Annotated in this window: 99 protein-coding genes, 3 tRNA genes and 1 riboswitch (2 of these 103 cut by a window edge); of the genes, 53 read left to right on the forward strand and 49 right to left on the reverse strand. The window is 43.8% G+C overall.

What is annotated here, in order from left to right; genetic code table 11:
* The 3 genes from dnaX to recR form a co-directional block, all read left to right on the forward strand.
* Nucleotides 1–1,573 carry the 3' portion of a DNA polymerase III subunit gamma/tau gene (dnaX, locus tag L8S15_RS06340; protein ID WP_280572114.1) on the forward strand. It extends 686 nt beyond the left edge of the window, so 1,573 of the gene's 2,259 nt are visible here — the last part of the coding sequence; its start codon lies off the left edge, out of view; its stop codon occupies nt 1,571–1,573.
* A 151-nt stretch (nt 1,574–1,724) separates the two neighbouring features.
* A complete protein-coding gene (locus tag L8S15_RS06345; RefSeq protein ID WP_009848672.1) occupies nt 1,725–2,054 on the forward strand; it encodes a YbaB/EbfC family nucleoid-associated protein in 330 nt (109 codons plus the stop codon).
* Between the two features lie 78 nt (nt 2,055–2,132).
* On the forward strand, nt 2,133–2,732 hold the full coding sequence (gene recR / locus L8S15_RS06350) for a recombination mediator RecR (RefSeq protein WP_010436925.1): 600 nt from the start codon (nt 2,133–2,135) through the stop codon (nt 2,730–2,732).
* Nucleotides 2,733–2,827: 95 nt separating this feature from the next.
* Here the strand turns inward: recR and aqpZ are convergent, their stop codons facing one another.
* On the reverse strand, nt 2,828–3,517 hold the full coding sequence (aqpZ, locus tag L8S15_RS06355; protein WP_016767513.1) for an aquaporin Z: 690 nt from the start codon (nt 3,515–3,517) through the stop codon (nt 2,828–2,830).
* Nucleotides 3,518–3,617: 100 nt separating this feature from the next.
* Nucleotides 3,618–3,866, reverse strand: a complete 249-nt coding sequence (locus L8S15_RS06360; protein WP_010436940.1) for a YkgJ family cysteine cluster protein — start codon at nt 3,864–3,866, stop codon at nt 3,618–3,620.
* 159 nt (nt 3,867–4,025) lie between these two features.
* Between L8S15_RS06360 and L8S15_RS06365 the strand changes: the two genes are divergently transcribed.
* A complete protein-coding gene (locus L8S15_RS06365) occupies nt 4,026–4,463 on the forward strand; it encodes a YcgN family cysteine cluster protein (RefSeq protein WP_016767514.1) in 438 nt (145 codons plus the stop codon).
* Nucleotides 4,464–4,601: 138 nt separating this feature from the next.
* On the opposite strand, the gene L8S15_RS06370 is transcribed toward L8S15_RS06365, so the two are convergent.
* The 8 genes from L8S15_RS06370 to gap form a co-directional block, all read right to left on the reverse strand.
* Complete coding sequence (locus L8S15_RS06370) at nt 4,602–6,179, reverse strand: alkaline phosphatase (protein ID WP_010437048.1); 1,578 nt, start codon at nt 6,177–6,179, stop codon at nt 4,602–4,604.
* A gap of 193 nt (nt 6,180–6,372) precedes the next feature.
* On the reverse strand, nt 6,373–8,259 hold the full coding sequence (locus L8S15_RS06375) for a BCCT family transporter (RefSeq protein ID WP_010437049.1): 1,887 nt from the start codon (nt 8,257–8,259) through the stop codon (nt 6,373–6,375).
* 175 nt (nt 8,260–8,434) lie between these two features.
* The gene (locus tag L8S15_RS06380; protein ID WP_010437053.1) at nt 8,435–8,788 is read right to left on the reverse strand and encodes a hypothetical protein; all 354 of its coding nucleotides are present in this window, start codon (nt 8,786–8,788) and stop codon (nt 8,435–8,437) included.
* Between the two features lie 253 nt (nt 8,789–9,041).
* Nucleotides 9,042–10,001 (reverse strand): ChaN family lipoprotein, encoded by a 960-nt coding sequence (locus L8S15_RS06385; protein WP_016798151.1) that lies wholly within the window; start codon nt 9,999–10,001, stop codon nt 9,042–9,044.
* 75 nt (nt 10,002–10,076) lie between these two features.
* A complete protein-coding gene (gene rlmA, locus L8S15_RS06390; protein ID WP_010437055.1) occupies nt 10,077–10,892 on the reverse strand; it encodes a 23S rRNA (guanine(745)-N(1))-methyltransferase in 816 nt (271 codons plus the stop codon).
* Between the two features lie 210 nt (nt 10,893–11,102).
* Nucleotides 11,103–13,139 carry a methyl-accepting chemotaxis protein gene (locus L8S15_RS06395; protein ID WP_010437057.1) on the reverse strand — a complete coding sequence of 679 codons (2,037 nt, stop codon included), beginning with the start codon at nt 13,137–13,139 and terminating at the stop codon, nt 11,103–11,105.
* A 338-nt stretch (nt 13,140–13,477) separates the two neighbouring features.
* On the reverse strand, nt 13,478–14,362 hold the full coding sequence (locus L8S15_RS06400) for a D-hexose-6-phosphate mutarotase (RefSeq protein ID WP_016769082.1): 885 nt from the start codon (nt 14,360–14,362) through the stop codon (nt 13,478–13,480).
* 239 nt (nt 14,363–14,601) lie between these two features.
* Nucleotides 14,602–15,597: a type I glyceraldehyde-3-phosphate dehydrogenase gene (gene gap / locus L8S15_RS06405; RefSeq protein ID WP_009848658.1), complete on the reverse strand. Its 996-nt coding sequence runs from the start codon at nt 15,595–15,597 to the stop codon at nt 14,602–14,604.
* A 358-nt stretch (nt 15,598–15,955) separates the two neighbouring features.
* On the opposite strand from gap, the gene msrB reads away from it, so the two are divergent.
* Nucleotides 15,956–16,354, forward strand: coding sequence for a peptide-methionine (R)-S-oxide reductase MsrB (gene msrB, locus L8S15_RS06410; protein ID WP_010437061.1), 399 nt, complete (start codon nt 15,956–15,958; stop codon nt 16,352–16,354).
* A gap of 170 nt (nt 16,355–16,524) precedes the next feature.
* Here msrB and L8S15_RS06415 read toward each other — a convergent pair whose 3' ends face one another.
* The gene (locus L8S15_RS06415) at nt 16,525–17,331 is read right to left on the reverse strand and encodes a DUF2989 domain-containing protein (protein WP_016798147.1); all 807 of its coding nucleotides are present in this window, start codon (nt 17,329–17,331) and stop codon (nt 16,525–16,527) included.
* Between the two features lie 115 nt (nt 17,332–17,446).
* Here L8S15_RS06415 and L8S15_RS06420 point away from each other — a divergent pair, with 115 nt between their 5' ends.
* Nucleotides 17,447–17,728, forward strand: coding sequence for a DUF1315 family protein (locus L8S15_RS06420; RefSeq protein ID WP_016798144.1), 282 nt, complete (start codon nt 17,447–17,449; stop codon nt 17,726–17,728).
* Nucleotides 17,729–17,981: 253 nt separating this feature from the next.
* Here the strand turns inward: L8S15_RS06420 and ansA are convergent, their stop codons facing one another.
* Together ansA and sppA are read right to left on the reverse strand one after the other, a co-directional pair.
* The gene (gene ansA, locus L8S15_RS06425; protein ID WP_010437068.1) at nt 17,982–18,998 is read right to left on the reverse strand and encodes an asparaginase; all 1,017 of its coding nucleotides are present in this window, start codon (nt 18,996–18,998) and stop codon (nt 17,982–17,984) included.
* Between the two features lie 118 nt (nt 18,999–19,116).
* Nucleotides 19,117–20,967, reverse strand: a complete 1,851-nt coding sequence (gene sppA, locus L8S15_RS06430) for a signal peptide peptidase SppA (RefSeq protein ID WP_010437076.1) — start codon at nt 20,965–20,967, stop codon at nt 19,117–19,119.
* Nucleotides 20,968–21,245: 278 nt separating this feature from the next.
* Here sppA and L8S15_RS06435 point away from each other — a divergent pair, with 278 nt between their 5' ends.
* From L8S15_RS06435 to L8S15_RS06445, 3 genes are all read left to right on the forward strand, one after another.
* Entirely contained in the window at nt 21,246–23,255 is a 2,010-nt protein-coding gene (locus L8S15_RS06435; RefSeq protein ID WP_016769081.1) for an NADPH-dependent 2,4-dienoyl-CoA reductase, read from the forward strand.
* Between the two features lie 199 nt (nt 23,256–23,454).
* Nucleotides 23,455–24,003: an NAD(P)H nitroreductase gene (locus tag L8S15_RS06440; RefSeq protein ID WP_016796118.1), complete on the forward strand. Its 549-nt coding sequence runs from the start codon at nt 23,455–23,457 to the stop codon at nt 24,001–24,003.
* Nucleotides 24,004–24,118: 115 nt separating this feature from the next.
* A complete protein-coding gene (locus L8S15_RS06445) occupies nt 24,119–26,110 on the forward strand; it encodes a DNA topoisomerase III (protein WP_010437081.1) in 1,992 nt (663 codons plus the stop codon).
* Between the two features lie 18 nt (nt 26,111–26,128).
* Here the strand turns inward: L8S15_RS06445 and L8S15_RS06450 are convergent, their stop codons facing one another.
* Both L8S15_RS06450 and L8S15_RS06455 read right to left on the reverse strand, forming a co-directional pair.
* Complete coding sequence (locus tag L8S15_RS06450; RefSeq protein ID WP_010437083.1) at nt 26,129–27,160, reverse strand: DUF3080 domain-containing protein; 1,032 nt, start codon at nt 27,158–27,160, stop codon at nt 26,129–26,131.
* On the reverse strand, nt 27,138–27,824 hold the full coding sequence (locus L8S15_RS06455) for an SDR family oxidoreductase (RefSeq protein WP_280572130.1): 687 nt from the start codon (nt 27,822–27,824) through the stop codon (nt 27,138–27,140). Before L8S15_RS06455 ends, L8S15_RS06450 begins: the two co-directional genes overlap by 23 nt.
* 259 nt (nt 27,825–28,083) lie before the next feature.
* Between L8S15_RS06455 and L8S15_RS06460 the strand changes: the two genes are divergently transcribed.
* Together L8S15_RS06460 and L8S15_RS06465 are read left to right on the forward strand one after the other, a co-directional pair.
* Complete coding sequence (locus tag L8S15_RS06460; RefSeq protein WP_010437086.1) at nt 28,084–29,004, forward strand: histone deacetylase; 921 nt, start codon at nt 28,084–28,086, stop codon at nt 29,002–29,004.
* 207 nt (nt 29,005–29,211) lie between these two features.
* Entirely contained in the window at nt 29,212–31,335 is a 2,124-nt protein-coding gene (locus L8S15_RS06465; protein ID WP_010437088.1) for a methyl-accepting chemotaxis protein, read from the forward strand.
* Nucleotides 31,336–31,432: 97 nt separating this feature from the next.
* Here the strand turns inward: L8S15_RS06465 and L8S15_RS06470 are convergent.
* From L8S15_RS06470 to L8S15_RS06485, 4 genes are all read right to left on the reverse strand, one after another.
* A tRNA-Ser gene (locus tag L8S15_RS06470) sits at nt 31,433–31,523 on the reverse strand.
* A 370-nt stretch (nt 31,524–31,893) separates the two neighbouring features.
* Nucleotides 31,894–31,984, reverse strand: a tRNA-Ser gene (locus tag L8S15_RS06475).
* Nucleotides 31,985–32,122: 138 nt separating this feature from the next.
* Nucleotides 32,123–33,925 carry a DUF3413 domain-containing protein gene (locus L8S15_RS06480; protein WP_010437089.1) on the reverse strand — a complete coding sequence of 601 codons (1,803 nt, stop codon included), beginning with the start codon at nt 33,923–33,925 and terminating at the stop codon, nt 32,123–32,125.
* Between the two features lie 28 nt (nt 33,926–33,953).
* Nucleotides 33,954–34,181: a YejL family protein gene (locus tag L8S15_RS06485; RefSeq protein ID WP_010437090.1), complete on the reverse strand. Its 228-nt coding sequence runs from the start codon at nt 34,179–34,181 to the stop codon at nt 33,954–33,956.
* Nucleotides 34,182–34,265: 84 nt separating this feature from the next.
* Between L8S15_RS06485 and yejK the strand changes: the two genes are divergently transcribed.
* The 3 genes from yejK (at nt 34,266) to L8S15_RS06500 (ending at nt 38,116) form a co-directional block, all read left to right on the forward strand.
* A complete protein-coding gene (gene yejK, locus L8S15_RS06490) occupies nt 34,266–35,270 on the forward strand; it encodes a nucleoid-associated protein YejK (protein ID WP_016769066.1) in 1,005 nt (334 codons plus the stop codon).
* Between the two features lie 106 nt (nt 35,271–35,376).
* A complete protein-coding gene (locus tag L8S15_RS06495) occupies nt 35,377–36,861 on the forward strand; it encodes an Hpt domain-containing protein (RefSeq protein ID WP_280572139.1) in 1,485 nt (494 codons plus the stop codon).
* 76 nt (nt 36,862–36,937) lie between these two features.
* A complete protein-coding gene (locus L8S15_RS06500; protein WP_280572141.1) occupies nt 36,938–38,116 on the forward strand; it encodes a chemotaxis protein in 1,179 nt (392 codons plus the stop codon).
* 112 nt (nt 38,117–38,228) lie between these two features.
* On the opposite strand, the gene nhaC is transcribed toward L8S15_RS06500, so the two are convergent.
* Nucleotides 38,229–39,665: a Na+/H+ antiporter NhaC gene (nhaC, locus tag L8S15_RS06505; RefSeq protein WP_016769064.1), complete on the reverse strand. Its 1,437-nt coding sequence runs from the start codon at nt 39,663–39,665 to the stop codon at nt 38,229–38,231.
* A gap of 509 nt (nt 39,666–40,174) precedes the next feature.
* Between nhaC and asd the strand changes: the two genes are divergently transcribed.
* Nucleotides 40,175–41,293 carry an aspartate-semialdehyde dehydrogenase gene (asd, locus tag L8S15_RS06510; RefSeq protein WP_016792781.1) on the forward strand — a complete coding sequence of 373 codons (1,119 nt, stop codon included), beginning with the start codon at nt 40,175–40,177 and terminating at the stop codon, nt 41,291–41,293.
* A 64-nt stretch (nt 41,294–41,357) separates the two neighbouring features.
* On the opposite strand, the gene L8S15_RS06515 is transcribed toward asd, so the two are convergent.
* Entirely contained in the window at nt 41,358–42,203 is an 846-nt protein-coding gene (locus L8S15_RS06515) for an ion transporter (RefSeq protein ID WP_010437102.1), read from the reverse strand.
* A gap of 143 nt (nt 42,204–42,346) precedes the next feature.
* Nucleotides 42,347–42,985, reverse strand: a complete 639-nt coding sequence (locus tag L8S15_RS06520; protein WP_010437104.1) for a YchE family NAAT transporter — start codon at nt 42,983–42,985, stop codon at nt 42,347–42,349.
* 639 nt (nt 42,986–43,624) lie between these two features.
* Here L8S15_RS06520 and adhE point away from each other — a divergent pair.
* Nucleotides 43,625–46,330 (forward strand): bifunctional acetaldehyde-CoA/alcohol dehydrogenase, encoded by a 2,706-nt coding sequence (gene adhE, locus L8S15_RS06525; RefSeq protein ID WP_016769062.1) that lies wholly within the window; start codon nt 43,625–43,627, stop codon nt 46,328–46,330.
* 151 nt (nt 46,331–46,481) lie between these two features.
* Here the strand turns inward: adhE and L8S15_RS06530 are convergent, their stop codons facing one another.
* From L8S15_RS06530 to sodB, 3 genes are all read right to left on the reverse strand, one after another.
* Nucleotides 46,482–47,165: an SDR family oxidoreductase gene (locus tag L8S15_RS06530; RefSeq protein ID WP_016769061.1), complete on the reverse strand. Its 684-nt coding sequence runs from the start codon at nt 47,163–47,165 to the stop codon at nt 46,482–46,484.
* Nucleotides 47,166–47,431: 266 nt separating this feature from the next.
* Nucleotides 47,432–47,935 (reverse strand): VC2046/SO_2500 family protein, encoded by a 504-nt coding sequence (locus L8S15_RS06535; protein ID WP_261383653.1) that lies wholly within the window; start codon nt 47,933–47,935, stop codon nt 47,432–47,434.
* Between the two features lie 265 nt (nt 47,936–48,200).
* Entirely contained in the window at nt 48,201–48,785 is a 585-nt protein-coding gene (gene sodB / locus L8S15_RS06540; protein ID WP_010437112.1) for a superoxide dismutase [Fe], read from the reverse strand.
* Between the two features lie 269 nt (nt 48,786–49,054).
* Here sodB and L8S15_RS06545 point away from each other — a divergent pair, with 269 nt between their 5' ends.
* Nucleotides 49,055–49,393, forward strand: coding sequence for a Grx4 family monothiol glutaredoxin (locus tag L8S15_RS06545; protein ID WP_009848715.1), 339 nt, complete (start codon nt 49,055–49,057; stop codon nt 49,391–49,393).
* A gap of 99 nt (nt 49,394–49,492) precedes the next feature.
* Nucleotides 49,493–50,122 carry a DsbA family protein gene (locus L8S15_RS06550; protein WP_010437114.1) on the forward strand — a complete coding sequence of 210 codons (630 nt, stop codon included), beginning with the start codon at nt 49,493–49,495 and terminating at the stop codon, nt 50,120–50,122.
* Nucleotides 50,123–50,331: 209 nt separating this feature from the next.
* Here L8S15_RS06550 and L8S15_RS06555 read toward each other — a convergent pair whose 3' ends face one another.
* Both L8S15_RS06555 and rnt read right to left on the reverse strand, forming a co-directional pair.
* Entirely contained in the window at nt 50,332–51,657 is a 1,326-nt protein-coding gene (locus tag L8S15_RS06555; protein WP_010437117.1) for a Na+/H+ antiporter family protein, read from the reverse strand.
* 58 nt (nt 51,658–51,715) lie between these two features.
* Nucleotides 51,716–52,366, reverse strand: a complete 651-nt coding sequence (gene rnt / locus L8S15_RS06560) for a ribonuclease T (RefSeq protein ID WP_010437118.1) — start codon at nt 52,364–52,366, stop codon at nt 51,716–51,718.
* Nucleotides 52,367–52,554: 188 nt separating this feature from the next.
* On the opposite strand from rnt, the gene L8S15_RS06565 reads away from it, so the two are divergent.
* On the forward strand, nt 52,555–53,436 hold the full coding sequence (locus L8S15_RS06565; RefSeq protein ID WP_010437120.1) for an OmpA family protein: 882 nt from the start codon (nt 52,555–52,557) through the stop codon (nt 53,434–53,436).
* A 127-nt stretch (nt 53,437–53,563) separates the two neighbouring features.
* On the opposite strand, the gene L8S15_RS06570 is transcribed toward L8S15_RS06565, so the two are convergent.
* From L8S15_RS06570 to L8S15_RS06615, 10 genes are all read right to left on the reverse strand, one after another.
* Nucleotides 53,564–53,998 (reverse strand): DUF2753 domain-containing protein, encoded by a 435-nt coding sequence (locus L8S15_RS06570; protein ID WP_004734047.1) that lies wholly within the window; start codon nt 53,996–53,998, stop codon nt 53,564–53,566.
* Nucleotides 53,999–54,202: 204 nt separating this feature from the next.
* The gene (gene gloA, locus L8S15_RS06575; protein ID WP_004734046.1) at nt 54,203–54,619 is read right to left on the reverse strand and encodes a lactoylglutathione lyase; all 417 of its coding nucleotides are present in this window, start codon (nt 54,617–54,619) and stop codon (nt 54,203–54,205) included.
* Between the two features lie 126 nt (nt 54,620–54,745).
* The gene (gene nth / locus L8S15_RS06580; protein ID WP_010437137.1) at nt 54,746–55,381 is read right to left on the reverse strand and encodes an endonuclease III; all 636 of its coding nucleotides are present in this window, start codon (nt 55,379–55,381) and stop codon (nt 54,746–54,748) included.
* A gap of 183 nt (nt 55,382–55,564) precedes the next feature.
* A complete protein-coding gene (locus L8S15_RS06585; protein ID WP_010437140.1) occupies nt 55,565–56,257 on the reverse strand; it encodes an electron transport complex subunit E in 693 nt (230 codons plus the stop codon).
* Nucleotides 56,257–56,886 (reverse strand): electron transport complex subunit RsxG, encoded by a 630-nt coding sequence (gene rsxG, locus L8S15_RS06590; RefSeq protein WP_010437142.1) that lies wholly within the window; start codon nt 56,884–56,886, stop codon nt 56,257–56,259. Before rsxG ends, L8S15_RS06585 begins: the two co-directional genes overlap by 1 nt.
* Nucleotides 56,887–56,898: 12 nt before the next feature.
* Nucleotides 56,899–57,945 carry an electron transport complex subunit RsxD gene (rsxD, locus tag L8S15_RS06595; protein ID WP_016798132.1) on the reverse strand — a complete coding sequence of 349 codons (1,047 nt, stop codon included), beginning with the start codon at nt 57,943–57,945 and terminating at the stop codon, nt 56,899–56,901.
* The gene (gene rsxC, locus L8S15_RS06600; protein ID WP_280572160.1) at nt 57,945–60,530 is read right to left on the reverse strand and encodes an electron transport complex subunit RsxC; all 2,586 of its coding nucleotides are present in this window, start codon (nt 60,528–60,530) and stop codon (nt 57,945–57,947) included. Before rsxC ends, rsxD begins: the two co-directional genes overlap by 1 nt.
* 11 nt (nt 60,531–60,541) lie before the next feature.
* Nucleotides 60,542–61,135 carry an electron transport complex subunit RsxB gene (gene rsxB, locus L8S15_RS06605; protein WP_004734040.1) on the reverse strand — a complete coding sequence of 198 codons (594 nt, stop codon included), beginning with the start codon at nt 61,133–61,135 and terminating at the stop codon, nt 60,542–60,544.
* Between the two features lie 2 nt (nt 61,136–61,137).
* Nucleotides 61,138–61,716: an electron transport complex subunit RsxA gene (gene rsxA / locus L8S15_RS06610; RefSeq protein WP_004734039.1), complete on the reverse strand. Its 579-nt coding sequence runs from the start codon at nt 61,714–61,716 to the stop codon at nt 61,138–61,140.
* Between the two features lie 487 nt (nt 61,717–62,203).
* Nucleotides 62,204–62,279: transfer RNA gene (locus tag L8S15_RS06615), tRNA-Asn, on the reverse strand.
* A gap of 508 nt (nt 62,280–62,787) precedes the next feature.
* Between L8S15_RS06615 and uvrB the strand changes: the two genes are divergently transcribed.
* The 3 genes from uvrB to luxU all read left to right on the forward strand — a co-directional run bounded on the left by uvrB (nt 62,788) and on the right by luxU (nt 66,878).
* Complete coding sequence (gene uvrB / locus L8S15_RS06620) at nt 62,788–64,818, forward strand: excinuclease ABC subunit UvrB (RefSeq protein ID WP_016767675.1); 2,031 nt, start codon at nt 62,788–62,790, stop codon at nt 64,816–64,818.
* Nucleotides 64,819–65,120: 302 nt separating this feature from the next.
* Nucleotides 65,121–66,509 (forward strand): quorum-sensing sigma-54 dependent transcriptional regulator LuxO, encoded by a 1,389-nt coding sequence (gene luxO / locus L8S15_RS06625; protein ID WP_010437172.1) that lies wholly within the window; start codon nt 65,121–65,123, stop codon nt 66,507–66,509.
* Between the two features lie 24 nt (nt 66,510–66,533).
* Nucleotides 66,534–66,878, forward strand: coding sequence for a quorum-sensing phosphorelay protein LuxU (gene luxU, locus L8S15_RS06630; RefSeq protein ID WP_010437174.1), 345 nt, complete (start codon nt 66,534–66,536; stop codon nt 66,876–66,878).
* An 80-nt stretch (nt 66,879–66,958) separates the two neighbouring features.
* Here luxU and L8S15_RS06635 read toward each other — a convergent pair whose 3' ends face one another.
* Nucleotides 66,959–67,846, reverse strand: a complete 888-nt coding sequence (locus tag L8S15_RS06635) for a YvcK family protein (protein ID WP_010437175.1) — start codon at nt 67,844–67,846, stop codon at nt 66,959–66,961.
* Nucleotides 67,847–68,040: 194 nt separating this feature from the next.
* A riboswitch (molybdenum cofactor riboswitch) is annotated at nt 68,041–68,193 on the forward strand.
* Between L8S15_RS06635 and moaA the strand changes: the two genes are divergently transcribed.
* The 11 genes from moaA (at nt 68,182) to L8S15_RS06690 (ending at nt 78,527) form a co-directional block, all read left to right on the forward strand.
* The gene (moaA, locus tag L8S15_RS06640) at nt 68,182–69,171 is read left to right on the forward strand and encodes a GTP 3',8-cyclase MoaA (RefSeq protein WP_010437176.1); all 990 of its coding nucleotides are present in this window, start codon (nt 68,182–68,184) and stop codon (nt 69,169–69,171) included. (Overlaps the previous riboswitch by 12 nt.)
* An 89-nt stretch (nt 69,172–69,260) precedes the next feature.
* Complete coding sequence (gene moaB, locus L8S15_RS06645) at nt 69,261–69,773, forward strand: molybdenum cofactor biosynthesis protein B (protein WP_010437177.1); 513 nt, start codon at nt 69,261–69,263, stop codon at nt 69,771–69,773.
* Nucleotides 69,774–69,785: 12 nt separating this feature from the next.
* Nucleotides 69,786–70,265 (forward strand): cyclic pyranopterin monophosphate synthase MoaC, encoded by a 480-nt coding sequence (gene moaC / locus L8S15_RS06650; protein ID WP_004734026.1) that lies wholly within the window; start codon nt 69,786–69,788, stop codon nt 70,263–70,265.
* A complete protein-coding gene (moaD, locus tag L8S15_RS06655) occupies nt 70,262–70,507 on the forward strand; it encodes a molybdopterin synthase sulfur carrier subunit (RefSeq protein WP_016783808.1) in 246 nt (81 codons plus the stop codon). The genes moaC and moaD overlap by 4 nt, the downstream gene beginning before the upstream one ends.
* 2 nt (nt 70,508–70,509) lie before the next feature.
* Nucleotides 70,510–70,983: a molybdopterin synthase catalytic subunit MoaE gene (gene moaE, locus L8S15_RS06660; RefSeq protein ID WP_016799415.1), complete on the forward strand. Its 474-nt coding sequence runs from the start codon at nt 70,510–70,512 to the stop codon at nt 70,981–70,983.
* A 681-nt stretch (nt 70,984–71,664) separates the two neighbouring features.
* Nucleotides 71,665–73,296 carry an ABC transporter substrate-binding protein gene (locus L8S15_RS06665; protein WP_016767672.1) on the forward strand — a complete coding sequence of 544 codons (1,632 nt, stop codon included), beginning with the start codon at nt 71,665–71,667 and terminating at the stop codon, nt 73,294–73,296.
* A gap of 103 nt (nt 73,297–73,399) precedes the next feature.
* Nucleotides 73,400–74,320: an oligopeptide ABC transporter permease OppB gene (oppB, locus tag L8S15_RS06670; RefSeq protein WP_010437199.1), complete on the forward strand. Its 921-nt coding sequence runs from the start codon at nt 73,400–73,402 to the stop codon at nt 74,318–74,320.
* A 14-nt stretch (nt 74,321–74,334) separates the two neighbouring features.
* Nucleotides 74,335–75,237 carry an oligopeptide ABC transporter permease OppC gene (oppC, locus tag L8S15_RS06675; RefSeq protein ID WP_010437200.1) on the forward strand — a complete coding sequence of 301 codons (903 nt, stop codon included), beginning with the start codon at nt 74,335–74,337 and terminating at the stop codon, nt 75,235–75,237.
* A gap of 42 nt (nt 75,238–75,279) precedes the next feature.
* Nucleotides 75,280–76,251, forward strand: coding sequence for an ABC transporter ATP-binding protein (locus tag L8S15_RS06680; protein WP_010437202.1), 972 nt, complete (start codon nt 75,280–75,282; stop codon nt 76,249–76,251).
* A complete protein-coding gene (gene oppF / locus L8S15_RS06685) occupies nt 76,248–77,234 on the forward strand; it encodes a murein tripeptide/oligopeptide ABC transporter ATP binding protein OppF (RefSeq protein ID WP_010437204.1) in 987 nt (328 codons plus the stop codon). Before L8S15_RS06680 ends, oppF begins: the two co-directional genes overlap by 4 nt.
* A 354-nt stretch (nt 77,235–77,588) precedes the next feature.
* Nucleotides 77,589–78,527 carry a glutathione S-transferase family protein gene (locus tag L8S15_RS06690; RefSeq protein ID WP_010437206.1) on the forward strand — a complete coding sequence of 313 codons (939 nt, stop codon included), beginning with the start codon at nt 77,589–77,591 and terminating at the stop codon, nt 78,525–78,527.
* 67 nt (nt 78,528–78,594) lie between these two features.
* On the opposite strand, the gene pta is transcribed toward L8S15_RS06690, so the two are convergent.
* Together pta and L8S15_RS06700 are read right to left on the reverse strand one after the other, a co-directional pair.
* Nucleotides 78,595–80,760 (reverse strand): phosphate acetyltransferase, encoded by a 2,166-nt coding sequence (gene pta / locus L8S15_RS06695; protein WP_010437208.1) that lies wholly within the window; start codon nt 80,758–80,760, stop codon nt 78,595–78,597.
* A 147-nt stretch (nt 80,761–80,907) separates the two neighbouring features.
* Nucleotides 80,908–82,104 (reverse strand): acetate kinase, encoded by a 1,197-nt coding sequence (locus L8S15_RS06700; RefSeq protein ID WP_010437209.1) that lies wholly within the window; start codon nt 82,102–82,104, stop codon nt 80,908–80,910.
* Between the two features lie 342 nt (nt 82,105–82,446).
* Here L8S15_RS06700 and yfbV point away from each other — a divergent pair, with 342 nt between their 5' ends.
* The 3 genes from yfbV (at nt 82,447) to L8S15_RS06715 (ending at nt 85,871) form a co-directional block, all read left to right on the forward strand.
* Entirely contained in the window at nt 82,447–82,899 is a 453-nt protein-coding gene (yfbV, locus tag L8S15_RS06705) for a terminus macrodomain insulation protein YfbV (protein ID WP_010437216.1), read from the forward strand.
* Between the two features lie 288 nt (nt 82,900–83,187).
* Nucleotides 83,188–84,153: an ABC transporter substrate-binding protein gene (locus L8S15_RS06710; protein WP_010437219.1), complete on the forward strand. Its 966-nt coding sequence runs from the start codon at nt 83,188–83,190 to the stop codon at nt 84,151–84,153.
* Between the two features lie 251 nt (nt 84,154–84,404).
* Nucleotides 84,405–85,871, forward strand: a complete 1,467-nt coding sequence (locus L8S15_RS06715; RefSeq protein WP_280572176.1) for a diguanylate cyclase — start codon at nt 84,405–84,407, stop codon at nt 85,869–85,871.
* A gap of 74 nt (nt 85,872–85,945) precedes the next feature.
* Here L8S15_RS06715 and dusC read toward each other — a convergent pair whose 3' ends face one another.
* Entirely contained in the window at nt 85,946–86,902 is a 957-nt protein-coding gene (gene dusC, locus L8S15_RS06720; protein WP_080572729.1) for a tRNA dihydrouridine(16) synthase DusC, read from the reverse strand.
* A 176-nt stretch (nt 86,903–87,078) separates the two neighbouring features.
* On the opposite strand from dusC, the gene L8S15_RS06725 reads away from it, so the two are divergent.
* Nucleotides 87,079–87,699 carry a YecA family protein gene (locus L8S15_RS06725; RefSeq protein ID WP_010437227.1) on the forward strand — a complete coding sequence of 207 codons (621 nt, stop codon included), beginning with the start codon at nt 87,079–87,081 and terminating at the stop codon, nt 87,697–87,699.
* Between the two features lie 182 nt (nt 87,700–87,881).
* On the opposite strand, the gene dsbB is transcribed toward L8S15_RS06725, so the two are convergent.
* Nucleotides 87,882–88,391, reverse strand: coding sequence for a disulfide bond formation protein DsbB (gene dsbB, locus L8S15_RS06730; RefSeq protein ID WP_016767669.1), 510 nt, complete (start codon nt 88,389–88,391; stop codon nt 87,882–87,884).
* Between the two features lie 147 nt (nt 88,392–88,538).
* Nucleotides 88,539–90,131, reverse strand: coding sequence for a Na(+)/H(+) antiporter NhaB (gene nhaB / locus L8S15_RS06735; RefSeq protein WP_016767668.1), 1,593 nt, complete (start codon nt 90,129–90,131; stop codon nt 88,539–88,541).
* A 637-nt stretch (nt 90,132–90,768) separates the two neighbouring features.
* On the opposite strand from nhaB, the gene fadR reads away from it, so the two are divergent.
* The gene (gene fadR / locus L8S15_RS06740; RefSeq protein WP_010437230.1) at nt 90,769–91,608 is read left to right on the forward strand and encodes a fatty acid metabolism transcriptional regulator FadR; all 840 of its coding nucleotides are present in this window, start codon (nt 90,769–90,771) and stop codon (nt 91,606–91,608) included.
* Between the two features lie 132 nt (nt 91,609–91,740).
* Here the strand turns inward: fadR and L8S15_RS06745 are convergent, their stop codons facing one another.
* Together L8S15_RS06745 and metG are read right to left on the reverse strand one after the other, a co-directional pair.
* Nucleotides 91,741–92,220 carry a DUF1456 family protein gene (locus L8S15_RS06745; protein WP_016767667.1) on the reverse strand — a complete coding sequence of 160 codons (480 nt, stop codon included), beginning with the start codon at nt 92,218–92,220 and terminating at the stop codon, nt 91,741–91,743.
* A 209-nt stretch (nt 92,221–92,429) separates the two neighbouring features.
* Nucleotides 92,430–94,490 (reverse strand): methionine--tRNA ligase, encoded by a 2,061-nt coding sequence (gene metG / locus L8S15_RS06750; RefSeq protein ID WP_010437233.1) that lies wholly within the window; start codon nt 94,488–94,490, stop codon nt 92,430–92,432.
* A gap of 157 nt (nt 94,491–94,647) precedes the next feature.
* On the opposite strand from metG, the gene apbC reads away from it, so the two are divergent.
* From apbC to L8S15_RS06765, 3 genes are all read left to right on the forward strand, one after another.
* Nucleotides 94,648–95,724, forward strand: coding sequence for an iron-sulfur cluster carrier protein ApbC (gene apbC / locus L8S15_RS06755; protein ID WP_016787172.1), 1,077 nt, complete (start codon nt 94,648–94,650; stop codon nt 95,722–95,724).
* 257 nt (nt 95,725–95,981) lie between these two features.
* Nucleotides 95,982–96,623 (forward strand): uridine kinase, encoded by a 642-nt coding sequence (gene udk / locus L8S15_RS06760; RefSeq protein ID WP_004734002.1) that lies wholly within the window; start codon nt 95,982–95,984, stop codon nt 96,621–96,623.
* 106 nt (nt 96,624–96,729) lie between these two features.
* Complete coding sequence (locus L8S15_RS06765) at nt 96,730–98,856, forward strand: AsmA family protein (protein WP_010437240.1); 2,127 nt, start codon at nt 96,730–96,732, stop codon at nt 98,854–98,856.
* A gap of 227 nt (nt 98,857–99,083) precedes the next feature.
* Here L8S15_RS06765 and cobO read toward each other — a convergent pair whose 3' ends face one another.
* Complete coding sequence (cobO, locus tag L8S15_RS06770) at nt 99,084–99,689, reverse strand: cob(I)yrinic acid a,c-diamide adenosyltransferase (protein WP_010437241.1); 606 nt, start codon at nt 99,687–99,689, stop codon at nt 99,084–99,086.
* Nucleotides 99,690–99,773: 84 nt separating this feature from the next.
* Here cobO and L8S15_RS06775 point away from each other — a divergent pair, with 84 nt between their 5' ends.
* Nucleotides 99,774–100,223 carry a low molecular weight protein-tyrosine-phosphatase gene (locus L8S15_RS06775; protein WP_016797583.1) on the forward strand — a complete coding sequence of 150 codons (450 nt, stop codon included), beginning with the start codon at nt 99,774–99,776 and terminating at the stop codon, nt 100,221–100,223.
* Nucleotides 100,224–100,365: 142 nt separating this feature from the next.
* Here the strand turns inward: L8S15_RS06775 and L8S15_RS06780 are convergent, their stop codons facing one another.
* Nucleotides 100,366–101,913: a SulP family inorganic anion transporter gene (locus tag L8S15_RS06780; protein ID WP_010437243.1), complete on the reverse strand. Its 1,548-nt coding sequence runs from the start codon at nt 101,911–101,913 to the stop codon at nt 100,366–100,368.
* 259 nt (nt 101,914–102,172) lie between these two features.
* Complete coding sequence (gene rne, locus L8S15_RS06785; protein WP_280572186.1) at nt 102,173–105,346, reverse strand: ribonuclease E; 3,174 nt, start codon at nt 105,344–105,346, stop codon at nt 102,173–102,175.
* Nucleotides 105,347–105,964: 618 nt separating this feature from the next.
* Between rne and rluC the strand changes: the two genes are divergently transcribed.
* Nucleotides 105,965–106,909: a 23S rRNA pseudouridine(955/2504/2580) synthase RluC gene (rluC, locus tag L8S15_RS06790; protein ID WP_016783818.1), complete on the forward strand. Its 945-nt coding sequence runs from the start codon at nt 105,965–105,967 to the stop codon at nt 106,907–106,909.
* A gap of 247 nt (nt 106,910–107,156) precedes the next feature.
* Here the strand turns inward: rluC and L8S15_RS06795 are convergent, their stop codons facing one another.
* The gene (locus L8S15_RS06795; RefSeq protein ID WP_016797581.1) at nt 107,157–107,738 is read right to left on the reverse strand and encodes a nucleoside triphosphate pyrophosphatase; all 582 of its coding nucleotides are present in this window, start codon (nt 107,736–107,738) and stop codon (nt 107,157–107,159) included.
* Nucleotides 107,739–107,887: 149 nt separating this feature from the next.
* Between L8S15_RS06795 and yceD the strand changes: the two genes are divergently transcribed.
* The 10 genes from yceD to mltG form a co-directional block, all read left to right on the forward strand.
* Entirely contained in the window at nt 107,888–108,415 is a 528-nt protein-coding gene (gene yceD, locus L8S15_RS06800; RefSeq protein ID WP_010437250.1) for a 23S rRNA accumulation protein YceD, read from the forward strand.
* Nucleotides 108,416–108,463: 48 nt separating this feature from the next.
* Nucleotides 108,464–108,634 carry a 50S ribosomal protein L32 gene (rpmF, locus tag L8S15_RS06805; protein WP_004737376.1) on the forward strand — a complete coding sequence of 57 codons (171 nt, stop codon included), beginning with the start codon at nt 108,464–108,466 and terminating at the stop codon, nt 108,632–108,634.
* Nucleotides 108,635–108,643: 9 nt separating this feature from the next.
* Nucleotides 108,644–109,669, forward strand: coding sequence for a phosphate acyltransferase PlsX (gene plsX / locus L8S15_RS06810; RefSeq protein ID WP_010437265.1), 1,026 nt, complete (start codon nt 108,644–108,646; stop codon nt 109,667–109,669).
* 5 nt (nt 109,670–109,674) lie between these two features.
* Entirely contained in the window at nt 109,675–110,625 is a 951-nt protein-coding gene (locus tag L8S15_RS06815) for a beta-ketoacyl-ACP synthase III (protein WP_010437276.1), read from the forward strand.
* 79 nt (nt 110,626–110,704) lie between these two features.
* On the forward strand, nt 110,705–111,628 hold the full coding sequence (gene fabD, locus L8S15_RS06820; RefSeq protein ID WP_010437278.1) for an ACP S-malonyltransferase: 924 nt from the start codon (nt 110,705–110,707) through the stop codon (nt 111,626–111,628).
* A gap of 25 nt (nt 111,629–111,653) precedes the next feature.
* Nucleotides 111,654–112,388, forward strand: coding sequence for a 3-oxoacyl-ACP reductase FabG (gene fabG, locus L8S15_RS06825; RefSeq protein WP_170962450.1), 735 nt, complete (start codon nt 111,654–111,656; stop codon nt 112,386–112,388).
* A gap of 166 nt (nt 112,389–112,554) precedes the next feature.
* A complete protein-coding gene (acpP, locus tag L8S15_RS06830) occupies nt 112,555–112,788 on the forward strand; it encodes an acyl carrier protein (RefSeq protein ID WP_004737381.1) in 234 nt (77 codons plus the stop codon).
* Nucleotides 112,789–112,881: 93 nt separating this feature from the next.
* Nucleotides 112,882–114,126: a beta-ketoacyl-ACP synthase II gene (gene fabF / locus L8S15_RS06835; RefSeq protein ID WP_010437291.1), complete on the forward strand. Its 1,245-nt coding sequence runs from the start codon at nt 112,882–112,884 to the stop codon at nt 114,124–114,126.
* Between the two features lie 104 nt (nt 114,127–114,230).
* On the forward strand, nt 114,231–115,055 hold the full coding sequence (gene pabC, locus L8S15_RS06840; protein WP_010437294.1) for an aminodeoxychorismate lyase: 825 nt from the start codon (nt 114,231–114,233) through the stop codon (nt 115,053–115,055).
* Nucleotides 115,052–115,343: the 5' portion of an endolytic transglycosylase MltG gene (gene mltG, locus L8S15_RS06845; RefSeq protein ID WP_010437296.1), read on the forward strand. The gene runs 725 nt beyond the window's last position; 292 of the gene's 1,017 nt are visible here — the first part of the coding sequence; it begins with the start codon at nt 115,052–115,054; its stop codon lies beyond the right edge, outside the window. Before pabC ends, mltG begins: the two co-directional genes overlap by 4 nt.

The following is a 115,343-nucleotide window of genomic DNA, read 5'->3' on the forward strand; positions in this document are numbered from 1 at the left end:
TGGCAATGTAGTGACAGACACTGTTGCTCATATGCTCGGGACACTTGATACCGACCAAGCGATTCATCTTCTTGAAGCGATTAGCAGTAAACAGCCACAATTAGCGATGGCTTGCATTCAAGCTCTTGCTGAAAATGGCGTTGAGTGGGATGGATTGCTGAGTCAACTTGCGACTCAACTACACCGTTTGGCGATGTATCAAGCTCTGCCGTCTACTTTAGATAAGGCTCAGCCTGATGCCGAAAGGCTAGAACTGCTGAGCAAAGCGTTAAGCCCTCAAGACATCCAACTCTACTACCAGATAGTGCTGAAAGGTCGTGAAGACTTGTCATTATCGCCAACCGCTCGTGTTGGTATTGAGATGGTGGTTCTGCGTATGTTGGCGTTTAGACCGGTTGAACAAGCGGCTGCTACAGTTATCACGACTCAGTCGACAAGTCCTGTGCTAGCGCCTGCTACTCAAGCTCAAAGCGTTGCTCAACCTGTGAATCCATCTACACCAATGGCCGCTCCGAGACAGCCAGCTCAGGTTCAACAGCCCGTTCCGATGCAACAACATACGCCTCAGCAGAAAGCTATACCGCAACCGTCGATACAACAGCAACCGCAGCAGAATCAGGGGCAACATTCAGATTCGCAAGGTTACGCTGATCACGCAGGCTACCAAGGTTATCCAGAACAGGATTACCCGCATAGCCAAGATGATGCGCCACCGGCTTATGACGAACGTCCTAGCTACGGTACAGATCAGCCTCAGCAGCAACAAACGAATTATCAGAACCAGAGTCCGGTTCAACAGCCAAGCGCTGCACCTTCTGCTCCTTCTGTTTTGCAAGAGCAACCAGCGCGCGCAACCTCGCCAGTGAGTGGCTTACGCCATCAATTGCGTTCTCAACGTAGAGGCAGTGCTGCAACAGAAAACAAAGGGTCAGTGCCAAAAAAGGCTAAAGCGACACCAGCTAAAACTTCAGTTCTTGACCGAGTTGCTCAGCAACACGGTGGTTCTGAGCGGGTGTCGCCCGCTTCGTTATCCACTTCTTCTACAGAAAATGTTGCCAATGATAATGAACCTTATCGCTGGAAACCGTCTAAACCTGTAGTGAAAGAGGTGAGTAAAGAGCTTACACCCACTCAGATCAAGCGCGCGTTAGAGCACATTAAGACACCAGAAATGGTTGATAAATTGCTGCAAGAATCTATTGCTCAAGATGAATGGTCCGCCACGATTCAAAAGCTGGAAACAGCAAAGCTTGTTGAACAGTTAGCATTGAACTCAGTGTTTGCTAAAAATGGCACATCAATCACCTTAACGTTAAGATCGAGCCAAGCTCACCTGAATACGGATCGAGCACAGAGTGAGTTGTTACAGTCTCTCAATACCGTGCTCGGAGAAGAGTGTCATTTGAGTGTGGAAATCGGTGACGGTGGAGAAACACCTCTCGAATTAAGAGAAAGATTGTACCAAGGTAAGTTGAAAGACGCGTTTACCGCTTTGGAAAACGATGCCAATGTACAGTTTATTGAGAGGCGTTTTGCTGCTGAGCTCGACAGAGACAGTGTTCGCCCTATATAGAGCTTTTTCACGTTTAGTGACCTGCGTATCATCCTAGATAAGCAAATCTGAGAACTGAACCTCGAGGGGTTGAATCACTGTGGTTTAACCCCCATTTAAGCACCAAAGCTTAATAAATTTTAATAAACTAATTAGACCAGAGAGTATTAACATGTTTGGTAAAGGCGGTATGGGCAACATGATGAAGCAAGCCCAGCAAATGCAAGAGCGCATGCAAAAGCTTCAAGAAGAAATCGCGAATATGGAAGTTACAGGTGAGTCAGGTGCTGGCCTTGTAAAAGTAACCATCACTGGTAGCCACAGCGTTCGCCGTGTTGATATCGATGAAAGCCTAATGGAAGACGATAAAGAGATGCTTGAAGATCTTATCGCTGCTGCTTTCAACGACGCGGCTCGTCGTGTTGAAGAGACTCAAAAAGAGAAAATGGCTGGCGTAACTGGTGGGATGCAACTTCCACCAGGTATGAAGATGCCTTTCTAAGTAACTTATTCTTTAAAGTTAATTCAAGTGGTGGTTTGTGTTGAACAAGTCACCGTTTGAAAATCAGAACGGTTAACTATGCGTACCAGTCATATGCTGGAGCATTTGATGGAGGCCTTACGTTGTCTACCTGGGGTTGGTCCCAAGTCGGCGCAGCGTATGGCCTTTCATTTGTTACAGCGCGATAGAAAAGGCGGCCTACAGTTGGCTGATGCTCTTAGCCAGGCAATGACAGAAATTGGTCATTGTAATGAGTGCCGTACTTTTACTGAAGAAGATACCTGCCATATTTGTACCAACCCTAAACGTCAGGAAAATGGTCAAATCTGTGTAGTAGAGAGCCCTGCAGACATTGCAGCAATTGAAGCAACTGGCCAATATTCAGGCCGTTACTTTGTGTTGATGGGCCACCTTTCGCCACTTGATGGGATTGGTCCAAGTGATATTGGCCTCGATGTTTTGGATTACCGCTTACGTCGTGGTGATATCACAGAGGTTATTCTCGCGACCAACCCAACGGTTGAAGGCGAAGCAACGGCCCATTACATTGCTGAGCTATGCAATGCCCATGAAGTGAACGCAAGTCGAATCGCCCATGGTGTTCCCGTTGGTGGTGAGCTAGAGCTGGTGGATGGCACCACGCTTTCGCACTCCTTACTCGGTCGTCATAAGATATAAAAAAGCCGCTTGGTGAATAATCACTAAGCGGCTTTTTCTTCTTTTGTTATAAAGCTTTGTCCTTGAACGTGTCTATTCTAAAACCTTTCAAACGATTAATCAGAGCCGCGCACGGCTTTGTAAATCGCAGCGCCAATCACGGCACCAATAATCGGTGCAATCCAGAATAGCCATAATTGCGAAACAGCCCAGTCTCCAACAAATACGGCTACACCAGTACTTCGAGCAGGATTCACAGAGGTATTAGTGACGGGGATACTGATAAGGTGGATCAAGGTTAAACAAAGACCAATCGCGATAGGTGCAAATCCAGCCGGTGCTTTTGAATCGGTTGCCCCCATGATCACGAATAGGAACACCATGGTCATGACCACTTCACACACGAGTGCTGCGGTTAGCGAATAGTCACCCGGTGAGTGTTCACCGTAACCATTCGAAGCAAAGCCTGATGAGACAACGTCAAAACCTGCTTGGCCAGAAGCAATCACAAATAGCACGCCGCCCGCGATAATACCGCCAATCACTTGGGCAATAATATAAGGCGCAACATCTTTGCCATCAAAGCGACCACCACTCCATAGGCCGATGGTGACAGCAGGGTTGAGGTGGCAACCGGATATATGACCAATAGCGAAAGCCATAGTGAGTACGGTTAAACCAAAGGCAAGGGAAACTCCGAGTAGGCCAATTCCCACATCAGGGAAAGCCGCGGCTAAGACGGCACTACCACAACCGCCCAACACCAACCAAAACGTACCAAACATTTCTGCGATATACCTATTCATAACGATCCTTATTAATCTGTACCAGTATCAACAAGATAGTTTAGATTTCGTAACTTTGTGAAATCTTGAGCATATAGAAGGCAGAAAAGGGCAGATGCGCTTAGGTAATCGCTTCTAATTCGATCAGGTTATCAAGGGCTTCTTGGTCGGTCTTGCCACAAATGACAGGGCAGGCTTTGAATTGGTGGCACACCTTAGGGCGCGAAGATAGACCAAACAGCTTACAAAGATTTTGCTCATTTAATTGAATGCATCGCACGCCCGCAGGCTTGCCATTGGGCATTCCAGGAATAGCTGATGTAATACTTGGAGCGACACAACATGCTCCACAACCTAAACGACATTCCATCAAATTAAACTCACTAAATAGCAGGGGGCGCGATAGTAGCAAAAAATGATGAGAGTGACAGCTGTTGATTGAATCAAAGAATGAACAATGATTATCCTTGAACTTTTTATGGGCTAGCGGTATAACACGCACCCCAGTAAATGAGTAAGAAGTAATCCTATGACGAATCCATTTTGGCAAGAAAAAACACTAGAACAGATGACAGAGCAAGAGTGGGAATCACTGTGTGATGGTTGTGGTAAGTGTTGCCTGCATAAACTAATGGATGAAGATAGCGATGAAGTTTACTACACCAATGTGGCATGTAGCTGGTTAAACGACAAAACATGTTCGTGTAAAGACTACCCGAACCGTTTCACTTCTGGTGAAGAGTGCTTGAAGCTGACTCGTGACAAGATCGACGAGTTTCACTGGCTACCAGATACTTGTGCTTATCGCCTTTTATCAGAATCTAAGCCTATTCCTGAATGGCACCCATTGATCACCGGATCAAAAACAGAGATGCATGCAGCAGGCGAAAGTGTTCGTAATAAAGTGGTGTACGAAATTGATGTTGTCGATTGGGAAGACCACATTTTAAACCACCCGAACCGTTAGTTATTCTAAAAACAGCCGCTTTTGAGCGGCTGTTTTGCGTCGCCTAAATTTAAAACTTACTTAATTACTTAACTTAAAGGCTTAAAACAAAAAACGCCCCGGAGGGCGCTAAAGTTAAACGAGCAAAAAAGATTCAGGCTAGTTTACTTGTTGTTTAATGTACTCACCCAATTCTGAGTGGTGCATGATTTTCGAAACCGGCAGTATTTTCTCAGCTGGGCCCCAAGCAAACACGTTCACAGGTGTGTGAGTATGTGTACCTGTACCCCAAACAATGTTTTGACCCGTTGCTTGTTCACGAGCAAGCAGGTTGCCACGGTCGTTATATGGGAAGAATGCATCGAAATCGTTGATAGCAGGTACTTCTTCTGCTGACAAGTATTTGTGCTGAGCCAATCGGTATGGGTTCGGCTTACTGGCTAATACGTTTTTCGCTTGTTCCGCTGTAATAGGGAACTCACTGTTTTTGTTGACTATTTCGGCCAGTTTTTCAGGTGTTTGCTGTGCTTTATCTAGCTTTTGAAATTCGCTGATCATGCCGTAGTAGCTTTGCTTCTGATTGTATAGACCATCAAGAATATCGAATGCGCCAAAGTTAAAGTTGGGTGCATAGTCGCGATCAGCGAAGGCTTCGCCAGAACGTTTCTGTGGTTTTGGTAAGTCGTTAGAAGAGTAGCTGAAACCGAAAGATCCTGTTTCGTGGTCTGCGGTCACAATCACGATCGTGTCTTCACGATCTTTTGCCCATTCATACACAGTTTGGATCGCTTCATCAAACTTGAGCAGTTCATGCAGCATCGTGCCGGCATCGTTACTGTGACCCGCCCAATCGATTTGGCCACCTTCAACCATTAGGAAAAAGCCATCTTCATCTTTGGATAGGATGTTGAGCGCTTTTTTTGTCATCTCTTTCAGGCTTGGCTGAGTTCGTTCGCCACTCTTTTTCTTGTTGCTGTAAGCGATGCCATCATCCATGCCTGAGTAGGCGAATAGGCCAAGTAGTTTATCGCCCTTAGCGTCGTCTAGCATGTTGCGATTAAACACCAGTTGGTAGCCGTCTTTCTCTGCTTCAGTCAGCAGGTTACGGTCGTCTTTACGCTTCGATTTGAGATAAACATCACCTTGAGTCAGTTTCTCAAGTTGCTTATAGGTTTCACCTTTGTCGTTGGTCGATTTAGGAATCCAATGACGTAGCCCTCCAGAGAGCATCACATCAGCGCCCGTTGCTAACATATCAGATGCAATTTGATTCTCTAAAGAACGGTGAGGTTGGTGAGCGGCGAAAGAAGCCGGGGTCGCGTGAGTTAAGCGTGTGTCGGACACTAAGCCGGTCGCTTTGCCTGCTTTTTTCGCTTTCTCAAGTACGGTCTCAACATGGTTACCCTGTGAATCGATACCGATCACTTCTGAACCGCTGTAGATACCCGTTGCAAGCATGGTCGCAGAGCAAGCTGAATCCACTACGATTGCGTCTTCCGGATGCGTTAGGGATGAACCAATAACCCCTTCTTGAGCAAGTTGATAAATGGCCGTTTTGTTCCCTTTATAGATGGAATTTGGCGCTTGGTTTGCGTAGGTTTCCAATAAGCCAACTTGCTGAGGTCCCATGCCGTCGCCGATCATCAGAATGACATTTTTGATTTCTGCTGAAAGTACGTTGAATGAGAGTGTAGAGGTTACCACTGCGGTAACAATTGGTTTCATAAAGTGCTTCATTAGTTATCCCTTTTTATATAAGCGGGATGATTAGAACACCGATTTATGTCAAAGTCGTTTCATATTTGTTTCATCAACATGAAAGTGAGCAATAACTCAAGTTTTTAGAAAAACATAAAAAAAGGCTCACATTTCTGTGAGCCTTGGTCTTATTTAGGAGCGTCCAGATTAACGGACGATGTCATGGCTAATGTCAAGCAAGCGGCAGTTCTGCAACCACCTGGTTGAACGCGACTCGAGCTTTTTGAGCTTGCTCAGATAACTCTACTTTCTTCGCTTGAGCTGTACTTAAGTCGTTTTCAGCCTGCTCAAGAGCTTGTTGTAGATTTTCTGGAAGTTCATGTGTTTCCATTTGCGCACCTTGTTCAAGAACATAAGCACGAATTTCTTTCTTAACATCCGCTAGCGCTTTGTAAGCTTCACGTTCATGTTCAGCTGCCTCTTGTGCGGCATCTTTCTCTTTTTCAAACTGTGCTAATGCCATACCTTCTGCCGACCATGGATCCATGTCTGGTAGTTCTTCGATGTTAATCGTTGGTTCGATGTACGCGTCTTGATGACGTAGATCTAGGCTAGTGGCTCGAACGGCTGAAATCATCAACATCACAGAGATCGCTAGTAGTGGTAAACCACCTACGATTGCTGCGGTTTGTAGTGTACTTAACCCCCCCAAGAACATCAGGATTGTTGGTAAGAACGAAAGTGTAAATGCCCAGAACATACGGTTCCAACGCATCGGCTCTTCTGTCACGTTGTTCTGAACTACAGAAGCCAGAATATAAGAGATAGAATCAAAGGTTGTCGCAGTGAAAATGATACATAGCAGTGTGAATACTGCGATCACCAATGTGCTCATTGGCAGTTGTGCCAGCATCGAGAAGATCGCTTTAGTTGCGCCTTCTTCGTTCAAGATAGCAACGACATCGAGCTCACCAGACAACTGTAGAGATAAACCGTAGTTACCTAAGATCATGAAGAATAAGAAACAGCCTAATGAACCAAAGAAGATTGAGCCTGACACCATTTGTTTAATGGTTCTGCCACGAGAGATTCGTGCAACAAATAGGCCCATACTCGGTGCGAAAACTAGCCACCATGCCCAATAGAAAATGGTCCAATCTTGTGGGAAGTGCGTGTTTTCAAAGGTTCCGTAACCACCAAATGGTTCTGCCCATGTTGCCATCACGAAAAAGTTAGACAGTAGGCGACCAATTGAATCTAGGCCTGTTTCCAGCATGAAAATCGTAGGGCCAGCAATCAGAACGAAAGCCAATAGCCCCATCGCACCCCAGAAGTTGATGTTGCTGAGGATCTTGATGCCTTTTTCTAAACCCGCATAAGATGAGTACGCAAAAATAGCAGTACAAACCAGAAGTACCATCACTTGAGTTAGGTTGTTTTTAGGCAGACCGAATAGGTGGTTAAGGCCTTCAGTGATAAGAGGAGCTGCTAAACCTAAAGTTGTGGCTGCGCCGCCTAATAGACCGAAAATGAATAGGATATCGACGATCTTTCCCGGTACGCCCTTACTACGGTGTTCACCAAGAACGGGCATTAGAGCGCTAGAGATTTTTAGAACAGGTTGTTTACGAACATAGAAGAAGTAAGCAATAGGAATCGCAGGGATCAAGTAGATAGACCATGCGATTGGTCCCCAGTGGAACAGACCATAAGTCGCTGCCCAACGAACGGCTTCCTCACTGCCTGGCTCCAGTTGGAAAGGAGGTGATTGATAGTAATAAGCCCACTCAATACAGCCCCAGTACAAGATACTTGCACCGATACCACCACAGAACAGCATTGCTGCCCATGATGCTGTTTTAAATTCTGGCTCTTCGTCCGCTTCGCCAAGTTTGATTTGTCCCATATCACTGAAGACAACATAAACCATGAACGCACACGCTGCTAGGCCAAGCGCTAAATATAGAAAGCCGAGTTGATCGGTCATAAAAGTTTTAGCTACCGCAATCCAGTCTGCTCCTTGAGTAGGGAACATAATCAGCGGGAAGACGATCGTGAGTAGGAGTGCTATCGCACCAAAAAAGGTCGGCTTGTCAATAAGCTCAAAAGTGTTTTTCACGAGTATTATTCCATTAAAATGAGAGCGGAATTATGGAGTGAACTCGTTTTTTAGGACAAATCAGGTCTGTTGTCGTGACGACAAATCACTTTTTACAATAGAAAAGACTCTATGCAAAGGGGCAATGCAAGAGATGCAGCGTAAGGGATGGGATGCAGTGGAGAACGATAAAGTGTTAGACCAGAGCGAGAAGGATTCCACCAACGGTTGCCGCTGCGGACAAATATTGCCCAGCTGAATACGAACCGTCGTCTTCTTCTTCGATCTTGTCTGGGTGATCCATACCTAGAGCGCCATGAGCAAATGATTCAACCTTATCGGTAACGGTTTCATTCTCTGCTTCAATTTTTTTTGCTTCTTTATCGATTTCTTTCAGGGCTGATAAGAGCGCTTTGCCTTCATTAGAAAGCTTAACAGTGTTTTGTTCAACCTTAAGAGGCGCGGGCTTTTCAGCTTCACTGTTTTTACTCTGTGAGTTCATTTGCGAAGGTGAATATAGCTGGGTATTACTCGTTCCTACCGGCGTCATATAGCTCTCCTTACCTATCCTTAAATATAGTATCGGCAGAGGTGTGAAAAACTTGTGCATTTAATCACCATGGTGATGTTTTTTTATTCGCACATTACATTTTCATCTGCTTAATCAAAACTGCTTGGTAATTAAGCAATTCCTATGCCGATATCAATATTTATCTTAGGGCGCGATTGAACAAGCTTTTAGTTTGCCAGACTTGTAGCATGCCAGACCTAAACTTGGATAAGATTAAGTCTGGATAGCGAGTTTAGTCGCACTTGAGATCGGATCCGCGCTTAGATAGGTGCTTGTATGCCTTCATTCGGTTCTCTTTCTTAACAAAACGAGCCGGTGGAGAAAGCACTTTTAGTTGGTAGTCACTGCTATTCGATGAGATTTCTTCAACTGGACTGATGATGGCAATTTTCAAATCAGGGTTACGACGTAGAATCGACGCTGCAGTGCCTAAACCACCTTCGGTGTGGAATTTACCAGCCACATGGATCACCTGTTGTTCAGGGTTTGATGCTAGGTAATCCACAATCGATTCAGCCATAGTTTCGTCCCAGGTTACCTGAGCGGAAAATTGCTTTTCTGTTTGCTCTGGTGTGCCGTGATGCATTGAAGACATGAACTTTTCTTTGTAAGAGCTATCGCCAGTATCGACTTCTGAAGCAATCCATTGGCGTTGTTCCGTCGTTAGCTGATCTAGATAGGATAATCCTTTACGGCCGATACACTGTACAAAGGGTTTTGGTGCGTTTGCCGCAATGATATCGACATCGTTGGCTTTTGCGAATTCAACCAGCGCACGATAATCACTTTCGTAATTTGGCCAAGCAGCGGCTTGAGACATAAGAACTTGTTCGCCAATCTCACCGTTTAGATATTGGTTTAATGTGTCTTGATGCTCTCGAGTGAATTGTTCCATTGATAACGCAATGTTTGGCGTAGCGTTTCGACGCACTTTTAGGAAATCGGTTTGGAAGCGATGGATAGCAGAGTGAGTGTGCCATTCTCCAATAAGAACGACGTCAGCTTCTGTCAGTTGCTTGGGTAACGCATCGAGGGAAAGTGTTTTACCTTGTGGGGAAGCAAACTGGTAATCATAAAATGTGAAAACGGTTTTTGTTTGCGTGTTAGCCACTGTTTGAGAAGTGTTGTTTGAAGGTTGAGTAGCACAAGCTGTAAGCAGGGTAGCTAATCCGATAAGAATAATACGTTGCATGAAATGCCTCCTTGAAGAACACGCATACTAAAGGAGGCAAGATGAGATTTCAATGCAAACGATAATCAATATCAATTAAATTTGTTTGCGGTACACTCTCAACATAAAGTCAGCTTCACAGTTGAATTGCTCTGCATCGGTGAGTTGTCGTTTAAACTCTTCACTCGCTTTCCAAGCAAATGGCGTCATCTGTAGCAGGTCGAATGCATCTGACCCCGATAGTTCCATCATATAGTTTAGTTGTTCTTGGTGTTCAAGCGTAAAACCTTCGATCACTTCTGGATCTTCGTCATGTAAGCGAACGCCATCATAAATTGCATCACGCAGTTGATACAGGTGTCGGTTAGCGGGTGTCACGGTGATCACCACACCATTATCTTTGATGGTGCGTTGCAGCTCTTCAGCCTTGCAAGGCGCGTAAATGCGTAGAATGCCGTCTAAGCTGTTTTCAGCAAAGGGTAGGCGGTGGCTTGATGCAACCGAGAAGTCGACTGCAGGGTAGCGTTTAGCCGCGTATTTGATAGCGATCTTAGAAATGTCTAGGCCAAAAGTAGCACCATTCTTTTCTTTTAGGTTTACCGCAATTTCGTTGGTGTAATAACCTTCGCCACAACCAATATCCAATAGGGCAGGTGCCTCTGCTGGTAGATAATGAGAACACAATGTCACCACCGCTTGGCGCATTGGGTCATAGTGGTTGCCTTCAAGGAAGCGGCGACGAGCCTGCATCATCTCTTTGTTGTCACCTGGATCTTTTGAGCGTTTGTGGTGTGCTGGCATCAAATTGACATAGCCTTCTTTCGCTAGGTCGAACTGATGGTTCTTTTCACACTTAAACGTACGATCGTTTTGAGATAAAGGTTGGTGACACAAAGGGCATTGGTAAGTCATTGCGAACTCGAGGTAGATATCTTAAGGGCGAAATTTTAACAGGAAGCAAAGAGGGGCGCTAGCGTAAACGAGGTTGCCTTAAATAAGTAGAGCCAACGAGGTGTTGGCTCTATATGAAGTTATTGAGTTCACGCAGCGATATGTGAACTCAAGCTATTTACTAAAGTTATTAACCAAGGCTAATCACTAAGTCTTTAGTTAAATAAATGGTTAGCTAAAGAAGTTCACTTGATTTTTCAATGACTCAGCTTGCTTTTGAAGTTCATCAGCACTTTGAGATGTCTTAGCGCTGGTTTCTCGGCTTTGTTGGTTTAGGTCGCTGATTGCATGTGCGTTGGCGGCTATCTCTTGAGAAACTTGAGCTTGCTCTTCAGATGTTGCAGCAATAGTTTCAGCTTGAGAAGCAATAGACTCAACCTGAGAAGCAATGGATTCTAGTGCTGTACCGGCTTCTTGCGCTTTATCGAGTACTTGGTTGGCATTCGATTGGCTCTGCGTCATTAGATTTACGGCATTATTAGTGGAAGCTTTTAGTTTCTCAATAATGCTTACCACGTCTTGTACTGAGGTTTGAGTACGATGAGCCAGCGTTCTCACTTCGTCAGCAACAACGGCAAAGCCACGGCCTTGTTCTCCAGCACGTGCAGCTTCAATCGCAGCATTCAACGCAAGTAAGTTGGTTTGTTCTGCGATGTCATCAATCATTTTGGTAACAGTTTGGATGCTTTCGCTATCAGCGCTTACTTGCTCAATCGCTGATGCTGATTTATCTAGCTGATCGTTGAGCTGAGCAACATCAATACACACACCTTCAACAACCTCTAAGCCTTGCTGACTATCGTCATTTGCCAGACGGACGTTTTCAGCAATGCTGTTGACTTGTTGAGCTACGGATTCAGCCGACGTCGCCATCTCTTCTATTGCTGTTACTACTTGTTCTACTTGCGCCTGTTGACGGTCAGATTGCGTTAAGTTGTGGCTTGCATCTTGAGAAACACTGCTTGAGCTATTTTGAACTTGATCACTGGTCGCGCGAATTTCACCCACTAATGTATTCAACTGGGCAGCCATGGTTGCAACCCCTGTATTTAGGTTACTGATTTCATTCTTTGTTTGCTTACCTGAGTTTGGAATATGTAGGCTGACTTCGCCTTTCCCTAAACGCATCATGTATTCGTTTAAGGTTGTTAGCGGTGTTAGTGTATGGTTCAAAACGAAAGTTAACACTACGATTGTAGCGGCGGCAATCAAGGTCGCAATGATAGCGATAAGCTTCAGAAGCTCGTCACTGCCTTTGGTCACTTCCTTAATGAACGTGCCGCCAAGTAGCTTCCATCCCCAACCCGGAACGTCGGTGTATACCAGATATTTTTCACCTACTGTTCCTTGATACTCATATGGGTATAGGATCAGGCCTGATGATTGTTCGAAGAGTTGATAGAAAGGTTTGTTGCCATCGTAATCGGCGACATCAATAATCGATTTGCCACCGCCAGCAAGGGTAGGATGCAATAAGTACTGACCTTGATGTTCTTTTTCATTATCAACAATGATGGTGTATCCGGTGTCTCCCCATGATACCGAGCGCAAAGACTCAAATAAGCTCTGAGTTGCTTCTTCAACGGGTAAGCCAATGAAAGACACACCATTAACTTTACCTTGAGCATTGGTTAAGGGAGCGTAGTAGGTGATGTAACGCTGGCCGAATAGTTTTACTTGAGCGTAATAAGGCTGGCCACTTTTGAGTTTGTTATAGCCTGGGTGGTTTCGTCCTAGCGTAGTAGCAACTACTCGATCACCTGAAGGGTTTTTAAGAGATGTTGATACACGAATGAAGTCCTCACCGAATGGGGCAAACAATGTTGCTACTGCGCCTGTATCACGAGTAAAGCTATCAACGAGTTTGGTGTCGTTGATCAGGCTTTCACCATATTGCGTCATGTTAGGAATCGAATGGCCGTTGAACTCAACGTCATAACTTTCAACATAAACACCTGCTAGGTAACCGTTACGAAAAGTTGATTCTAAAACTTCGGCGGTATGCAGGTAGGCATCAAATTGACCAGATATTGTTTTGGCCATTGCTTCGACTTTTGACTGATGCTCTTTCAGTGTGTTGTCTAATAATACCTGTGAGGCATTTCGATACACGAGGGTCGCAATTGAACCAAAGGCGATCAGCAAGCAAAGTAAAATCACTAGCTTAAGTTGGAAACCAACACTTTGATTTTTGTATTTATCGAACATGAATTCACTATCCTGTCTTCATTTAGGTGTTGTTAGATTTGGTTTTACTATTGAGTTTTATATCATAAGAACTTATTTATCGGCATGGATTGATAATAATTAATGAATTAATGAATTAATGGTTATTTTTATAAATTAAACTGATAAATGGTGATCTGGTGTTGATTTGAACCAATACGAGGAAGGCTGTTGTGGCTATGCGCTATGACTTTTCAGGATATACGCTACTCCTTATTGGATACATGCCATTGCTCTGGGGAGTGGTGAGATTGTAGACAATAAAAAATGCAGCTTGTGAAGGCTGCATTTATTGTTTTTTCTTCGAATTAGCTAGACGCTTAATTCGAAGAGATAACCGTAATCAGTTGGTGGCTCTCGCCTGGCTGTAACGTTTTACCTGCTTCTAGGCTTGGTGCATGCAGCGTTGATTCTACACACATCATAGTGAGGTAACCGTCGTCTTGCATATCGCCCATACTCGCAGCGCCTTCAGCCCACGGGTTCCATAATACAGCAGAGTTATGACCGTGGTTCTCAACCGTTAAAGTGCGATCCAATTTTTTGTCAGCAACAAAAATTTGCGCTTCTGGTTGTGTGTAAACACGATCGATGGTGTCAGTCAGGACAAGCTCAGAACCACCTTGGCAGATCTTACCACCTTGTAGGCTATCAATGTATTCAGCGCCCATACCTGTCGTGGTTGTGTTGTGAATATTTCCAACGTTTAGGTAAGAGTGCAGCGCACCTGAGAAAGTCCATGGCTGAGAATCAGTGTTCTTCACATCCAAGGTCACTTTTAGTTGCTCGCCGATTTCAACATTCAAACGAGCATCGAATTGATGAGGCCAGACAGTTAACGTCTCTTCGTTTGGCTTTAGACCTAAGCTTACTATCACACCCGCTTCGCTTTCACGGTGCTCAACTAATTGCCATTCGCTTGAGCGTGCAAAACCATGAGCAGGTGCTGCAATGCGACCAAACCAAGGCCAACATACCGGAATACCGCCACGTAGAGCCGTTTTGCCATCAAACTTAGCTTGTTGACTCATCCAAATTAGGTCTTCTTGGCCTTGTGGTTGGAATGACACGACATGGCCGCCAAACAATGAAATGGCTGCGTTTGCTTTATCGTGGATAACGCGAACTAGTTTTACGCCTTCGTGTTCTACGATAGTCACGTTGTCAGAAAGTACAGTCAGTGTGGGTAGAGTAGATAAATCCATTACATGATCCTTCTAAGGAAATTGAATTCAAATGCTGACTAGAGTGATGCTTGTGATATGACGAGTAACAAGCTCAGACAGTATTAGAATTGAACTTCGTTGTTTTTTAATCAACTTCATTCAAAAGACGCTCAAAATATAGCAGGTATTAAAAAGGCGACACTAAGGTCGCCTTTTTCAAAGTCTTTCTCAATGAAAGTCTTCGCTAATGCTTGTCTAAAGCGATTTCTAAAAAGAAATTACTTAGAGATGTGAGCGATTAGGTCTAGAACTTTGTTTGAGTAACCGATTTCGTTGTCGTACCAAGATACAACTTTAACGAATTTGTCAGTTAGAGCAACACCAGCTTTAGCATCGAATACTGAAGTTTGAACTTCACCGATGAAATCTTGTGATACTACTTGGTCTTCAGTGTAACCAAGAACGCCAGCCATTTCGCCTTCAGAAGCTTCTTTCATTGCAGCACAAATTTCTTCGTAAGATGCAGCTTCTTTTAGGTTAACAGTTAGGTCAACTACAGATACGTTAGCAGTTGGTACACGGAAAGCCATACCAGTTAGAAGGCCGTTTAGTTCTGGAAGAACAACGCCTACAGCTTTAGCAGCACCAGTTGAAGATGGGATGATGTTTTGAGAAGCACCACGGCCACCGCGCCAGTCTTTAGCAGAAGGACCATCTACAGTTTTTTGAGTTGCTGTAGTAGCGTGAACTGTAGTCATAAGACCAGACTCAATGCCCCACTTATCGTTAAGTACTTTAGCGATAGGTGCAAGACAGTTAGTAGTACAAGAAGCGTTAGAAACGATGTCTTGACCAGCGTAAGATGCTTGGTTAACGCCCATTACGAACATTGGAGTTGCATCTTTAGAAGGACCAGTAAGAACTACTTTCTTAGCGCCAGCAGTGATGTGCTTACGTGCAGTCTCGTCAGTTAGGAAAAGACCAGTTGCTTCAGCAACTACGTCTACTTCGATAGCATCCCACTTAAGGTCTTCTGGGTTACGCTCAGCTGTAACACGTACAGTTTTACCGTTAACGATTAGGTTACCGCCTTCAACTTCAACAGTACCGTTGAAACGGCCGTGAGTTGAGTCGTACTTAAGCATGTATGCCATGTACTCTACGTCGATTAGATCGTTAATACCTACTACTTCGATGTCTGCACGCTCTTGAGCTGCGCGGAATACGAAACGGCCGATACGGCCAAAACCGTTAATACCTACTTTGATAGTCATTGTAGTTGCTCCACAACTTAATTTCTGATTAAAGATAACTGGTAGTAAAATTACAGAATCCAGTATACATCTGCAATAGATAATCCGACTTAACTTGTTTAATGTCAAAAAAAAGCGACGCTTTTCTTAACAATTGGGTGTAAGTGGTTGAAAATTGACCATTGCGAGTGGCTCTGTACCCTTCCAGTTGGGTAAAATACCCCTAAATGATGATTCACTTATGAGTGTATATGTACAATGTTTCCTGGTGAGAAAGTATGTGCTACAAAACGACTCATATGCAAGCCTTTATGGTAAAAAGTAAATATAATAAATGAGAATGTGGAGAGATATTAACGTGATTCAAAAGGAAGGAAATATGTTAAAGCCTGATGAATACTGGCGTGAACGCCTATCAGACGATGAATTTGAAGTGTGTCGTCTACGTGGAACTGAAGCCCCTTATAGCGGTAAGTTACTGCATAATCAGAAGACGGGTGTCTATAGCTGCACATGCTGTGAAAGCCCTTTGTTTCTGTCGGATAACAAATATGACTCTGGGTGTGGATGGCCTAGTTTTGACGCCCCAGTGAATGATGAAGCGGTACGCTATATAGAAGATCTAAGTCACGGAATGAAGCGTGTAGAGATCCGTTGTACTGCTTGTGATAGCCATTTAGGTCACGTTTTCCCTGATGGCCCACAGACAACTGGCGAGCGCTTCTGTGTTAATTCAGTGTCGTTAATTTTCAACAAAAATGACAAAATTACGAAATAACTTGTAACTATTGTTTAATCCTTACAGATTGCATTTGCCGATTTAGGAATACTGAACTGCCCAAGATTTCAGAATTAATTCTAGTACAAATAAAAACAGCTACCAGAAAGGTAGCTGTTTTTTTAGGCTGATGAATAGGAAGTCTAGGTTAGAAATCAATAAGTGTTCGATCAGTAATTAGGAACGACCGAAGGGCTGTAAACCCCATCTTCAATGGCTTCGACAATTTTGTCTGCGTCTTTATTTAACTGCTTGTATCTTGGGGCGTCGAAGTTATAGAGAACGGCCAACTCCGCTTCAGAAGCAATCGGCACATCAAACTCTTTGGCTACCATTGCCCATACGTACGCCTTTTCTCTATGACCTAAGCTGTGATTGATGCTAGCCATGGACTTAAATATCTCAGTATTAACAACCGAGTTATTCGACAAGGTTAGCGCATTATTGAGTAGCTTCAATGTCTTGGCATGATCTCTCGTGGTATAGAAAGTCGCTAGAGCATATTGCATCTCCGCCGTATTTAATGCTTCAGTTCCTTCTAACTGTAAGAAGCTGCGTCTTGCATTAGTATCACCATTTTGTGACCACAAGAAGTAGAGTGTTTCTGGGGTGTCTGATTGAGATAGCTCACTAACGATTCGTTCTGACTCTTCAATACTGTGCATTAATGCCGTAAAGCGACGTTCTTGAAGTTGGGATTGGTCAATGGTCTCGATCTGTGCGGCAAGTTCTAAACACTTTTTATATGCAGTGACTAACTCGAATTCTTTAATCTTATTGGTTTCGGTTGGTTGTTTTTGAACTTCAAATCGATGCCATATGAGGTCGGTACGTGCAACACGACATTGTCCGTCGTTCATGTTCAGCAGCTCACATTGTAACGTTGGGTTACTTTGGCATAGCTGATCCGTGTTTTTGTTTCCTTCAAGGCACCCAACCAGAGTGAAAGGCAATATGCCAACCGCCAACCATTTCATAATTTTCATATTCCTTCACTTGTGATCAAATACACTTATTTTCGGTCAGGTTCTTGACTCAATTTCGTTACGGGTTATTTTCTGGTGAAAATTGTTAAAACTAAGGCTTTTTACCATGGATGCAGAACAACTTCTTAGCGCAATGACTCCCGAAGTCTACGAACGTTTAACCTACGCTGTTGAAACAGGTAAATGGCCAGAAGGTACGGCGCTCTCAAAAGAACAGCGCGACTCGTGTATGCAGGCGGTGATGTTATACCAATCTAAATATAACTCTGAAGCTCAACATATGACAATTGCAGCTGGTGGTGAAATTAGCTTTAAATCTAAGTCTGAACTGAAAAAACAGTTTAAGTCAGACCAAGAAGATATTGTTAGGGTCAACCCGAATCACTAAGCTAAATTACAACAAAGGGGTGGCACTGTGCCACCCCTTTTAATTTTAAGCCGCTTATTTATAAGCAGTTAAACGATTTAGCTCACGTTAAATACTTTTGAACCCATTGAAGGTTCATGCTCTCGCGGAGCTTTCTTTGTATGATGAAAGCTCCTGTTAACGACGAAAGCTCCTATTGACTACGAAACCTATTGTTAACCATGAAACTTATTACCAACACGAAGATCTTGGCTCAATCCACAGCAAAACAAGCTTATAAGCTCATCTCACCACGAAGCACTTGTAGCATCTGAGCCTTCACTTCTTCATAGCTTAGGTTTTGGCTTAATAAGTAGTGTAGCTTAGCCAACGCCGCTTCTGGCGTCATATCAAAGCCACTAACTACGCCAGCTTCTGCAAGTGCACATCCTGTTGCGTAACCGCCCATGTTGACTTTACCTGCCAAACATTGCGTTAGATTCACCACAATCACACCACGCTCTGACGCATCTTTCAGATGCTGAAGCAGCTCTGGATTTTGTGGTGCATTACCGACACCAAAAGTCAGTAGGATCATCGCGTTAACAGGCTGTAGCAGCGTGTTGCGGATTACTTCATGTGAGATGCCTGGATACATAGTGATTACGCCGATGGGTTGCGGCGTAATGTTATGAACCTTGAAAGCTCCTTCAGGTTGTTCGTTGACTTTTACGTTATTGCTAAGCTGGATATTAATACCTGCTTCAAGCAATGGGCTTAGGTTTGGCGACGTAAAGGCATTGAAGCCATCTGCATGTGATTTTGTACTGCGGTTACCGCGCATCAACTTGTTGTTGAAGAACAGGGTTACTTCATTGATAGGGTAGTTAGCTGCAAGGTGTAACGCATTCAGCAGGTTTGCTTGTCCATCTGAACGAAGTTCAGCTAGTGGGATCTGAGAGCCCGTAACAATCACAGGTTTGCCTAGGTTTTCAAGCATGAAAGACAGCGCCGAAGCCGTGTAAGCCATAGTGTCTGTACCATGCAGGATAACGAAACCATCGTACTTATCGTAGTTCGCGCGAATATCATCAGCGATAGTTTGCCAATCAAGTGGCGTCATATCGGAAGAATCCATCAATGGAGAGTATTCATGAATGGTGTATTCAGGCATCTCTGGACGATGAAACTCTGGCATACCTGCTAGCTGCTTATCCATAAAACCAGCGACAGGAACATAGCCGTGATCAATAGACTTCTGCATGCCAATTGTGCCGCCGGTATACGCGATATAGATGTGTTTTCTTTCCATGGCGATTAATACTTAGTGTGATATAGGGAACAGGGAGGCGATTATAGCGAATTATCATGCAATAAAAAGAGGCGCCTTACACAGAGGCGCCTCTTGATTATTGAGTTATTGGTTTAACTTATTGAACTTGGCAGTTTAAGCAAAAAGCATATCGGCCTTGTGGGTCGTTAAAGTTGCCTAACAACTGGCTATCTTGGGCTAACTGCTGAGTAACAGGTCGTAAACTGCTCGGTATCATTGATTGGATATCTAGGCCTATCGACATCTGAACTTGATTCATAAATTCTTGAATAAATTGTTCAGTGGCAGAGAGTGGCTCTTCTACCCAATAGATGTTGTAGGTTTCAAGGTCTGCTAGTGAAGCTGCTGCCGCGATTGCATCGTCAAAATCACCGATTTCATCCACGAGTCCTTTTTGCATCGCATCTTGACCTGTCCATACTCGGCCTTGAGCGATCTTGTCGACAGCATCAACTTCTATACCTCGATTTTCTCCAACCAAGCTGATGAAACGACGGTAACCATTTTCAATACCCATTTGGAATGCATCCTTCGCACCGTCGCTTAATCCGGTGGTTATACCTAGGCCAGAGAAAGGTGAAGTTCCAACACCGTCAGTATAAACGCCAATGTCATTCAAGCCTTTCTCGAAAGTTGTGATGACGCTGAAGATACCAATCGAACCGGTCAGCGTGGTTGGTTGAGCTAGGATCTTGTCTGCGCCCATTGAGATCCAGTAACCACCAGAAGCAGCAAGGCTAGACATCGAAACGACGACTGGCTTACCTGCTTGTTTGATCGCTTCTATTTCATTGCGGATCACTTCTGAAGCAAATGCACTGCCACCTGGGCTATCTACTCTAAGTACTACCGCTTTCACTTGATCGTCGTTGCGCGCTTGGCGAAGTAGGGCTGCAGTTGTATCACCACCAACCGTACCACGTGGTTGTTTACCATCCATAATCGCGCCGCTGGCAACAATCACCGCAACATCGTGTGACTCGCTTGTTAGATCAGGAAGCATGGTTGTTCGGTACTCGTAGTAGCCAAGTGCGTTGTAGCTGTCTTGACCATCACTACCGAATACATCAGCAAGCTCAAGTCGAACTTGCTGGCGAGTTGCTAGTTCGTCGACTAACCCTAACTTCTCTGCCAGTTTTGCAATATCGCCATCTACTGATTCAAGGTCTTTTAAGAAAGAGTCCATGCTTGGGTTCAGCGTTTTAGCATCGATCTGACGGTTGTTGCTCACGTCATCAACATAGGCTCCCCATAGTTGGCTTAACCAACGAGAAGCGGACTCTTTGGCAGCATCCGACATATCGTCGCGAATGAAAGGTTCTATTGCAGACTTATAAGTACCCACACGGAACACATGTGTGTTCACGTCTAGCTTCTCTAATAAGCTTTTGTAGTAAAGTGAGTAAGCGCTGTAACCTTTAAGGAGCACACCACCGTCTGGTGATAGGAAGACTTTATCGGCGTAGCTGGCTAAGTAATATTGGCTTTGGTTGTAAAAATCACCCACTGCATAAATAGGTTTACCCGTTGCCTTAAATTCATTTAGCGCTTTAGCAATGTAACGAAGTTTAGTTAGGTTGGTTTCTGGCAATTCTCTGAGCGCAAGAACGATACCGGTGACGTTATCATCATCTTTGGCATAGCGAATCGTTTTAACGATATCAAACAGGACGTTCTCTTTTGGAAGGTCTTTACCCAGTAATGAACCTGTTACGGAATCCATTGGGTTAATGTAGCGACTTTGTTCGACAATCGGACCAGAAAGGTTAAGCACTAGAGCCGATTGTTGTGGGACTGTCGGTTGAGTCGTATCTGAGTGAAAGTACACAAAGTAGATGATGGCGATACTGAGTAAAAAGAAGAGGTTAACAAGCGCAAGACGCACAAACGTGATGAGCTTCCAAATCCCTTTAAAGATCATGCCTATAAATTTGAATATTTTTTTCATTCTGTCTCCGCAGTGAGATCACGTCGCTTTAACAAGCAGCAGTACTATTAATCTCAATAATATGAACTGCTTAGTATCCTACGATAATTCCCTAGCTCAAACTACACCAAGAATTGTTAATCGATATATATTCTCATTAAGTGTAGTCATATTAGGGGTGTTGAACGATTAATGCGGCCTGCATTATGATCGGTGTTACAAAAATGTAAACGGTTGTTTGAAATTTTGGTGATTGAACTATAATGTGGTCAGACCACAAGGATAAAATAATAGAAGTGATGTCTGCCATGTACCCACATTTACTTGAACCACTCGATCTTGGATTTACTCAGTTACGTAACCGTGTATTGATGGGATCAATGCACACAGGTTTAGAAGAAAATAAAGAAGGCCTGCACAAACTCGCCGCATTTTATGAAGAGCGAGCAAAAGGAGGCGTTGGCCTTATTGTTACCGGTGGTTTCTCTCCTAATTTACGTGGCAGATTAACCCCATTCAGTGCTGAATTTAGTAAAGTTAAGCACGCTAGAGCGCACCAAGTTGTTACTGAAGCCGTACATAAGCATGGTGGTAAAATTGCTCTTCAGTTGTTGCATGCTGGTCGCTATGCAATGCACCCCTTCGCGCAGAGTGCTTCTGGCATTAAAGCGCCGATCGCTAAGTTTGCACCGAGTGAGATGAGCCCTCGCCAAATTAAAAAGACCATTGGTGCCTTTGCCAATAGTGCTGAGTTGGCGCAAGTTGCTGGCTATGATGGCATTGAGATCATGGGTTCTGAGGGGTACCTGATTAACCAATTCATCTGTAAGCGTACCAATATGCGTTACGATGAATGGGGTGGCTCGTATGAAAAACGCATGCGCTTCCCGTTAGAGGTAGTCAAATCGATTCGTGAAGCGGTTGGTGATGATTTCATTATTATTTTTAGACTGTCGATGCTGGATTTGGTTGAGCAAGGCAGTACCTTTGAAGATGTTGTGCTGTTGGCTCAAAAACTCGAAGAAGCGGGTGTCACCATTATCAACACCGGCATCGGTTGGCATGAAGCTCGTATTCCGACCATCGCGACACAAGTGCCAAGAGGCGCATTCTCTTGGGTGACGGAAAAAGTAAAACCTCACGTTTCTATTCCGGTGATTACCTGTAACCGAATTAATACGCCTGAAGAAGCAGAACGCATTCTCAGTTCCGGGCAGGCGGATATGGTCTCCATGGCTCGTCCTTTCTTGGCTGATCCAGACTTCGTCAATAAAGCCGCTCAAGATCAAGCGCGTTTTATTAATACTTGTATCGGCTGTAATCAAGCCTGCCTTGATAACGTGTTTAAAGGTAAAAGAGCGAGTTGTTTAGTTAACCCACGTGCTTGTTATGAAACTGAAATTATTGTTCAGCCTGCCGAAGCGACCAAAACGATTGCTGTTGTTGGTGCTGGGCCTGCTGGTTTAGCTTGTGCTACGACCTTGGCACAACGTGGACATAAGGTTGACTTGATTGAGAAAAACGATCGTATCGGCGGCCAATTCAGATTGGCAATGCAGATTCCGGGTAAAGAAGAGTTCAGAGAAACCATTCGTTACTTTGCTAACCAAATTGATGCATCAGGCGTGAATCTGAAACTTGATACTGAAGCAACGTTTGAAATGCTGTTGAAGTACGATGAAGTTGTGATGGCTGCTGGTGTTGAACCAAGAAAGCTTGATATTGAAGGCATCGATCAAGAAAACGTAGTCGACTATCAAACCTTGATTCGCGAAAAGACACCAGTAGGCGAAAAAGTTGCAATTGTTGGTGCCGGTGGTATTGGTATTGATGTGGCAACTATGCTGACCGAGCCGACTTCTCACAGCTTGGACGACTGGCTACATGAGTGGGGCATTGATAAGAATATGGAGCACCCAGGTGGGCTTTACCCTTATCCTGATTCATTTAGCGATAAGACCGTTTGGGTGATGCAACGTAAAGCAGGTCGTGTCGGTAAAGGTCCGGGTAAGACTACAGGTTGGATTCATAAACGCACATTGGAAAAACGTGGTGTTAACTTACTTGGCGGCGTGAGCTACAGCAAGATTGACGACCAAGGTCTGCACATCAGCGTTGGTAAGAAAGAGCAGGTACTCGATGCCGATTCCGTTATTGTATGTGCGGGGCAAGTTTCTGTTCGTCCATTCGAAGACATGTGGCAAGAGTTTGGCGGCAAACTGCACGTGATAGGCGGTGCTGATTATGCAGGTGAACTGGACGCGGTGCGTGCAATTCGCCAAGGTGTAGAGTTGGCTATTAAGCTTTAGAAAACAGTTGAATGACTTTGCTCAACTCGCTGTAGATTGAAAGGTAAATAAGGCTCCTAAGTCACAGATTTAGGAGCCTTTATTGTTTCTAGTAGCACTAACTATTATTTCAAATGGACTGTCGTTGAGATTTATTATCGTTTGCATTTTATGCTACAGTTCAAGTATATAAATAATAAAGAATTAGTAAGGACTTCAAATGGATGCTTTGGATCTATTGCTCAACAGACGCTCAATCGCCAAACTCTCTGATCCAGCACCTGAAGGTGTCGCGTTAGAAAATATCATCAAAGCGGGCTTACGAGCTCCAGACCATGGTGCATTGACACCTTGGCGTTTTGTTATCGCGCAAGGTTCAGGTTTACAAAAACTCTCTGACATTTTAGTTCGTGCAGCACAAGCTGACCAAAGCGAAGAAGCGGTGATTGAGAAAGTAAAGAAAGCGCCGTTTCGAGCTCCAATGGTGATCACAATCATCGCAAAGGTAACTGAGCACGAAAAAGTGCCAGCGTTCGAACAACACCTGTCTGCGGGTTGCGCTGCACAAGCAATGCAAATGGCCGCTGTCGCGCAAGGTTTCCAAGGTTTTTGGCGCTCAGGTAAGTGGATGTTCCACCCAGAAGTACACCAAGCGTTTGGTCTAGAAGGCGACGATGAAATTGTTGGTTTTTTATATTTGGGTACTCCGGGCTGTACACCAATGAAAGCGCCAGAACGTGACTTCTCAAAGTTCGTCGAGTTCTTATAAAGAAAGCTGAAGCTTGAATAGTGGAATGCTAACTGTATAAACAACCAGTTTTTCTTGATTTATTAGGGCCACATTAGATAATGTGGCCCTAATTGTTTGTAGCACCTGGAAAAACATGTCTCGTCTTATCATTGCTGAAAAACCAAGCCTAGGCCGCGCGATTGCCGCCGCATTACCGAATCCACAGAAGAAAGACCAAGGGTTTATCAAATGTGGAAATGGGGACGTGGTGACTTGGTGCATTGGACACTTATTGGAACAGGTTGAACCGGATGCTTATGATGACCGTTATAAGAAGTGGAACTTAGCTGATCTGCCTATTGTGCCAGAGCAATGGCAACTGAGACCGCGTAAGACTTCAAGCAAACAGCTTACGGTGATCCGAAAGCTATTGAAGGACGCCACACAAATTGTCCATGCGGGTGACCCAGATAGAGAAGGGCAACTGCTAGTCGATGAAGTGATCGACTATTGCAAGGTATCCAAGGCCAAGAAAGAGTCGATGGACAGGCTGCTGATCAGCGATTTGAACTTACCAGCGGTAAAGCGTGCGCTCTCTCAAATGCGCAGTAACCGAGACTTTATTCCACTGTCTATTTCTGCTTTAGCACGCTCTAGAGCCGATTGGCTGTATGGCATGAACATGACCCGAGCTTACACCTTGCTGGGTCAAAAGGCGGGTTACCAAGGCGTGTTGTCGGTAGGGCGAGTGCAAACGCCAGTACTTGGTTTGGTTGTAAGACGTGATGAAGAAATTGAGAATTTCATTCCTAAAGATTACTTCACTCTGCACGCTTTGATCCCTTATCAAAACAACGGCCAGAGCTTTGATATTCGAGCGCGTTGGAAACCAAGCGAAGCATGTAAACCATGGCAAGATGAAGAAGGCCGAGTGCTCAATCGAAAGCTGGTTGAGAACGTGGCTAACCGAATTGCGAATCAACCCGCGACGGTAACGGAATCAGAGCAAAAACAAAGTAAACAAGCTGCGCCACTGCCTTATTCGCTGTCAGCACTGCAGATTGATGCGTCTAAGCGTTTTGGTATGAGTGCTCAGCAGGTGTTAGATACGTGTCAGTCGTTGTACGAGAAACACAAACTCATCACTTACCCGCGTTCTGATAGCCGCTATTTACCGAAAGATCACTACTCACAACGAGAGTCGGTCGTGGATGCTATCGCTAACAATGCGAAAGAGCTGCAAAGTGGTGCTCAAGGTGCGGACCTTTCTCTTAAATCCAAAGCATGGAACGACAGCAAGGTCGACGCTCACCACGCGATAATTCCTACTCCGAAAAAGTCATCGGTGAACGGCCTATCTGCCAATGAGATGAAGATCTATCAGCAAATCGCTCGTCAGTATCTAATGCAATTCTACCCACCTGCTATTTTTGCCGATGCCAAGTTAGTCTTTGATATTGCTGGTGGCGTGTTCATTGCGAAAGGGCGTCAGCTTATTAACCCTGGTTGGAAGGCGTTGATGGGTAAAACAGATACCGAAGAGAAGGGGGATGGAACTGATGCGGTTCCACCGCTAGATAAAGGTTCTGTGTTGACGTGTCGTGAAGGTGTGATTGGCGATAAGAAAACCGAGCCGCCAAAACACTTCACGGAAGCGACTTTGCTACAAGCGATGACAGGTATCGCGCGCTTTGTCGCGAACAAAGACCTTAAAGCCATTTTGAAAGAGACCGACGGCCTTGGCACAGAAGCAACCCGTGCGGGCATTTTAGATACTCTATTCAAAAGGCAACTGCTAACGCGCCAAGGTAAAAGCATTCATAGTAGCCCTGCGGGCAGAGGTTTGATTCATGCTTTACCTGAGGACTCGACCTTTCCCGACATGACAGCTCACTGGGAGCATCAGTTGCAAGGCATGGCTGAACGAAATCAAGCGTATCAACCTTTCATGCAAGCGCTAGAAAGCAAGATTGATGGTTTGATGGGCAAGGTAAAAACAGGCGAAGTTCCTGAGTCTCTGCGTCATCTTCCTAAAGTCGAAAGACCGGCTTTTAAACGTCGCAAAGGCGGTGGTGCGAAGTCTTCTGCTAACAAAGGTACGTATGCTAAAAAAGGGACTTACGCTAAGAAGGGCACTAAAAGCTAAGACTTATTGAGGTTAGGATTAGCGCCCGACCTTTCGTCCGCAGCGCTTAAACAGCTGCTGCCAATAGTCCACGTGGCGACGAGTTGATGATCGAAAGGCCTGATGTGCATCTTGAATGGGAAAGTAATAATTGTGCAGTTCAGGTTGCGCGTCAAACATCCCTAGTTGCGGGGCTAACTGCTGATAGTAGCCATCCAGCTGCGCCATGTAGGGCTGAACTTTGCCTATATATTGCTGCTCGAACACATTGTTGAGATAGCGAAACTTAGTGGTGTCTCGTTGTTTACCACAGATTATACTGTCATCGAAAGTAGTGAGTTGCTTGGTGATGGTATCAAGCTCAACCGATGCACGAGCGAGTGAGTAATACAAATCCCCAAGGGTCGAACTCTTCTCTAATACTTCTTGAACCTCAATGGTTTTGCCCGAAACGAGCGATGTGTTTAACGCTTGATTGATATGTCCTAATGCATCACTGGTTTGTCGTACCTGATCGCCGACATCTGCACGTAACCACTGACTACCACGCATTTGTGACTGCATGGCATCGCTTGCATAGATGAGATTCCATTGGTGCAGTGGAAATTGTGCGAGTTTTTGCTGCTCGATTTCTTTGAGTAGTTCTACGACCTCAGAGTCTAATTCTCTACCGGATAAACATTTCCCAACACCTGCAAGTAGGGCGACTTGATAATCATAATTGCGAAACTCGTCGGCGACTTTTCCAAGTACGGAGTTTCTTTCTGCAATCAGGTTGAACAATCCACACTGACGAAGCTGGTAACTGTCGATGAGACCGATAGAAAGCGATGGCACGTCAATCAACAGTTCTCTTTTTCTCGGTAGGTTTTCAAATTCCCATTCCTCTTTTATCTCGTCAACATCTTGTACTCTGGCTATCTTGGTTTGGTAGTCGTCGAATAAGTCTCCGGGGCCATCACTGAAGCAGCCAGCTAGCATCACCGTCAGACAAAACAGCGCTGAGTGCTTTACTAGGTTTGAGAGAGGGCCTACATTCATCTGTGGGTTACCAGTCGATTTCGCTGCCATCGAAATTGAAGAAGCGACCACTGACTTCGGTATTCGCTGACTCGATGACTTCAATAAGGCCAGAAGCAGAAATGTCAGTGTCGATCAGAGCATTCGGCCCGCCCATTTCTGTCTGTACCCAGCCTGGATGCAGTGCTAATACAGTGAAGCCGTTATTGGTTAAGTCGTTGCTTAAGCTCTTCACCACGGAGTTTAGCGCGGCTTTAGAGGAACGATAGATGTAGCCGCCGCCAGAGGTGTTTTCTGTCATGCTGCCCACTCGAGAAGATAAGCAAGCGACCTTTTTCACGTCACTGTTTTCTAGAACAGGTAATAGCGTTTCGACAAGTTTCAATGGCGCAATGGTGTTGACTTCAAAAACACGGCGCCACTCTTCAACATCGGTATTGCCCAGACCGTAGCCTTTTGGCCCGTAGTAGCCAGCATTGTTAATCAATATATCGATCGCAGGAATTTGAGAGGGAAGTTGGCTCACCGCTTGGTAATCGGTTATTTCTAACTGAATGCAGGTTAGGTTGGTGTTGTGGTCTGCAAGTGAGATCAGGCCTTTGGCTGAAGAGGCGTCACGGTAAGTTGCGTACACCTTGTGATTACCTTTCAAGTATTGTTGAGTCAGGCTTAAGCCAATGCCGCGGTTCGCTCCAGTAATAAAAATAACGCTCATGGTGATTCCTTTCAGGTCAATTAGTTAAGTTTGATTGCTTAACACAAGAAAAGCAACGGTCCACCAACTGGCCATCATCATTTCCACAAAATCATTACTGATGCTATGGACCTGCAGATCACCCCAAAGAGGAGTATTACGTTTTTCATAGTGGTCTTTGAATATAATTCTAGGTAATGATAATTGTTATCATTATTTGGGGTTGTCGCCAAGTCTGAGGCTGTTATGATTTTGATAAAAATACGCAATTAGCCTGATTATGATTCCTTTAATTTACCACCCAATTTATTCGCAGTTACCTTTGCCAGAAGGGCACCGCTACCCAATCAACAAATATCAGTTGTTACACGGTGCTGTTGAAGCACTAATGGATAGCGATCCTCTATGGAAGAGTCAGTTTGAAGTCTTCCAACCAATGCCGGTTTCGGTTGAACAGGTAAAACAGGTTCACGATAGTGAGTATGTGGATTTGCTTATTTCAGGTAATTTGCCCGCGGCGAAAATGAGACGCATCGGTTTCCCATGGAGTGAACAACTTATTGAGAGAACACTCTACTCAAGCGGTGGAACTTGCTTGGCCGCTGAAATGGCGATAGAGAGTGGTTTCGCGATTCATTTGAGTGGTGGTTATCATCACGCACACCATGATTTTGGTAGCGGCTTTTGTTTGTTGAACGATCTGGTGTTAGCGGCAAAACATGCGCTGACCTTTGAACATATCGATAAAGTGCTTATCGTCGACAGCGATGTTCATCATGGTGATGGTACAGCGACTCTATGCCAAGAGAATGACGATATTATTACTCTATCGTTCCATTGCGATAAAAACTTTCCTGCACGTAAACCGCTATCCGATTTGGATGTGCCATTAAGCCGTGAAACCGGAGATGAAGAGTTTCTGCGCTGTTTCGAACAAGTTACCAAGTTGGCTATTGCTCATCACCAACCTGATCTGATCGTTTATGATGCGGGCATTGATATTCACCAAGACGATGAGCTGGGCTATTTGAATGTCTCGACACAAGGGATATTTGAGCGCGACTGTTTGATGGTCAGTCTCGCGAAATTAGAGTCTATTCCTATGGCGTGTGTGGTTGGTGGTGGATATCGGACTCAGCATCAAGATCTGGTTCCTATTCACATGCAATTATTGAAAGCAGCTTATGAAATTTATGGTTAAACGTCCCCCAAAAACCTATTAAAGAAACCGGCTATCTAAAAACCCCTTGCACCATAATGGTTCGCGCCCGCACCAAAAAAGACATGGAATTACACCAGTTTGGCTTAAATAATGTACTTTCTTATTGGATAGTTACTTATTTTTGCGACTATTTATGGTCTATAAATTGCTTATCCTCTGTGTCTATAAAAAATACAAGGGATGTAAATGAACCTGACGGACAAGGAACGCAGTTGGCTTAATTGGTTTGGTGTGACAGGTAAACTGGCAATGCGAAGAGCCTGTTTTCTAAATCGAAGTAGAACAAGAGAGCTTGAGCAAGCATTTGAAAGCATCGCTCACACTCGCGTTAAACTGCTTCACAATTGGGTCAAGAATCAATGGGATTTCCTAGAGGACTCTGCTGTTTATTTAGCGAGTCGAAATGAAGAACAAGCTGAGGATACGTTAGCGAGCCTGCTCAAACGCAGTTCGGATTTTTCTGAGTTAGCGATCATTGATGGCAAAGGCATCGCACAAGCTTCGAGTTTTCAAGAGCATGTGGGTATTGCTATCGGAGATAAAAAAGCAATATCAAATGCAAAGCAGCGCTATCTACACGGGCCGTATATGGACTCGCGCACTTTGAATGTAGGAGCATCAAGCTCTTCGTTTCATGACCAAGTCACATTGATGTTTTATGTGCCGTTCTCTCGAGACGATAACACACAGCAGTTCTTGTGTGGCAGAGTGCCCAATGATGTGATTAGCGATATCATTCAACGAGAAGCTGGGCATATCTACAGTGAGTCGGGTGATAACTATATCTTTATGGTGGACTCGATTCATGATCCACATATTCAACCAGGTGTTGCACTATCTCGCTCTCGTTTTGAAGATAACACTTTTTCTCATGGTGAGAATTTAAAGCAAGGAATCAGTACTGACTGGGGAACGGTCAAGATTCAACAACACACTGAGTTCGAAATTCGCTTTACCGATCCGGCCACTAATCAACTTCATCCGGGGGTCAGGGAAACCATTGAAAATGGCAGCAACCTGTTTGTTGGATACCCCGGTTATTCAGACTACCGTCATATACCGGTTATTGGAAAAGGACTTACATTTCAGCTGGACGGATCTCCAGACACCTTTGGGATGATGTGTGAATCCGATTTGGAAGAAGTCTATAGAGACCGAAGCTTGAGTTATACCCTATCTAAGCATTTTATCGGGTGTATGTCGTTACCCATCTTTATTCCGTTATTGCTCTCCAACCTTTATTCACTTTCGCCTTACTTACAAAGTGGCCTTATGTTCGCTTGCGCAATAGTGAGCTTAGGCTTATTCAGATGGATCAGCGCCAAACCGTTAGCGGATAAAGTTCATGAGATGACAGGGGTAATGCAAACCTTAGCGGAAGGCGATGGCAATTTAAGTCGGAGACTCGACCCAACCACATTCAGTCATAATGAACTTGGTAATTTGGGGCGTTGGACCAACAGTTTTATCGATAATTTGGATAATACGGTTAGTGAGTTGGTTCATGCTAGTCATGAAGTCAGAGAAGTTTCAGAGTCTATGTTCCGCCGCAGTGTGGTAATGAGCCAAACTAGCGACGAGGCATCACAGGCGTTAAGTAATATGCTGCAATTGAGTCAGTATCAACAGAGTGAAATTACCCATGCGACTGTATCGGCAACGCAAATGGATGTGGTAATGAAGCAAGCTGTTCTTAATGCGGAAGAGGAATACAATCAGTCTGTCGAAGGTATGGAGATTGTTCGGAATATCGTAGAAAGCTCAGCGAACAGTGTTAATGAGGTGAATAATGAAATGTCCAAAGTGTCTGACATTATAGACATCATTACTGACATTACCGCGCAGACTAATCTTTTAGCCTTGAATGCGGCCATCGAGTCGGCAAGAGCGGGTGAACACGGGAGAGGATTCTCTGTCGTCGCATCTGAAGTCAGAACTCTGGCTGACCGGACATCCCAAGCCGCTAATCATATTAGTGACCTAATGAAAGAGCTACATAGTAAGTCTCGTAGTGCTGTTGAGTCTATGGAGCAAGGCGTTGAGAATGTGAGTAAAGGAAACTTAACAGTAGACTCAAACGCTCGCAGTGAACAAATTCAAGCGGCGGTTTCTGAGCTCTTTACCACGATGTCTAACCTAGATGAAAATAGTCAGCAGAATGGGCAAACTGCCGATAAGGCACAACGGTCTATATCTGACTTGCAACTCTCTACTAAACAATTAGCACGTAGAGTGTCTTTAATGGGGAATGCGTTAAGCCGATTGGATCAATTAATCGGACGCTTTGAAGTGAGCAGAAAAGTTGCTTGATGCACAGGCTTGATAAGTTGAGTGCATAAGCTTCAACTTAGATACATAAACCTTAGATACAAAAAAGCCGCTGATTTCTCAGCGGCTTTTTTTAATGTGGTGGAGGGATAGGGATTTGAACCCTAGAACCGCTATTAACGGTTGCCGGTTTTCAAGACCGGTGCTTTCGACCACTCAGCCATCCCTCCAATGGCGCGTATAATATAAGGCTGGCTTTCGCTTGTAAATACCCTTACCAACTGACTGCTTTTTTTATGAACGCTTTTTAATATTTTTATTTCTATTGGTAATTTTTTGCGCGTTATTTTCGATGAAAAGTTCAGTTTATTCCTGATAAGCGAGTATTTGCAATCAAAAGCCCTAACGCAGTTATCGAGTTTCTTCATTCGCTAGAGTGATCAGTTATTTACCACGATGGGTGGAACTTAGGGGAGGAGAATAAATATAGCGAGAACTTGAAGCTTGAGATTTTCAAATGATTAGGGCGAAGGCTTGCAAGTTTGGGCATAAACTTCAGATGCAAAAAAGCCGCTGATTTCTCAGCGGCTTTCTTTAATGTGGTGGAGGGATAGGGATTTGAACCCTAGAACCGCTATTAACGGTTGCCGGTTTTCAAGACCGGTGCTTTCGACCACTCAGCCATCCCTCCAGTGGCGTGAATAATATAAGGGGCGGAGGATCTTGTAAACCCTTAATTTACATAATTTTGTTTTGTTGCTTGTTTTCTAATCATTGATGGCAATAAAAAAGGGAAGCCGTTGGCTTCCCTTTTTTAATTGATGATCATTTAGTCATTTTTTGTGTAGAAACGCTGTAGCTCAGTTAGGCCTTGCATCAACACTGGTAAGCGCGGGCTTACGTCTTTTAAGCGCTTATAATCCTGGTCGTACAGTTTATAGTTGCCAAACTTGTCGAGCACTGTTGTTTGCTTGTCGGTAACAAGCGCCAATTCACGAGAATCGCCCGCTAGTATCCATTTTCTCTTACGCTCATCAAACAGGCTGCGACCGCTGCTGAAGTCTGTTGGGTTTGAAGACACACCCAGTAGTTCTTGCATCAATGTGACAGACACATCTAAGTGACTTGAACGATGTGTGTACTCAGAGGGAGACTTACCTGGCCAGCTGATAACTAAAGGAACCTGCAACTGATAGCGACTGTAGTTCGAGTTTGCACCCCAGCTGTTTGTCTTGGTTTCGTTAAATTCAGTACCGTGATTCGAAGTGATGACCACTACAGTATTATCGCTAAGCTCTAGGCGTTCTAATTCCGCGTAAATAGTCGCTAACTGGCTATCGGCTGCTTGTGCTGATTTTTTGTAATCGGCCGCAAAGCGCTCTTCAGTACTTAACGCAGGATCAGAGCTTGCATCGTAATTCGAAAAGTTGTCGAGTGTCGTTAGCTCAATAAAGTTGAACCAAGGACCCTTAGTGTCTGGTGATTGCACCCAATCAGACCAAGCTTGGATAGCACTTTGGTCATCATAAGTTGCTTGCTCTGGCATAACATCACGACCACGGAAAATGATTTCCGAGTAAAGTGGATCGTCGAAATTATCGCCACTGAATGCTGCGAACTTATAATTATGATTGTCTAAAACATCGAACAGTACGGCATTTGAGCCTTGAGCTCGGATGCTGCTTGAGTAGCTACTTGGCAGCCCATAGAACAAGCCAAAAATACCAAACATGTCATTACTAGAACTGTAATGGTTAGTAAAGTTGATTGCTTGTTGAGAGAAAGCGTAGCTGTTTGGCATTGCTGCAGCGTTTAGCGCATCAGAACGCAGGTTATTTACGCTGACCATCAGGATGTTGAGATCATCACTGCGTCGATTGTATTGAATCTTTTCTAGCGGGTAGCTAACTAGATTTACGTTTTCTTTGTTCTCTTCTAAGCGCTGGAGGTACTCTTCACGGTCTAGTAGGCCATGTTTTTCCATAAAGCTTTTCGCTGTCATAGGGTAAGACAGTGGGAAGTTGGCTTTTTGGCTTGTAATTGGATTATAGAAAAACGCATCAGCCCACATATAAGTTAGGTGGCTACTGATGAAACACAAAAAGAACACTGCCGTAATTGGTCGGCCGATGTGCTTATGAGACAGTTTACGTTGCTTACGCCAAACCCATTCAGATAGGCCTAGCTGTAATAAGAAGATGAGCGGCATAACAATGAACAGGTGCTGCAAATCAGAAGTGAATGCAGATTCCTCGCCACTGAATAAAACCTCCCACACGACAGGTGTCAGGTGGAGGTTTATATTTTGATACGTTTGGGTATCAATTAACAGGACAGTTAAACCTATGGTCGCGAAGCAAACGGCAACCAAACGTAGTAACTTCCTCGACGGAAGAATAAAAGTGAGTGGGAACAGCACTAATAGATAGAGAGCGAAGACTAAAAAGCCAAAATGACCAACCCACGATGCAGCTAAATAAAACTGACCCAATAGGGTTTCAGGCCAAGCCGATTGAGTAATATAACGAGTACCGATCAACATCGCCGCAATGATGTTGAAAAATGCAAACCAATGACCCCAACCAACCAGTCGAGATACACGATCGCTATATGAGTTTGCGCTGTCTACCATTTATAATTCTTTTATCCGTCAATCAAATTTAGTGAGACTTTTTATCTTCAAGAGAAGAAATTAAAGCCTCGGCAAATTTTTCAGCAATTCCTTTGCGTTGTGAAGCAGCAACGTTCTGATTTAAGACATTGGTTGCGATATTTCCAGCGATCATCAGTGAAAGTTCTGGTGAAGCTTTGTGCTTAGATAGAACAGCACCCACTTCAGCTAGGATTTTTTCAACTTGTGCATCTGTGTATTTAGATATAATCGGCATAAGGACTCTAATAATGATAGTAAAAGCGGCTTATGATAACCTACTATGCATGACAACTGAAACCTGAACGGTAATATTTTCACTATGAGCCTTCACCTTTCCAACGTAATTTTACACCAACTAAGCAAGAACGATCAGGAAGAGCTGATTGTTAACTATCGTGCTGAATCTCTAGAGAACGATGCTTCATCTGAAAGCCTAGTGGCTGAGCTTCACCGCGTGTTCAACTCAAAAGCAGGCAAAGGGTTTGGTTCTTTCAAATCCGACAGCGAATTCCAGCAGTCGTTGCATGAATTTCGAGCTGGGGAGCAAAGTTTCTATGATTTCTCTCAAAAAAGTGCTCTACGTCTAAAAGATGAACTTTCAAAGTATCCATTTGCTGATGAAGGCACGTTGGTGTTAGCTGAATATCAATCACTGGCAACAGACTACCTTTTCATTGGCTTACTGCCTTCGAACCAAAGTTTGAAAGTCACAGAAGGTCTCGACATTAGCGCGACTGACTATCTTGATATTTCAAAGATGGACATCGTGGCACGCCTTGATCTTTCAACATACGATACAGACAAAGAGTCAAACCGTTACCTTACTTATATAAAGGGGCGTGTTGGTCGTAAAGTCGCAGATTTCTTCTTAGATTTTCTACAAGCTGAAGTGGGTTTAGACGCCAAGCAACAAAACCAGGTATTGATGCAAGCAGTAGAAGATTTTGTTTCTGACTCTAAGTTAGAGAAAGAAGAAGCGATCAGCTACAAAAAGCAAGTTGCGGATTACTGTAACGAACAGCTAAAAGCGGGTGATGAGGTTCAAGTTCGTGAGCTTTCTGGAGAACTGCCAGCGAGCACTGATGGCACAAGCTTCTTTGACTATACTAGTGAGCAAGGCTACGAGTTAGAAGAAAGTTTTCCAGCTGATCGCGCAACTATGCGTAAACTAACAAAATTTGTTGGTGCTGGTGGCGGTTTGAATGTTAGTTTTGATAGTCTACTTCTTGGTGAACGTATCTTTTACGATCCAGAGACTGACACACTAACCATTAAAGGCACACCACCTAACTTACGTGACCAACTGACTCGCAATAAGTCATAGTCCTGAGTTAATGGTGAAAAGCGACAGCAGGATGCTGTCGCTTGTTTTGTGCTTGGTATTCTTAGCCAGGATAATGGCTTATCGACGACACGCACAAGGAATATAGATGGAACAATCAGTAGCAAAGCCCAGTCGCTTTAAAAAACCAACCACTTTCTTGGTTGTGCTCTTGGCTCTGTGGCTATTGCCTTCATTGGCCCTTCTGAATTTAAGCCGTTCTTACACTACTTCTCTCGCTCAAATTGAAGAACTTGGTATTCGCGTCAATGAATTGAGGCAATCGCTTTACTTCTCTGAACCACTGCGAGTGTCTCGAATTAATGATTTAGCACTTGATGCACAACTTGTTTACTCGATCCGATTGCAGATTGAGTCTGATTTCCAACATGCCTTGTTTCGCCCTGATGTAAATCAACTGCTTTACGTAGCCGATCAGTTTTTAGAGAAGTTTGACGAGTTCATTCCAATCGAAAGTCAGGTTCAAGATATTGTTGATACGGTTAAAGCAATGCGTGCAGATAACAATCTTTCTTCTGAATTAAAACCTCTGATGAACGAATTTGGTGTTGTTGTCTTTGAAGCTATGTATTCCGATAGTCAAAGCTCATCAGCCACCTATCGAGCCTTTGACTCTATTCTAAAAAAATCTTACTCATTAAAAACTGAAGAGCAAGACGCAATCCAACAACTGTTGGTGGATGCTTCAGCCTTATTAGGTGATTACGCTAAGCTCCATTATTTGGTCGATAAAATTAAGAAAAACTCGGTTAATGAGCAGATCATTAAACTCGAAGCTGAATTTCATGATCGTCAATTCAACCTTTTGGTTGTGATGTTAGGCTTGAGTTTGGTCGCTATGATAGCGCTAGTCTTATTATGTGCTCGCTCAAAAATGGTCGTGCAAGAATCAGCGGAAAATTTGGGACTAGACACTGAGGATGAATCTGATAACAAAGACGTTATATCGCTTTCTGGTGAAGAAGAGCACGTGTTTCAAAAGTCTAAAGACAATGCGATTTCTCCGAGCCTCAAACAATCTAACAATAACACACACACTAAGAGAAAAGCGTCACTTAACCCACACTCAGAACCGCAATCACAACAGAGCTCTAATCTAAAAGTTCAAAGCGCTAATCCAACAATTCCAAGTGTTAATTTAGAAAAAAATGTATTAACAGCAAGTGTTACAAGCTCACAAAATCTGGAAGAAGTGTCGATGGCCGGGAAACATATCGCCAGTGTGACCGATTCAAAACCTGCGATTGATATCGAAGATATGTTAGAAACGCTCGATGGTGACGCTGAATCTGTAGAATTGCTGCTTGGAGTTTTTGTACAAGACCATGCTGATGATTACACGAAGTTCAAATCTTTATTGGTTAATGATGAAACTTCTGCCGCGCGTGTTGTGCATAGCTTGAAAGGTGTGGCTGGTAGTATCAAAGCATCGAGATTAGCCATTATTGCAGCGAGCGTTGAAATGACAATGAAACAATCTAGAGCCATCAGTGAGCACGATTTAGAAGAATTAGAATTGGCAATAAAAGCTTCTGTTGACGCCGCTGTAGATTATTTAGATAGTCGGAATTAACTTTCATAGAAATTTTGACAATACTCTGACGAAGTGCTCATACAATCCGCGCCCTTAGTCTTTGTCAGAGGTTTATATGTTACTAGTGTTGAGTCGAAGTTGGATGGTATTGTTGCTTAGCATTGCGTTAAGTGGTTGTTCTCTATTAGAAGTTAAGTTAGACAGTCAGTCGACACCTCTCACTCAGCAAGAGCTAAACGCTCGAATTATGACGCGTGAATACGCCAAGATGTTTTTTACACGAGTAGAAGGCTCCGCGGACTTGATCGCGCAATCTTACTCTGACGATGACACCCTACATCAATCCTATGTTTTGCTTTGGAAGATCCATGCGGAGCAGGGCTTACAACAAGCGGCTTACCAAACTTCACCGATGTCAGCGTTGATTGATTCTTGGGTATTTACTGCGCAAATGAATCAATTCTATGCTCAAAGTCAAGGGGCTGATTTGTTCGAGACAAATGATGCGGTAGAAACCGCTATTTTTCTTGATCAAGAAGTAAAGAAACTCGCAAAAGGCGTATTGAGCTCGAGCGATTTCGATCAGAGCAAAGATTTCGTTGCGCAGTTTGTTGCTAGCCACCCATTTAAAGACCTCACATTCAGAAGCACACCCGCTTACCGTGAATGGCTGAGTTACCTAGGGAAAGACGAGTCGCAAATCGTTCAGAGCTTAGGAACGATGCCAGAGGCGATGAACGATGCGTCAGACCGTTTAAGCTTGATGGCGGATCAAACACCAAAATTGATGTCGTGGAAAGCAGAGTTAGTCGCTCTGAATAGCTCGCTAACGGGTGAAGACCTGTCTATGACGCTCGCAAGCCTTCGTCAAACATCAGCAAGCATGCAGGACTTTATTGAAAATAACCCTGAGTACATGCAAACGCTAGCTTCGATTATGTCGACAGAAATGCAGCCGCTACTGAATGACTTGAGCGATAAGACAGACCAAAAATTAGAGAGACTAAGCGATGAACGCGTGGCACTAGAAAATATGGTGACACGAGAGAGAGAAGCTCTGATAGAGATGGTTGCGAAAGAGCGGATTGAAATTGCTGGTATTGTGGCATCAGAAAGAGAGTTGTTCACTCAAGATCTAGACCGTGTTTCTCAAGAAGTGGTTGTGCTTGCAATTGATAAGCTGATGGAGTTAATCAAAGGTGTGGTTATCTACTTCATCCTGTTTATCTTAGTCGTGTTCTTTGCACCTTTAGGAATCGGTTACTGGTTGGGTAAACGAACCATAAATAAATAGTAAACATGTAAATAGATGCATTAGAAGGTTAAAAAAAGAGCGCTCTAGGGCGCTCTTTTTGCATTTCTCTATTAACGTTTTGACTTATGCCCTAAAGCATTAGCTCATAAACCTAAGCCTGTTGCTTACTTAACTCTGTCGCTTCTTCAGCTTCAAACGCAGGTGCCGTTGGTTCACACTTATCAACGAACCAACCCATGTAAGAAGTCACGATAGTCACGATGATACAGATGAAACTTAACCACATGAATGGTGCGTAAGATAGTGTCGCAACACCTAGAATACTCGCCATGTAGATACCATTGTCACTCCAAGGCACCATGCCAGAGGTCAGCGTGCCACCAAACTCAGCATTACGAGATAAGTTCTTACGTTTGTAGCCTAAACGGTCGTAGTTTTTCGCACAGATTTTTGGCGTAAGGATGAGTGATACATACATTGCTGAACCGAACACGTTACCCATGAAAGCCGTACCAATTGTGCTAGTTGCTAGTGAGCCAGCGCTGTTTACTCGGCGCTCGAACACTTTAGCAATTGTCTCTAGTACGCCCACTTTATCCAGCAAGCCGCCGAAACCTAGACCAAATACGATGACCGCAACCGAACCCAGCATGGAAGACATACCGCCACGGTTAAGAATCGAATCAATGAACTCTACGCCAGATGAGATGGAGAAAGGTGCCCAAGCAGTGTTGAATGCCGTTAGGAAGTCGATCTCTTGGATCATGACTGCCCAGATAATACCCAGCAGAGAACCAAAACTGATGACTGGGAATGAAGGCATGCGGAAAGCCAACAAACCAAGCACAATAAGTACCGGAACGAATGAGTAAGGCGTAATGTAGAACTGAACTTCCATCGCTTTGATTACAGAATCAACTTGGCTCATGTCAACGTTACCCGCGTAGTGGAAACCAAACGCAGTAAACATGATGCCTGTAATCACGTAGCTGATTAACGCAACTGGAAGCATGCCCTTGATGTGTTCAACTACTTCAACACCAGACATTGAAGAAGCCAAAATCACTGAATCAGAAAGCGGAGACATTTTGTCACCGAAATAACAACCTGACAGCACTGCACCGGCAGTAATCGGTGCTGGAACACCTAGACCTTGGCCGATACCCATCATCGCTATACCTGCTGTACCTGCAGCGCCCCATGAGGTGCCGGTCGCCAGTGCAGTCAGAGAACAGATGATCATGGTCGCTAAAAGGAAGATAGAAGGGTGGATAGCTTTCAGACCATAGTAAATGATAGTAGGTACGATCCCGCCAGAGATCCAAGTACCAACAAGAGCGCCAACGGCTAAAAGTATTAAAACCGCGCCTAAGCCATTGGATATTCCTTTGAGTGCTGCTTTTTCTAAGTCTTTGTATTGGTGTCCAAGACGAATACCCAAAACCATGATAATGAACCAGCCAATGTACAAGGCAAGTTGGATTGGTAGGTCAAGCTTTGCTGTAAAGGAAAAAGCAAGGGATAGAAATAGTCCTAACGCGATGAATACCTGCAATAGGTTCGGTAGACGAGTTTTACTCTGCTTCATAAAAGCCTCTTGTTATTTCGAGCATTTATAGTGCTTCGTTATAGTGTGTGGTGCAAAACGGACACTACAGTAATTAGTTTATTATATCGAAAAAATACGTCTAAGTTGTGATATTTGACTGCTAAATAAATGTTTCGTGGTTTCATAGTCTGAAAATTTGTTAAATTCATGATTGTTACATGTTGAATTCTGTCGCACGTTGTTTTCGTTGTGTAAAATATTATTCTGGTTAACCTTTGTTAAATAGTGGTAATTACTGTTGCAAGCAGGATCTAGTTGCTCGTAAATTGAACAATTCATATCAATAAACACATAAGTTTGGTGATAGTCGGTGTTTTATCAGTGACTAAGCGGCGGAATGAACAACAAGAGATAACTGCGTGATTCATCGCGTTCACTTAAAAGAAACGAAAAAGTTACACTTTTTGACAAAAAGCACTTGAGTTCTGTTTCTGAAAAACTTATAGATGGGGGAGAGCAATTTTTAATTTATACATGGAGAGTGAGCGATGAGAGTAGGTCTAGTTGGTTGGCGCGGTATGGTTGGTTCTGTACTGATGCAACGTATGGTTGAAGAGAAAGATTTCGACCTAATTGAGCCTGTTTATTACAGCACATCTCAGATTGGTATTCCTGCCCCTGTTTTAGGTGGTAAAGATGCGGGTCTACTTCAAGACGCTTTTGATATTGATAGCCTAAAACAGCTTGATGCCGTGATTACCTGTCAAGGTGGCGATTACACATCAAAAGTATACCCAGCATTGCGTCAAGCAGGTTGGAAAGGTTACTGGATTGATGCAGCTTCTACTTTACGTATGGACGCTGATTCAATCATCACTCTTGATCCTGTTAACTTGGCTCAAATCCAACAAGGCATCCACGGTGGCACTAACACTTTCGTTGGTGGTAACTGTACCGTGAGCTTAATGCTTATGGCTTTGGGTGGTTTATATGAGAAAGGCATGGTTGAGTGGATGAGTGCCATGACGTACCAGGCGGCATCCGGCGCTGGTGCTAAGAACATGCGCGAACTGATTTCGCAAATGGGTGTTATCAACGATAGCGTTAGCTCTGAGTTAGCTAACCCTTCAAGCTCAATTCTTGATATTGATAAAAAAGTGGCAGACACCATTCGTTCATCTTCATTCCCAACTGATCAATTTGGTGCACCTCTTGCAGGCTCGTTGATTCCTTGGATCGATGTGAAACGTGAAAATGGTCAAAGTAAAGAAGAGTGGAAAGCGGGCGTTGAAGCGAATAAGATTCTCGGCTTAGATGGTCAGCCAATCCCAATTGACGGTACTTGTGTGCGAATCGGCGCAATGCGTTGTCACGCTCAAGCACTAACAATCAAGCTTAAGCAAGACGTTCCAATGGACGAGATTGAAGAGATAATCGCGACACACAATGATTGGGTTAAAGTGATTCCTAATGACCGTGACATTACGGCACAGGAACTAACACCAGCGAAAGTAACAGGCACGATGTCTGTACCAGTAGGTCGTCTACGTAAGATGTCTATGGGTAACGACTTCCTGAACGCATTCACTGTTGGTGACCAACTGCTGTGGGGTGCTGCAGAACCACTACGTCGTACATTACGTATTATTCTTTCTGAGAAAGCGTAACTGCCTCATCTCTGATAATAATTAAAGAAGAAGCGCCTTAAGGCGCTTTTTTTGTATCTGATGCTTAGTCTGGATCTTTGGCGACGACTCGTTTGTCTGGATCTGCTAACTCACTTGCACAGTGCTTGCAATACATGGCATCCGAATCATGGCCTGCACGGTTACAGTTAGGGCACTTAACCAACTCTTTATGAGAGTTCATTTCATTGCTGAGTTCTGCGGTAATTATCCCTGTAGGCACTGCTAAAATAGAGTAACCCAATAGCATGGTCAGTGATGCGATAGCTTTGCCAAACGCGGTTTGTGGGGTGATGTCTCCGTAACCCACCGTCGTGATTGTCACAATTGCCCAGTAGATACTTTGAGGGATACTTGTGAAGCCATTTTCAGGCCCCTCAATGACAAAAATTAGCGACCCAAAGATAGTGACGAGGATGCCAACAGTGCTGAAAAAGATAAGTATTTTTCTTCTTGCCATTAATAGTGAACGCAGCAGGATATTGGAGTCTTGTAAATAACGAACCAGCTTAAGAATTCTGAATATGCGCATGACACGTAACAGCCTGACCACACCCATGAACGAAGCACCTGGGAAGATGATTGCAAGGTATGTTGGAAGAATGGCGAGTAGGTCAACCACTCCATAGAAGCTGGTGGCATAGGACTTAGGTTTTGGGGAGCAATAAAGCCTCAATAAGTATTCTAGTGTGAATAGTGCTGTGAAGCTGTATTCGATGTAACGTAACTGCTGTGACCATTCGGTCATCACGCTCGGGATTGACTCTAAGATTAGCACGATCAATGAAACGACGATCGCAATGATCAGAGAGATATCAAATGCACGTCCTGCTGGAGTATGAGTACCAAAAATAATGACGTACAAATGATGCTTAAGAGGCTGACGTGACATAGGGTGAAGTTCACCTTTTGTTAAATGTATTAACTGTGATTATACAAGCTTCATAATCATGAGGCGAGTGAAAGCCTAACCACTTTACTCGCCTCGTTAATATCAATGCTGAGTCCCCACAACGGCGGGTTATACCGATATTGTTATGCTAATCCTGGAAATAGGTTACGTAACCCGTTTGCAATGAATTCGATGCCGAGTGCTCCCAGAATCAAGCCCATGATACGGGTGATAACATTAATTCCTGTTTGACCAAGAAAGCGAACGATAACTGGCGCAGAACGGAACAGAAGCCAAGAGCAAGTCGCGAAAGCAATAATGCTAAGGCCGATTCCTACTGTATCAATCGCGGCTGGATAGCGAGAACCATAAACAATGGTCGAACTGATTGCACCAGGGCCAGCCATTAAAGGCATCGCTAGAGGAACGACCCCAATTTGCTCTTTGCTAATGTATTCAGACTTCTCTTGCTTGTTCTGCTTATCTTCACCGAGCTTACCGCTCATCATCGAAAATGCGATGCTCAATAATAGCAAGCCGCCTGCAACTCGAAATGAGTCGAGAGAGATGCTGAACATGTCTAAAAGCAATTGTCCCGCGACAAGCGACACAATCAAGATAACGGCAACAGCAACGTTGGCTTGTAAGGCTGTCCTATTCCTCTCTTCTGGGGGCATATGAGCAGTAAGAGAAACAAAAACAGGCATTATGCCGATTGGGTTTACGGCAGCAACAAGCCCAAGGAAGAATTGCATAAAAATTGCGAGTTCTAAACCTTGCATGAGAGCGATCTCCAGATAGCGTTCTTAGGATTGAGGGGTTTGATCTGTACATAGTCAGAGCGCGTAATGTAAGTGACAATTCTAAATTTCACGAATGAAAAAAACTAACGCGAAATAGGGGATTTTTCTTAGAAAAACTAATTGAATCTCACTTTTGTACTAGCCTTGTTGCAAGCTAGTCGTTGGTGTTTCATTTTGTAAGATCTTATTGAGTAAATGTTAACTGTCGCACGAAATTAATAAAAAATATGTCAGAATCTAGCCCGTGCAACGCTATGGATATACTCTCAGTAGCACGAATACAGCTGTATACATGTAATTTAACGGACTAAAAATGAAAGTTTTTTACAAGTTATGACTCTATGTAAAAAAACTTTGTCTTTTTGCTTGTTTTTTGCGCTAACGAAAAGTGTGACTTTAATCTATATAAATCAGACTCTTAAGTTTGTTTTTGCGATTGCCTTACTACTTTCTGGTTAATTATTTTTGGGTAACTGATCTGGGTCAATTTTTTTCACACTGTGAAATAATATACTCAGCCCTGAAAGCAATTTACTAAGAACGCTGTGAATTAGGGTTAAAGACAAGCAGTGAAATTAATAAAAAGTTTTTAATATTTATTATTTTAGGAGATCCACCATGCCTGTAACTAACTTAGCGGAACTTGATGCTCTAGTAGCTCGCGTTAAAGCAGCTCAAGAAGAGTTCGCAACATTCTCTCAAGAGAAAGTAGACGCAATCTTCCGTGCAGCTTCTCTTGCTGCTAACCATGCTCGTATTCCTTTGGCTCAACAAGCCGTTGCTGAATCTGGAATGGGTATTGTTGAAGATAAAGTTATCAAAAACCACTTCGCTTCAGAATTTATCTACAACAAATACAAAGACGAAAAAACATGTGGCATCTTAGAAGAAGATGAAAGCCTAGGCACTATGACTATCGCTGAGCCTGTAGGTATCATCTGTGGTATCGTTCCAACAACGAACCCAACTTCAACAGCAATCTTCAAATCTCTAATCTCTCTTAAGACACGTAACGGCATCATCTTCTCGCCACACCCACGTGCAAAGAATTCAACAAACGATGCAGCTAAACTGGTTTTAGACGCAGCGGTAGCAGCTGGTGCTCCAAAAGACATCATCGGTTGGATCGACCAACCATCGGTAGAGCTTTCTAACGCGCTGATGAAGCATGACGGTATCGCACTTATCCTTGCTACTGGTGGTCCAGGCATGGTTAAAGCAGCATACTCTTCTGGTAAGCCTGCGATCGGTGTTGGTGCTGGTAACGTTCCTGTAGTTATCGATGAAACAGCTGACATCAAACGTGCTGTAGCATCTATCCTTATGTCTAAAACATTCGATAACGGTGTTGTATGTGCTTCTGAGCAAGCTGCAATCGTAGTTAGCGAAGTATATGACGAAGTTAAAGCGCGTTTTGCTTCTCACAAAGCTCACGTTCTATCTAAAACTGACGCAGATAAAGTTCGTAAAGTTCTTCTTATCGACGGCAACCTAAACGCTAAAATCGTAGGTCAACCTGCTCCAGCAATCGCTGAAATGGCGGGTGTTAAAGTTCCTGCTGATACAAAAGTACTTGTTGGTGAAGGCCTTGGTAAAGTTTCTTACGATGACGAATTCGCTCATGAAAAACTGTCTCCGACTCTAGGTCTATTCCGCGCAGACGATTTCGAAGATGCTGTCGCTCAAGCTGTAACAATGGTTGAAATCGGTGGTATCGGTCACACATCTGGTCTTTACACTAACCAAGATACTAACGCAGACCGCATTCGTTACTTCGGTGACAAGATGAAGACGGCTCGTATCTTAATCAACATCCCTACTACTCACGGTGGTATCGGTGACCTGTACAACTTCAACGTTGCACCTTCTCTAACTCTTGGTTGTGGTTCATGGGGTGGTAACTCTATCTCTGAGAACGTAGGTCCTAAGCACCTTATCAACAAGAAAACTGTAGCGAAGCGAGCTGAAAATATGTTGTGGCACAAACTACCTAAGTCTATCTACTTCCGTCGTGGCAGCCTTCCAATCGCTATGAGCGACCTAGAAGGTAAGAAACGCGCATTCCTAGTAACGGACCGTTTCCTATTCAACAACGGTTACGCAGACGACGTAGTACAAATCCTTAAAGCACAAGGTATTGAAGTTCAAGTATTCTTCGATGTAGAAGCGGATCCAACACTGTCTGTTGTTGAGAAAGGCGCTGAAGCAATGAAGAGCTTCCAACCTGACGTAATCCTTGCTCTAGGTGGCGGTTCTCCAATGGATGCTGCTAAGATCATGTGGGTTATGTACGAGCACCCAGAAACTCACTTCGCGGAACTAGCAATGCGCTTTATGGATATCCGTAAACGTATCTACAAGTTCCCTAAAATGGGTAAAAAAGCTGAGCTTGTATGTATCACTACGACTTCTGGTACGGGTTCAGAGGTTACTCCATTCGCGGTTGTTACAGACGACAAGACTGGTGCTAAGTACCCACTAGCTGATTACGAAATTACGCCAAACATGGCTGTTGTTGATGCTAACCTAGTAATGAACATGCCTAAGTCTCTAACAGCATTCGGTGGTTACGATGCAGTAACTCACGCTCTTGAAGCTTACGTATCTGTTCTTGCGAACGAATACTCAGACGGCCAAGCTCTTCAAGCTCTTAAGATGCTTAAAGAATACCTACCATCAAGCTACAAAAATGGTGCAGCTGACCCAATCGCTCGTGAGAAAGTACACAACGCAGCAACTATCGCTGGTGTAGCATTTGCGAACGCATTCCTAGGTGTGTGTCACTCAATGGCTCACAAAATTGGTGCTGAGTTCCACCTACCACACGGTCTTGCTAACGCACTGCTTATCTCTAACGTTGTACGTTACAACGCGAACGATAACCCAACTAAGCAGACTGCATTCTCTCAGTACGATCGTCCACAAGCACGTCGTCGTTACGCTGAAGTTGCTGACCACCTAGGCCTAAGCCAAGCTGGTGACCGTACTGCTCAGAAGATTGAACGTCTACTGACTTGGTTAGAAGAGCTTAAAGTTGACCTAGACATCCCACTATCTATCCAAGCTGCGGGTGTTAACGAGTCTGACTTCATCGCTAAACTAGACGAGCTAGCTGTTGAAGCGTTCGATGACCAGTGTACAGGTGCTAACCCACGTTACCCTCTAATCACTGAGCTAAAAGAAGTTCTAACAACGTCTTACTTCGGCCAACCATACGTTGAAGGCGAAACTTTCGAAGGTACTACAGTTATCCTTAAGAAAGCAGATCAAAAGCCAGCTGACGCGAAAGCGCCAAAAGCTAAAAAAGAAAAAGCTAACGCATAATAAGTAAGCATTAGTTTTGAGATAAGTTTTCGCTAGCACGAACCTTATCTAATCGGGAAAAGAACAAAGCCCCAGTCGAGAGACTGGGGCTTTTTTATGTGGTCGGTTAGGTTAAAACTAACAATATAAAAAGTAAGAAAATAAAAAGGATCTACACTTCGGCAGCGACGACACGTCCGCTGAAGTAGTCATTAGAAATGATGTACTCGGTTGTTCTGGTCAGTTCATCTTGTAGTTGAGCCCAATGACATCGGTTGAGTTTTCCGTCTGCATTGTGAACGGCAGGAACGACCCCACCAACTCGTATCCCGAATGGGGTGAGTTCCTTAGCCCAACTATGGGTAAAGCCGGTAATCATTGAGTTAGCACTTTCTAAACCTGATACATCACTGAAATCATCATGAGAGATCACATTGACGATCACGCCTTCTTTATCTTCTTCTCGTAATCGCTCAGCACTTATCTGGCCAAATGCAAAAAGGGTAGAGGCTTTCGAAGACAAATCATCAATATAACTACTGACGGGTTGGTCGCCAATCAAACTTGGCATTGGAACGCTGATCCAGTTGTTAACTAACACATCAGGTGTCGTATTGAAGGTGTGCTGGACAAAATCGAAGACCGCTAGTATGGCTTGGTTATGATTACTTTCGAGCGTATAGCGGTAGACCGAATCAGAGAGTCGAGAGCATTGGGTATAGGTTTCTTGCAGTGCTGTAGGATCTTTATCACAAAGGATAACGGTGGCTCCAAGGTTAACAAAGTGGTTCGCAATCGTTCCTCCCAAGCGCGAGCCTGCTGATGTCACCAATATGATTGAGCTTTTTATTTCCATCCAAACACCTAAGAAAATAATCTATGTCGTTTAAGGATGGGTTAAATTTCATACAACGGGTGTGAATTGGTTCAAACTAAGACGTACCAATTGATAAGTTTGTATGAACTTAGTGGCAGCTCACATTTTGTAGTAACTTCAAGACGTAACCCACAATTTGTATTTTGAGTGTGCCTAAGACTAGTGGTTCATATCACTCACATCAATTGCTTAAGGGATACAATTTAGGAGCTGATGAGCAGGCAGTGAGGTAAGGTTTGTTGTGACTATACTTGGGCCTGAATTTGATACTGACGTTGAGCGGTAGAGAGATCGTTGTAAAGAGTCGCATTAGGTAATTCAGGTAAGTGCTTGTTTGCAAGTTTTCGTCGGTCGTGACCTGAAAGGTTTTGGTAGACGTCTTCGGGAAAATCGCCAGTATCTTCAGGCATAAAAGCCAGTGCTTCTGGTTTTAAGTAATGACTTAGTTTTGCACTAGCAAGGCTTGCTTGATGAAAGTAATTCGACTGTTGTGCAGAAATTTCGTATGAGGATTGATCAGAACGCAATTGTTGAGGTTCAGCGACACCAAATTGTTTGCGCAGGCGATCTTCGCTAGTCTCGGTTACCTCGATAGTATTTATAGGAGTACAATCGCGGACATCATTAGAGAACATGGATAGCAGCAACGCGAAATCTGCACGGCGACCTTGTTCAACCGCTTGGTTGATCCCGATGCCGAACTTTAGTTCGTTGATGATTCCTGCTTTGTCTAAAGTGTGTATTTGCATGTTGCCTCTCATTTGATACACCTTTAACGGCACGGAGTCGGCAAACTTTAGTGTTTAATTACAGACAAATACATAATCTATGTAGAGCAGATAAGAGCTTAGTTTCGATTAGGGGTAACTGAAGGAGTCGGTGATAAAACAAGCTCTGTTAACTCATTTCACCTTCCATGTTCAAGCTGAAAATACGACGGATACAAAAAAGCTCACGCCGAGGCATGAGCTTTCAATAAGTTACTCGCTATTAATAGCGCAGCATAAGTAAAAATTACTTAGCTAGGTTCTCTTCTACGAAAGACCAGTTTACTAGGTTCCAGAATGCAGCCATGTAGTCTGGGCGAACATTGCGGAAATCGATGTAGTAAGCGTGTTCCCATAGGTCAACAGTTAGAAGTGGAGTAACACCTTCTTCTGTTAGAGGAGTTGCAGCGTTAGAAGTGTTAACGATGTCTAGAGAACCGTCAGCTTTTTTAACTAACCAAGTCCAAGAAGAACCGAAGTTGTTGATTGCTGAATCAGTGAATTTTGCTTTGAATTCTTCGAAAGAACCGAATGCGGCGTTGATAGCTTCTGCAACAGCGCCAGTTGGTTCGCCGCCTGCTTTAGGAGCAAGACAGTGCCAGTAGAACGTATGGTTCCAGATTTGAGCAGCGTTATTGAAAACACCACCAGTAGAAGTCTTAATGATTTCTTCTAGTGTTTTGCCTTCAAACTCAGTACCTGGGATAAGACCATTTAGTTTAACAACGTAAGTGTTGTGGTGCTTACCGTGGTGGAAATCTAGCGTTTCTGCTGAGATATGTGGTTCTAGCGCGTCTTTCGCGTAAGGAAGAGCCGGTAGTTCAAATGCCATTGCTCAATTCTCCATTGATATGAAAGAGTTAACTCTTTCGATTGCTTCCAGTGATATTATTATTCATGGCTGGCTATACTGACAACCATGGTCAATTTGCTGACTTGCGATATAGTTTAGCAAGTTTTTACTTTATTAAAAGCTTAATTCATCACTTTTGTGTGAATTGTTAGCTTAACTTGTTAACCATTTTTTTTATATGGTTTTTATTCTTTTGGTTTGGGGTAGAATAAAGGCAATGAAAGCCGTAATCCATTAACGAGGAAGCAATGGAAACTATCGATAAAATCAAACAGCAAATTGAAGAAAACACCATTCTACTTTACATGAAAGGTTCTCCTAAGCTGCCAAGCTGTGGTTTTTCTTCTCAAGCATCTCAAGCTCTAATGGCGTGTGGCGAAAAATTTGCATATGTAGACATTCTACAAAACCCTGATATCCGTGCAGAGCTTCCAGCTTACGCACAATGGCCAACTTTCCCACAACTTTGGGTTGAAGGTGAGCTAATCGGTGGTTGTGACATCATTCTTGAGATGTTCCAAAAAGGTGAACTTCAGCCAATCGTTAAAGAAGCAGCGGCTAAAGTTGCTGGCGATGACGCTGAGTAAGTTCTCGCTTTTTTGCTTGAATAGATAAAATGAGGGGCCTTAATTAGGCTCCTTTTTTGTTTTAATTGATTGAGTCATTGACTCAATAAGGAATGAACAATGGACGTGAAACTTCATTATGTACATGATCCAATGTGCAGCTGGTGTTGGGGATACAAGCCAACACTTGAGTTATTGAAACAACAATTGCCTGCGAGCATTGAGTTTAATTACGTAGTTGGCGGTTTAGCTCCTGATTCTGATGAGCCAATGTCTGAGGAGATGAAAGGCAAGCTTCAGGCTATCTGGAAGCAGATCGAAGCTAAGCTGGGTACTGAGTTTAACCACGAATTTTGGACTGAGTGCAAACCTGTGCGAAGCACCTATCCAGCGTGCCGCGCTGTGATAGCTGCTGGTTTTCAAGACCACTATGAAGCCATGCTTGAAGCGATTCAACATGCTTACTATTTGCGTGCGATGTTGCCACACAGCCAAGATACTCATCTGCAACTCGCTGAAGAGTTGGGTATGAACGTACAACAGTTTGAAAATGATCTTTCTAGCAAACTATTGGAAAGTGAATTGGATGACCAGTTAGGCTTTAAAGAAGCGATAGGCGTACATTCTTACCCAACGTTAATGCTTGAAGTTAACGGTATCTTCACTGAGGTTGCGTTGGATTACCATTCGTCGGAGACGACGCTTAAATCTATTCGTGAAGTACTTGTGAATAGCGCTCCTACTGCTTAGTTCAATGAGAGCTCTAACTCTCAATTAGTTCACACTACTTTGAAGGCTTACTTACAACAGTAAGCCTTTTCTTTTATCTGGCGCAATGAGTTTATTGAGGTGCTAAAGGGTAAGAGAGAATAAAAGAGCAAGATATATCCCAGATACAAAAAAGACCGCACGAGGCGGTCTTTGTAATAATAGCTTAGGTTCTTTACTACAGAACCTAATTACAGAACCATAGCTGCAATCCAACCGAATACGATCAGTGGGATGTTGTAGTGCAAGAATGTTGGTACGACGGTTTCCCATACGTGTTCGTGTTGACCATCAGCATTTAGACCAGATGTTGGACCTAATGTTGAGTCAGAAGCCGGAGAACCAGCATCACCTAGCGCTGCCGCTGTACCCACTAGCGCGATAGTGGCCATTGGTGAGAAACCAAATGCCGCCGCTAGAGGAACGTAGATAGTTGCAAGGATTGGAATCGTTGAGAACGAAGAGCCAATACCCATTGTTACTAATAAGCCGACTACCAGCATAAGCAGAGCTGCTAGAGGCTTGTTGTCACCGATACTTGTTGAAAGTGCTTCAACTAGAGATTCAACACCACCAGTCTGTTTCATCACTGCTGCAAAACCTGCTGCTGCAATCATGATAAAGCCGATCATTGCCATCATGTGAACACCCTTAGTGAAGACATCGTGTGTCTCTTTCCAAGCAATTACGCCACCGAAGGTGAATACCATGAAACCAGCCAGAGCACCGATGATCATAGAGCCCGTCGACAGTTGAACGGTTAATGCAGCAACGATACCAGCTGCCGCTACTAGGATGTGCTTCTTGTTGATTTCTTTTACTTCTGTTGAAACAACAGTGTGAGACGTTTCTTTGTATTGGCGAGGTTTACGGTAAGTAAAGAATACCGCCGTTAGAAGGCCGAAGATCATGCCGGCTGCTGGTAACAACATTGCCATTGGTACTTGGCTTGCTACTACGCTTTCAAGACCGTTGTCATGAAGGTTTTTTAGTAGGATGTTGTTTAAGAAGATACCGCCAAAACCAATCGGTAACACCATGTAAGGTGTGATTAGACCAAAAGTAAGTACACACGCAACTAGACGACGGTCTAGGTTCATTTTTGCGAATACGCCTAATAGAGGTGGGATTAAGATTGGGATAAAGGCGATATGTACAGGAATCACGTTTTGTGAAGACATGGTCACTAAGATCAAAGACGCAAGGATACCGTACTTAAGACCATTAGATGCCGCGCTGTTCTCTTTGCCGTGAATACGCTTGATTACGCTTTGAGCTAGTAGGTCTGTGATACCAGACCTAGAGATAGCAACAGCAAAAGTACCAAGCATTGCGTAGCTAAGTGCGATAGTTGCACCGCCACCTAATCCACTTTCGAAAGCAGCTACAGCGTCGTTCAGACCCATACCAGAGGCTACGCCACCGATAATTGCACTGAACGTGAGAGCAACAACTACATTTACGCGCATCAAAGCTAAAACAAGCATGATGCAAACTGAAATTACAACAGGATTCATATTATTCTCGAGATGTTGTGTTTTTTATGAAGGCAATACGAACGAACGTTTACCGATTCTATTTTTGTTGTTCGTCAACAAGAGGCCAACCACCAAGGGCTTTCCATTTGTTTACAATGCCGCAAAATAACTCTGTGGTTTTTTGCGTATCATACAAAGCAGAGTGTGCTTCTTTGTTGTCAAATTCCATCCCAGCAGTGCGGCAAGCTTTAGCCAAAACGGTTTGACCGTAGGCAAGACCACTAAGAGCTGCAGTATCAAAAGTTGCAAATGGATGGAAAGGGACGCGTTTAAGCTTACAACGCTCACTTGCTGCATTTACGAAGTTTAAATCGAATGTAGCATTGTGAGCGACCATGATTGCGCGACTGCAATCTGAAGCTTTTTGTTCTTTTCTCACTAGCTTGTAGATTTCTTTAAGGGCTTCTTGCTCCGACACAGCACCACGTAATGGGCTAAATGGGTCTTTAATTCCGTTAAAGTCTAATGCTGCCTGCTCTATATTTGCGCCTTCAAAAGGCTCAATGTGAAAATGAAGCGTTGATGCAGGTTGCAGATCTCCGTTCTCATCCATTCTTAATGTAATGGCACAGATCTCTAATAATGCATCTGTTTCTGCGTTAAACCCTGCGGTTTCCACGTCGATGACCACGGGAAAATAGCCACGAAAGCGGTTTTTTAGGGTCAGAGCTTCGTTTTCTACAGTCATGTTAGCCCAAATAAGTGTGATTAAGGCTACATTATTGCAGATAATAGCAGTGATAAAAACTAGGGAACGACAATAATTAATAAATTAGCCACTCTATTGCGGCTTGATATTTGCATATTTAAACTCGATAGAAATATGCGGCAATTGGCTGCATTGTTAAACGAATTGCTTAAGAGATACTCCACTTTATGAAGAAACAACTCATAACAGGTTCAATGCTATTTTCGCTACTTATGTCGTCATCGGTATTGGCACAAGAAAAGCGTTACGGAGCATCTCCTCAACAGTCGGAATGGGAGATGGTGGCCAATACACCACTCGAATGTCGTTTAGTTCATCCGATTCCCAATTTCGGTGATGCTGAGTTTTCATCTCGTGCAAGCAAAAAAATTATTTTGGACTTTGAACTTAAAATGCGTCGTCCAATGGGAGCAACACGTAATGTTAGCTTGATTTCTATGCCGCCACCTTGGCGTCCGGGCGAGAGTGCTGATCGCATGACAACCATCAAGTTCTTCCAACAATTTGACGGCTATGTAGGTGGTCAAACAGCTTGGGGGATATTGAGCGAGTTGGAGAAAGGTCGCTACCCGACATTCAGTTATCAAGAATGGCAGAGCCGAGATCAGCGGATTGAGGTATCTTTATCGTCAGTGCTATTTCAAGAAAAGTACAATGTGTTTAGTGACTGTATTGCCAATTTGTTGCCTTATAGCTTTGAAGATATCTCTTTTACCATTTTGCACTACGATCGTAACAGCGACCAGTTGAACAAATCGTCACGTAACAGGCTAAGCCAGATTGCTGATTACGTTCGCTACAACCAAGATATTGATCTTGTGCTAGTGGCCACGTATACCGATTCTGCTGACAGTAAAGGCATCAGCCAAAACCTTTCAGAACGAAGAGCTGAATCACTAAGAGAGTACTTTAAGTCACTCGGTTTGCCAGAAGACCGTATTCAAGTTCAAGGATATGGTAAGCGTCGCCCGATTGCTGACAACAACTCGCCAATTGGTAAAGATAAAAACCGACGCGTTGTGATCTCTTTAGGCCGTACACAGGTTTAAACTGAATAGCTTGTCTAGATAAAGATAAAGATAAAGATAAAGATAAAGATAAAAATGCCTATCTACGTGATGGGCATTTTTTGTTTGGATAACATGTCGATTTGGCTCTAATTATTCGAGGCAACCATTAATTCAAGCGGAACCGAGCAATCATTTCACAGTTGGTCGCAGTATCGATTTTTTCAACCATAGAGGCTATTTTAGGATTTGGATGACGTTTCATGAAATCGATAAGGGCTTTTTTACAACAACCAATAGAATCTATAAAGCTAGAGCATTGCGTATTAGGGCACTGAGGAATCAGTGTCAGGACCTTTTCAGAGGCAAGCTGAAGGTACTTAAGTTCATATTCTGTATCGCCCGCCCATCGCCAAAACTGAGCAAGGTTGTGGCAAGAGATGACCGAAATCAGTAAGCGTTCATCGGCCTGAATATCAGTACGCTCAGTAATTTCTTCGCTTAAATTCAACGCCTGCTGATAGTGAAGAATGCTTCGTACAGGATCGTCGAGTTGCAATGCAGTATCGGCAAGTAACGTGTGTTTTTCCCATTCGCTAATCATTGTATAACCTCACTAATCAAGATGGGTTTAATTTAAATGATAATCATTATCATGTAAAGTTTCATAGATTAGATTGTGAATAATACTGGGTAAAGAATATTGATTATGAATGAATTGATAAAAAAGAAGCGAGCATAGTGCTCGCTTCTCTTGTGCATTAATTTAGCTTTTGCTTTCAAAGCCTAGTATCGCAATGGTTAGTGACTAACCTTCGAGGCCTGCACTTGCTTGTTTGTTCTGAATAAGCTCAATCATGTAGCCGTCAGGGTCTTTTACGAATGCAATGTGAGTAGACCCGCCTTTTACAGGGCCGGCTTCACGAGTCACGTTACCGCCAGCGGCTTTAATCGCGTCACACGTAGTGTAGATATCATCAACACCGATCGCTACGTGACCGAAAGCTGAGCCTAGGTCGTATTCAGTTGTGCCCCAATTGTAAGTTAACTCAATAACAGCACCTTGAGATTCGTCACCAAAGCCAACAAAAGCCAGTGTGTATTCGTACTCTTTATTTTCGTTCTTACGTAATAGTTGCATGCCCATTACGTTGGTGTAGAACTCGATAGATTTATCTAGATCACCAACTCGTAGCATGGTGTGTAAAATACGACCGTTTGACATGATTTGCTCCTAGCGTTAACTATGTTTACGTTTTTTGTAATTCTGTTTTATGCCGCCAGAAAAGTGCGGCACGGTTTAGCTTCTTAGCTTCTTAGCTTCTTAGCTTTGGGCTAACAGCTTATGAGCTTAGACGTCTGTTTTTTCCTTGAACTCACACAAATCCTCAATGATACAGCTGCCACAACGTGGTTTACGCGCGACACAGGTATAACGTCCATGAAGAATGAGCCAATGGTGGACATCCAGTTTGAATTCTTTGGGAATGACTTTGAGCAGCTTAGCTTCAACATCGTCGACCGTTTTGCCCATCGCTAATTTAGTGCGGTTTGATACGCGGTAGATGTGGGTATCAACGGCAATGGTTGGCCAACCGAAAGCAGTATTCAATACCACGTTGGCTGTTTTACGGCCAACACCAGGAAGGGCTTCTAATGCAGCGCGATCTTCCGGTACTTCACCATTATGTAGGTCAAGCAGCATGCGACACGTTTTAATGGTGTTTTCTGCTTTCGAATTAAAGAGGCCGATTGTCTTGATGTACTCTTTTAAGCCATCGACACCTAGGTCGAAAATAGCTTGTGGAGTATTAGCCACTGGGTAAAGCTTATCAGTGGCTTTGTTGACGCTGACATCAGTTGCCTGCGCAGATAAGAGCACGGCGATCAGCAACTCGAAAGGGCTGTTCCAGTTAAGCTCGGTTTCTGGCTTTGGATTGTTTTCTCTTAAACGCTCAAGTATTTCTACTCGTTTTACATTGTTCATAGCGACATTACTTTCAAATAGTTAGGGCTTGAGCTCCGGAGTTGGTATTCAATAAACTCTAAATGCTCAGGCTTTATCATCGGTTACGCGCTCTTATGAGCGTCATTATTATGTGTACTTGGTCAATCTAATTATCTGCTGAGCGGTTGAGCTACTCAGCAGGGTTTAAGCTACTGTAACTTATTAAGCATTGGTAACGCGAGCGCGTTCAATGGCTGGTTTTTCTTGTTTTGGCTGTCTAGATTTTACTTGGTTGTCGATGATGTTTTTCAAAGCAATCAAGAAACCAACACCAATAAAGGCACCTGGTGGAAGCAGGGCTAGCAAGAAGCTGTTATCAAATTGGAATATCTGGATTCGTAACACTGAAGCCCAGTCGCCAAGAAGTAGGTCTGCACCATCAAAAAGGGTTCCGTTACCAATAACCTCACGCATCGCACCCAATACAACCAGTACCGATGTCATGCCAAGACCCATCCAAAAACCATCTTGAGCAGCAGGTAAAACTGCATTTTTTGAAGCAAAGGCTTCCGCTCGGCCAATGATGATACAGTTGGTTACAATCAGTGGTATGAAGATACCCAAAGATAGGTAAAGGCCATACGCGTAAGCATTCATCAGAAGTTGAACACAGGTTACCAGTGAAGCAATGATCATCACGAATACTGGGATTCGAATTTCTTTTGGTACATGGTGACGAACCAAAGATACACAGACGTTCGAACCGACTAATACAAGCAATGTAGCAATGCCTAACCCAAGCGCGTTGGTCACCGTTGACGACACAGCCAGTAATGGACACAGCCCAAGAAGTTGCACTAGGGCAGGGTTGTTGGCCCACATGCCATTTTTAATTAGTGTTTTATGGTCACTCATTATTCACCGCCACAATTTAGAGGTTGAGCAAGCAATGCTTGGTTGTTTTGGTTAACGTACTGAACCGCTTGTTTCACTGATTTTACGACGGCTCTCGGTGTAATGGTTGCGCCGGTAAATTGGTCAAAATCGCCACCATCTTTACGAACTTTCCAACGCTCAAGGTTAGAGTCAGTTACTTGTTTACCCGAAAATGAGAGTATCCAATCAGTCACTCGTAAATCAATTTTATCACCCAGACCTGGAGTTTCTTGGTGTGAAAGAACGCGAGTACCTAAAATAGTACCGTCGATTTTCATTCCAACAATGACCTTAATCGCCCCGTTGTAGCCATCGGGTGCAATCGCTTCGATCGCAATCGCACTTGGCTCACCATTGAGTTTAGCAATGTAAGCAGGCATCGCTTGTTGCGTCCCCAACTCTTCTGCTTGAACCAGAGTGCAGGCTGAAAATAGTTCATTATCATGCAGGTCGTGCGGAATCACCTGGTTAAGCACAGATAATAGTTGAGCCTGTTCTTGTTGCTTAATCTGATCTTTGGTGAGGTAGTGAGTTACCGCCACTAATCCTGTCGAAGCACAAGCAAAAACCGCGAGTACAAGGCCATTTTTTTTAATTGCATTTAGCATGGTATCCGCTCCTTAGTGGCCGTATGTACGAGGTTTGGTGTAGTAGTCAATTAGTGGAACACACATGTTAGCTAACAATACAGCAAACGCCACACCATCAGGGAAGCCACCCCAACTGCGAATAATAAAGACTAACCCGCCAATCAGAGCACCAAATACCAAGCGACCTTTTACTGTCGTCGAGGCTGAAACCGGATCAGTTGCTATGAAGAAAGCACCAAGCATGGTTGCGCCAGACAATAGATGAATGGTTGGAGAAGCGGTTTCACCCGGAGTTAGGATCAAGAAGACCAAACTAAACAACGTAAGGCTGCCGATAAAAGCGACCGGAATATACCATTGAATCACACGTTGTTTAATGAGCACTAAGCCACCTATTAAATAAGCAAGGTTAACCCATTCCCAACCTACGCCAGCTAACCAGCTGAATTGTGGTTGAGACAGAGCTTCAGAAGCTGTGTTACCCGCCGTTAAAGTGGTTTTGAATGCATCGAGCGGCGTTGCCATCGTGGTGCCATCAATACCAAGGCGCGCTTGTTGCAGTGACAAACCTTCATTATTGAAACCGGTAAAGATCATCAAAAATGAGTCAACAAAGCTTGTTGTTTCAGCGGTTAAGCTAGTCGGCGCATTCCAACTCGTCATTTGAACTGGGAATGAGATCAGCAAAACAACGTAAGCCACCATCGCGGGATTAAACGGATTTTGCCCAAGACCACCGTAGAGGTGTTTCGCAATAACAATCGCGAAAAACATACCTATGACTAGAATCCACCATGGAGAGTGTGGGGGAATCGCGACGCTCAGCAGCCAAGCGGTAACAACCGCACTGTAATCACGCAATGCCATCACTGGCGGACGTTTTCTTAGCAACATTACAGCGGTTTCAAAGGTAACAGCAAGTGCAATAGCAAATACTAATTGGATGAGCGTACCCCATCCAAAGAAGTAGGTTTGAGCTAGTAGACCTGGCAACGCACAAATAGCGACCCATTTCATGAGATCAGGGGTGCTTCTACGATTGTGCGCGTGCGGTGAGCTGGCGATAAAGAAGGCCACTACTCTTTCTCCTCATTATTCTTTTTGTCTTGCTCTTGCTGCGCCTTTCTTGCTTTAGCACGAGCTATTGCGGCAGCAACTGCTGCTTTTTTAGGATCGATTGGTTCTGACTGAATATCAGCTTCCACTTCAATTTCAATTTCAATTACAGGTTCAGTAGTCGTTGCTTCTGTTTCGATCTGCTTAGCTTGTTGTGCTTTCTTCGCTTTAGCGCGAGCTATTGCGGCAGCAACTGCTGCTTTTTTAGGATCGACTGGTTCTGACTGAATATCAGCTTCAATTTCAATTACAGGTTCAGTAGTCGTTGCTTCTGTTTCGATCTGCTTAGCTTGTTGTGCTTTCTTCGCTTTAGCGCGAGCTATTGCAGCGGCAACGGCAGCTTTTTTAGGATCGACAGATTCTTCTGGAGCCTCGGGCTCAGGAGTTTCAGTTGTCTCTTCCTGTTTAGCTTGTTGTGCTTTCTTCGCTTTAGCGCGAGCTAATGCAGCGGCAACGGCAGCTTTTTTAGGATCGACAGATTCTTCTGGAGCCTCGGGCTCAGGAGTTTCAGTTGTCTCTTCCTGTTTAGCTTGCTGTGCTTTCTTCGCTTTAGCTCGAGCAATCGCTGCAGCGACAGCATCTTTTTTAGCATCGCCAGTACGTTCAGCTGGAGTATCAGTCACAGACTCTACTTGTTGAGCCTTCTTTGCTTTAGCGCGAGCGATGGCTGCAGCGACAGCGTCTTTCTTAGTGTCGCCAGAACTTTCAGCTGAAGCTTCAGACGCTGACTCCGCTTGTTGAGCTTTCTTGGCTTTAGCGCGAGCAATAGCCGCAGCGACGGCATCTTTCTTAGCATCGCCAGAGCTTTCTGTTGGATTATCCGTTGCAGCTTGCTGTGCTTTACGTTCTCGTGCTTGACGTTTACGCTCTTCACGTAGCTTAGACATTTCAGAGTTATCTGGTTCTGCGTCATTTGCTTTCTGGGCCGCAGCTTGTTTTGCTTTTGCTCTAGCAATAGCCGCTGCAACCGCAGGTTTTACAGCCGGTTCCGCATTAGGAGCTTGGTCTGCCGCGGCTTTTTGCGCTTTAACGCGAGCAATCGCAGCTGCAATCGCATCATCACCATCCGTAGACTTCATGTCTTTACGACGGTTGTCAGCGGCTTTCTTGAAGCGGTTTTCACGCTCTGCTTTGTCACGCTCCATGCGAGCGTTTTTTTCTTCGAAACGAATCTTGGCGCGTTCTGCAGCTGTTGCTTCGTCTTTTCTTGTTTTGATTTCTGCTTTCGCTTGGCGATAGTACTGAACAAGAGGAATTTCACTTGGGCAGACAAAGGCACAAGCACCACATTCAATGCAGTCTTTAATATTTAGTTCTTCACACTTATCCAACTCGTTGGCTTTCGCATGCCATTGCAGTTGTTGAGGGAGCAATGACGCAGGACATGCTTCGGCACAAGCACTGCATCGAATACATTCCATTTCATAAGTGCTTGGCGAAATTTCACGGCGTGTCGGCGCTAAAATACAGTTGGACGTTTTGGTAATTGGCACATTAGCATGTGGTAAAGTGAAGCCCATCATAGGGCCGCCCAAAATCAATCGCGGCAGCTTTTTATCCGCTTTGTAGCCAAACTCTTCCAGTAACTCGTGTACTGGTGTACCTAATAGTGCCCATACGTTGCGAGGTTGCTTAAAGGTCTTCCCTGTTAAAGTCACAACACGGTTGATAACGGGCTCGCCGTCAACCACTGCTCTTTTAATAGAGTAGAGAGAACCGACGTTTTGAACCAAAACACCAATATCTGCAGGTATACCACCAGCTGGAACCTCTTTATTGGTGAGGATCTTGATGAGCTGTTTCTCACCACCCGAAGGGTATTTAGTTGGGATAACTCGAATGACGATGTCTTTGTTTTTCGCTGCAACCTCAAGTGCTTTTATTGCATCAGGTTTGTTGTCTTCAATACCGATAACGGTCAGCTTTGGTCGAAGGATATGTTCAACCACTTCAATGCCTTTTAAAACTTCGTTGGCATGCTCTTGAAGCAACTTGTCATCTGAGGTGATGTAAGGTTCACACTCAGCAGCGTTGACGATCAAAATGTCGGTACGACCTAAACCTGATTGAAGCTTCTTAGCCGTAGGGAAGCCCGCGCCGCCCATGCCTGAAATACCGGCTTGGCGAATCACATCCAGCAGTTCGTCAGAGGTTTTTTTAGAAAAGTCTTCAACTGGATTTTTTTCAATCCAAGTGTCTAAGCCATCAGGTTTAATAACCACGCACATTTCGCTCAGACCTGAAGGGTGAGCGGTGGTTCTTGGTTCAATAGCGGTAATCACACCCGAAGTTGGTGCATGTACTGGCAAAGTAAAACCCGTATCTAAGGCCGTCAGTTGTTGACCTTTTAGTACGGTGTCACCAACAGCAACCAATAGGTTACCGGGCTTACCGATGTGCTGTTTCACTGGAAGAACGATTTCTTCAGGAAGCCTTGCATGGGTGATATCGGTAGTATTTGACTGTTTTTTGTTTTCAGCAGGATGCACGCCGCCCGGGAAATCCCAAATAGAGCCCGTGCGAATTTGTTCAATTAAAGAGATCATACCAACTAACCCTATGCTTTCGGCTCTGATGCAGTCGCATCAGTGGCTTGGTTAGTGATATCAGTAACAGGAATGATGTTCATCTGCCATTTCCAATTTTCAGTCGTTGTTGCCACTGGAATCATTTCGATACAGTCAGTAGGGCACGGTGCGACACATAGATCACAACCTGTACATTCATCTTTAATTACTGTGTGTAGTGCCTTGGTACCACCAACAATGGCGTCAACAGGGCAGGCTTGAATACACTTAGTACAGCCGATACACATATCTTCATGAATGAAGGCAACGGTTTTTACTTTGTTATCTAAATCATGAGCGGAGTCTTCAACTTCTACGCCCATTAAGTCTGCTAGCTTCTCAATAGTTGCTTGGCCGCCCGGAGGACATTTGTTGATCTTGTCTCCGTTAGCGATCGCCTCTGCGTATGGGCGACAACCTGGGTAGCCACATTGACCACATTGAGTTTGCGGTAAGATGGTGTCGATTTGATCGACGATAGGATCGGCTTCAACTTTAAAGCGGATAGAAGCAAAGCCCAAAATAGCGCCAAAAACAGCGGCTAAAACGGCTAGCGCAATGATCGCAATTAAAATGGTACTCATGCTTATTTCACCAACCCAGTAAAGCCCATAAATGCCAAAGACATTAAGCCTGCTGTGATCATCGCAATCGATGCGCCTTTGAAGGGCATTGGAACATCAGCAACCGCAATACGTTCACGCATCGCAGCAAATAGGATCAATACAAGAGAGAAACCCACCGCAGCGCCAAAACCATAGATGATCGACTGAATGAAGTTGTGGTTTTCATTGATGTTCAAAAGTGCCACACCTAATACCGCACAGTTGGTGGTGATAAGAGGCAGGAAGATACCCAATAGGCGATAAAGAGTCGGGCTGGTTTTGTGAACGACCATTTCCGTAAATTGAACGACCACCGCGATAACCAAAATGAAGCTCATGGTACGCAGGTATTCAATACCCAGAGGGGTAAGGATGTAGGTTTCTACTAGGTATGCAGATACCGACGCTAACGTCAGAACGAAAGTCGTCGCGAGGCCCATGCCAATCGCAGTCTCCAGTTTCTTGGAGACTCCCATGAAAGGACATAGCCCTAAAAACTTCACTAGCACAAAGTTATTGACCAGCACTGTGCCAACCAACAACAAAAGGTATTCGGTCATAATGGATTAATTCTTGAGATTCCGATCCCGATATTATCCTGCTTTGCTCGCCTAATAACAACCAAGGATCACTAGGGATTTAGATGCTTGGTGAAAAAACAACCAGGTAATCGTTTAATTAAGATGGGTCAGGTTAAGTATAGGTGGGCAATTTTTACTTGGTGAGACAAGTTTATAGGGGCGGTTGGGCTGGACCTTTCATAAGTTCACTCTTGAATTAAACTCGATCTGCTTCCTACCAGTAGGGTCATATTTGTTGAGCTTGGTGATCAGAATTATCAAAAAGAGAAGAAAAGCGGTGAATCGAATACATTCTCAAAGCACTAAAACGCAAAAAACCGCATCGAGTGATGCGGCTTTTTTAAATTTGGCCCCCTTGTCGAGACTTGAACGCGGGCGGCTAGGTTTGTGACATTAACTTGGAACAAGTTAGTCGCAGTTATATACGAGAAGAGCCCAATCTTTCGATTGGGCTCTTTTCTGAATTTGGCTCCCCTTGCAAGACTTGAACTTGCGACATACGGATTAACAGTCCGCCGTTCTACCAACTGAACTAAAGGGGAATTGCTTGTTAGCGATGCGAATTTTAATAATAGTCCGATTTTCTGTCAACAAAAAATAGCAGAAAAAAGTAAGATAAAAAACTTTACTTTCTTGAACACCTTATCGGATTTAGCTTTGCTTTAGTTATCCACCAAAATTGTGGATAAGTGTGTGTGTGAAATCTTAACAACAATAATCGGGATAAATCTGAAAATGTAAAAAATACAAATAAAGTAATGTATTTAAAGAGTTTGTATTGAAATATCGCTGTTGTATAACTTTTTTAGATTATAAAGAAAACAGCAGAACAAGCGGTATTTTTAGATTTTTTGGGGAAAAGTAGTGGATTAAAATTAGAGTAATATAGCTGAAGAAACTTTGCAGGGGCACGGATGATACCAAGTTATAAAAATAAAAGCTATAACTGATATCAGATCTTAAGATGCGTTTCTCTAGATAATAGTTGCAACGACACTCCTCCTAGAGTGACAATGACCTGATTATAAAAACAGTATGGAAAGGCGACCTATGAGTAAACTCTTTGACTTGGTATCGGACTACAGCCCGTCCGGTGACCAGCCGACTGCGATAACCAAATTATTGGACGGACTAGATTCCGGTTTGGCACATCAAACTTTATTAGGGGTAACAGGCTCTGGTAAAACCTTTACTCTTGCCAACGTCATTTCCCAATCTCAAAGACCTGCGATCCTGTTAGCGCCTAATAAGACATTGGCGGCTCAACTTTACGGTGAGATGAAATCTTTCTTTCCAAACAATGCCGTTGAGTATTTCGTTTCTTACTACGATTACTACCAACCTGAAGCCTACGTTCCAACCACGGACACGTTCATCGAGAAAGATGCGTCTGTGAACGCTCATATTGAACAGATGAGGCTTTCGGCAACCAAAGCCTTACTCGAGCGAAAAGACGCCATCATTGTGGCTTCTGTGTCGGCTATCTACGGTCTTGGTGATCCTAAGTCTTACTTGAAGATGATGCTTCATTTGAGTCGCGGTGAGGTGATGGATCAGCGTGATATTTTACGCCGCTTGGCTGAGCTGCAATATTCAAGAAACGATGTCGCCTTTGAACGTGGTCAGTTCCGTGTTCGTGGTGAAGTGATCGATATCTTCCCGGCTGAATCTGACCAAGATGCGGTTCGAATTGAGATGTTCGATGACGAAGTCGATTGTATTAGTATTTTTGATCCACTGACTGGTGCGATTAAGCAAAGAGACTTACCACGCTTTACGGTCTATCCAAAAACTCACTATGTAACCCCAAGAGAAAAAATCCTTGAAGCGATTGAGAAGATTAAAGATGAATTGCGCGATAGGGCTCAATACCTAAAAGACAACAACAAACTGTTAGAAGAACAACGTATCTCTCAAAGAACACAGTTTGATATCGAGATGATGACTGAGCTTGGCTTTTGTTCGGGTATCGAAAACTATTCACGATACTTAAGCGGTCGTGCGGAAGGGGAAGCGCCCCCTACGCTGTTCGATTATTTACCTAACGATGGCCTGCTGATCATCGATGAGTCACACGTAACGGTGCCGCAAATTGGTGCCATGTATAAAGGTGACCGATCTCGGAAAGAAACCTTGGTTGAGTTTGGTTTCAGGCTGCCTTCTGCGCTGGATAACCGTCCTATGAAGTTTGACGAGTTTGAATCGATCGCTCCGCAGACGATATTCGTTTCAGCAACGCCTGGTAACTATGAGATAGAAAAATCAGATGGCGAAATTGCCGATCAAGTGGTTCGTCCGACGGGTTTGCTTGACCCTATTATTGAAGTTCGTCCGGTTGCTACTCAGGTTGATGACTTGTTATCTGAGATAAGAATACGCTCTGTTAAGGAAGAGCGAGTGTTGGTCACGACGCTAACGAAACGAATGGCAGAAGATTTAACAGAGTATCTCAGTGAACACGGGGTTAAAGTGCGTTACTTACACTCAGATATCGACACCGTTGAGCGTGTCGAGATCATTCGAGATCTACGTTTGGGCGAGTTTGATGTGTTAGTGGGTATTAACTTACTTCGTGAAGGTTTGGATATGCCTGAAGTATCGCTGGTGGCGATTCTTGATGCTGACAAAGAGGGCTTCTTGCGATCTGAACGTTCTCTTATTCAAACGATTGGTCGTGCGGCACGTAACTTGGAGGGTCGAGCGATCTTGTATGGAGACTCAATTACTAAGTCGATGAGAAAAGCGATTGATGAAACCGACCGTCGCAGGGAGAAACAACAGGCTTACAATGAAGAGCAAGGCATCACTCCGCAAGCACTGAAACGTAATATCAAAGATATTATGGAGCTGGGTGATCTCACTAAGTCGAAACAGCAGCGACAATCTAAGCAGGTTCCACTATCGAAAGTCGCCGAGCCTTCTGAAAATTACACCGTGCTTACCCCGCAGCAGCTTGATAAAGAGATCAGTAAGCTAGAAGCTACGATGTATCAACATGCTCAGAACTTGGAATTTGAATTAGCGGCGCAAAAGCGTGATGAGATAGAGCAGTTGAGAAAGCAGTTCATTACCAACAGCTAATCTCAATTCTTATTCAAGAAGTTTATATCGGAAAAATTTAAAGTGGAGAGTGTTTCAGACAAAAAACAGCCAGTAGTAAATGTTCTACTGGCTTACGTTTGTGAACACTGAGTCCACTAACAACGTCAGTTGGCTAGGTGACCCGAAGGTCAATCTAGCCGTTGCATCGTTCGTGCCATGTAGCTAATACATTGATTATTTGAAGCAGGTAGAGAAATATAATACAAATACCGTGGTTGATTTGCATAATGCAAAGCGGAATGCGACTATAATAAGAAATGCAAATTATAAATGGCTAGGATATGCAATCAAAAACGCTAGATAACAAATCAAAGTATTTGTTGATGGTGGAGGATACGGCTTCGGTCGCCGCTTTATATCGCTCGTATCTTACACCGCTCGAAATTGATATCAACATTGTCGGCACAGGTCGCGATGCAATTGAGAGTTTGAATCATCGAATCCCTGACCTCATCTTATTAGATCTGCGCCTTCCTGATATGACGGGTATGGACGTACTATTTGCTGTAAAACAAAAATACCCAGAAGTCCCCGTTATCTTCATGACGGCTCACGGCTCTATCGATACCGCAGTAGAAGCCATGCGTCATGGTTCTCAAGATTTCCTTATTAAACCTTGTGAAGCCGATCGACTCCGTATAACGGTGAATAACGCGATACGCAAAGCCACTAAACTGAAGAACAGTTCTGAAAACCCGGGTAATCAAAACTATCAAGGATTCATCGGTAGTAGCCAAACCATGCAGCAGGTTTATCGAACTATCGATTCCGCGGCATCGAGTAAAGCGAGTATTTTCATTACCGGTGAAAGTGGTACCGGAAAAGAGGTGTGTGCAGAAGCGATTCACGCGGCGAGTAAGCGTGGTGATAAGCCATTCATTGCGATTAACTGTGCGGCTATTCCTAAAGATTTAATCGAAAGTGAGCTGTTTGGTCACGTAAAAGGTGCCTTTACTGGCGCTGCAACCGATCGTCAAGGTGCGGCTGAACTTGCCGATGGTGGAACCTTGTTCCTCGATGAGTTGTGTGAGATGGATCTTGAGCTACAAACCAAGCTTTTGCGTTTTATTCAAACGGGTACTTTCCAAAAAGTAGGCTCTTCGAAGATGAAGAGTGTGGATGTTCGTTTTGTATGTGCAACCAACCGAGACCCTTGGAAAGAAGTCCAAGAAGGTCGCTTTAGAGAAGATTTATACTACCGTTTATATGTAATTCCACTGCACCTACCGCCATTGCGTGAGCGTGGCGAGGATGTTATCGAGATTGCATATTCACTGCTGGGCTACATGTCTGTTGAGGAAGGTAAGGCCTTTGTTCGTTTTGCTCAGGAAGTGCTGGACCGCTTTAACCAATACGAGTGGCCGGGTAACGTTCGTCAGCTACAAAATGTGTTGCGAAACGTGGTGGTACTGAACAATGGTAAAGAGATTACCCTGAACATGCTTCCACCTCCACTGAACCAGCCGATTGAGAGCAGTCTGCGGTTGAAAGAGATGCAAAATGAAGACATCACTGTAAAAGACATTTTCCCATTGTGGATCACTGAAAAAACAGCGATTGAACAGGCCATAAAAGCATGTGATGGCAACATCCCTCGTGCGGCAGGCTTCTTAGATGTCAGTCCATCGACGATATATCGTAAGTTACAAACGTGGAATGCGAAGCAGTAGTCACTAAACAATAAGAAAAGAACAATGACGAAAGTATTAAATCAGCAAAAAGTTGATGAGCTTGCCAGTGAAATAGGGCCAGAGAATGTGCCAGTTTTATTGGACATCTTTTTAGGTGAATTGAAAGGTTATTATGAGCATCTAGAGCTTAATAAAGATAACGATACTTCCAAATATTTGGCTGATATTAGCCATGCACTTAAAAGCAGTGCGGCGAGTTTTGGCGCAGATTCATTGTGCAGTTTTGCGATCAGCTTGGATGCAAAAGTAAAACAAGCCTTGCCTGTGACAGAGGTTGATTTTCAAAATATGCAAGAACTGTTGCTAACAACTTATCAGGAATATCAGCAGTTGATGACCGACATCTAAAACCGCTGATGGCGACGTATACTAGATACAGGCACAAAAAAAGGAGCGTTATGCTCCTTTTTTACATCATCAATATGGACCTAGGCTAGCTGGAATCTAATTGCCTGCTGAAGCTTTACACGGTCATGTCGCCAATCTCGATTGGGAGAAGCAAGGTCAGTGGTTATACAGTTCCAGAGTCCTTCAAGTTCAGGGTGTGGAGCATTGCCCAGCACGACATCGATTTTTCTCGCTTTACAGGTGCGCTCACACCACTCTAATTGTTCTTGAAGGGTCATTTTCCCTGCAGGGCCGTGCTCTGGCGAAAGGTTTTCAACGAAGATAACTTTAGCCTTAGCGTTCTCCGAGATTGCTTTACCAATTTCAGGCAGAAGAAGCGGGGGCATCACACTGGTCAGAAAGCTGCCAGGACCAAGAACGATACAGTCTGCTTGTTCGACGGCCGCAACGGCTTCTTTGGTTGCGGGGACTTCTGGCGACAAATCCATCATGCGTAGCTTTTCGGTCATGTCATCAACATTGGTTTCGCCGGTTACCCAACGACCGTCCATGGATAGGGCTGTGAGGTCAGAAGGGTGCTCCGTCATTGGGACGATATTGACATCGACCTTGAGCATATTTCGAATTAGGTTAATCGCTTCTAGTGGGCGAACCGAGAGGTTGTCTAATGCAGTGAGCATTAGGTTACCTAAGTTATGACCGTCGAGTTCGCCTTGGCCGCGAAAGCGGTATTCGAACATCATCGAGCTAATTGAAGGTTCTGTTATTAATTGGTTGATACAGTTGCGTGTATCTCCCCAAGCGATACCACCTTGGCAGTCTCGAATTCGTCCTGTTGAGCCGCCATTATCCGTTGTTGCAACAATGCCAGTTGCGTTGTTACCAAAGTCTTTTAGTGCAGCAAGCATACGACCTAAGCCATGGCCTCCACCGATTGCTACGACTTTCTTTGAAGCGTAAATATTCATTTTTTATTCTTGTTAGATTATTACCAACTATAATTTAGGTTAAATACTTCTCGCTATATACTCAGCAAGAGTTATTTTGAGCGTTTGATACGTTTTTTTTGCCGATGTGGCCCGTTTTTTACCATCAGAGCTAGATTCACGTACAAATATTAAGTATTTTATTACACAGCTACTGCGTGTGTGAATATAACGTGCAGTTGCCATAACTCCGAGCTCTCGCATGCTAAGTCGCACAGTGGTATTTGCTGTACCGATACGCATCAAGAGCCAGTGACATGTTGTCACAAGGGCTTAATTGGAAATGATTATGCCTCCCGTGTTTGGAAAGGTGTTCCGTGGCGCAACAATTCGAAGATAGATTCCATCGCAAGTTTTATTACTTGCGCTTGTCGGTTACAGACGTCTGTAACTTTAAATGTACTTACTGCTTGCCAGATGGTTATAAACCGTCAGGGCAAAAAAATTCGTCTTTTTTAAGTGTTCCCGAGATCAAACGCGTTGTTAAAGCGTTTGCAGATTGTGGTACCTCAAAGATCCGCATTACAGGCGGAGAGCCGAGCCTGCGTAAAGACTTTCCTGAAATCATACATACCGTCGCTTCTACTCCTGGCATCGAAAAAGTAGCCACCACAACTAATGGCTACCGCATGGAGAAACAAGTAGAGCAATGGCGTGATGCTGGTTTAACCCACATAAACGTTAGCGTGGATAGTTTAGATTCGCGTATGTTCCATCAGATCACTGGTGAGAATAAGTTTACAGAGGTTATGCGAGGTATTGATAAAGCGTTTGAGGTTGGCTTTGAACAAGTCAAAGTAAACGTCGTATTAATGAAAGACCTCAATAGTCAGGAGTTACCAGCCTTCCTTAATTGGATCAAAGACAAACCTATTCAATTACGTTTTATCGAGCTTATGAAAACCGGCGAGATGGACGAGTTGTTCGATAAACACCATGTTTCTGGCGTTGCGATTCGCAATCAGCTTATTGCTAATGGTTGGCTATTAAAAGTCAAAGCCGTTAATGATGGTCCGGCACAAGTGTTTGTCCACCCAGACTACAAGGGTGAAATCGGTTTAATCATGCCTTATGAGAAAGACTTTTGTGAGAGTTGTAACCGACTGCGCGTTTCAGCGACCGGTAAACTTCACCTATGTCTGTTTGGCGACCACGGTGTTGAACTGCGAGATCTGATTCAAGAAGATCAACAAGAGCAAGAGCTCATTGATCGAATTCAGGCTCAGCTTCAAACTAAGTCCGTTAGCCACTTCTTACACGATGGCAACAGCGGCATGACTCCAAACTTGGCGTCAATCGGCGGTTAACCCGCTACACACTCTAAAGCATTTTATCGCTCAGCTTCCTTAGGCTGGGCGAATCAGTCTAATCATTGAAAATTTATATAGGTGAACAAATGGGTCACGCAGAAAGCAAATTCCAAGCAGCAAACATTGCAGTACTAACGGTTTCAGATACACGTACAGAAGAAAATGACACGTCAGGTGGTTACCTAGCTGAGCATGCTAAAGAAGCGGGTCACAACGTGGTTGATAAGCAAATCGTTATTGACGATATGTACAAGATCCGCGCGATCGTATCTCAGTGGATCGCTGATGACAGCGTGCAAGCGATCATGATCACTGGCGGTACGGGTTTCACTTCTCGTGACAGTACACCTGAAGCACTTAAGCCACTATTCGACAAAGAAGTAGAAGGCTTTGGTGAGCTTTTCCGTCAAGTGTCTTACGAAGAGATTGGTACTTCGACAATTCAGTCGCGTGCGATTGCGGGCTTTGCTAACCACACAGTAATCTTTGCGATGCCAGGTTCTACAGGTGCTTGTCGCACCGGTTGGACGAAGATCATCAAGCAACAAATGGATGCTAGCCACCGCCCTTGTAACTTTATGCCACATCTTTCTGTATAAGGTGGTTTGAGTATGAGCCAATTTACACACATTAATGCGTCTGGCGAAGCGAACATGGTCGATGTATCGGCTAAAGCGGAAACTGTACGCGAAGCGAGAGCGGAAGCTTTCGTTCAAATGTCAGCAGAAACGCTAGAGCTGATTGTTTCTGGTAGCCACCATAAAGGTGATGTTTTTGCGACGGCACGTATTGCTGGCATCCAAGCGGCGAAGAAGACCTGGGACTTGATTCCACTGTGCCACCCTCTACTACTAACTAAAGTAGAAGTGCAGCTAGAAGCTATCGAATCTGAAAACAAGGTTCGCATTGAATCTGTTTGTAAGCTTGCAGGTAAGACGGGCGTTGAGATGGAAGCGCTAACGGCTGCTTCTGTTGCTGCGCTAACGATTTACGATATGTGTAAAGCTGTTCAGAAAGACATTGTTATCGAGAACGTACGCCTGTTAGAGAAGACGGGTGGTAAATCAGGTCACTTCAAGGTGGAATCATGATTACGGTACTTTTCTTTGCACAAACTCGTGAACTTGTCGGTGTTGATAGCCTAGAAGTCGATGCGCAATACAATACTATTGAAGCGATTCGCAGCCACCTTGTAACAAAAGAAGGCAAATGGGATATCGCATTGGAAGAGGGCAAGCTGCTGGCAGCACTTAACCAATCAATCGTACCTTTGACGACTGAAGTGAAAGACGGCGATGAAGTGGCTTTCTTCCCACCAGTTACTGGAGGTTAACCATGAGTGACTCTCGAGTTATTGATCCAAGAGTAGTAGTTACTGCTGAAGACTTTTCTGTGGGTGACGAATACGATTATCTAGCTCAAGGTACAGCTGCAGGAGCGGTAGTGACGTTTGTTGGTAAAGTTCGCGACATGAATCTTGGCGACAACGTAATTGGTTTGTCTCTAGAGCATTATCCGGGTATGACAGAGAAGTCGCTGAGCGAGATTTGCGACCAAGCTGAAGCTCGCTGGCCGATTGAGAAGATGCGAGTGATTCACCGCGTGGGTGACCTAGATATCGGTGACCAGATTGTTTACGTTGGTGTATCCAGTGCGCATCGTGACGCTGCCTTCGAAGCGTGTGAGTTTGTTATGGACTTTCTGAAAACCAAAGCGCCGTTTTGGAAAAAAGAACGTACTACTGAAACCACTCGTTGGGTAGATTCGCGAGATTCCGATGCTAAGGCTGCAGAACGTTGGGAAAAATAGCCCGTTAATATTTCGTCACGTCTTTAAATAGTGGAACTGATATATACAGTCCTGACGAAATTAGTAGTCCTTATTTAAATAAACGAAGCCGACTCCCTAAGTCGGCTTTTTTGTATTTGTTATAGCGTTATATATAAATAAATTGTATTTTAATAAATGATTAAGCACTTCCTGTGAATATAAATTCTAATGACAAACTAGCCCTTATTGGTGCAGTATTTCTTCTGTTTTGGTGCAGTGTATTATGCTGTTTTGTATAAAGTGATAACCCTCACAAATAGTGCAGTCTGTTTAGGGGATATGTGATGTGCAATTAGATTTGATGTGGCATTAATGTTAATTTGTTGGCCGTGTTCTAGCATAAGATGCTAAAAAAAAGTATCAGTACAGATACATCAACACTAAAGGCTGTTTTTTAATAAATCCCTATGCGTAACTCACTATGTATTGGAGTTTTATTAGATTAATACACTGACACCTTGAATATTTCGGAGAATTATCCGATTTTTTGCGGCTTGTTTATGGCAAATTACTTCAATGGTTGATAGTGTGTGCCTCAATCTTTGTAAGGTTTTAGGTTTTTATGCTTATATTTTGAGCTAAATAAATCTAAATCACTGCCGTTCAGTGAACCTAGCAAAGAAGTCATGGATGCAATACGAAAAACTTGGAGTTTATTAAATGTACAAGAATAAAATCACTCAAGCCCTTCTTCTAGGTGCTGGTTTGGCAGTGGCTGCCACTTCTACTCTTTCTATCGCTGCTGAAGTTCCAGCAGGCACTGAACTAGCAAAAGTTCAGGAACTGGTTCGTGGTAACGGTACTGAAGTAGCAACACTCGACCCTCACAAATCTCAAGGTGTACCAGAATCTCACGTAATTCGTGACCTTCTAGAAGGTTTAGTGAACCAAGATGGCGACGGCAATACTATCCCAGGAGTAGCTGAAAGCTGGGAAACGACAGACAACAAAACATTTACTTTCCACCTGCGTAAAGACGCTAAATGGTCTAATGGCGATCCTGTAACGGCGAATGACTTCGTTTACAGCTTCCAACGTGCCGTTGATCCTTTAACTGCTTCTCCATACGCTTGGTATATGGAATATACCAAGATGGCGAATGCGAAAGATATCGTCGCGGGTAAGAAAGACAAGAGTGAACTAGGCGTAAAAGCTTTAGATGACTACACGTTAGAAGTGACATTAGATACAGCTGTCCCATATTTCGTAATGATGATGGGTCACACAACAGTGAAGCCAGTACATAAAGCAACTGTTGAAAAATTCGGTGACCAGTGGACTAAGCCTGAAAACTTTGTTGGTAATGGTGCATTTGTTCCAAATCAATGGGTAGTTAACGAGCGTCTTGAACTAGTACGCAACGAAAATTACTGGGATAACGAACATACAGTTCTTAACAAAGTAACATTCCTACCAATTGAGAACCAAGTTGCGGAAATGAACCGCTTCCTTTCTGGCGAACTAGATTTCACATACGAAGTGCCTAACGAGCACTTCCGTCGCTTACAGAAAGAGTATCCAGAAGATGTAAACATTAAGGGTAACCTGTGTACTTATTACTACCAATTTAATGCACAGAAAGCACCTTTCGACGATGTACGTGTTCGTAAAGCAATGTCTTATGCGATGGACCGTGACATCGTGACGAAAGCGATTCTTGGTCAAGGCCAAAAACCAGCTTACTTCTTGACTCCTGAAATTACTGCTGGTTTTGACCCGGTAACTCCAGAGTATGGTCAACTTTCTCAAAAAGAGCGTATTGCTGAAGCGAAGCGTCTTCTTGAAGAAGCTGGCTACACGAAGAGCAACCCACTTGAATTCAACCTGCTTTACAACACGTCTGAAAATCACAAGAAGCTTGCTGTAGCAATCGCATCAATGTGGAAGAAAGAGCTTGGTATTAACGCGAAACTCGAAAACCAAGAGTGGAAATCATACCTAGACAGTAAAGATACTGGTAACTTTGACGTTGCTCGTGCAGGTTGGTGTGGTGACTACAATGAAGCATCTTCATTCCTAACATTGATGGTTAGCCAAAATACAACTGCTGGTCAGCACTATAAGAGCGCAGACTATGACAAGATTATCGATAAAGCACTAAGCTCTACTTCAGAAGAAGAGCGTACTAAGCTATATATCGAAGCAGAAAAATTGCTAGCTAAAGACATGCCAATTGCTCCAGTCTACCAGTACGTTACAACACGTCTTGTATCACCTCAGCTAGGTGGTTACCCAGAAGGTAACGCCGAAGATAAGATCTATTCAAAAGATCTTTATATCAAAGCAAAATAACCTCCTATAAAAATAAAATATAACTAACTTAGACCTGTGTGCGAGAAATCGCACGCAGTGTCTATTTAATTTTTAATTGTCACAGACTGAAAAGAGTGAGTTTATGCTTAAATTCATTATGAAAAGGATATTCGAAGCGATTCCAACCATGTTGGTGTTGATCACTATATCTTTCTTTCTCATGCGTTTCGCACCGGGTAACCCGTTTTCGAGCGAACGCCCATTACCGCCAGAAGTTATGGCTAACATCGAAGCTAAATACGGCTTAGATAAACCTGTATTTGAACAGTACACAACGTACTTGACTAACATCGTTCAAGGTGACTTTGGTCCATCATTCAAATATCAAGATTACACCGTAAATGAGCTGATCGCAGTTGCGCTTCCTGTATCTGCGAAGGTCGGTTTTGTTGCCTTTATCTTTACCCTGATTATGGGGGTATCGGTCGGAACCATTGCCGCATTGAAACACAACACCTGGGTCGACTACACCATAATGTCGACTGCCATGCTCGGGGTGGTCATGCCGTCCTTCGTGTTGGCACCAGCGCTTATTTACCTATTCTCTCTACACTGGCATATATTTCCAGCAGGTGGTTGGCACGGGGGTACTTATATGTACATCGTCCTGCCAGTTATTGCGATGTCTCTTCTGTACGTAGCCACTTTTGCTCGTATCACTCGTGGTAGCATGATTGAAACTCTAAACAGTAACTTTATTCGAACGGCTCGCGCAAAAGGTCTAAGTTACCGTTACATTGTTCTTAAACATGCACTTAAACCAGCCCTGCTTCCTGTTGTTTCTTATATGGGACCTGCGTTCGTAGGTATCATTACAGGTTCAGTTGTCGTTGAAACCATCTTCGGCCTACCGGGTATCGGCAAACTGTTTGTTAACGCCGCGTTTAACCGTGACTATTCGCTAGTAATGGGTGTAACCATTTTGATTGGTTTCCTATTTATCTTATTCAACGCGATCGTTGATATTTTACTAGCGCTTATAGACCCGAAAATTCGCTACTAGCAGGACGCATGGTTATGTTGAAGAAAAAAGAAAACTTAGAAGCGATCGAAAAATTCTCTGAGAGTTTGGAAATTGAAGGTCGCAGTTTGTGGCAAGATGCGCGTATTCGTTTTATGCGTAACAAAGCGGCAATGGTCAGTCTATTTATCCTTACGCTCATGGTGCTATCGGTCATTTTCTTACCGATGCTAGCACAGCATGCTTATGATGATACTGACTGGTACGCAATGCATGCAGCACCAAGCGTGGATCATTGGTTTGGTACCGACAGTTTAGGTCGTGACCTATATGTTCGTACGATGATTGGCGGCCGTATATCTCTTATGGTAGGTGTGATGGGTGCATTCGTAGCGGTACTGATTGGTACGCTTTACGGTGCAGCTTCAGGCTTCATTGGCGGTCGCACTGACCGAGTAATGATGCGAATCCTGGAGATCCTATACGCGGTGCCATTCATGTTCCTAGTAATCGTACTGGTAACGTTCTTTGGTCGTAACATCGTACTGATCTTTGTTGCTATCGGTGCTATTGCTTGGCTCGATATGGCGCGTATTGTACGTGGCCAAACATTGAGTTTACGTAGTAAAGAGTTCATTGAAGCTGCTCACGTATGTGGTGTCAGCAAATGGAAAATCATTACACGTCATATCGTACCGAACGTATTGGGTATTGTTGCGGTTTACTCAACGCTACTTATTCCAAGCATGATCCTTACAGAATCATTCTTATCTTTCCTTGGTCTTGGTGTTCAAGAGCCTATGACAAGTTGGGGCGCGCTGTTACAAGAAGGCTCGCAAACAATGGAAGTTGCTATCTGGCAACTGGCATTTCCAGCAGCATTCATGGTAGTTACCCTGTTCTGCTTTAACTACGTAGGTGATGGTCTGCGCGACGCGCTTGATCCAAAAGACAGATAACGAAATAGCAATTAAAAGCTATAAAAGATTAAGGAAGCAATAATGAGCTTATTAGATGTCAAAGATCTGCGCGTCGAATTTACCACGCAAGATGGTACCGTAACCGCAGTAAACGACCTGAATTTCTCACTCAACCAAGGCGAAACGCTAGGTATCGTTGGTGAGTCAGGTTCGGGAAAGTCTCAAACGGTATTTGCACTGATGGGGTTGCTGGCTAAGAACGGCATCATCTCAGGCAGTGCAAAGTTTGAAGGCAACGAAATTCTCAACCTACCTGAGAAAGAATTGAACAAAGTTCGCGCTGAACAGATCGCGATGATCTTCCAAGATCCAATGACCTCACTGAACCCTTACATGAAAGTATGTGATCAGTTGATGGAAGTTCTCATGCTGCATAAAGGTATGGGTAAAGCGGAAGCGTTCGAAGAATCAGTACGCATGCTTGAAGCGGTGAAAATCCCTGAAGCACGTAAACGTATTACCATGTATCCACACGAATTTTCTGGCGGTATGCGTCAACGTGTGATGATTGCAATGGCCCTGCTGTGTCGTCCGAAACTGCTTATCGCGGATGAACCAACAACGGCGTTGGATGTAACTATTCAAGCGCAAATCATGGAATTGCTGAACGAGCTTAAAGATGAGTTTAATACTGCGATTATCATGATCACCCATGACTTGGGTGTGGTTGCTGGTTCTTGTGACAAAGTATTGGTGATGTACGCAGGTCGTACTATGGAATACGGCACGGTTGATGAAATCTTCTATGAGCCAAGCCATCCCTATGCGGAAGGCCTGCTTAAAGCAATTCCTCGTTTGGATACCGAAGGTGAAATTTTACCGACGATTCCAGGAAACCCACCCAACTTACTTCGCCTACCGACAGGTTGTCCTTACCAAGACCGCTGTCACCGCGTAATGGACCGTTGTAAGCAAGAAGCACCGATTTTGCAGCCATTTGCTAAAGACCGTCAGCGTGCTTGTTTTTCTGATTGGGAGACTTGGACAAAATGAGTAAAGAATTACTATTAGATATTAAAAACCTTAAGGTTCACTTTAGCATTGCGGCTAAGTCTGCTTGGCCTTGGGCGAAACCATCAAACCTTAAAGCGGTTGATGGTGTGGATGTTCACCTTTACGAAGGTGAGACTCTGGGTGTAGTAGGTGAGTCTGGCTGTGGTAAATCAACATTTGCCCGCGCAATTATTGGTTTAGTTGAGGCAACTGAAGGCGAAGTTATGTGGTTAGGTCAAGACCTGACTAAGATGCAGGAAGTGAAGCGTCGTGAGACTCGTAAAGAGATTCAGATGATCTTCCAAGACCCGCTAGCATCGCTTAACCCGCGCATGTCAGTTGGAGACATCATTGCTGAGCCTCTACAAACTTTCTATCCTGAGCTTTCTAAACAGGAAGTGAAAGATCGAGTTAAAGAGATGATGGCAAAGGTTGGTCTACTGCCCAACGTAATCAACCGTTACCCACATGAATTCTCTGGTGGTCAGTGTCAACGTATCGGTATCGCGCGTGCACTTATCTTGAAGCCTAAGATGATCATCTGTGATGAGCCGGTTTCTGCTCTGGATGTATCTATCCAAGCTCAAGTAGTAAACCTTCTAATGGAACTACAGAAAGAGCTAGGTTTGTCTTTGGTATTCATCGCGCACGATTTGTCGGTTGTGAAACACATCTCTGACCGTGTATTGGTGATGTATTTGGGTAATGCGGTAGAACTTGGTGAATCAGATGCTTTGTTCTCCGATCCCAAGCACCCATACACCAAAGCGTTGATGTCTGCTGTTCCTATTCCAGATCCTCGCTTAGAGCGCAGCAAAACGATTCAGATGTTGGAAGGTGATTTACCTTCACCAATCAATCCACCGTCAGGTTGTGTGTTCCGTACTCGTTGCCCACAAGCAACTGAGGCTTGTGCTCAAACTAAGCCAACAATTCAAGGCGATGACGTACACGCAGTATCTTGCTTGCACGTACAAGTCTAGAACTCATTTAAAACGGTTCAGCCTGTGACAGGCTTAAGCGCAACTTTTTTATGAGTTGCGCTTTTTTTGTGTCTAGACTTTCACGCTGAACAAGCTTCATCAAATAATTCGAACAACTAAGCCAACTTCTTCTGGTTTTGAAACCGTGGGCTTTTTTTATACTAATACTAATCGTAGTAAATAACTGCTCATCCTAGCTTGTTAAAACGCTTGATAACGGCGTTAGAATTTTTGATTGTAGAATAACTACTAACAGAAAAATTCTGCCTTGTTCTCAAGCCTTTTTCTGCGCTATTTCTGAACATTTACTTACTGTGATTGGTATATAAAATTTTGGATGACAGAGGTTTGGATATGGGTAAGTTAGTTGAAGGTGTGTGGCATGATGTTTGGTACGACACTAAGGAAAGTGGCGGCAAATTTGTTCGTGAAGATGCTGGCTTTCGAAGCTGGGTAGAGAACAAGTCGGGCGCACAATTTCAGCCAGAAAGCGGCCGTTATCATTTATATGTATCATTAGCTTGCCCTTGGGCGCACCGAACTCTGATCTTTCGTGAGCTGAAAGACCTAACCGATCATATTGATGTGACGGTAGTCTGTCCAGACATGATGAGTGAAGGTTGGCAAATGGGGTTACCTGAACCTCTGTTCGGTCATACTCGTATGCACCAAATCTACACTCAAGCTAAGCCTGATTACTCTGGCCGGGTAACGGTACCTGTGTTATGGGATAAGAAAACAAACACCATTGTAAGTAACGAGTCCTCTGAGATTATCCGCATGTTCAACTCAGAATTTAATGAGTTAACGGGCAACACAGACGATTACTACCCGTGGGAATTAGCGAGCAAGATTGATCAGTGGAACGATTATATTTATCCGAATATCAATAATGGTGTATACCGAACGGGCTTTGCGACAACACAAGAAGCCTATGAAGAAGCGTATGACTCGTTGTTTGAAGCTTTAGATAAAGTTGACGCCCACCTTAGTGAGCACCGTTATCTAGCGGGTAACGAGATTACAGAAGCAGATTGGAGATTATTTACCACTCTGGTTCGATTTGATGCGGTCTATGTCGGGCATTTCAAGTGTAATAAACAGCGCATTGCTGATTACGTCCATATTCAAGGTTATCTAAAAGAGTTGTATCAAGTGAAGGGAATCAAAGAGACGACCGACTTTTACCATATAAAGCGTCACTATTACTACAGTCACACAGGTATCAACCCAACTCAAGTTGTACCAAAAGGACCAACGCTAGATTTAGAATCAGCCCACGGGCGAGGTTAGATTAATCCTCGACATAAAAAAACCCTAGATAAGAATCTAGGGTTTTTTGCTTTCTACAAAAGAAAAATTAGTTAATTACTTTTTCTTCAGCTTGAGCGGCTTGGTCTGCTTGGATAGCTGTTAGAGCTACTGTGTAAACGATATCGTCTACTAGAGCACCACGAGATAAGTCATTTACTGGCTTGCGCATACCTTGAAGCATTGGACCGATAGACACTAGGTCTGCTGAACGCTGTACCGCTTTGTAAGTCGTGTTACCCGTGTTTAGGTCTGGGAATACGAATACTGTCGCTTTACCTGCAACTGGAGAGTTAGGCGCTTTAGAAGCGGCTACGTTTTCCATGATTGCTGCGTCGTACTGAAGAGGGCCGTCGATCACTAGATCAGGACGTTTCTCTTGAGCAAGTTTCGTTGCTTCACGTACTTTATCTACGTCTGCACCTTTACCAGATTCACCAGTAGAGTAAGAGATCATAGCAACACGTGGGTCGATACCGAATGCCGCAGCAGAATCTGCAGATTGGATAGCGATTTCAGCAAGCTGTTCAGCTGTTGGATCTGGGTTGATCGCACAGTCACCGTATACAAGCACTTGATCAGGCAGAAGCATGAAGAAGATTGAAGATACGATAGAAGCATCAGGAGCAGTCTTGATGATCTGGAACGGAGGAACGATTGTGTTCGCCGTTGTGTGAACAGCACCAGAAACTAGGCCGTCAACTTCACCAGCTTCAAGCATCATAGTGCCTAGGAATACTGAATCTTCTAGCTTCTCACGAGCAACAACTTCAGTCATACCCTTAGCGCCACGAAGTTCTACTAGACGAGCTACGTAGTTTTCGCGAACTGAAGCAGAATCGATGATCTCAACGCCAGCGCCTAGCTCAACACCTTGCTGTGCAGCAACGCGACGGATTTCTTCAGGGTTACCAAGAAGTACACATGTTGCGATACCGCGTTCAGCACAGATAGATGCAGCTTTAACAGTACGTGGCTCATCACCTTCAGGAAGAACGATGCGCTTAGCCGCTTTACGAGCGAATTCTGTTAACTGGTAACGGAATGCTGGTGGGCTTAGACGGCGAATACCTTGAGTGCCTTCAGATAGAGAATCAATCCAAGGGCCATCAATGTGGCTTGCAACGTGATCGTTAACGAACTCGATACGCTCTTTATCGTCTGCAGGTACTTCTAGGTTGAAGCTCTGTAGGTTAAGAGACGTCTGCCAAGTGTTACCTTGCGCCTTAAAGATCGGTAGACCTGAAGCGAATGCAGGTGCACAAAGGTTAGCAATACTTTCTGGAATGTCGTAACCGCCAGTCAGTAGGATTGCGCCAATTTCAACACCGTTTTTCGCAGCAAGAGCCGCAGCAACGATAACGTCAGGGCGGTCTGCAGAAGTTACTAGCAGTGAACCTGGCTTGAAGTGCTCAATCATGTGCGGTAAAGAACGTGCACAGAAAGTGATGCTCTTAATACGACGAGTAGATATTTCACCTTCGTTAACGATTTCAGCGTTAAGGTGTTTAGCCATATCAACCGCACGAGTTGCGATTAGATCGATGCTCCATGGCACACAGCCAAGAACACGGATAGGACTAGAGTTGAAGATTTGCATTACTTCAAGGTTCGCTTGTTGAGCGCTATCTGCATCGTCAAAGATTTCAGATAGGTCAGGGCGAGTACGGCCAGCTTCATCAACAGGAGCGTTAAGCTTGTTGATAATCACGCCTTTGATGTTCTTGTTCTTAGTACCGCCGAAGTTAGAACATGCTACTTCGATACGCTCTTTAAGCTGAGTAGGGTTATCAGTACCAGGAGTCGCAACGAATACGATCTCCGCACCAAGTGTTTTCGCGATTTCCGCGTTCACTTGGTTAGCAAATGGGTGCTTACGAGTAGGAACTAGGCCTTCGATTAGCGTTACTTCTGCGTCTTTGTTGATCTTGTTGTATTGCTCAACAACTGACTCAAGAAGCTCGTCCATTTTTTCACTACCGATCAAAGCTTCAGCTTTAGTCATTGCGATTGGCTCACCAATCTTAATGTCGCTGTTTGCGCTGATGATAGTAGACGTTAGATCTGGTTGGTTACCACCGCTACGAGGCTGAGCGATTGGCTTGTAGAAAGAAACACTTACGCCTTTACGCTCCATAGCGCGAAGAACACCCATGCTAACACTAGTAAGACCAACACCAGCGCTTGTAGGGATAAGCATAATAGTACGGGACATTGACGAACACCTTTAACTATTGGAAATAAAAAAAGCTCAACTGCTATGCCCACCGATATTAAAATTGGGGTAGGAATAGAAGTTGAGCCCCATTTTCTTGATATGAAAAACTGACTAGCTTCGAGTGAAGCTAGTCAGGAAAATCAATTAAAGACCTGCTAGTTTCGCAGTGTCTTCAGCAATTACTAGCTCTTCGTTAGTAGAGATAACCATTGCAGGGATACGGCTGTTAGCTGTAGTGATAGTACCTTCGCCGCCGAAACGAGCTTTAAGGTTAGCTTCACCGTCAACTTCGATGCCGAAGATGCCTAGGCGGTTAAGAACCATTTCACGGATTGGGCCAGAGTTCTCGCCGATACCGCCAGTGAAAGTGATTGCGTCTAGACGACCTTCTAGAGTTGCAGTGTAACCAGCAACGTACTTAGCTAGACGGTGACAGAACACGTCCATTGCACGAGTTGCTTCTTCTTTCTCACCGTAGTTGTCTTCAACGAAACGACAGTCAGAAGTCACTTCAGTTAGACCAGCAAGACCAGACTCTTTAGTCAGCATGTTGTTGATTTCTTCAACAGAGTAACCAAGAGCATCGTGTAGGTGGAAGATAATCGCAGGATCTAGGTCACCACAACGAGTACCCATTACAAGACCTTCAAGAGGAGTAAGACCCATAGAAGTATCTACAGATTGACCGTTCTTGATTGCACATACAGAAGCGCCGTTACCTAGGTGACAGTTGATGATGTTAACTTCTTCAACTGGCTTGTTTAGTAGGCCTGCAACTTCACGAGTGATGAATAGGTGAGAAGTACCGTGCATGCCGTAACGACGGATGCCGTGCTCTTTGTACAGGTTGTACGGCAGAGCGTATAGGTAAGACTCAGAAGGCATTGTTTGGTGGAATGCAGTGTCAAAAACAGCAACGTTTTTAAGGCCTGGGAAGTTTTGTTGAGCCGCTTCAATACCGATAAGATGAGCTGGGTTGTGAAGAGGTGCGAAAGTCGCAGCGTCTTGAATACCCTTAAGCACTTCATCAGTGATAAGTGCAGAAGAAGTGAACTGCTCGCCACCGTGAACGATACGGTGACCGATAGCGCCAAGGTTAGCTTTAAGCTCAGGCTTAGAAGCAAGAATAGTTTCTACCATGAAAGATAGTGCTTCTACGTGAGCTGCGCCCGCACCTAGTTGTGCTTCGTGCTTGCCGTCAAGTTTCCATTTCATACGAGCTTCTGGAAGACCAAGACATTCAGCAAGACCAGTTAGGTGCTCAGCACCTGTTTCTGCATCAACAACAGCAAATTTAAGAGAAGAACTACCACAGTTTAAAACTAAAACTAGCTTAGACATTAATGACTACCTGTTTATTTTTCTGATCGAAATCAGTTAAGGATGAAAATTAATCTCAAGAATAGACGAAGCACTGTTGCTTGCGTACTAGCCTTGGTCAAAAAAACGTTAATTTCCGTATTAAAGTGAAAGCCACTTTTTAAGAAAAGAGGCTCTTGCATTCCTTGCAGAAGTCGTCCCAAAGTTGCTTAAATTGTAAATAAGGGCAACAATGAGATTGAGGTCTGCAAATAATAGCGATATTGTGCAAATATAACAAAAAAATTTGAAAGAATATTATTTTTCGTCAAATTTTTGTGTTTTTAGTTGATGATTTCAACTTTTTTTTAACGGGAGACTCATATGAGCAATAGAGTTGGTTTAGCGAGCAGTTTAAAAGATGGCCAAAAGTACATGGATCTCTGGCCTGTTCGAAAAGAGTTAAACGCTATTTTCCCTGAGCAACGCATTATCAAGGCGACGCGCTTTGGCGTAAAGGTGATGCCAGCAATAGCCGCTATTAGCGTTCTTACGCAAATGGTCTTTAATAATTATCAAGCGATGCCGCAAGCTGTGGTTATGGCTTTGTTCGCTATTAGTTTACCGCTTCAGGGTATGTGGTGGTTAGGCAACCGCTCAAACACGCAACTTCCACCAGCATTAGTATCGTGGTATCGCGAATTACACGAGAAAATTACTGAGACAGGTTTTGCTTTAGAACCAATAAAGCCACGTCCTCGTTATAAAGAATTGGCGATCATTTTAAATCGCGCATTTCGTCAGCTAGATAAGTCCTCTATGGAGCGTTGGTTCTAAAAGAGCAGTTTGTTTCCTCCGTTTGTCTGAGAACGACTTTGTATCAGTAGCTCGTTCTCAGATTCGTTCTCTACTTTAGTTGTTTAGTTACTCCCTTATTCATTTTGTTTCTTACCTTTCAGTTAACCTAATCTGGCCTTTTCTCGCATAACTCGAACTTTGTTGTATTTTTGTTAAATATCACTTCAACTTATCAATAGTTACTGGTAATAATGTCAATAGTGATTATTTTGATGTTGTTCTCTTCGAGCGATTAATAACGAGTAGAGCTTGATGTAGGGAGCGATAATGGGTTCTGTAAGAAAGGTATTGGCAGCGGTTTTAGGCTGTCTGTTGTTGCTGTGGACTGGCAACGTAATGGCGAACGTCGCCAAAGTATCGGTTTCACAAGTTGTTGACCACCCAGATCTGAATGCGACACGTCTAGGGCTTATCGAAGGATTGAGAGCGAAAGGCTATGAAGCAGGTAAAAATTTAGAGTTTTCCTACGAAATGGCCAATGGCAGTCCTGTCCAAGCGGCCAAGATCGCTAGAGAGTTAGTGAGCGAAAACCCCCATGTGTTAGTGGGCATTGCTACCCCGACCTCACAAGCGTTAGTCTCAGCTACTCGTTCAATTCCTATTGTATTTACGGCAGTTACCGATCCAATCGGTGCAAGGCTAGTTAAACAATTGGAAATGCCGGGGCGAAATGTCACCGGTCTTTCTGATTTATCTCCGGTTTCTCAACATGTCTCACTGATTAGAGAGCTTCTTCCTCAGGCAAGCTCTATTGGGGTTGTTTATAATCCTGCAGAAGCAAATGCCGTTGCGTTAGTTGGTTTGTTGAAAGAGGCTGCGAGAGATTTTGGTATTACTCTTTATACTGAAAAAGCGTTGACCATTGATGATGTTGAATCAAAAGCAGGGTTTGTTGCCAAGAAGTCTGATGTTATCTATGCGTTGACCGATAACACGGTTGCAAGTGGTATAGAAGGTCTTATTGAAGCAGCGAATCAAGCGAATACTCCCGTCGTCGCAGGGGCTACTTCTTACGTTGGTAAGGGAGCTATTGCGGGCTTAGGGTTAGATTATTATGACGTAGGTGTCCAAACTGCAGACTATGTAGCGGCGATTCTGAACGGACAAAAACCTGGAAAGTTAAGTGTTAAAACAGCAAAGAGTTCGAAACTGGTCATTAACTTAGACGCGGCTCGCGAACTTGGTGTGACACTGCCGAAGTCCGTCATTGATCGTGCGATAATCAGTCGTTGATAAGGTTAATTATCAATTGTTTGACGGTATTTAAGTGATTGTTGTTAACAGTATTGAATTTGCTTAGATGAACAAAACTCATCGATTCTATATCTGGCTTGCGTTCTACTTTATTCATTTTTAAGCAGTTATCTTACCATTAGTCATATCGTTAATATCAATTTACATCATTTTACATCGAGGGAAATGACAATTAATGCCATAACATTAATGGTATAAATGAAAATAGCTGAGCACTAAGAGCACATTATATGAAAGTAAACAGGCACTTTAGCCTTCGCTTTGTCTTTGGATTCCCTGCCGTGATCGCCATAATGTTGCTAGGTCTAATTGGTAAGAATCATTTTGATGCGGTAAAAAAAGATATCAACGTTGAGTTTCATCGCATTGAAGAGGTGTTCACACGAACGACGAAGGTGGTTACTGCTTTAGATTACAGCTTCTCAAACTACTACAAATCCGGAAATCCACTTTTTCTCGACCATAATAAGCAGGTAGTTAATGGCCTATGTCGCATTTGGCCTATCGACGTCCTGCTTCTCGCAGATGGTAAAACCGGCGATATCCCTTCAGTTGACATCGACTATATGCTGGTTGGTGAAGAGTCGTTGTGCTCTGAAAGCAGCGATAGCTATAAAGGTGCATCAGAGAAGATCGCTTTAGCTCCTATCCTTTCATTTCTATCTCAACTTGATGAATATCATGACGGTGTGCACTTCATTGATGCGAGTGGTTATGTCATTTCATCACCTGAAAATTTTGCCAAAGGATTAAGTAAGGCGCTTCTTTCCACCATCAAAAGTCGACCTTATTGGCAAAAAACTGCTAATAATCCAGAACAACTTACGTTAACTGGGCCTGTGTACCGATTCGATTCACTGGACCGAATTATCAGTATGACTATTCCTGTATTTCACAAAGGCGTCCATCAAGGGATGCTATCTGTCGATATTGATGCGGACAAACTGTTAGAGGCTTCTAATCAGCATTTAGCGGGAAGAGTGAACATTATTGATACGACTCTGGTGGATTCAAGCGATTCTGCAATCTTTTATCGTGAGATTTCCTTAGAAGGCGTCGCGTCACATCATGCGATGTATTACGAGTTAAATCTAGCTAAGGAAATCGAGCATTTCTTTATTTATGAAAAAGATAGCTTAATTGTTGCGATTATCGTTTATCTGTTCTCCGTGACCATTTTCTTTTACGTTAATTCCAATATTGAACGCGGTTACTTTAAAGAGCTTGCTGCCAAAGATCCGATGACAGGGTTATTGAATCGACGTGGTTTAGAAGTGTTTTGGCAAAGCGTAGAGCATGACCAACTATTTGCTCTAACGGTGCTTGATATTGATGATTTTAAGTCAATCAATGACACCTATGGGCATGATAAAGGCGACGATGTGATTCGCTTTATGTCTCGTCAGATAAATAACAGCATTCGAAGCAGTGACGTGGCAGCTAGGTTTGGTGGAGAAGAGTTTGTTGTTTACATGAAAGGCGAGGATCGTGAGACACTGATGAGAACGTTAGAGCGTGTGAAAAATGCGATTTGCGCGACATCAGCCGATGTTATTCCCAATGGATTTACAGTATCAGGTGGTGTCTGTCTCGTTGAAACAGAGCAAAACAAACTTAACTTCGAAGAGATATTTAAATACGCAGATGAAAAGCTGTACGTGGCTAAGACGACAGGTAAAAACCGTCTCGAATTTTAGCCACGCGATTGGACAAGTGTTTTGAGGAGTAAGTAAGCAGTGATGCGTTTTTTGAATAAAACGTGCCTAAAGAATTAATGGAATTGGCAGTGTTGCTCTTGGTAAAGCTGCAGGCGTTCTACTATCGGTGGCGCCTTCTTAAAGGTACGAATTTCTTTAAATAGTTCGTTTGCTTCAGGGTAGCCTTTACTTAAATAAACAAACCACTGCTTCACTCTATTGGGGTAGTACATGCCTTTATCCCCTTTAATTTGAAACTCTGAGTAGCGCAGTAAAAGTTCAATCACTTTATTCCACGGCATTTTAGGGTGGTTGTGCTTAACGACATTACCAAGGTTCGGAATGTTGAAAGCACCACGGCAAACCATCAATGAATCGATTCCTGTTGTTTCAATGCAATCTTGACCATCTTGATAGTTCCAAATTTCTCCATTCGCAATCAACGGTAAAGAGGTCCGCTCTCTTATTTGATTGATGTAATCCCATTTGATTTCGCTGGCTTTGTAGCCGCCAACTTTGGTACGAGCATGTACAGTCAGTTCATCCGCTTTCGCTTGTTCGATAGCGTCGACAATCTCAAAGCACTCATCCGGGTGCTCCCAACCCAAGCGAATTTTAGCTGAAACGGGGATATGCTCAGGCACTGCTTCTCTGCATGCTTTTACTACTTGGTAAATAAGTTCTGGCTCTTTGAGCAATGAAGCCCCACCATTACTTTTGTTTACCGCTTTGGCTGGACAACCGAAGTTTAGATCGATCCCTTTCGCGCCAAGATTTGCTGCTTGAATAGCATTCTCTGCCATCCATTTAGGATGTTGACCCAGTAGCTGAACATGGACAGGCACACCAGACATGGTTTGAGAGCCCTGAAGTAATTCTGGACAAATACGGTGGAAAACATGCGGGGGAAGAAGTTGATCAACGATACGCACAAATTCTGTGACACAGAGATCGTAATCATTGATCTCTGTAAGAATTTCACGCATTAGGTGATCTAGAACGCCCTCCATAGGGCCAAGTATTACTCGCATATTGCTCTACCGAAACTGAGTGTATCGAAAATTAAGAGGCGTGATTGTACGGTTTGATCATAGAGATGTCACTATGCGTGTAGTAAGTGTCGGCATAACGGCTTCAGCGGTTAATAGCGACAGGTTAAGCCTGATAACGTTATAATGGGATAAATGATCTAATAAATAGAGCTTTCATGACATATCAATTATTAAACTTACCTGAATCTACGACTGACATTACTCCTCAATTTATCGAAGGGGCAATTCTTGCTTCTAACCTTGCGACTAAGCCATTAGATCCAGAAGCGTGGCTGGCTGTCATTGCTCCTGAAGCTGGCAAAGAATTGGTTTCAATGGTGACTGAGCAAATTAACCGTCAACATAATCTAATTCAGCGTAATGAATATTTACTGACTGATGTGTTGGCTGATGGCGATTTTAATGAGCAGTTCGCCGATTTCGCTGAAGGTTTTATGATGGTTTGGCCTACTGTGGAAGAGCAATGGCAAACAGTGACGATGGCTGATGGCACTCTGCGTATGTTACAAGCGCTCCTAACAACTCTCATGTTAGCGATTGATGAAGAACAAACTCAGCAGCAAATGATTGCGGCTGGGCTTGAAAACCCACCATCACTTCAAGATTTAGTGGGGCAGGTTGATCTAATGATTTCAGAGGTGGCATTGGCGGCTGATGAAGCTATGTTAGGCAATAAATCGCAGAGCGTGAACCCATTCAAAGGTATTGGTCGCAACGACCCTTGCCCATGTGAAAGTGGCAAAAAGTTTAAGCAGTGCTGTGGCAAAAACAGCTAATCACGGCTTGTTGAGTAACTCAGCTTGAGTGAGTAGTTAACTTCCTTTAAGTGATGAAAAGCTTAAGCGATAAAAAAGTCGACCTTGTAGTCGACCTTGTAGTCGACCTTGTAGTCGACCTTGTAGTCGACCTTGTAGTCGACCTTGTAGTCGACTTTTTTGTTCTATTTTAAAGGTCTGTATTAGTCGTTTTTCGATTTGAAAAATTGAGAAATGATAACAAAACCACAAGCAATTAAGTTACCGGCAAAGATAATCACTAGCCATTGAGGCATCGACAGGTCTAAGAGTTGCCAAACGACTTTACTGCAGTCGCCGTAAGCTTCGAACATCCACGGGGCCCATTGGTTTAATGGTGCCCAACTAGGGAAGGTTACGAATAAATCACAGGTAGCGAAAGGAGACGGATTAAACTGGTAGTCAACGTGCTCTAACGCAAGCATTAAACCTTTATAAGCACCAAACCCCCAACCAGCAAGGCCTAGCCAGCGTGATACTGGGTTATTAGGAGCAACAGCGCCAATGATTGCCGCGACGCCGATAGCAAGCATAGCAACGCGCTCATAGATACACATTACACAAGGGCCAAGCATCATCACATGCTGAAAGAAGAGAGCGCATGCTTCAAAAAATACAATAAAAGCCAGCAATAAAAGCCAAGATAAACGTCCCTTAGAGAAGTCTTTGAGCATTACAAAAAAATTCACGAATTTAATCCTGTCTATAAAATAAAAAAGCCCTGAATACTCAGAGCTTTTTATCTTGGATAAGTTTCCTAATCAACTAATATTTTTGATTAGTTAGTTATACTTGTTGTGGTTTGTGACACAGTGTTTAGCTTAGTGGCCGCCAGAGATAACTGGAGCAATGACTTCACCAGTTCGGTGAATAATCCAACCTGCATCATAAAACCATGCTGTCATTGGTTCAACGAAGAACACAATACCGGCAAGGCCAACCAGTGCCAACACGATAGTATATGGCAGAGCCATGATGACCATGCGGCCATAAGACAGTCGAATTAACGGAGCAAGTGCTGATGTTAATAGGAATAGGAATGCAGCTTGGCCGTTTGGTGTAGCAACCGAAGGTAAGTTAGTACCTGTGTTGATAGCAACAGCAAGTAAGTCAAATTGGTCACGAGTTATGATGCCTTCAACGAGCGCTGTTTTCACTTCGTTGATGTAAACCGTACCTACGAACACGTTATCCGAAACCATCGATAAGATACCGTTGGCTACATAGAAGAGGGCTAACTGTGCGCCTTTATCTTCAACGTGAAGTACTGCATCGATCACTGGCTTAAATAGTGATTGGTCGATGATTACCGCAACTACAGCGAAGAAGACAGCCAGAAGTGCTGTAAATGGTAGCGCTTCTTCAAAGGCTTTACCCATTGAATGCTCTTCGATAACGCCAGTAAATGCCGTTGCTAAAATAATAACTGAAAGACCGATCAAACCCACTTCAGCGACGTGAAGCGCCAAGCCTACAATAAGCCAAACTGCGATTGCACCTTGAACCCATAGTTTTGCAACGTCTTGCTTGGTACGATTTGCTCGTTCTTTGTTGTCGAACTCAACTAAGATTTGGCGAACGTTATTTGGCAATTTTGCACCGTAGCCGAACACTTTGAATTTCTCTACAAGCGCACAAGTTAGAATACCGCAGACGAATACAGGCAGTGTTACTGGTAGCATACGGATAATAAACTCACCGAATTCCCAACCTGCTTGTTTAGCAATTACTAGGTTTTGCGGTTCGCCTACCATAGTCATTACACCACCTAACGCGGTACCAACACCAGCGTGCATAAGCAGTGAACGTAAGAAAGCGCGGTAGTTTTCTAAATCATCACGTGTTAGTTCGGAGATCTCTTCATCATGAGTATGATCGTGCGCAGACGTTGTGCCTTTACCTGATGCTACTTTGTGGTAGATAGAGTAGAAGCCAACTGCAACGCTAATAACGACCGCGATTACTGTCAGTGCATCTAGGAAGGCAGACAAGAAAGCAGCGGCAACACAAAACGCAATAGAGAGTAAAACTTTGGACTGGATGCCGAGCAGTATCTTCGTGAAAATGAACAGAAGCAGTTCTTTCATGAAGTAGATACCAGCAACCATGAACACCAATAAGAGTAATACAGGAAGGTTTGCTTGTAGCTCGTGATAAACCATTTCAGGCTTGGTCATACCAATGGCGATGGCTTGAATTGCTAATAAACCACCAGGTTGAAGAGGGTAGCATTTTAGCGCCATAGCTAGCGTGAAAATAAACTCAACCACCAATAGCCAGCCCGCAACAAATGGGTCAACTAGGAAGAAAACAAACGGGTTGATGATTAAAAAGGAAATGATGGCAAGTTTATACCAATCAGGAGCCTTACCAAGGAAGTTCTTGATAAAAGCGTTTCCGAGAGACATCGGCATGTTAATACTCTTTTATGTTGATTATGAATAGACAAGCAATACAACATTTGAGAATCGAGTTATGTATTTGTTAAAACACATAACTAACAGTGACTTAGAAAAACTACATTCCATGTAATGTTCTGTGGTCTTGCCAAGTCACTCCCTTAGAAACTCAAGCACTGCTAATTTTTGAGCGCAACTCTACTCTTAGATAACATTTAGTCAACAGGAAAAGCCCTGCTGCACTAAAAATACCCCTTTTTTATCGAGAAACGCGATCAAAGTAGCGCAAGCATACCACTTAAAATGTGATAAAAACCGACTAGAATCAATATTTGAGCGAAATGATTGAAATTTACATGATAGAAGCGGTTTATATATGATTATTACAACTTAACATTGCAATTTAGTGGTTTTAAAAATATGACCAATATCATTGATTTAAAAGGAAATTTGTTGTGTTAATAATTTGTTGAAATGGTGGTTTGTAGTTGCTTGCTTTCTAAAGCTAAGTTGCAAACGTGTGCTGAACTTTAGAGTTTTAACTCTACTCGTGTTTTGGGGGAGTAAAACTTTTGAGGGTGTTTCCGCTAGGTGTGACTAGTGGTATGATGAGTAAATTAAAACAGAATAATTAAATTGGATTGAAGTGTAGATGGTCATTAAGGCGAAGAGCCCGGCAGGATTTGCAGAGAAGTATATTATTGAAAGTATTTGGAATGGCCGTTTCCCTCCAGGTTCTATCTTGCCAGCAGAGCGTGAGCTTTCCGAGCTGATTGGCGTTACACGGACTACGCTTCGTGAAGTACTTCAGCGTCTTGCACGTGATGGTTGGTTGACAATCCAACATGGCAAGCCAACGAAAGTTAATCAGTTTATGGAAACCTCAGGTCTTCATATTCTCGATACATTGATGACGTTGGACGTGGATAATGCAAGTAAGATGGTAGAAGACTTGCTTGCTGCTCGAACGAATATCAGCCCTATCTTTATGCGTTACGCATTCAAATCAAATAAAGAAGCTTCAGAGCGTACGATCAGTAATGTGATTGAATCTTGCGAAGCGCTACTTGCGGCACCAACGTGGGACGAGTTTTTAGAGTCTTCACCTTATGCTGATAAGATCAAACAATCAGTGAAAGAAGATGTAGAAAAAGATGAAGCGAAACGTCAGACGATACTAATCGCGAAGACTTTTAACTTTTATGACTACATGCTTTTCCAACGCCTGGCATTCCATTCAGGCAACCAAATCTATGGCCTGATTTTTAATGGTGTGCGTAAATTGTATGACCGAATTGGCAGTTACTACTTCTCTAACCCAGAAGCTCGACGCTTGGCGATGGACTTCTATAAAGAGTTGTTCATTATCTGCGAGAGCGGCCAACGTGAAAACTTGCCATTAGTGATTCGTAACTACGGCATCGCAAGTGCACAAGTTTGGAATGAAATGAAAACGACATTACCAACGAACTTCACTGAAGACGACAGCTAAGCCATAGGTTTACTATTGTTGTTCCTGTTTAGTCGGTGACGTAAAGAAAACGAAAAAGCGGCGAGATAATCAAATTATCTCGCCGCTTTTTATTCATCGATAGTTGGTGAAAACTTATCAATAGGCAGTAACTTACCCTGAAAACTCTTCTGAGTCTGGACGGTTAGTAAATTGCACGCCATTTAGAAAATCGCAAAGTAGTTGGTCTTCACATACTTTGTAGTTCTTGTTCTCTGGCTTGCGGAAGTAAGCGCCGATTTCGTATTTGCTTAAGCTAATGCCAACTACTTCTAGTACGTCCAAAACATCTTCTGCTTTCATGTTTAATGCGATACGAAGCTTCATGAAGATCATGTTGTTCGTCAGTGCAACTTCAGGTTTAGGTTGCTCGCCTTCTTTCTTGCCACGCTTAAGGTTGATGAAGCCATTTAGGAATACCGCTAACTCTTTATCTTTCATCTTAGAGCATGACTTGTCGTTGTCGTCTTTTAGCCAGTTAATCACTTGGTCATGAGCAACGGTCACATCAGCTTGTTCGATAGCTTTGATGATTTGTGCATTTTTAAGGTTTAGTGCGTGTTGAATACGACGCAAGATTTCGTTGTTAGTCACTGGGGATTCCTAAAAAGGGTTTTAGAGTAAAGAGGTGTTTATCGTCGACAAACTAATTTCTACTCTACATAGCATAGTTGACGGCGACTCTAACAGAGAACGCTTATTTTCGGTAGATATAAAAAATCCCCAATGCTGATTAACTCTTTCAAGTTAAAAATGCATTAGGGATTTAGTGATGAGTGCTTGTTATCTGACTGAAGCCAGAATTACATTACACGCATACCAGGTTGAGCACCTTCGTGTGGCTCAAGGATCCACAGGTCGCTGCCGCCAGGGCCAGCTGCCAGGATCATGCCTTCAGACATACCAAACTTCATCTTACGAGGTTTTAGGTTAGCTACCATTACGGTTAGCTTGCCTTCTAGCTCTTCAGGTTTGTATGCTGATTTGATGCCAGAGAATACTTGGCGAGTCTCACCACCGATGTCCAGTTGGAACTTTAGTAGTTTGTTCGCTTTTGGTACTTCTTCACAAGAGATGATACGAGCAATACGCATGTCTACTGCAGCAAAGGCATCGAACTCAATCTCGTCTGCGATTGGCTCTTTGTCTAGCTCAGTTTGGCTTGCTTGTTCTTTTTCAGCTTCTGCTTTTTCTTTCGCTGCTGCCTCTGTGGCTGCATCTTCTTTAGAAGACTCAACCATTGCTTCCACTTTCTTAGGATCAATGCGGTTGAATAGCGCTTTGAACTTAGTGATCTCGTGATCAGTTAGCGGAGTCGCAATCGCTTCCCACGTTAGCTCTTCGTTTAGGAAAGCCTCAGTGCGAGCTGCAAGCTCTGGCATTACTGGTTTCAGGTAAGCCATTAGTACGCGGAATAGGTTAATACCAACAGAAGAAACTTCTTGAAGCTCTTTCTCTTTACCTTCTTCTTTTGCAAGAACCCAAGGTGCTTTCTCATCGATGTACTGGTTAGCTTTATCCGCTAGTGCAGTGATTTCACGGATAGCACGGCTGAACTCACGAGTTTCGTATAGCTCGCCGATACGCTCAGCAGCAGCAACGAATTCGTTGTATAGCTCAGGTTCTGAAAATTCAGCAGCTAGCTTGCCTTCAAAACGTTTAGTGATGAAGCCAGCGTTACGAGAAGCTAGGTTAACAATCTTGTTTACTACATCAGCGTTTACACGTTGAGTGAAGTCTTCAAGGTTAAGGTCTAAATCATCGATACGGCTGTTTAGCTTAGCTGCGTAGTAGTAACGCAGACACTCAGGGTCTAGGTGGTTTAGGTACGTGCTTGCTTTGATGAATGTGCCTTTCGACTTAGACATCTTTGCACCGTTCACTGTTACGTAGCCGTGCACGAATACGTTGTTTGGCTTACGGAAGCCTGCGCCGTCTAACATTGCTGGCCAGAATAGGCTGTGGAAGTAAACGATGTCTTTACCGATGAAGTGGTAAAGCTCAGTTGTGCTGTCTTTCTTCCAGTATTCATCGAAGTTTAGATCGTCACGCTTGTCACATAGGTTCTTGAAAGAAGCCATGTAGCCAACAGGTGCGTCTAGCCATACGTAGAAGAACTTGTCTTTTTCACCTGGGATTTCAAAGCCAAAGTAAGGTGCATCACGTGAGATATCCCACTGTTGCAGACCAGACTCAAACCATTCCTGCATTTTGTTTGCAGTTTCATTCTGTAGAGAGCCAGAACGAGTCCATTCTTTAAGCATACTTTCGAACTGAGGTAGGTCGAAGAAGAAGTGCTCAGAGTCTTTCATTACTGGAGTTGCGCCAGAAACCGCTGATTTAGGGTTAATCAGTTCAGTTGGGCTATATGTCTCACCACAGTTATCACAGTTATCACCATACTGGTCTTCTGATTTACACTTAGGGCAAGTACCTTTTACGAAGCGGTCTGGTAGAAACATCTCTTTCTCAGGGTCGAAAAGCTGAGAAATAGTACGGCTAGAAATGAAGCCGTTCTTTTTAAGTTCTAGGTAGATGTGAGAAGCCAGTTCACGGTTCTCTTCGCTGTGTGTGCTGTGGTAGTTATCAAAGCTGATATCAAAGCCAGCGAAGTCTTTTTGGTGCTCTTCACTAACAGCAGCGATCATCTCTTCTGGTGTGATACCCATCTGTTGAGCTTTAAGCATAATTGGCGTGCCGTGAGCATCGTCAGCACAGATGAAGTTTACAGTGTTGCCACGTAGACGCTGGTATCGAACCCAGATATCAGCTTGGATATGCTCAAGCATATGACCAAGGTGAATAGAGCCGTTAGCGTACGGAAGCGCACAAGTTACCAAAAGTTGTCTTGGATCAGTTGCCATACTTAATAATTCGCTTTTTTGATAGGTATAAATTTTGAGAGGTAATACTACTTTATAACGTGTGATACGCCAAGGTATCAGACAAAGGATTCCCCTAGTTTTTTAGGGGTTCAGTCTTTATCTCGTGGGTGATAGCATAAATAAAAAAGGAGCCTCAATGCGTAACTTTACTTCTAAGCAAGATTTCTGTTCATGGTTGAATGAGTTCGAATCACCAATCCTCATTCCTGAGTGGGCGCAACACCAAAATATTGTATCGGTTGATCCGCGTGGATCATTTGTTATTACTTTACCTTTTGCTGCGAATCAACTGGCTGCTGATCTTAAATACTGGATTAACGCTCAGATCGAACAGCAACTTGTCAGCGCTTTTCAATTCGAAGTGAATGTGAAGCCATCAGCGCTTGAAACTACCGTCGCTACACCATTGAAAGGCGTTAAGAACATTATCGCGGTAACGTCTGCCAAGGGGGGAGTGGGTAAATCAACAACTTCGGTAAACCTTGCGCTCGCGTTATCTAAGTCAGGTTCAAAAGTCGGTTTGCTGGATGCAGATATCTATGGCCCGTCAGTGCCTATGATGCTTGGCCAATTAGACGCAAGACCACAAGTACAGAATAATAAATGGATGATGCCAATTGAGGCGCATGGCATTTTTACACATTCTATTGGGTATCTTGTGTCGAAAGACGATGCGGCAATCTGGCGTGGCCCTATGGCAGCTAAAGCTTTAGGCCAACTTGTTAACGAAACCGTATGGCCAGAGTTGGATTACCTTGTTATCGATATGCCACCGGGCACGGGTGATATTCAGCTAACGTTGTCGCAGCAGATCCCAGTAACGGGCGCGGTAGTCGTGACGACTCCTCAAGATTTGGCTTTAGCCGATGCACGTAAAGGTGTAGCGATGTTCGATAAAGTGAACGTACCTGTGGCGGGTCTCGTCGAAAACATGAGCTACCATATTTGTAGTCATTGTGGTGAGAAAGAGCATATCTTTGGCGCTGGTGGCGCAGAGGCTATGTCTGAAGAATTTTTCCTCGATATCTTGGCGCAAATTCCACTGCATATTGATGTACGAGAAGACATTGATGCTGGCTGCCCAACGGTAATACGTCGCCCAGACAGCGAACATACTCGTCATTATCTAGAGCTTGCTGAAAATGTTGCTGCGAAGATGTTTTGGACGGGAAAAGCGAGACCGGAAGCAATTAACTTCTCTATGGTTGAATAAAGTTGGCCACTCTCAATGTCTTGTAAATAATGGTTGGTAAGATAAATGGCTTTTTGGGTTTAGGAAATAGCCATTGGGGTTGTGCAAATAGTTGTAGGTAAGTTATTTGAAAGCAAACGATTGTATTCATTAAATGCATTGATATCATCAATTTGACTGCAATTAGCTAAAATGGCGACTAGAATCTATGTTGTTTAGCCCCTATAATCAGGCGGTTTATCTCTTCCCACCACCAAACCATATCGGGTGCAAAATTAATGTCTGATAATAATCAATGTGTCATCGTAGGTATCGCTGGCGCTTCAGCTTCAGGAAAAAGTCTGATTGCTAGTACAATTTATAATGAATTGCGCGAAAAAGTAGGCGACCATCAAATTGGTGTTATCACGGAAGATTGCTATTACAGCGACCAAAGCCACTTGAGTATGGAAGAGCGTGTTAAAACTAACTACGATCACCCAAATGCACTAGATCATGATCTTTTATGTGAACATCTACAGCAGCTAATGAGTGGTAATGCAGTAGAAGTTCCGGAATACAGTTACACAGAGCATACACGCACTTCTGAAACGACTACACTTACCCCTAAGAAAGTGATCATTTTAGAAGGTATTCTGCTTCTAACTGACCCGCGTCTCCGTAAACTAATGCACGCAAGCGTGTTTATGGATACGCCATTAGACATCTGTCTACTACGTCGTGTTAAACGTGATGTAGAAGAGCGTGGTCGTACAATGGACACGGTACTTAAGCAATATCAAGAAACAGTGCGCCCAATGTTTATGCAGTTTATCGAGCCTTCAAAACAACACGCAGACATCATCGTTCCTCGTGGTGGTAAAAACCGTATTGCGATTGATGTGTTAAAAGCGCACATTGCGAAGTTGTTGAAGTCTTAATCGAATAAAATTTTGCCTAAGTGACTCACTTAGCTTTATTTTTTACCGAATCAGTGGCACTTTTATAGTGCCACTTTCTTTTGGAATCTAAGCAAGGAATATGCGGATGAAGAAACTACTCATTTTCATAGCTGTACCAGTGTTTGTTGTTATTGCAGCAATTCTGGCACTAGTGCTGTTAGTGAATCCCAACCAATTTAAGCCATTAATTGTCGAACAAGCCCAAAAACACACCGGCCTAGAGCTCGTGATCGAGGGTGATATCAGCTGGCAATTCTTCCCATCTATTGGCTTTGCTCTTGGTCAAACTGAATTACGTAACCCTGAAGGATTTACCCAACCTAACCTATTTAAGGTTGATAACGTTGGTGTTGATGTGTCGGTTACTCCGCTATTTAGCAACCAACTAGAAATCGGCAACGTGACTCTGGATGGTGCAGAATTCTATTTAGAAACCCTTAAAGATGGTCGTAAGAACATCGATGCGTTAACGCAGGCATCAGCGTCTCAAGAGCCTGAGTCTGTTGCAGATACCCGTTCTGAATCCGCGCCAGCGACCGAAGAACAAGGTACGACAGAAGTATCAGGTTGGACGATAAACCTTGCGGGCGTTACTGTCTCAAACGCATTGTTTGAAATGGACGACAAGCAAGCCGGCTCATTCACTAAGTTATACGATGTGTCTTTAAACTTGTCTGAATTTGCGGTTGATACGTGGACCACTGCGACCTTTGCTGCCTCTGGTGAAAACAATCAGCAGAAGTTCTCTGCAGAAGGTAGTGCTGAGTTTAAATTAGCGGAAGGTTTTGCAAGTTACGCACTTCGCAATATTGACCTAAACGCTAAGTTCAATGATCCTGCGACGTCGATTGAATCTGCAAAAATTGGTTTGAACACGTTTGAGTTCGATAAGGTAAACCAACTTACTTATGCTGTAGTTGGTAACGCCGCAGGCCTTGACCTTGATCTTAAAGGTGGTGGTGAACTAACGGTAGATAGTGCGATTTCAAAAGTCACATTGAATAAGCTAACGTTAGATTCAACACTCAAAGGCGATGCGCTTCCACAATCACCAATGAAAGTGGATATGCTGTCTGACCTAAGCTTTGATCTTAATAAGAGCCACTTGAGCTTTGTGCTAGAGAAGTTGCAAGCAAATGCTATCGAGCTAGACGGTAAAGCAGACGTCACCTTATCTGAAATACCAAAAGTTCGTTTCTCTCTCCATAGTCCAAATATCGATTTAGATGAGTTCTTAGGTTTGGGTAAGACAACAGAAACAGCGAGCACAGCGCCTTCTGATTCTGCTGGTGGCTCAACGTCAAATTCTGATAGTTCAGCTCCTACTAAAGAAGTAGAACCTGATCTTTCGGCTCTGAAAACGTTAGACGTGAAAGGTGACATCACGATTGATAAGTTCAAAGCGAACAACGCGAAGATGCAGAATGTTAAAACAGCATTTTCTGTTAATCGTGGTATCGCGGAGCTAACCTCATTTACATCGAATCTCTACGATGGGTCTATCTCTGCAACAGCTAGATTAGATGCACGTAATACACCGGCGACTTACACCGCTAAGAAGAAAATCAAAGGTGTGAAAGTTCAGCCGTTACTGGTTGATGTCGCTGAAAACGATATGCTAGAAGGTACTGGTAATATCGATGTTGACGTCAAAGGTAAAAGCTTGACACCAACAGGAATTAAACAGAACTTAGTCGGTACGATTGCGATTAATTTCGAAGATGGTGCGGTTAACGGTATTAATGTCGCTCAGCTGATTCGAGAAAACTACGCCAAGATCAAGGGTGAGAAGGTCGAAAAAGTTGATGGCGCACAGAAGACTGATTTCAGTGCAATGAAAGCGACACTCAAAGTGGATAAAGGCTGGGTTTCAACGAATGACTTGTCAGCTCAATCACCGCTTTTAAGAGTGACGGGCCAAGGTAAGGCAAACTTCATCAATGAGACAGTCGATTTCCTTGTGAGAACATCGATAGTTGGGTCTTTAGAAGGTCAGGGTGGTAAGAGTATCGATGACCTGAAAGATGTCACTATCCCAATCAAGGTCACTGGCCAGTGGGCAGAACCGAAATTTGCGCTTGTTTTTGATGATGTGTTGAAGCAAAAAGCGCAGAAAGAGATTGACCGTGGTGTGAATAAGCTAACGGATAAGATCAAAGACGAAAAAACGAAAGAAGCGGTTGATGGTTTATTGAAAGGCTTCTTTAACTAATCTCTGCTCGCTTGAACTAGCATAGAAAAAAGCGCCATTCCTTATTGCAGGGAATGGCGCTTTTGTTTGGATGCTTATGATACTTTCGAGAGATTCTCTATGACACTCGTCCCTCGTTCTAGGGAATGACGATCGGTGCTCATCCTTTATTTAGGGGAGTAACACTGAAGAGTCGTCATCCTCGAGAGGGAAGAATGACCGAGTCGGGGATCTCTAATTGAACGGGATTACCAATCCACACCTTGCAGAGCTTTAACGCCAGATTCGAAAGCGTGCTTCACGTTACGAACTTCAGATACCGTATCAGCCATGTCAGTCAACGTTCGATGCGCACCACGTCCAGTAATAATTACTGATTGCATTTTCGGGCGATTATTTAGAGCTTCTACTACTTCGTCCAATTCGATGTAGCCATAACTCACCATGTACGTCAGCTCATCAAATAAAACTACATCAATCGACTCGTCGGTTAGCATACGTTGACACTCTTTCCATACGCGCTGCGCAGCTTCGATATCTTGAGCCTTGTTTTGGGTTTCCCAAGTAAAGCCGGTTCCCATCACTTGGAACTCTACATCCAGCTTTTGAAGAACGTTTTTTTCGCCATTATCCCAAGTGCCTTTAACAAATTGAGCAACGGCACATTTCTTACCATGGCCTACAGCTCGAGTGATGGTACCGAAACCTGATGTTGATTTACCTTTACCGTTACCAGTAATAACCAACAATAAGCCTTTCACTTCTTGTGCTGCAGCCACTCGTGCATCGACTTGTTCTTTTACTTTCTGTTGTCTTGCCTTATGGCGTTGTTCTTTGTTGTCTTCGGTCGACATAACAAATCCTTTTAAGTTGTGATTGCGTCTATCATAGCCTAACTTAACGATAGCAAAAACCATCGGAAGAACAGGTGATTACGGATGAAAAAGATACTCGTTGTTTGCATGGGGAATATTTGTCGTTCGTCAACAGGTGAAGCGGTGCTTCGAAAGAAAGCTCAGCAGATAGGGATTGATGTTGTGGTCGACTCTGCGGGTACAATTGGATTCCACCAAGGCAATCCACCGGATTCACGCTCAAAGTCGGCAGGAGAGAAGAGAGGGTACAGTTTTAAGGGAATAACCTCCCGCAAAGTAGTTATGAATGACTTTGAAGAGTTTGACCTGATACTTGCAGCAGATAGAGCTAATTTGGAAGACTTAATGAGCCAGTGTCCAGTTCATCTCCAATACAAGCTCGCGCTGTTTTTGAGTTTTGGAGAGTCACAGTATCAAGAAATTCCCGATCCTTATTATGGTGAGGGGAATGGCTTTGAATTAGTGTTGGATTTAATCGAAGAGTCGAGTGATGCAATATTAAATTCGATTTAACGTCGAAGTGATGTTCGGTCTTTGAGCAAAAAAGAACAAGATCAACACGATCAACACGATCAAGAATATCAAGAATTATAGATATAAAAAGGCCGACATCGAATGTCGGCCTTTCTAAATCTAATTTAAGCGATAGCTAAGATTACTTAGACATTACTTTGTAGATAGGGTCTTCTGCAACGTTCGCTTCAACTAAGCTCCCGGCTTTGTGCAGCATAGCGACACAGTCTTTGCTTAAGTGGCGAAGGTGAAGAGTTTTGCCTAATGCTGCGTAACGGTCAGCAATCGTGTCGATTGCTTCAATCGCTGAGTGGTCAGTAACGCGTGAGTTTGCAAAATCAACGATGACATCTTGTGGATCGTTGTATGCGTCAAACAACTCTAGGAAGTTAGCCGTTGAACCAAAGAAGATTGGGCCGTTAACTTTGTACTCTTTTGAGCCTTCTGCGTTTACTGAGGTGTCTGCGTAGATGTGTTTAGCATGTTGCCAAGCGAACATTAACGCTGAAGCTACAACACCAACACCAACGGCTACCGCAAGGTCAGTTAACACCGTTACTACTGTTACAAGAATGATAACGAAGAAGTCTTGCTTAGGTACACGACGCGCCAGCTTGAAGGTAGCCCATTCAAACGTGCCGATAACAACCATGAACATTACACCCACTAGTGCCGCTAGAGGAATCATCTCGATAAGCGCGGAGCCAAACAGGATGAACATCAGAAGTGCAACTGCAGCTACGATACCTGAAAGACGACCACGACCACCTGAGTTTACGTTGATCATCGATTGGCCGATCATCGCACAACCACCCATCGCGCCAAATACTGAACACGTTACGTTAGCCATACCTTGACCTACACATTCACGGTTAGATTGACCACGAGTGTTTGTCATTTCGTCTAGTACCGTTAGTGTTAGTAGAGACTCAATCAAGCCGATAGCCGCAAGGATAATGGCGTATGGCAGAATGATTTGCAGTGTTTCAAATGAAAATGGAACCGCAGGAATCGAGAACGTTGGTAGAGAACCTGCTAGTGTCGCTGCTTCATCACCAGACATAGTACGTAGGAAGTCGACAACAGTACGAGTTTCAAGATCAAGACCAACAACCAAAGCCGTTACCGTAACAATAGCAACCAATGAAGAAGGCACTGCTGTTGTGAGTTTAGGTAGGAAGTGGATGATACCCATAGTCAGTGCTACTAGGCCTAACATCAGAGTCATTTGACCGCTTGGTAACCAAGTTAATGCTCCCGTTACATCAGGCGCTTTAAATTGGCCAAGCTGTGCCAAGAAGATAACGATCGCTAAACCGTTCACGAAACCAATCATTACTGGGTGCGGAACGATACGGATAAATTTACCTAGCTTAAATACACCAGCTGCAATTTGCAGAAGACCGGCTAACATTACGGCTGCAAATAGGTATTGAACACCATGGGTTGCCACTAGGCTTACCATTACTACAGCCATTGCGCCAGTTGCACCAGATATCATACCTGGACGACCGCCAAAGACAGAAGTGATTAAACCTACGATGAATGCTGCGTAAAGACCAACCATTGGGTCAACGCCAGCAACAAAAGCGAATGCTACGGCTTCAGGTACCAGAGCTAGGGCTACTGTAAGACCTGAAAGCACGTCATTCTTTACAGAGTGCTTTGAAAATTGTGGGAATTCGAACATGTTTGCTCAGCTATGCTAAAAATGGATTTACCGACACGAGTGTATTGCGTAGCCAAACAGTGATGGAAAAGAGCGGCAATAGCGAAGTGTCGAAAAGATAAGTGCGCGAATGCTACCCAAAAATGTGATTAAGTTCAAGGTTGAACCCCACTTTGAGTAATATATCTATTATAAGTTATCGGAAGAATAGATATAAAAAAGGGCTGCTTATTAATAAGCAGCCCTTTGGTGTTATCTACGGATTAATCCGTGAAACTTATTAGTATTGAGGCTTAGTCATGCCTGCGCCAGCTTTGTTTGACGCTGCTTGGCTACCCGCACCTTTCGGTACAAAACGCTCAGTACGGAAGGGAGCTGCAACAACTTGAATCTCTTTGATCTCTTGAGGACCCGGCGCTTTAGTCATTGGTGAACCTGCTTGCTTTTTAGCAACCACAGCCTTTGGTGCCGCTTTAGGAGCTTCTGCTTTTACAACAGGAACTTCTTCAACTTTTACACTTTCAGCGTTAGGAGTTTCAACAGCGACTTCAGGTTCAACAACGGGTGTTGCTTCTTCTGATTGTATAGGTTTAGCTACAACAGGAGCTTCTGCTACTGGAGTTTCAACTTTCGTCGTTTCAACAGCGATAGGAGCTTCTTTAATAACGGCTGGAGCTTCAGTTACCTGAGCTTCAACGTTAACTTGTTGAGTTGCAGTTTGCTCAATAATAGCAGCATCGTCACGACGAATGATTACTTTACCCATAGCCAGTTCAGGACACGCAAAGCCACCTGCCATAACTACGTTGCTTTGTGGTGCTGTATCTTGAGCAACATTTTGCTCTTGAACAGCAACTTTAGTCTCTGTACTCACTTGAACTTCGGTCACTTCAGGTTTTGCCTGTTTGTGATGAGGCTTTGGTACGAAGCGAGGCATTACTTTACCCATAGCCATCTCAGGAGAAGCTACGCCACCTTTACGTAGGCGGAATGGGTTAGGGCGACGATCACGACCACGACGACGACGTTGACCACTTGCACGTAGATGACGTGGAGAACGACGGTTACGACGTTGTTTTGGCTCTTCCTGTTCAGTTTGCTCAGAGTTTGCTTGAGTTGCTTCTACTTGTTCCGCAACTTTTTGCTCTTTTGCTACTGACTGTTCTTTTGCGACAACTTGCTCTTTAGATGAGTTGTCTGCTTCAGCTTGAGCTTGTTGGTCTTTAACTCGAACTTGTTTGTTCAGTTTACGACGCTGACGACGCTCTTTAATCTTAACAGCTTTAGCTTCAGGTTTTGCCTTAGGCGCTTCAGGCTTGTCAGCTTGAGCTTCTGCCGCCAGCTGTAGACCTTCTTCTGCTAATTTAGATGGTACTTGCTCTTCGCGTTGCTTCTGCTCATCACGTGGCTTGTTGCGACGATCTTGCTTTGGCTTACGAGGTTGACGAGTTTGCTGTGGAGCTGCTTCTTTTTGCTCTTCAGGTTTCTCATCACGTGCAGGTTTGCGACGACGTTTGTTGTCACGGTTTTCGTTACGGTTGTCACCACGTTCGCCGCGTTGTTCACCACGCTCGTTACGTTGTTCGCCACGGTCACCACGTTGGTTACGACGGCGGTTGTCGTTACGATCACGGCGTTGACGGTTACCGTTGTTACGATTGCTTTTAGGTTTCTCTTCTTCTTGCTTCTCTTCTTTTTTCTCTTCTTGAGTCGAAGAGCCAAATAGGAAGCTACCGATAGCCTTGAAGAAACGACCGATTAGACCTGGTTCTTGAGTTGTTACTGGCTCAGCTTTCTTCTCTTCTACAGCTTTTGGAGCTGGAGCTGGAGTCGGTGCTGATTGAGCTGGAGCTGCAAAGCCTTTTAGAGCCGGCTCTTCGAGCTTCTTAGGGCGAATAGTCTGTTCTGCAGGTTCTTTGCTTTCCGCTTCTTTAAGCGCATCTAGCTTTTGAGGAAGTAGGTAAGATAGTAGATCAAACTCTTCACCTTCACGAACACGGATAACCTCAAAGTGTGGCGTTTCCATGTCTGAGTTAGGAACAACAGTGATCTTAACTTCTTGGTTCTTCTCAATGTGGTTTACTGAGCGACGTTTTTCATTCAGAAGGTAAGAAGCGATTGGAACAGGTACAACAGCAAGTACTTGCGCTGTATTGTCTTTCAGGGCTTCTTCTTCAATCAAACGTAGAACAGACAGTGCTAGAGATTCGTTATCACGAACAACACCAGTACCTGTACAACGAGGACAAATGTGGTGGCTTGCTTCTGCTAGTGATGGGCTCAAACGTTGACGAGACATCTCTAGAAGACCAAAGCGAGAAATACGGCCAATCTGAACACGTGCGCGATCTAAACGAACGGCATCACGTAGACGGCTTTCTACTTCGCGTTGGTGGCGAACCGGAGTCATATCGATGAAGTCGATAACAACAAGACCGCCTAGGTCGCGTAGACGTAACTGACGTGCAATTTCATCGGCCGCTTCTAAGTTAGTATTTAGCGCTGTTTCTTCAATATCGCCGCCCTTTGTTGCACGAGCAGAGTTGATATCGATAGAAGTCAGAGCTTCTGTTGGATCGATTACGATAGAACCACCAGAAGGAAGACGAACTTCACGTTGGAAAGCAGACTCGATCTGGCTTTCAATCTGGTAATGGCTGAATAGAGGCACTTCACCATCGTATTTCTTAACGCGATTCATGAAATCTGGGCGTATTAATTGAATGTGCGCTTGTGCACGTTCAAAAATAGTGTTGCTGTCGATTAGAATCTCGCCAATATCACGACGTAGATAGTCACGAATCGCACGAACGATTACGTTACTTTCTTGGTGAATAAGGAAAGGGGCTGCGTTTGAATCAGAAGCTTGCTTGATAGCGCCCCAGTGATTCAATAGAACATTCAAGTCCCACTCTAGCTCTTCTGCACTTTTGCCAACACCCGCTGTACGCACGATTAAGCCCATACCTTGAGGAAGTTCAAGAGTGCTTAATGCTGCTTTCAGTTGAGTGCGTTCATCACCTTCGATACGACGAGAAATACCGCCAGCGCGAGGGTTATTAGGCATAAGAACTAAGTAACTACCGGCCAAAGAGATGAAAGTCGTCAGTGCAGCACCTTTGCTACCACGTTCTTCTTTCTCTACTTGTACGATCACTTCCTGGCCTTCTCTTAGCACTTCTTTAATGCTAGGGCGGCCTTGGTATGTATAACCTTCAGGGAAGTATTCGCGGGCAATTTCTTTAAGAGGGAGGAAACCATGACGTTCTGCGCCGTAATCAACAAATGCCGCTTCTAGGCTTGGTTCAATACGGGTAATACGTCCTTTGTAGATATTCGCTTTCTTTGACTCGTGACCTGGACTTTCGATATCTAGATCGAACAGTCGCTGGCCATCAACCAAAGCGACACGCAACTCTTCTTTTTGAGTTGCGTTAATTAACATTCTTTTCATTTAGAAATTCTCATTGTCTTTTCTTATTTTCATCATTGTTCTTATCGCTTTATTTCGTTTCTCATGGTGCCAGATCCCATGGCTTTATCGGTGCAGCCTCCCGGCTGGAGAGGGATGCTCTGGGGCACGTCAGTCATCATAGGGAGTTAGCCTATGATCCGCGATGTGGCGGTGAATACTCAACATGAGTGTACGTGAGTAGAGCGATAAGGAGCTCAGTTGACCGTGTCTTACGCCGATTGCAGCACTGTCTAATCTGAGTTATCTACTCATTTACTTGCTTATGAATGGTTAGCTGTTTAAATAATAGTCAAACCACTGATAGCAGCTGTGAACTATAGCAGCGGTCGGTAAACACAGCAATCTGCTTTGTCGGAATGCTGTAAAAAAAACAGTTTTTGTTTGGGTTTTGATAGCTCTAACTCACTGTCTATAAATAATTTATCATTTGATATTTTAATTTGCAGGAATCTTGATGCTTTTTTGTTCGAAGAATCAAAGAAATATAGAACTTCGAGTGCAATTTAGTGATGGATTCGAGACTATTAAGCGTAAATTAGTGCGGAATAGTGCTAAGAAAATCTCAATTATCAAAAGTGACAGTGATACAATAACCGCATGAGCGAAATTAGAACCCAAGTCCAGTTTGTCGACATCGACGAAGATATGGCTGGTCAGCGTATTGATAACTTCTTACGCAACCAATTAAAAAACATCCCGAAAAGCATGATTTATCGAATCGTGCGTAAAGGCGAAGTCCGCGTAAACAAAAAACGCATTAAAGCTGAGTACAAACTAAAAGCTGGTGACTTAGTTCGTATCCCACCAGTAACGATTGAAGAGAAAACAGAAGAGAACATACCGAGCACAAAACTCAACAAGGTTTCTGAACTAGAACAGTGCATCATTTATGAAGATGATCATCTGTTGATTCTTAATAAACCGTCGGGTACTGCTGTTCATGGTGGTAGTGGGCTAAAGTTTGGCGCGATTGAAGCATTGCGTGCACTTCGTCCTGATGCTCGCTTTCTTGAGTTAGTGCATCGGATTGATAGAGATACGTCTGGCATTCTACTTGTTGCTAAGAAGCGCTCTGCACTAAGACATCTTCAAGCGCAGTTCCGTGAAAAAACGGTTCAGAAATACTATTTCGCTTTGGTGATGGGTGAATGGAAGAACAGTTGTAAAGTGGTCAATGCACCTTTGTTGAAAAATGAAGTAAACAGCATTGTTCGTGTTAACCCAAATGGTAAGGCGTCTGAAACTCGTTTTAAGGTTTTAGAAAAATTCCAAGACGCGACTTTGGTTCAAGCGAGCCCTATTACCGGCCGCACCCACCAAATTCGTGTGCATGCTCAGTATACTGGTCATCCGATTGCTTGGGATGACCGTTATGGCGATCGTCGATTCGATGCTTATACGGGTAAAGTTGGATTGAATCGTTTGTTTCTTCACGCAGCAAACATCAAGTTTACTCACCCAGGTAGCGAAGAGAAGATGGATATCTCAGCGCCAATGGAAAAAAGGCTAGAGAAGGCCCTGACTGGTTTACGTAAGCTTTAGAAATATACGAGTTCACAAATTTTTCGTGAATTGAGTATCTGAGCTTCAATTAGAAAAGGTTGACGAATATCGTCAACCTTTTTGTTTTCATATGTTGTCGAAGATCCTTAACTCGCTCATCCCTTCTCTTGAGGATGACGAAATTTACTGAAAGACCGTTTCGCTACTTATTTCACTTTTCTTTCTCGTCGTTTCTTAAACGGACGAAGGAAGGAGTAGGGAACCCTTAACAAAGAGAGAGTATTTGTTACAGCACTCTCATTCCTTGCGCTTCTAACATATCGACTAAATCGATCAGAGGTAACCCGATCAAGGTATTTGGATCTTTGCCTTCCATTTGTTTGAACAAAGCAATGCCTAATCCTTCACACATAAAACTGCCTGCGCAGAAATAAGGCTGCTCTTTCTCAACATACGAAATGATTTGTTGCTCTGTTAGATCGCGGAAATGCACCACGAAGGTGTCGAGACGCGTGTCAGCTTTATTGGTTTCGCTGTTCCAAACGGAAAGTCCAGTATAGAAAGTGATGCTTTTACCACTTTGGCGAGATAGTTGCTGAATTGCTTTTTCACGAGTGTGTGGCTTACCAATGATCTCATCGTCAATCACACAAACCTGATCAGAACCAATCACTAATCCTGCTTGTTCAATTGTACAAGACTTGGCTTTCGTCTCAGCTAAACGCATCACTAACTGCTGAGGTGTCTCTTCTGGAAACGGTGTTTCATCGCAGTCAGGCTTGGCTGTTATGAAGTCTAAGTGTAGTTTTTTGAGGATCTCTTGCCTAAATGGTGAGGTAGAGGCTAAAACTAGTTGGTAATTTCTCATTTTAATTTACAATTCACGGAAGCATTTATCTCAGGATAACGTAACTTGTCCTGCTATTCATAATGCTCTGAATAGGAAAGGCAGGAAAGTACATTTTTTTTGCCATTTCCTTTGACTAAACATGATTTGGAAGATAAGATTCGCGCCCTATGCAAAAGGAAAAAATACCGCGTACAGTTGATCCGGCAAGAACGGCTCAAAAACGACTCGATATGGATGGTATCATCCAAGTCAGTCTTTTAAAGCGTCTAACCGAAGCAACTGAAGGCGTAAAACGTGACGCGCAAGTCTCAATGTCATTTGGGCTTGATGAACAACGATTAGTCGTTATCTCTGGTAAAGCTAACGTCGAAGTCGATTTAGAGTGTCAACGTTGTAATGAGGTTTTCGCGCATGAGTGCGATGTCCAATTTACTTATACTCCTGTTTACAGCGAGAAAAGTGAAGAGGAAGCACCGGAAGAGTACGATTTGGTAGATCTGAACGAGTACGGTGAGTTAGACCTGATTCAATTAGTTGAAGACGAGTTCATCCTTGGATTGCCACAAATAGCAATGCACGACGATGCGAAATGTAGCGTTAACTCAAATAACTTGGTGTTTGGTGAACTTCCTGAAGAAATTGAGGAAGACAAAAAGCCGAATCCATTTGATGTTTTAAAAAACTTGAAGAAGTAACTTATTAACAAATAAGTATCTTTAAGAATTTACATAGGAGTAGGGTCAATGGCCGTACAAAAGAGCAAGAAATCACGTTCAATGCGTGGCATGCGTCGTTCACACGATGCGCTAACTACAGCTGCACTTTCTGTAGACGCAACTTCAGGTGAAACTCACCTACGTCACAACGTGACTGCCGAAGGTTTCTACCGCGGCAAAAAGGTTATCAACAAGTAAGGTTGACCTTTGCAAAATCTAACCGTTGCGCTTGATGCAATGGGCGGAGACTTCGGTCCCCGTGTAACAGTGCCTGCCGCCGTGCAGGCACTGTCGTATTTCCCAGAGCTAAAAGTCATTCTCATAGGTGATCGAAACGCGATCACATCTCAATTATCTTCATTAGGTCAAATGCCTGATTCTCGTTTGAGTATCCAGCACTGTGACCGAGTTATCTCCAATTCTGAAAAACCGTCACTAGCTTTACGTAATAGTCAGGGTAGCTCTATGCGTGTCGCTATCGATCTGGTTGCCGAATCACAGGCTGATGCTTGTGTGAGTGGTGGTAACACTGGTGCATTGATGGCTTTGTCTCGTTTCCGACTCAAACTCCTCCCTGGTATTGATAGGCCTGCATTGGTTTCCGCTTTGCCTACTGCCTCTGGTAACCGGACGTGGATGCTTGATTTAGGAGCAAACGTATCTAGTGATGCGGATTCACTCTTTCAGTTTGCCGTGATGGGCAGCGCATTAGCAGAACAACATTTAGGGCGAGCTCCACGCGTCGCTATTTTGAATATTGGTGCAGAAGAAATTAAAGGCAACGACCTTGTAAAACGATGCGCCGAAATGTTGGCTAATACTCAATCCGTTAACTTCATAGGCTATATTGAAGGTAATCAACTACTTCAAGATGCAGCTGATGTCGTCGTATGTGATGGTTTTGTGGGCAATGTCTGCTTAAAAACGTGCGAAGGTACAGCTCAGCTCTTTATTGATAAGCTAAAAACGCGCATGATGGCTTCAACAATAAAGGGTTGGATTGCCAGAAAGCTGTTTTCTGAGCTATTTACTGAATTAAAAACCTTGAACCCCGACCAGTATAACGGCGCAAGTTTGTTAGGATTGCGCGGCATTGTCATTAAAAGTCATGGAAGTGCTGATGTGTCTGCAGTCGTCAACGCGATTGGTGAAGCAGTACACGAGGTCAAACGACAAGTCCCCAGCCGCATTAGCGATCGTTTGGAAGCGGTTTTACTCGAGAGGCATTATTAGTCTTCATGTATAGCAAAATTTTAGGTACTGGCAGCTACTTGCCATCTCAGGTGCGTACTAACGCAGACTTAGAGAAAATGGTAGAGACTAGCGATGAGTGGATCGTTGCTAGAACAGGTATTAAAGAGCGTCGTATTTCAGCGGAAAACGAAACCGTTGCTGATATGGCGTTTTACGCTGCTGAAAATGCCATTGAAATGGCAGGTATCGACAAAGAAGATATTGATTTAATCATCGTTGCGACAACCAGCAGTAGCCATACATTTCCGTCTTCGGCATGTCAGGTACAAGGCAAACTTGGTATCAAAGGTTGCCCTGCGTTTGATTTGGCTGCGGCATGCTCTGGCTTCGTCTATGCATTGTCTGTTGCTGATCAACACATCAAGACTGGCATGTGTAAAAATGTTTTGGTGATTGGTGCTGATGCACTGTCAAAAACCTGTGATCCGACTGACCGCTCTACTATCATCTTATTTGGTGATGCAGCAGGTGCGGTGGTTGTAGGCGCAAGCGAAGAGCCAGGTATTTTGTCTACTCACATATACTCTGATGGTAAATACGGTGAGCTTCTAAGCCTAGAAGTACCAGAGCGTGGCGGTGATGCAGACAAATGGCTGCACATGGCGGGCAACGAAGTATTTAAAGTAGCTGTAACTCAGCTTTCTAAGCTGGTAAAAGACACATTGGCTGCGAACAATATGGATAAGTCAGAGCTTGATTGGCTAGTTCCACACCAAGCGAACTACCGTATTATCTCGGCAACTGCTAAAAAGCTGACGATGTCACTTGATCAAGTGGTGATCACCCTTGATAAGCACGGCAATACGTCGGCAGCTACCGTACCTACAGCACTTGATGAAGCTGTGCGTGACGGGCGAATTAAACGTGGTCAAACGCTTCTACTTGAAGCATTTGGCGGCGGCTTCACTTGGGGTTCTGCGTTAGTTAAATTCTAACCTCAAGCGAAAATCAACAAACAAGGCACATAACTTATGTGCCTTATTCAATTTTTGCTTTGCTTAAAGGAAAATTACAATGAGCAAGTTTGCTATCGTATTCCCAGGCCAAGGCTCTCAAGCTATCGGTATGCTTGCTGACCTAGGCGAACAGTATGATGTTGTAAAACAGACATTTGCTGAAGCTTCAGAAGCACTTGGTTACGATCTATGGGCATTGGTTCAAGATGGTCCAGTAGAAAATCTAAATGAAACTTTCCGCACTCAACCGGCTCTATTAACAGCGTCTGTTGCAATTTGGCGTGTATGGCAAGAGCTTGGCCTAGAGCAACCTGCAAACTTAGCAGGTCACAGCTTAGGTGAGTACTCTGCACTGGTTTGTGCTGGTGTCATCGACTTTAAAGAAGCGATCAAATTGGTTGAGTTACGTGGTCAGCTGATGCAAGAAGCCGTTCCTGCAGGCGTTGGAGCAATGTACGCAATCATCGGTCTTGACGATGAAGCGATTGCTAAAGCGTGTGAAGAAGCTGCGCAAGACGAAGTTGTGTCTCCAGTTAACTTTAACTCTCCTGGCCAAGTTGTTATCGCAGGTAACAAAGCGGCGGTAGAGCGTGCTGGTGCACTATGTAAAGAAGCCGGCGCAAAGCGTGCGCTTCCTTTGCCTGTTTCTGTGCCATCTCACTGTGCACTGATGAAGCCGGCAGCAGACAAACTAGCGGTTGCTCTAGAAGCGCTAGAGTTCAATACGCCAGCACTGCCTGTTATCAATAACGTTGATGTTATTGCTGAGACAGACCCTGCGAAAATCAAAAATGCACTTGTTCGTCAGCTATACAGCCCAGTTCGTTGGACTGAAGGTGTACAGGCAATGAACGAACAAGGCGTAGAGAAACTACTAGAATTAGGTCCAGGTAAAGTTCTTACTGGCCTAACAAAACGAATCGTAAAAACTATGACAGCTGCTGCAGTTAACGACACTGCATCACTAGAAGCTGCTAAGTAAATAACCACTTAATAGAGAAGTTATGATGAATTTAGAAGGCAAAGTTGCACTCGTTACAGGCGCAAGCCGTGGCATAGGTCGTGCAATCGCTGAACTTTTAGTTGAGCGTGGTGCTAAAGTTATCGGTACTGCTACATCTGAAGGCGGCGCAGCTGCAATCAGCGAGTACCTAGGTGAGAACGGTAAAGGTCTTGCTCTTAATGTAACTGATACTGACTCAATTGCTGCTACACTGAAAACCATCAACGATGAATTCGGTGCGATTGACATTCTAGTTAACAACGCTGGTATCACTCGTGATAACCTACTTATGCGTATGAAAGACGACGAATGGAATGACATCATCGATACTAACCTAACGCCTATCTTCCGCATGTCTAAAGCTGTATTGCGTGGCATGATGAAGAAGCGTCAAGGTCGTATCGTAAACGTTGGTTCTGTAGTAGGTACTATGGGTAACGCTGGTCAAGCTAACTACGCAGCTGCAAAAGCAGGCGTAATTGGTTTTACTAAATCAATGGCACGCGAAGTTGCGTCTCGTGGCATTACAGTAAACACTGTAGCGCCTGGTTTTATCGAAACAGACATGACTAAAGCGCTAAATGATGACCAACGTGCAGCAACTTTGGCGAATGTACCAGCAGGTCGACTAGGTGACCCTCGCGAAATCGCTGAAGCTGTGGTATTTTTGGCGTCACCTGCGGCAGCTTATATCACAGGTGAAACACTTCACGTCAATGGCGGTATGTACATGGTGTAAATTATGTGCAACATTTGTGCATGATTTAAGTCAAGATCATACGTAATTTCGGTTAAAATCGTGAAAATTGTGGTTTGACCAGAAAAGTTGACCTTGCAACTTTCAATAGATTGAATAAACTACGGAAAACATCGCATAAAGCGAACTCTGTAAAGGAAAAGAAAAAATGAGCAACCTCGAAGAACGCGTAAAGAAAATCATTGTTGAACAGCTAGGTGTAGACGAAGCTGAAGTTAAAAACGAAGCTTCTTTCGTTGATGACCTAGGTGCAGATTCTCTAGACACAGTTGAGCTAGTAATGGCTCTAGAAGAAGAATTCGACACTGAAATCCCAGATGAAGAAGCTGAGAAAATTACTACTGTTCAAGCAGCTATCGATTACGTAACTAGCGCTCAGTAATAATCTCTCCCAGGCGGTCACCTCGACCGCCTGTGTTTTATCTAACTCATCTATCCTCATCTTAAATCACCTCAATCTCCGGAGTGTAAAATCGTGTCCAAGCGTCGTGTAGTTGTCACTGGCATGGGTATGTTGTCACCGGTAGGCAACACTGTAGAATCTTCTTGGAAAGCCCTGCTAGCTGGTCAAAGTGGTATCGTTAATATCGATCATTTTGATGCAACCAATTTCTCAACTCGTTTTGCAGGTCTAGTAAAAGACTTTAACTGCGAAGAGTATATGACTAAAAAAGATGCTCGTAAGATGGACTTGTTCATCCAGTACGGCGTCGCAGCAGGTATTCAAGCTTTAGATGATTCAGCCCTAACTATTACTGAAGAAAACGCTCCACGTGTGGGTGTTGCTATCGGTTCTGGTATTGGTGGTCTTGGTTTGATCGAAGCCGGTCACCAGGCTCTAACTGAAAAAGGCCCTCGTAAGATTAGCCCGTTCTTCGTACCGTCGACGATCGTGAATATGATTGCTGGTCACATGTCTATCATGCGTGGCCTACGCGGTCCAAACATCGCGATTTCTACTGCATGTACGACTGGCCTACATAACATTGGCCATGCAGCTCGTATGATTGCATACGGCGATGCTGACGCAATGCTAGCGGGTGGTGCTGAAAAAGCATCAACTCCACTAGGTATGGGCGGTTTTGGTGCGGCTAAAGCATTATCTACTCGTAACGATGAGCCTCAAAAAGCTTCTCGTCCATGGGACAAAGGCCGTGATGGTTTCGTTCTTGGTGACGGTGCTGGCATGATGGTTCTTGAAGAGTACGAACATGCGAAAGCTCGTGGTGCTAAGATTTACTGTGAGCTAGTTGGCTTCGGTATGTCGGGTGACGCTTACCATATGACATCTCCAAGTGAAGATGGCTCTGGTGGTGCATTAGCAATGGAGGCGGCTATGCGTGATGCAGGCATTACTGGTGAACAAATCGGTTATGTTAACGCACACGGTACTTCGACTCCAGCAGGTGACGTAGCGGAAGTTAAGGGCATCAAGCGTGCTCTTGGCGAAGCAGGCAGCAAGCAAGTATTGGTATCTTCTACGAAATCGATGACTGGTCACCTTTTAGGTGCTGCTGGTTCTGCTGAGGCTATCATCACAGCGATGTCTCTGGTTGATCAAATTGTTCCACCAACAATCAACCTAGATGATCCTGAAGAAGGTTTAGATATTGACTTAGTACCTCACACTGCGCGTGAAGTTAGCAACATGGAATATGCTGCATGTAACTCATTCGGTTTCGGTGGTACAAACGGCTGTTTGATCTTCAAAAAGATTTAATCATCTTATTAAAGACGTAAACACTCGTAGATAGTCACAATTAGACTTGTTTTTAAACGGCTTGATGCTTTAGCATTGAGCCGTTTCTTTTTATGGGGAAAAACATGTTTTGGGTTGATGGGGAAAGCCAGCAAACTATCGATATTTTGGATCGCTCGTTTCAGTACGGAGACGGCTGTTTTACGACAATGCTCGTGAGTGATGGTGAGATACAACATTTTCACGATCATCAGCGTCGTGTCGATGATTGCCTTAAAGCGTTACGCATTTCCGCACTTGATTGGGATGTGGTTAACCTTTGGCTCGATAATGCGCTTCGACATATCCAAGATAACGCTCTTCATAATGAAAAAGCAGGGATTAAGCTGCATGTTAGCCGTGGAGCCGGTGGGCGAGGCTACAGTACTAAGAATATCGTCAAACCGACAATAACCATCACTATCTTTGATTACCCCTGTCATTATTCAGCGTGGCAAGACTCCGGTGTTGAACTCGGTATCTGTGATCAAGCGCTAGGTTTGAGTCCGCTGCTTGCTGGCCATAAGCACAATAACCGTCTTGAACAGATTTTGATGAAAGATGAAATGGATCAGGCGAATGAAGTGGATGGTGTGGTGCTTGATATTTCAGGCAATGTGATTGAAACCACCATGGCAAATCTATTTTGGCTCAAAGGTCAGTCGATATACACACCTCAACTCACGCAAAGTGGTGTAGAGGGGGTTATGCGTAAGCAAGTGTTAACCGCGCTGAATCAAGCTGAACTTTCCGTTACAATTAGTGATTATTGCTTATCTCAACTCATGCAAGCTGACGAAGTTTTCATGACCAACTCCATTTTAGGGGTTGCTCCCGTTATCCGTATTAGTGATACCCAATTTAACATTGGAACCGTTACTCGTAGCCTTCAAGGACAACTAAACTCGTGATCAAAAAGTTATTTATTTTTATTATCTTGTGCCTAATCGCAGTCGCTGCTGCTGGGTTCTATGTATACAATCAAGCACAAGATAACCTGAAACAAGTTATTCAATTAGAAAAACCGCAGGTGGTGACAGTTGCTTCAGGAAGCAGCTTTAATCGTGTTTTAGCACAGTTGATTAATGAGGGGCTTTTTGAGGCTTCTCCTTACGAGAAATTAATCCGTAAGTTGCACCCTGAGCTTGTAGACGTAAAAGCGGGTACATTCCTGCTTGAGCCTGGTTTAACCCTCGAGC

The sequence above is a fragment of the Vibrio sp. S/42/10 genome, from assembly GCF_029890535.1.
Lineage (GTDB): Bacteria > Pseudomonadota > Gammaproteobacteria > Enterobacterales > Vibrionaceae > Vibrio > Vibrio cyclitrophicus.

Excerpts from the sequence above, each read along its gene's own strand:
- fabD (WP_010437278.1), top strand. The coding sequence starts at position 110,705 with ATGAGCAAGTTTGCTATCGTATTCCCAGGCCAAGGCTCTCAAGCTATC.
- yejK (WP_016769066.1), top strand. The coding sequence starts at position 34,266 with ATGAGCCTTCACCTTTCCAACGTAATTTTACACCAACTAAGCAAGAAC.
- L8S15_RS06680 (WP_010437202.1), top strand. The coding sequence starts at position 75,280 with ATGAGCTTATTAGATGTCAAAGATCTGCGCGTCGAATTTACCACGCAA.
- fadR (WP_010437230.1), top strand. The coding sequence starts at position 90,769 with ATGGTCATTAAGGCGAAGAGCCCGGCAGGATTTGCAGAGAAGTATATT.
- L8S15_RS06535 (WP_261383653.1), bottom strand. The coding sequence starts at position 47,935 with ATGCAAATACACACTTTAGACAAAGCAGGAATCATCAACGAACTAAAG.
- L8S15_RS06495 (WP_280572139.1), top strand. The coding sequence starts at position 35,377 with ATGGAACAATCAGTAGCAAAGCCCAGTCGCTTTAAAAAACCAACCACT.
- rluC (WP_016783818.1), top strand. The coding sequence starts at position 105,965 with ATGAGCGAAATTAGAACCCAAGTCCAGTTTGTCGACATCGACGAAGAT.
- pabC (WP_010437294.1), top strand. The coding sequence starts at position 114,231 with ATGTTTTGGGTTGATGGGGAAAGCCAGCAAACTATCGATATTTTGGAT.
- L8S15_RS06370 (WP_010437048.1), bottom strand. The coding sequence starts at position 6,179 with ATGAAGCACTTTATGAAACCAATTGTTACCGCAGTGGTAACCTCTACA.
- L8S15_RS06485 (WP_010437090.1), bottom strand. The coding sequence starts at position 34,181 with ATGCCGATTATATCTAAATACACAGATGCACAAGTTGAAAAAATCCTA.
- L8S15_RS06460 (WP_010437086.1), top strand. The coding sequence starts at position 28,084 with ATGATTCCTTTAATTTACCACCCAATTTATTCGCAGTTACCTTTGCCA.
- luxO (WP_010437172.1), top strand. The coding sequence starts at position 65,121 with ATGCAATCAAAAACGCTAGATAACAAATCAAAGTATTTGTTGATGGTG.
- uvrB (WP_016767675.1), top strand. The coding sequence starts at position 62,788 with ATGAGTAAACTCTTTGACTTGGTATCGGACTACAGCCCGTCCGGTGAC.
- L8S15_RS06700 (WP_010437209.1), bottom strand. The coding sequence starts at position 82,104 with ATGTCTAAGCTAGTTTTAGTTTTAAACTGTGGTAGTTCTTCTCTTAAA.
- aqpZ (WP_016767513.1), bottom strand. The coding sequence starts at position 3,517 with ATGAATAGGTATATCGCAGAAATGTTTGGTACGTTTTGGTTGGTGTTG.
- L8S15_RS06400 (WP_016769082.1), bottom strand. The coding sequence starts at position 14,362 with ATGGATTTATCTACTCTACCCACACTGACTGTACTTTCTGACAACGTG.
- L8S15_RS06435 (WP_016769081.1), top strand. The coding sequence starts at position 21,246 with ATGTCTGCCATGTACCCACATTTACTTGAACCACTCGATCTTGGATTT.
- L8S15_RS06480 (WP_010437089.1), bottom strand. The coding sequence starts at position 33,925 with ATGGTAGACAGCGCAAACTCATATAGCGATCGTGTATCTCGACTGGTT.
- moaC (WP_004734026.1), top strand. The coding sequence starts at position 69,786 with ATGAGCCAATTTACACACATTAATGCGTCTGGCGAAGCGAACATGGTC.
- L8S15_RS06345 (WP_009848672.1), top strand. The coding sequence starts at position 1,725 with ATGTTTGGTAAAGGCGGTATGGGCAACATGATGAAGCAAGCCCAGCAA.
- fabG (WP_170962450.1), top strand. The coding sequence starts at position 111,654 with ATGAATTTAGAAGGCAAAGTTGCACTCGTTACAGGCGCAAGCCGTGGC.
- L8S15_RS06570 (WP_004734047.1), bottom strand. The coding sequence starts at position 53,998 with ATGATTAGCGAATGGGAAAAACACACGTTACTTGCCGATACTGCATTG.
- L8S15_RS06710 (WP_010437219.1), top strand. The coding sequence starts at position 83,188 with ATGGGTTCTGTAAGAAAGGTATTGGCAGCGGTTTTAGGCTGTCTGTTG.
- L8S15_RS06725 (WP_010437227.1), top strand. The coding sequence starts at position 87,079 with ATGACATATCAATTATTAAACTTACCTGAATCTACGACTGACATTACT.
- L8S15_RS06465 (WP_010437088.1), top strand. The coding sequence starts at position 29,212 with ATGAACCTGACGGACAAGGAACGCAGTTGGCTTAATTGGTTTGGTGTG.
- rsxA (WP_004734039.1), bottom strand. The coding sequence starts at position 61,716 with ATGACCGAATACCTTTTGTTGTTGGTTGGCACAGTGCTGGTCAATAAC.
- rnt (WP_010437118.1), bottom strand. The coding sequence starts at position 52,366 with ATGACTGTAGAAAACGAAGCTCTGACCCTAAAAAACCGCTTTCGTGGC.
- moaD (WP_016783808.1), top strand. The coding sequence starts at position 70,262 with ATGATTACGGTACTTTTCTTTGCACAAACTCGTGAACTTGTCGGTGTT.
- L8S15_RS06585 (WP_010437140.1), bottom strand. The coding sequence starts at position 56,257 with ATGAGTGACCATAAAACACTAATTAAAAATGGCATGTGGGCCAACAAC.
- L8S15_RS06380 (WP_010437053.1), bottom strand. The coding sequence starts at position 8,788 with ATGACGCCGGTAGGAACGAGTAATACCCAGCTATATTCACCTTCGCAA.
- L8S15_RS06500 (WP_280572141.1), top strand. The coding sequence starts at position 36,938 with ATGTTACTAGTGTTGAGTCGAAGTTGGATGGTATTGTTGCTTAGCATT.
- L8S15_RS06360 (WP_010436940.1), bottom strand. The coding sequence starts at position 3,866 with ATGGAATGTCGTTTAGGTTGTGGAGCATGTTGTGTCGCTCCAAGTATT.
- L8S15_RS06545 (WP_009848715.1), top strand. The coding sequence starts at position 49,055 with ATGGAAACTATCGATAAAATCAAACAGCAAATTGAAGAAAACACCATT.
- L8S15_RS06445 (WP_010437081.1), top strand. The coding sequence starts at position 24,119 with ATGTCTCGTCTTATCATTGCTGAAAAACCAAGCCTAGGCCGCGCGATT.
- pta (WP_010437208.1), bottom strand. The coding sequence starts at position 80,760 with ATGTCCCGTACTATTATGCTTATCCCTACAAGCGCTGGTGTTGGTCTT.
- ansA (WP_010437068.1), bottom strand. The coding sequence starts at position 18,998 with ATGGAAAGAAAACACATCTATATCGCGTATACCGGCGGCACAATTGGC.
- L8S15_RS06530 (WP_016769061.1), bottom strand. The coding sequence starts at position 47,165 with ATGGAAATAAAAAGCTCAATCATATTGGTGACATCAGCAGGCTCGCGC.
- asd (WP_016792781.1), top strand. The coding sequence starts at position 40,175 with ATGAGAGTAGGTCTAGTTGGTTGGCGCGGTATGGTTGGTTCTGTACTG.
- L8S15_RS06415 (WP_016798147.1), bottom strand. The coding sequence starts at position 17,331 with ATGAAATGGTTGGCGGTTGGCATATTGCCTTTCACTCTGGTTGGGTGC.
- udk (WP_004734002.1), top strand. The coding sequence starts at position 95,982 with ATGTCTGATAATAATCAATGTGTCATCGTAGGTATCGCTGGCGCTTCA.
- yfbV (WP_010437216.1), top strand. The coding sequence starts at position 82,447 with ATGAGCAATAGAGTTGGTTTAGCGAGCAGTTTAAAAGATGGCCAAAAG.
- sodB (WP_010437112.1), bottom strand. The coding sequence starts at position 48,785 with ATGGCATTTGAACTACCGGCTCTTCCTTACGCGAAAGACGCGCTAGAA.
- rsxB (WP_004734040.1), bottom strand. The coding sequence starts at position 61,135 with ATGAGTACCATTTTAATTGCGATCATTGCGCTAGCCGTTTTAGCCGCT.
- msrB (WP_010437061.1), top strand. The coding sequence starts at position 15,956 with ATGTTAAAGCCTGATGAATACTGGCGTGAACGCCTATCAGACGATGAA.
- L8S15_RS06665 (WP_016767672.1), top strand. The coding sequence starts at position 71,665 with ATGTACAAGAATAAAATCACTCAAGCCCTTCTTCTAGGTGCTGGTTTG.
- adhE (WP_016769062.1), top strand. The coding sequence starts at position 43,625 with ATGCCTGTAACTAACTTAGCGGAACTTGATGCTCTAGTAGCTCGCGTT.
- rne (WP_280572186.1), bottom strand. The coding sequence starts at position 105,346 with ATGAAAAGAATGTTAATTAACGCAACTCAAAAAGAAGAGTTGCGTGTC.
- L8S15_RS06555 (WP_010437117.1), bottom strand. The coding sequence starts at position 51,657 with ATGAATCCTGTTGTAATTTCAGTTTGCATCATGCTTGTTTTAGCTTTG.
- rpmF (WP_004737376.1), top strand. The coding sequence starts at position 108,464 with ATGGCCGTACAAAAGAGCAAGAAATCACGTTCAATGCGTGGCATGCGT.
- nhaC (WP_016769064.1), bottom strand. The coding sequence starts at position 39,665 with ATGAAGCAGAGTAAAACTCGTCTACCGAACCTATTGCAGGTATTCATC.
- L8S15_RS06635 (WP_010437175.1), bottom strand. The coding sequence starts at position 67,846 with ATGAATATTTACGCTTCAAAGAAAGTCGTAGCAATCGGTGGAGGCCAT.
- sppA (WP_010437076.1), bottom strand. The coding sequence starts at position 20,967 with ATGAAAAAAATATTCAAATTTATAGGCATGATCTTTAAAGGGATTTGG.
- L8S15_RS06515 (WP_010437102.1), bottom strand. The coding sequence starts at position 42,203 with ATGTCACGTCAGCCTCTTAAGCATCATTTGTACGTCATTATTTTTGGT.
- luxU (WP_010437174.1), top strand. The coding sequence starts at position 66,534 with ATGACGAAAGTATTAAATCAGCAAAAAGTTGATGAGCTTGCCAGTGAA.
- gloA (WP_004734046.1), bottom strand. The coding sequence starts at position 54,619 with ATGTCAAACGGTCGTATTTTACACACCATGCTACGAGTTGGTGATCTA.
- L8S15_RS06450 (WP_010437083.1), bottom strand. The coding sequence starts at position 27,160 with ATGGCAGCGAAATCGACTGGTAACCCACAGATGAATGTAGGCCCTCTC.
- nhaB (WP_016767668.1), bottom strand. The coding sequence starts at position 90,131 with ATGCCGATGTCTCTCGGAAACGCTTTTATCAAGAACTTCCTTGGTAAG.
- dusC (WP_080572729.1), bottom strand. The coding sequence starts at position 86,902 with ATGCGAGTAATACTTGGCCCTATGGAGGGCGTTCTAGATCACCTAATG.
- recR (WP_010436925.1), top strand. The coding sequence starts at position 2,133 with ATGCGTACCAGTCATATGCTGGAGCATTTGATGGAGGCCTTACGTTGT.
- L8S15_RS06550 (WP_010437114.1), top strand. The coding sequence starts at position 49,493 with ATGGACGTGAAACTTCATTATGTACATGATCCAATGTGCAGCTGGTGT.
- oppF (WP_010437204.1), top strand. The coding sequence starts at position 76,248 with ATGAGTAAAGAATTACTATTAGATATTAAAAACCTTAAGGTTCACTTT.
- L8S15_RS06765 (WP_010437240.1), top strand. The coding sequence starts at position 96,730 with ATGAAGAAACTACTCATTTTCATAGCTGTACCAGTGTTTGTTGTTATT.
- gap (WP_009848658.1), bottom strand. The coding sequence starts at position 15,597 with ATGACTATCAAAGTAGGTATTAACGGTTTTGGCCGTATCGGCCGTTTC.
- L8S15_RS06775 (WP_016797583.1), top strand. The coding sequence starts at position 99,774 with ATGAAAAAGATACTCGTTGTTTGCATGGGGAATATTTGTCGTTCGTCA.
- L8S15_RS06420 (WP_016798144.1), top strand. The coding sequence starts at position 17,447 with ATGGATGCAGAACAACTTCTTAGCGCAATGACTCCCGAAGTCTACGAA.
- dsbB (WP_016767669.1), bottom strand. The coding sequence starts at position 88,391 with ATGCTCAAAGACTTCTCTAAGGGACGTTTATCTTGGCTTTTATTGCTG.
- L8S15_RS06520 (WP_010437104.1), bottom strand. The coding sequence starts at position 42,985 with ATGCAAGGTTTAGAACTCGCAATTTTTATGCAATTCTTCCTTGGGCTT.
- acpP (WP_004737381.1), top strand. The coding sequence starts at position 112,555 with ATGAGCAACCTCGAAGAACGCGTAAAGAAAATCATTGTTGAACAGCTA.
- rlmA (WP_010437055.1), bottom strand. The coding sequence starts at position 10,892 with ATGACTTACCAATGCCCTTTGTGTCACCAACCTTTATCTCAAAACGAT.
- L8S15_RS06365 (WP_016767514.1), top strand. The coding sequence starts at position 4,026 with ATGACGAATCCATTTTGGCAAGAAAAAACACTAGAACAGATGACAGAG.
- cobO (WP_010437241.1), bottom strand. The coding sequence starts at position 99,689 with ATGTCGACCGAAGACAACAAAGAACAACGCCATAAGGCAAGACAACAG.
- L8S15_RS06715 (WP_280572176.1), top strand. The coding sequence starts at position 84,405 with ATGAAAGTAAACAGGCACTTTAGCCTTCGCTTTGTCTTTGGATTCCCT.
- moaE (WP_016799415.1), top strand. The coding sequence starts at position 70,510 with ATGAGTGACTCTCGAGTTATTGATCCAAGAGTAGTAGTTACTGCTGAA.
- rsxG (WP_010437142.1), bottom strand. The coding sequence starts at position 56,886 with ATGCTAAATGCAATTAAAAAAAATGGCCTTGTACTCGCGGTTTTTGCT.
- L8S15_RS06780 (WP_010437243.1), bottom strand. The coding sequence starts at position 101,913 with ATGTTCGAATTCCCACAATTTTCAAAGCACTCTGTAAAGAATGACGTG.
- yceD (WP_010437250.1), top strand. The coding sequence starts at position 107,888 with ATGCAAAAGGAAAAAATACCGCGTACAGTTGATCCGGCAAGAACGGCT.
- oppB (WP_010437199.1), top strand. The coding sequence starts at position 73,400 with ATGCTTAAATTCATTATGAAAAGGATATTCGAAGCGATTCCAACCATG.
- metG (WP_010437233.1), bottom strand. The coding sequence starts at position 94,490 with ATGGCAACTGATCCAAGACAACTTTTGGTAACTTGTGCGCTTCCGTAC.
- L8S15_RS06395 (WP_010437057.1), bottom strand. The coding sequence starts at position 13,139 with ATGTTCGATAAATACAAAAATCAAAGTGTTGGTTTCCAACTTAAGCTA.
- L8S15_RS06455 (WP_280572130.1), bottom strand. The coding sequence starts at position 27,824 with ATGAGCGTTATTTTTATTACTGGAGCGAACCGCGGCATTGGCTTAAGC.
- nth (WP_010437137.1), bottom strand. The coding sequence starts at position 55,381 with ATGAACAATGTAAAACGAGTAGAAATACTTGAGCGTTTAAGAGAAAAC.
- L8S15_RS06815 (WP_010437276.1), top strand. The coding sequence starts at position 109,675 with ATGTATAGCAAAATTTTAGGTACTGGCAGCTACTTGCCATCTCAGGTG.
- L8S15_RS06565 (WP_010437120.1), top strand. The coding sequence starts at position 52,555 with ATGAAGAAACAACTCATAACAGGTTCAATGCTATTTTCGCTACTTATG.
- moaB (WP_010437177.1), top strand. The coding sequence starts at position 69,261 with ATGGGTCACGCAGAAAGCAAATTCCAAGCAGCAAACATTGCAGTACTA.
- rsxC (WP_280572160.1), bottom strand. The coding sequence starts at position 60,530 with ATGATCTCTTTAATTGAACAAATTCGCACGGGCTCTATTTGGGATTTC.
- apbC (WP_016787172.1), top strand. The coding sequence starts at position 94,648 with ATGCGTAACTTTACTTCTAAGCAAGATTTCTGTTCATGGTTGAATGAG.
- L8S15_RS06690 (WP_010437206.1), top strand. The coding sequence starts at position 77,589 with ATGGGTAAGTTAGTTGAAGGTGTGTGGCATGATGTTTGGTACGACACT.
- L8S15_RS06440 (WP_016796118.1), top strand. The coding sequence starts at position 23,455 with ATGGATGCTTTGGATCTATTGCTCAACAGACGCTCAATCGCCAAACTC.
- L8S15_RS06795 (WP_016797581.1), bottom strand. The coding sequence starts at position 107,738 with ATGAGAAATTACCAACTAGTTTTAGCCTCTACCTCACCATTTAGGCAA.
- L8S15_RS06385 (WP_016798151.1), bottom strand. The coding sequence starts at position 10,001 with ATGCAACGTATTATTCTTATCGGATTAGCTACCCTGCTTACAGCTTGT.
- oppC (WP_010437200.1), top strand. The coding sequence starts at position 74,335 with ATGTTGAAGAAAAAAGAAAACTTAGAAGCGATCGAAAAATTCTCTGAG.